Source organism: Vibrio sp. Isolate22, assembly GCF_022398115.1.
In the GTDB taxonomy this organism is placed as follows: Bacteria; Pseudomonadota; Gammaproteobacteria; order Enterobacterales; family Vibrionaceae; genus Vibrio.
In genome coordinates this window covers 1-115,343 of sequence record NZ_JAKEUW010000007.1, presented here as the reverse complement: position 1 = coordinate 115,343, position 115,343 = coordinate 1, and the positions used below count along the sequence as shown (strand labels likewise).

Genomic DNA, 115,343 nt, shown 5'->3' with positions numbered 1-115,343 from the left:
CGCATGGCGCGTTAATCCACTAAAGAAAAAGGCTTGCCGATATGCAAGCCTTTCTATTGATAAAGAAACATAAAAGCCATTCAACTCCACTTCAAATCAATCTCAAATGGTTGTGTATTGCCACAGTGTTCACCACACATTTCATCGTAAGCGCTGTTATGTATCAGCGTTGCTGACGATACGCCTTGATCGCTAAAGTGGTCACGTGCTTGATTGACACTCAAAAACTTCATCGGGTGCTGGTGGTCGTCTTTAATTAACCGCTTTTGCTCGCCAACAACTTGGTAAGCTAAGTAAATCCCGCCTTCAAATGATTCGATTAGTAAATTCATCACAAACTCCATTTTCTAGTTAGGTGGATATTGGTGTTACGTCGAATCGTGAACCAAGGTTCAAAGCGGGCATAAAAAAGCAGTCCCAAGGACTGCTTTTTAAAAGTATCAACTAAAAGTGTTGATTAACGCATAGTAACGAATTCTTCGCTGCCCGTTGGGTGAATTGCTACAACAGAGTCGAAGTCTGCTTTGGTTGCGCCCATCTTCATTGCAACGCCGAAGCCTTGAATCATCTCATCAACCGTGAAACCGATGCCGTGTAGGCCAACGACTGTCTCTTCTTCGCCAGCACATACTAGCTTCATCTTACAAGGTTGACGGTGCTTGGTTACTGCTGTGTACATCGCAGTGAAGCCAGATGTGTAAACCTTGATGTTGTCTTTGCCGTACTTCTCTTCAGCTTCTTGAGTCGTTAGACCAATAGTGCCGATAGGTGGGTGGCTGAATACAACAGTAGGAACTAGGTTGTAGTCCATTTTCGCGTTAGTTTGACCGTTGAATAGACGCTCAGAAAGTTGACGACCTGCTTTAACCGCTACAGGAGTTAGCTCGATACCGCCTTCCATGATGTCACCAACACAGTAGATGCCAGGAACGTTAGTCGCTTGGAACTCGTCTACCTTGATGTAGCCACGGTCGTTTGTCTCAACGCCAGTTGATGCTAGGTTGATAGCGTCAGTCGCTGGGTGACGGCCGATAGCCCAGATTAGGTGGTCAACGTTTTGAGTGTTGCCATTCTCTAGATGCAGAGTCAGCGTGCCGTCCGCTTCTTTCACTACTTCTTTAGGCACAGAGTGCGTGTGAAGTGTTGGACCTTCTGCTTCCATTACCTCAACCAATGTCTCAACGATCATTGGGTCGAAGCTACGTAGCGGAGACTCTTTACGGCAGAACAGATGTGTTTCTGTACCAAGTGCGCTTAGTACGCCTGCGATCTCAACTGCGATATAGCCTGCACCGATAACCGCAACGCGTTTTGGTTGCTCCATTAGCTCGAAGAAGCCATTTGAGTCGATGCCGTATTCTGCACCTGGGATGTTTGGAATCGTTGGACGACCACCTACCGCGATCAGGATGTGATCAGCTGTGTAGTGTTCACCGTTTACTTCAACCGTCTTTTTGTCAACGAATTTAGCAAAACCTTTGATTACGTTTACTTTGTTGTTACCAAGTACGCGATCGTAAGATTGGTGGATACGACCAATGTACGCTTGGCGGTTCTCAATCAGCTTGCTCCAGTTGAACTTCTTCACTTCAACATCAAAGCCGTAGTCTTCAGAGTATAGGTTGATCGCTTCAGCGACTTGAGCGCCGTGCCACATTACCTTTTTAGGAACACAACCAACGTTTACACAAGTACCACCAAGGTCTTGAGCTTCGATAAGTGCAACTTTTGCACCGTGCATTGCCGCGCGGTTTGCTGATGCGATGCCGCCTGAACCGCCACCGATACAGATGTAATCAAAATGAGTCGCCATTACTTTCTCCATTTATTGAGGGTTGTAGTCACAGTGAGCACACTGGATACCTACGTCCTATAGATTCTAAAATTGTCTAATTATTATATTGAGGGCAGATCGGTTGAACTCAATCTCCCTGCTTGAAATTTATTCGTCCACATCACAGTCTTTTGACTGCTTCTTGAGCTTCGATGTGGCGTCGAGATTACTCAGGTACGATCCACTCTACTTTGTAGTGACCGGTTGCTGGTGCAATTGCTTCCTTCAAGAATGGAAGAATCTCGTTCATTTGGCTTTCTAGCTTCCAAGGTGGGTTGATAACAATCATGCCTGATGCTGTCATGCCACGCTCGTTGGTATCTGGTGACACGCCAAGCTCGATCTGTAGAATCTTGTTGATGCCTAAGCTTTCTAAGCCTTCGATCATGTCTTCGATGTCACAACGGTTCACTACCGGGTACCAAATTGCGTAGATACCGGTTGCCCAGCGCTTATGGCTTTGAGCAATAGCTGTCATTACATCACGGTACTCTTTTGCAAGTTCGTACGGTGGATCGATCAGTACTAAGCCGCGGCGCTCTTTTGGCGGCAGGCTTGCTTTCAGACGCTTGAAGCCATCTTCTTTGTAGATGGATACCTGACGATCACGGTGGAACTCTTGCTCAAGCAGCGGGTGGTCAGCTGGGTGAAGCTCGGTCAGTACCATGCGGTCCTGGTCACGCAGGTGGGCACGTGCAACACGTGGCGAACCTGGGTAGTAGCGCAGTTTGTCACCGTTGTTTAGCGTTGAGATAGACTCAAGGTAGCTTTGAATGTCTTCAGGAAGGTTTTGCTGTTCCCAGACGCGAGCGATACCTTGTTTGTATTCACCGGTTTTTTCAGACCATTCATGCGTTAAGTCGTAACGACCTACACCAGAGTGAGTGTCATGGTAAACAAAAGGCTTATCCTTCTGTTTCAAAGAATTAAGAATAAGGCTCTGTACGATATGCTTTACTACGTCGGCATGGTTACCTGCGTGGAAGCTGTGGCGATAACTTAACAAATTAAACTCTCGTAACACTCTCGTTTTAGAGTGTGGTTAGTGTAGGTGGGTTAATCTGATTATTATAACCCTCAATGGACCATAAATTCTCGAACAATTCAGGGACAGTCGTCAGCTATCTGCAGTTAGTTATTGGTTCTACTATTGAAATTTGCCTTTATGGGCACTATTTAATAACTATTCGCAGGTGATTTTTTAGGGCGCTGCTTAGCCTGATGACTGTAAGACGACCTCATTACAAAAAAGACGAAAGTCTCTAACGCCAAAGGAATGTTTATATGTCTAATTCGCTATTAACCTTCACGGACTTACCTCCGTTTTCACAAATCAAACCTGAGCATGTTAAGCCAGCGGTTGAGCAAGTGATTGAAGCGTGTCGCAACAAGATAGAACAAGTACTTGAAGGTAATACTTCGCCAAGCTGGGACAACCTAGTTGCTCCAATTGAAGAAGTGGATGATCGTTTAGGCCGTGTTTGGTCACCAGTAAGCCACATGAACTCGGTTGTGAACAGTGACGAGCTGCGTGAAGCGTATGAAAGCTGTTTACCTCTGCTGTCTGAGTACGGCACGTGGGTTGGTCAACACAAAGGTCTGTTTGAAGCGTATAAAGCGATCAAGGCAAGCGAAGCATTCTCTGGATTAAATCGAGCTCAACAAAAAACCATTACCGATGCACTGCGTGATTTCGAATTGTCAGGCATTGGTTTACCCGCTGACGAGCAGCATCGCTATGGCGAGATCAGCAAGCGTCAGTCTGAGCTGGGTTCTCAATTCTCAAACAACGTACTTGATGCAACCATGGGTTGGAGCAAGCAGGTCACTGATGTTGCTGAATTGGCCGGCATGCCTGAATCAGCACTGGCGGCGGCAAAAGCAGCGGCAGAGGCTAAAGAGCAAGAAGGTTACCTGCTGACTTTAGATATCCCGTCTTACCTACCAGTAATGACCTACAGTGATAACCAAGATCTGCGCAAAGAGCTGTACGAAGCTTACGTTACTCGCGCTTCAGACCGTGGTCCAAATGCAGGCAAGTGGGACAACACTGAGATCATCACCGAGCAGCTTAAATTGCGTCATGAGATCGCACGTATGCTTGGCTTTGGCACTTACAGTGAGAAATCTCTGGCAACCAAAATGGCAGAGACGCCAGATCAGGTTCTGGGCTTCTTGAATGATTTAGCGGTGAAAGCGAAACCTCAAGGTGAGCGTGAAGTGGAAGAACTGCGCCAGTTCGCTGAAAAAGAGTTTGGTGTGTCTGAGCTAGAACTTTGGGATATCCCTTACTACAGCGAAAAACAGAAACAGCACCTTTTCCAAATTTCAGATGAAGAGCTGCGCCCTTACTTCCCTGAATCGAAAGCGGTATCGGGTATGTTTGAAGTACTGAATCGTGTATTTGGTATGACAGTGAAAGAGCGTGAAGGCGTCGACACATGGCATGAGTCGGTACGCTTCTTTGATATCTTTGATGCTAATGACACATTGCGAGGTAGCTTCTACCTAGATTTGTACGCTCGTGAACACAAGCGTGGCGGAGCATGGATGGACGACTGCCGTGGTCGTCGTATTACCGCTGCTGGAGAACTACAAACGCCAGTTGCTTACCTAACGTGTAACTTCAATAAACCGGTTGGCGACAAGCCAGCATTGTTTACCCACGATGAAGTTGTGACTCTGTTCCATGAGTTTGGCCATGGTATCCACCATATGCTGACTCAAGTAGAAGCAGGCGCGGTTGCAGGTATCAATGGTGTGCCTTGGGATGCGGTTGAGTTGCCAAGTCAGTTCCTAGAAAACTGGTGTTGGGAAGAAGAGGCATTGGCGTTCATTTCTGGTCACTTCGAAACCGGCGAAGCTTTACCAAAAGAGATGCTAGAGAAAATGCTAGCGGCGAAGAATTTCCAATCAGCGATGTTCATTTTACGCCAGTTAGAATTCGGTCTGTTCGACTTTACGCTACATACCACTTACGACCCAGAAGTGGGTGCGCGCGTACTTGAAACACTGGCTGACGTGAAGTCTAAAGTGGCGGTACTACCAAGTCTTGATTGGAACCGTTTCTCACACAGCTTTAGCCACATCTTCGCTGGTGGTTACAGCGCGGGTTACTACAGCTACCTATGGGCTGAAGTGCTATCGGCAGATGCGTTCTCAGCATTTGAAGAAGAGGGTATCTTCAACACTGAAACGGGTAACCGCTTCCTGAATAACATCCTAGAAATGGGTGGCAGTGAAGAGCCTATGGAGTTGTTCAAACGATTCCGTGGCCGCGAACCACAAATCGATGCGATGCTGCGCCACGCTGGTATCAGCGCGTAATATTGTACTGGTCAGAATGTAAAAAGAGCCTCCTCGTGAGGCTCTTTTTGTATCTGTTTATCAAGCGGCTATGGGTTCACATTACGATTGATTGGGTTTTGCAGTGAGATTAGCGTCTCGGTCGACTGCACCTCATCAATTGCCTGCAACTTATCGATCAGGACGAACTGCAGCTCTTCAATCGACTTACACATCAACTTAACGAAAATATTGTACGCACCAGTGGTGTAGTAGGCTTCAACCACTTCATCTAGGGCATTCAGTTTGGCGATTGCCGAGTGGTAATCTTTGGCTGCATTCAGGTTGATGCCAATAAAGCAACATACGTCGTAACCTAGCTTTTTCGTGTTTACCACCACCTCGGTACGCTCAATAATGTCGGCCGATCTCATTTTCTCGATACGGACGTGAATAGTCGCAGGGCTTACGTCAAACTGCTTTGCCATCTCGGCGTAAGGCGTACGAGCATCTTCCATTAAGGTTTTCAGAATGGCACGGTCTAGGTCATCGAGACGAGCGGTAGTTGTGGACATGCTTAACCCTTAGATTTAATGAAAATATATCGGCTAGAGTACATATCATAGCCAAGGGTGATAATATTAGCAGCAACAATGATGTTAGGGTGAATTCAGTGCGATTTTGGGTGTTATTTATTGCGATGTGTTGGAGCGTATTTGCTTCGGCGCAGACAAAAGATGTATTGGTGATCCACTCCTACCATCAAGGTTTTTTCTGGACGGATGATTTCCATAAAGGATTGTCCGAAGAGCTCGATCGCGACGGGTTGTCTTACCGCGTCGTTTACCTCGACAGCAAACGCTCTCAGAACCCTGAATATCTCGAGCGCGTGTACCAGCTTTATCACACCAAATTAATGCACGAAGAGTTTGCAGCAGTTGTGGTGAGTGATAACAATGCCCTGAACCTGATGAAGCGTTTAGCGTCAGATCTCAATGGAACCCCGGTCATCTTTGGTGGCATCAATAACTTTTCTCCTAAAATGATCGAAGGTTTGAACGCCACGGGCATCACTGAAGACATCGATCTGGTTGGTAACATCGAACTTATTAAGCGTCTTCAAGCGACCGTGAAAAAGGTTTATATGGTGACCGATCACTCGGTGACTGGTGAGGCTATTCGCGCACAAATCGATCTGTTCATTGAAAAAAATCCTAACTTTGCAGATTTAATTGAACACTATGTCCCAGACTCGTACCAAGAACTGACGACTTTTTCGCAACGTGCTGATCTAGGGAAAAGCTTGCTGTTTTGGGCGTATTACCGAGATGCAAAAGGTGATGTGAGCAGTGATGAAGACTGGCGCCAGCTGAACATTAAAACGCAAATGCCACTGTATATGGTGCACGATTTAGGCCTAGGTTTTGGTGCCATTGGCGGTGTGATTCAAAGCGGTGAAACTCAAGGGCGTAACACTGGTCGTGTTTTGTTGCAGGTGTTGGCGAACCCTAATGAACCGTTGCCTCCTGTGGTCGCTGGTGCGCCGGAGATTAAACTCGACTATCAACAAATATCGCGTTGGGATTTAGGTGCAGAAAACGAAGCCGCGGTGACATTCCTTAACAAGCCTAAGCCTTTCCTGATGCGTTACCGCGATGAAATTCGCACCATAGGTTTAATGTTCCTTGGCATGTCATGCGTGATCGCCACCTTGGTGTATTACCTCAATCGTCTCAAGAAGAGCGAACGTGCTAGCCGCCAAAGCCAACGATTGTTGGAGTCGATATTCGACCAGAGCCTTCAGTTTATGGGCATTATCGATAAAGGCGGTGTGTTGTTGTCGAGTAATAGCAAGCTGCATGAGCTGCTCTACAATCAGGGATATAAGCTAGGAACACCTTTGCAAGAACATCAGCACTGGGAAGACTCTGCCAGTGAGGTGTTGAAAGAGTATTTTGTTGAGCGAGATGATCACCCATCTTTACGCTTTGAAGCTGAGGTTTGGTGTCGAGATCGCGGTGCAATGGTATTGGATATCTCACTGAAGCCGATGCCGGGCAGTGAAGAAGGCGATATTCAGTTCTTGTTTGAGGCGCGCGATGTCACTTCACGTAAGCTGGCTGAGAACAAGCTATTCCAGCGTGAAGCGAACCTAAAACTCTATTACGACAAACAACCGGTGATGATGATTACCTTGGATGGTAATAACCGCATCCAACAAGTGAACCAGTTTGCCGAAGAGCTGCTTGGCTACCCATTGGATGAACTGTTAGGTCATCGCCCTAGAGAGTTCTACGTCGATGAAAACGCGATGATTCCACGTCATATCTTGTTGCAGCCACAGCACAAGATTCGAGGTGTATGGCGTCGTGATATTGAATATCGTCATGCCGATGGCAGCACGATTTGGATTCGAGAAAATATCCGCCCGCTGGTGGAGTCTGATCAGTTGTTGATTGTGGGTGAGGACATCACCGAGACACATGAGCTTTCTGAAAAGTTGGAGTATCAGGCACGCTATGATTTGCTGACTGATACCTTTAACCGCAACCACTTTGAGCAAGAACTGCAAAAGGCACTCAAAGAGGTTGAGAGCCACATGCGTACCCACGCAATGCTGTTCTTAGACCTAGACCAGCTGAAAGTACTGAACGATACCGCCGGGCATGAAGCGGGCGATGCTGCGATCTTGTTTAGCGCGCAGTTATTGGAAGAGGTACTGCCATACAATGCGGTATTGGCGCGTATGGGTGGGGATGAGTTTGCGGTACTCATCAAAGATTGTACTGAGCGAGATGCGGTGAATGTGTGTCGTAGTATTATCTCGATGATGGGCGACAATCCATTCTTGTGGGATGACATCCGACTTAACTTAACCTGCTCTATCGGCATTCGATTGATCGACCATACTGCCGCAACGCCACAAATGGTGCATGCTCAGGCAGACGCGGCGTGTCATGCGGCTAAAGAGGAAGGGCGTAACCGCTATCACCTTTACCATCAAGATGATGAAGACTTGCGTCGACGTCACCTAGAGATGGAGTGCGTTAACCTAGTGCATGAAGCCCTAGCCAATGATCGCCTGGAGTTGTTTGCACAGCGTATTCTTGGCTTAGATGAAGACAGTGACAAGATGCACTTCGAGATCTTGGTGCGCATTAAAAATGTGGATGGGGAATACATCTCTCCGGGGATCTTCATGCCTGCCTCTGAGCGCTACAACATTGCGCATTTGATTGACCGCCAAGTGATCGGTCAGACACTGAGTTGGTTAGAGCAACGCCCACATCTGATTGATGATTTAGGGATGTGCTCTATCAACCTTTCTGGTCACTCGATGGGCAACCGAGAGTTTGTTGAGTTCCTGATTGAAAGCTTGAGTAACTCGTCGATTCCGTGTCATAAGATCTGCTTAGAGATCACCGAAACAGCGGCGATGAGTAACATGAAACAGGCGATCAAGTTCTTCACTCGAATCAAAGATCTTGGTTGCATGATCGCGCTCGATGATTTTGGTTCGGGGTTATCGTCGTTTGGTTACTTGAAGAAGCTGCCAGTCGACATCGTTAAGATCGATGGCCTGTTCGTGCGTGATATTGATGTCAATGAGATGGACCATGTGATGGTTCGTTCTATCAATGATCTAGCCAAGCAGATGGGTAAGCACACAGTGGCCGAGTTCGTTGAAAATACCCAGATCATCGACAAGCTGATTGAGCTCGGTGTTAACTATGCACAGGGCTACATCATTGGCCGACCTAAGCCACTTGCTGAGTTGGTTGATGAGCTTCAGCAAGAGCGAGCGCTAGAAAACGCAAATTAACAATGCCTACGTACGGCCCTTGTGTTCATCTCGCGACTTTCGGTGCTAATAGTTTGCACCGCTAATATGTATTGTTGAGGCAATCAGGTAAACTGGTTGCCTCTTTTGTTTTGAATACTACTGTCTGTTGGAGACGACCTTGCAACTACAACTGATTTGCGAAGATGCTACCCAAATCGATCATCTGAATGACTTAGCGACCCGTTGGAATTTATCTCACGATGAAAACAGCGAATTTGCTTTGGTGCTGACTAGCGAGCGGCTTGAGCTGCGCAAAGTAGACGAGCCCAAGTTAGGCGCTATCTTCGTTGATTTAGTTGGCGGCGCGGTTGGTCACCGACGTAAGTTTGGTGGTGGTAAAGGTCAAGCTATTGCCAAGGCGGCAGGTTTGAATAAAGGGGCTACGCCAACCATTCTTGATGGCACGGCAGGCTTAGGGCGCGATGCATTTGTACTGGCTTCTTTAGGTTGTAAGGTGCAGATGGTCGAGCGTCACCCTGTTGTTGCAGCACTGCTTGATGATGGATTACAGCGTGCGCAGCAAGATCCAGATATCGGTGGTTGGGTTAGCGAACGTATGAAGTTGATTCATGCCTCAAGCCATGATGCGCTGGATAAGCTCAGCGATGATCCTAACTTTGAGCAACCGGATGTGGTGTATCTAGACCCAATGTACCCACACCCAGAGAACAAAAAGAAATCGGCGCTAGTTAAAAAAGAGATGCGCGTATTCCAATCTTTGGTCGGTGCAGATTTAGATGCTGATGCTCTATTAGCGCCAGCAATGAAGCTCGCATCAAAGCGAGTTGTAGTCAAAAGACCCGATTATGCGGCTTGGTTAGATGAGCAAAAACCGAGTATGGCGATCGAAACCAAAAAGAACCGTTTTGACGTGTATGTGAAAGCATCAATGACTTAGCGATGCGCTAAGAAAATTTCCCGTCATAAATACGATAAATTGCCATTTAACACTTGCGATAGTCGCGTTACGGATGTATATCTAACTAAGAATCATTATTATTCTTAGCTGGAGTTGTAGCATGGCTAAACGCTTTTGTAAGTTAAACCGTCGAGACATTACCGAACACCTAGGCGAGATCCACAGCTTGGTTACTGAACCTAAGTTTGTGTGCCGCTCTTGTGCACGTTCATCGGCGGACGAAGCGAACCTATGCAAACCAACAGCAATCCCGCCGCTAGGTTGTCAGAATAAGCCAGCTGAAGAGAAGGCGGCTTGTGGTTTGCTAGCTGAAACGCTACCGAAGCCTGAAGTCACCTTGGCAGAGATGCCTGATTCATCAGTACAGATGTTTGACCCAGCCGTTGCTGTTGGAGACGCAGAGAAACAAGCGTCACCGAAAAAAGCCAAACTGAAAAAACGCATCGCTAACGCGAATGGTGATGAGAAATCAGAACTGAAGCGAGCGAAAAAGGCGGCTAAGAAACAAGAGAAATATAATAAGAAGCTGGCGAAGATGATTAAGAAGCAGCAAAAGCTGTTTAAGAAAAGCCAGAAGCTGGAAAGTGAATTGGAACGCATCAACTTACGACTTGATGATGTAGCGTTCACTGAAAACCAGGCTGTGGTTGTGAATCATATTCACTAACACCAACTGTTGAACATTATTCAACACGTTAGCCAGATCTAAAAAGAGCGACCTTAGGTCGCTCTTTTGCTTTTTGTCTCCGAAGAGAACTTGGCCGCGCTGGCGCATAAAAATTTGTTAGGCGTTCGCCGCCGATCTCGCCACACGCTTTTTCACCCACGTCTCATTCACGATGAGAGAAAGCAAGATAACCCCGCCGCCAATCGATAGTCGTACCAAATCAACGTCTCGGTTCCAGATCAGGATGTTCACCACCAAACCAGCAGGCACCAACACATTATTCATTACGGCAAGTGCACCTGCGTTTACCATGCATGCGCCTTTGTTCCACATAAAGTAACCCAACCCAGAAGCAATTAAGCCAAGGTAGATTAGGATTCCCCATTGCAGTGACGTGGTTGGTAGTTTTTCAGGGTTGCCTAGAAGCATGAACGCAACCGAAGCCACGCACAGAGCGCCTAGGTAGAAATAGCCAAATACCGTATGTTGAGGAAGCTCTGTTGATTCCTTCTCCATCACCACTTTGTAGCCCACCTGACCAATCGCAAAGCAGAGGTTTGCACCTTGCACGACAAGGAAGCCAACCAAAAAGTTGTCGTTAATTCCAGCGAACTTAATGAAGACAGCACCCAATACCGCAATCGCAGCTGTGACTAAGTACCAAGGTGAGAATTGCCCTTTTAGGAAGTCATAAATCAGAGTGACATAGATTGGAGTAAAGACGGTAAATAGCAGTACTTCCGGTACGGATAGCAGCAAGAAAGATTGATAGTAGAAGCAGTACATCAGGCCAAGCTGAATACCACCAATCGCCATCAACTTACCGATCAACTTACCAGGGATGCCACGGAACTTCAGGAAAGGAAGAAAGACGATACCTGCTAGAGCAACACGCATCAAAACAGAGAACCAAGAATCAACCTGACCAGCAAGGTAGACGCCAATCAGGCTAAAAGAGAAGGCCCATAGGAGGGTAACACCAGCTAAATAGCTCATAGTAAAACTTTGTTATTAAGAGATGAGCTGTATGTTACCTAACCTTAAATCATTAGTCTTCTGAATCTCTTAGAGGCACGACCAGCATATCAACCGGAGTGGCATTGATCAGTTGTCGTGTAGAAGAGAGCAGTTTGCTCCAAAAATCTTGATGGTGACCACACACCACTAAATCAACGTTGTATTCGGTGATGGTATCGCACAACTCATGGCTCAAATCGCCGCTACCCACAAGCGTGTGAGTGATCGGGTATTGAGCATGCTCTGCAAAGTTTTGTAGCTGAATACGAGACGCTTCCATCGCGTTGTGTTGGGTCTCTGCCATGTTGATGTCAATCAGCCCGGTATAGAGCTCGGCATAGTTAATATCGATATGGATAAAAGAGACTTTGGCTTCTAATGGCTTTGCCAATGCTACCGCTTTATCCACAATTAATTTGCTGTCATCTGATAAATCGACCGCGACCAAAATATGTTTGTAACTCATATCGCTACCTCCTTTATTCATTGTCTGATTAAAGATTAGCACTATGCGATGCCTTTTTTTGCTGAAGTGATCTCATATCCATCGTCTTGCGTAATGAAGGTTCGAAATATCGGTTAACTAATGGTCAGCGAGATATTAATAAAATAGTGATATAGTAGAGAAAATTGAGGATGTACTTAGGAGTCTTAAATGCTGTCAAAAACTATGGTTGAGCAACTGAACGAGCAAATTAATCTAGAATTTTTCTCATCCAATCTATACTTACAAATGAGTGCTTGGTGTGAAGACAAAGGATTTGAAGGTGCAGCAGAGTTTCTGCGTGCTCATGCGGTAGAAGAAATGGAACACATGCAGCGTCTTTTCACTTACGTAAGTGAGACAGGTGCAATGCCAATTTTAGGTGCGATCGAAGCCCCAAAACATGAATTTGAAAGCCTTGGCGCAGTATTCCGTGAAACCTACGAGCACGAGCAGATGATTACTGAAAAGATCAATAAGCTGGCTCACGTTGCTTTCAGCACACAAGACTACTCAACCTTTAACTTCCTGCAATGGTACGTTGCAGAGCAACACGAAGAAGAGAAGTTGTTTAAAGGTGTATTGGATAAGCTAGAACTTGTTGGTGAAGACGGTAAAGCACTGTTCTTTATTGATAAAGACCTAGCGCAATTGGCAAAAGATGGTTCATCTTCAATCATGGATGCTCCTGCAGCCTAGGCTGTAAGAAAAAGACTCTGATTATCTTTTTCTTTTGAGTTTTCCTTTGAAGATGTAGGGAGGAAAGGATGATCAGCGGCGACACTATTCTATTTGCACTAATGGTTGTGACTTGCGTGAACTGGGCGCGTTATTTTACGGCGCTACGAACGCTTATTTATATTATGCGAGAAGCACATCCTCTACTTTATCAACAAGTAGACGGAGGTGGGTTCTTCACAACTCATGGCAATATGACCAAACAAGTTCGCTTGTTTAGTTACATCAAAAGCAAAGAGTACCACCATCACCACGACGAGGTATTCACCTCTAAATGTGATCGAGTGAGAGAGCTATTCATACTTTCTTCGGCTCTGCTTGGTGTGACGTTACTGGCCGCGTTTATCGTCTAGGTAAATCAGCGTGTGTGATTAGAGTGTCGGTTATTTTCTCGTTGGACTTTGATATACACTAATCGGTGTACGAAGTTTGTACGATGGAACACCAATTGCAAAGTTTAAAATTGCCGCTAGAATAGCGAGCAATTAGTAAGGATGTGCTGTTAATGCACATCCTTTTTTATTGATGGCATTTTGAGAACAGGGCGTGCTCAAGGTGCAAAGTGAAGAAAGCAGAGCGCAATGAGTGAAAAATTTGATGTAATCGTGATTGGTGCGGGCGCCGCAGGCTTAATGTGTGCCGCGGAAGCTGGTAAACGTGGCCGACGAGTGCTGGTGGTTGATCATGCGAAAAAGCCAGGCAGAAAAATTTTAATCTCAGGTGGTGGCCGTTGTAACTTCACCAACTACGATGTGTCTGCGAATAACTTCCTGTGTAAAAACCCTCACTTCGTAAAATCGGCTCTGTCTCAATACACCAACTGGGATTTCATCTCTATGGTGAGCAAATACGGTATTGAATTCGAAGAGCGCGATCATGGTCAGCTATTCTGTGTGAATGACCATACAGCAAAAGATATCGTAAGCATGCTGCTTGAAGAGTGTCAGCAAGCGAAAGTTGAGCAACGCTACCGCTGCGACGTTCACTCTATCGAAAAAACCGACTCTGGCTTCAAGATGCACCTCAACACCGACCAAGTTGAATGTGATTCACTGGTGGTAGCGACTGGTGGTTTGTCGATGCCTAAGCTGGGCGCAACGCCATTTGGCTATAAGATTGCAGAGCAATTTGGTCTATCCGTTATGCCGACTACAGCAGGTTTAGTGCCGTTTACGCTGCATAAAGAAGACAAAGATGATTTCGCAGAGCTTTCTGGTATTGCGATTCCTGCGGAGATCACAGCGCAAGATGGGACCTTGTTTAAAGAAGCGCTACTGTTTACGCACCGCGGTCTATCTGGCCCTTCTGTACTGCAAATCTCTTCGTTCTGGAAAGCGGGTCAGTCGGTGTCGATTAACCTAGTACCAGAAGTCGATGTGGCTGAGTTATTGGCGAACTCTCGCGAGAAGCATCCAAATCAGAGTCTAAAGAACACATTAGCAAAAGCACTACCAAAGCGTTTTGTTGAGGTGCTGATTGACCGTAAAGAGCTAGAAGATAAACCGCTTAAGCAGTTCAACGAAAAGCAGCTTAATGGCATTGTTGAGCATCTGGAAAACTGGAAAATCGCACCAAATGGTACTGAAGGCTACCGTACAGCGGAAGTTACTCTTGGTGGCGTTGATACTGATCACCTATCTTCAAAAACCATGGAATGTAAGAACATCAAAGGCTTATTCTTTGTTGGTGAGGTGATGGACGTAACAGGCTGGCTTGGTGGTTACAACTTCCAATGGTGTTGGAGTTCAGGCTTTACTGCTGGTCAGTGGGTGTAAGCATTTCGCTTTTCTAAGCTATATAAAGCACATAAAAATGGCGAGTCATACGACTCGCCATTTTTGTATCTCATTTACAACCTAAAACGGCTAAGTTAATGATTTTCTCAATCAATCGACGTTTTTAGCTCTCATTAGCAACCGCTTTGTCTTTTGAGAATTTGATTTGTTGAATCACTAAGCCAGCAATAATCAGCACTAAACCAAACAGGGTTGATGGATGAATTTCTTCGCCGATAATGGTGGAAAGTAGCATCAAAGAGATAAAAGGTGATGCGAAAATCAGGTTACTGATGCGTGCTGTATTGTTGGTCAACTTCAATGCCGATAGCCACAACACAAAGGTAATTCCCATCTCAAACAGGCCAACGTAAGTCACCGCCATCCAACCTTTCGCCGTGATTTGGCTAAAGCTCTCGCCTTCGAAAATGGTTAAACCAATCGCGAAGGGCAGTGCCACTAAGAATCCAAGTAGTACGCCTACCACAGGATCAGCCTTGTTTTTGGTGTTCAAGATCCAGTAGCCCGCCCAAAGTAGGGTTGAAAGCAGTGCCAGCGCGACGCCAAGTGGGCTATCGAACTGCATGCCTAGTACATCGCCTTTGGTAGCAATTACAACCACACCCGCATAACTGAAGGTACAAGCCACCCAATCTTGCTTGCGAATCTTTTGCCCCAGAAAAACCGCTGCCATCAGCGTTAGCGTGATAGCCCAGCTGTAGTTGATGGCCTGAGCTTGAGAAGCTGGCAGCAGGTCGTATGCTTTGAAGAGAATCAGGTAGTAGGCCAGTGGGTTAACCAAACCAAGCAGTAGGTAGTACCAAGGGTTTGATAGGAATGTTGTGCTTAGCTGAGAAAGCTTACCTTGAAAGGCGCAGACCGCGATAAGCGCAATCGACGACACAATGCTGGCAATGGTCAGCATTTGGATAGGTGAAAACTCAGCAAGGGTCAGCTTAAAAGCAGTAGCGACCGTTGACCACAGCAGTACTGCGGAAAGGCCAAAGCCCAAGGCACGACGTTCGTTCATGGCAACTCATTCTAATAGGGTGGGACTGAATACGGAGCGCTTAGTCTATCTGTCGAATTTTAATACGGCAAACTGGACATTTATCCAGTATCAAAATACCATTTAATGAGTTATTTCCAATTAGGCTAAATCATTATCATGCAATGGATTATCGAACATCCGGCAACGCTTATTGCTGCAATTTCTGGCGCACTCGTCAGTGGTGGCGTCGTGGGTTGGTGGGTTAAACAGAAGCTCTCTTTTCAGCAGCGATTGCTCGAGCAGCAACTTGAGTCTGATCGTTTGTTGCATGAATCTCAGCAGTCACAGCTCAAATCCTCCTTAGCTGAGGCACAGCAAGAGCTCGATGAAATGGATGATGAGCGAGACAAAGCTGCATTCGAGCTGAAACAGGCACACGGTAAGGTGATGGCGGCGATGGAAAAGCTTCGCTACTTTGAAGCGATCAAGCAGGAGCGCCAGCAGTACGCTGATGAGATTAACGTGCTGAAAGACCATAAGTCGGAGTTGGAGGCTGAACTCCGTGAGCAAGAGGCAAGGCACGATCAAGAGAACCTTGCTAACAGTGAAAAGCTGCAGCTCTTAGAGCAGGCTGAATCACGCCTAAAGCAGCAGTTCGAGCATCTCGCCAATCAGCTTTTTGAAACCAAAACCGCTAAGGTTGATCAGCAAAACAAGCAGAGTTTAGAAGGGTTACTCTCACCGCTGAGAGAGCAACTAGAAGGCTTTAAGAAGCAAGTTAACGATAGCTTTAGCCAAGAAGCCAAAGAGCGTCATACCTTAGTGCATGAACTGAAAAACCTGCAGCGCCTAAATGAAAGCATGACTCGTGAAGCGGTTAATCTGACGCAGGCGCTCAAAGGTGACAACAAACAGCAAGGTAACTGGGGTGAAGTGGTATTGGCACGTGTGCTTGCGGAGTCAGGCCTGCGAGAAGGGCATGAGTACCAAACGCAAGTGAACCTACAGAATGATGCAGGTAAGCGCTATCAGCCCGATGTGATAGTCCATTTGCCACAAGATAAGCAAGTGGTCGTGGATTCTAAAATGGCATTGGTCGCGTTTGAGCGCTACTTCAATGCCGAAACCGATCAACAGCGTGATGCCGCATTGCGTGATCACTTGGTCTCACTGAGAGCACACATCAAAGGCCTAAGCCAGAAGGATTATCATCAGCTCAAAGGCATCCAAAGCTTGGATTACGTATTGATGTTTATCCCAGTTGAACCTGCATTCCAAGTGGCAATTCAAGCTGACCCTAGCTTGGTGAAAGACGCGATGGAGCAAAACATCATCTTGGTCAGCCCAACTACTTTGCTGGTGGCGCTGCGCACCATTGATAACTTGTGGCGCAATGAAAGGCAAAACCAGAACGCTCAGGTGATTGCTGAGCGCGCAAGCAAGCTTTACGACAAGCTGCGTCTGTTTGTCGATGATATGGAAGGCCTTGGTAGCTCGCTAGATAGAGCTAATCAAAGCTATCAAGGTGCCATGAATAAGCTAGTAACAGGTCGCGGTAATGTGATTCGTCAGGCAGAAAGCTTCAAGCAATTGGGCGTTGAGGTGAAGAAACCTATCTCTATTGGCTTGGCAGAAATGGCGCAAAATGAGGCTTTTTCAGAAAATGCCCCCTTAGTAGAAAGACAACCCGCTGAGGATAAAGTAAACTAATCGGCCGCAGCGCCTCTAAACACAGAGTGTGCTGTCGATGAGAACTTACCATGGTAGATAACAGCATTATGGACACAAGCGTGCAGACAAATTCAGCAGTAGAGTCAGAAACCACACACTTTGGTTTCGAAACAGTCGCGAAAGACGAAAAAGTCGCGAAAGTAGCAGAGGTATTTCACTCTGTAGCCGCTAAATACGACATCATGAATGACTTAATGTCGGGTGGTGTTCACCGTTTGTGGAAACGATTCACGATTGATTGCAGTGGCGTTCGCCCTGGTCAGCGTATTCTAGACCTTGGTGGTGGTACTGGTGACCTGACGGCGAAATTCTCGCGTATCGTTGGTGAAAAAGGCCATGTAGTTCTTGCTGATATCAACAATTCAATGCTGAATGTTGGCCGCGATAAACTGCGTGATAGCGGTATTGTTGGCAACGTACATTACGTACAAGCGAATGCTGAAGAGTTGCCTTTCCCAGACAACTACTTCGATTGCATTACTATCAGCTTCTGCCTGCGTAACGTAACCGATAAAGATAAAGCACTTCGCTCAATGTACCGTGTGCTTAAGCCGGGCGGTCGCCTATTGGTTCTAGAGTTTTCTAAGCCAGTACTTGAGCCACTGTCTAAAGTATACGATGCGTACTCATTCCACCTATTGCCAAAAATGGGTGAGTTGATTGCTAACGATGCAGACAGCTACCGTTACCTTGCAGAATCTATCCGCATGCACCCAGACCAAGAAACGCTGGAAGGCATGATGCAAGAAGCCGGTTTTGAGAATACGAAATACTACAACCTAACGGGCGGCATTGTAGCGCTGCACCGAGGTTACAAGTTCTAGTTGAACTTGGTAGCAAGCGCTTTGAGCGTGTTAGATAGAAAATAAGAATAAAGATAGAACGGATAGGTTAAGGCTTATCCGTTTTCAAAGGTAAGGACAGTCATGCCATTTGATCCATTGGTAACCGCGGTTATTGAAACCTCTTTGAATACGCTAGTAAACGATGATCCAGCATTGGTTCGTCGTTTGTCTCGTTTAAAAGGGCAGATCATTCAAGTCAATTTGAAAGAGTTGAATAAAACACTTACGTTCGTTTTTAGCCAACAAATTGATGTGTTGTCAGAATACGAAGGGCAACCTGATTGCTACTTATCTTTGAATCTATCTGTATTGCCAGAACTGCGTGAGCAATCGAATATTACTAATCTTATCAAGCAAGATAAGCTGATTTTGGAAGGTGATATTCAGTTGGCACAGAAGTTTTCTCAGCTGATGACGGACTGCAAACCTGATTTGGAAGAGTGGTTGTCTCGCGTGACAGGTGATGTGGTAGCTCATACCTTGGTACAAGGCGTTAAGAACGTTGGTGGCCTTGTGGCAAAGCAGGCAACAAAACATCAGAATCACTTCGCTCAGGTTCTGACTGAAGAGTGGAAAATTGCTCCTGCGCCATTAGAGGTGGCACATTTTTGCGATCAGGTTGATGACGTAAAAAGCTCAGCTGCACGCCTTGAAGCTAAGTTGAACGCTCTGTTGGAGAAAGCATGACCCCAACAGAACTGAAACGTCTTTATCATATTATCAAGGTACAGTTGGAATATGGCCTTGATGAACTGATGCCAGAGCACCAATTGACCAAAGCGCCTTTGTTGGCGAGAAAGTCACTGTTTTGGATTAAGAACAAGCACAAAGATAAAGAGTTAGGGCATCGTCTACGCTTGGCTTTGCAAGAGCTAGGTCCGGTGTGGATTAAGTTTGGACAGATGATGTCGACACGTCGCGATCTGTTCCCTCCTCATATCGCCGATCAGTTGGCACTTTTGCAAGACCAAGTGGCGCCGTTTGATGGTGAATTGGCTAAGCAAGATATGGAGAAGGCTCTGGGTGGCAGTTTAGATAACTGGTTTACCGACTTCGATATTGAACCTCTTGCTTCAGCGTCCATCGCTCAGGTGCATACTGCGAAGTTAAAAGAGAACGGCCGAGAGGTGGTTCTGAAGGTAATTCGACCAGATATTCGCCCGGTGATTGATGCAGATCTAAAACTGATGCATCGAATGGCGAGTATAGTCGCTAAGTCGCTTCCTGAAGCACGTCGTTTAAGACCGGTTGAGGTCGTTCATGAGTACGAAAAAACCTTACTTGATGAATTGGACCTACGCCGAGAGGCTGCAAATGCCATTCAACTGCGTCGTAATTTTGAAGGCAGCGAAGAGTTATACGTTCCTGAGGTGATTCCTGATTTAAGCAGCGAAACCTTGATGGTATCAGAGCGTATCTACGGTATTCAGGTTTCGGATGTTGAGACCTTAAAAGCCAACGACACCAACATGAAACTGCTGGCGGAACGTGGTGTGACAGTATTCTTCACCCAAGTTTTCCGAGATAGCTTTTTCCATGCTGATATGCACCCGGGCAACGTATTCGTTAATCCTGAGAATCCAGACAACCCTCAGTGGATTGGTCTCGATTGTGGCATTGTCGGCACACTCAACAGTGAAGATAAGCGTTATTTAGCTGAAAACTTACTGGCTTTCTTCAACCGAGATTATCGTAAAGTTGCAGAACTGCACGTTGATTCGGGTTGGGTGCCACATGATACCAACGTTAATGACTTCGAGTTCGCGATCCGCATGGTGTGTGAGCCGATCTTTGCCAAGCCACTTGGTGAGATCTCATTTGGCCATGTGTTGCTAAACTTATTTAATACAGCAAGGCGTTTCAACATGGAGGTTCAGCCTCAGTTGGTACTGCTGCAAAAGACCTTGTTGTATGTTGAAGGGTTGGGCCGTCAGTTGTATCCGCAACTCGATTTGTGGGAAACCGCGAAGCCTTTCCTTGAAACCTGGATGATGAATCAGGTGGGGCCGCAAGCTGTGATAAACGCAGTGAAAGAGCGCGCGCCATTCTGGGCAGAAAAACTGCCAGAGCTGCCAGAATTACTTTATGACAGCTTGCGCCAAGGTAAAGCGATGAACCACAGAATGGATCAGCTTTACCAAGGCTACCGAGAGAGTAAGCGTCAGCAAGCAACTGGAAAGTTTTTGTTTGGCGTTGGAGCCACTTTAGTCGTATGCTCCGCAATATTAGTTTCAAGCCCTTATGAGCAGCTATCTATGGGCTGTGGCATCGCAGGTGTCACATTTTGGCTGCTTAGTTGGCGAGCTTACCGTCGTTAGACAGTAGACTCTCTTTATATTTTTTGTGTAGACAGACCCGAGGACAATGACAATGGGTGGTATCAGTATTTGGCAACTTCTAATCATTGCTGTAATTGTAATTTTGCTATTCGGAACAAAGAAACTGCGCGGTATGGGCGGTGACTTAGGTTCAGCGGTTAAAGGCTTCAAGAAAGCAATGAGCGATGATGAAAAGCCTGCAGATAAGAAAGACGCAGACTTCGAACCAAAGAATATTGAACAGCAGAAGACAGAAGCGACTGCTGAAACAAAGAAAGACAAAGAGCAGGCGTAAATCGTGTTTGATATCGGTTTTTGGGAACTGGTATTAATATCTGTCGTTGGGTTAGTGGTTCTAGGGCCTGAGCGTTTGCCTGTGGCAATTCGCAGTGTATCCAAGTTTGTGGGTGCGGCGAAAAGTATGGCAAACAGTGTGAAAGATGAACTTTCTCACGAGCTTAAGGTGCAAGAACTACAAGAAAATCTACGCAAGGCGGAACAAATGGGTATGGAAGATTTATCTCCAGACCTTAAAGCGTCAGTCGATGAACTAAAGCAGGCCGCTGCTGAAGTTCAACGTCCATACGCTAAGCCTGAGTCTGATAAGCCGAGTGAGACTACACCTAGTGTCACGGAAACTGTGGAATCTGAAACCATTCAGGTTAACAGTGAAGCTTCAGCACCGTCAGATAAAAAAGCCGAATAGTCTCGCAAGGAGGGGTCGCCAGATATACGCGGCTCCTTTTCGATCTTCCTGTTTAAGAGGTTTGAAATGTCTTCGACTGAGCAGACACAGCCTTTAATTAGCCATCTTCTAGAACTCCGTAATCGACTACTACGATCGATTCTCGCCGTTCTAGTGGTGTTTATCGGGCTAATTTATTTTGCTAATGATATTTATGAATTCGTATCCGCACCTTTGGTAGATCGTCTACCTGAAGGGGCGACGATGATCGCAACCGATGTAGCATCGCCATTTTTCACACCTTTGAAACTAACGTTAATTTCCGCTGTGTTTGTCGCGGTACCGTTTATTTTGTATCAGGTGTGGGCTTTTGTGGCTCCGGGTTTGTACAAGCATGAGAAGCGCTTGATCATGCCACTTTTGGCTTCAAGTTCTCTGCTGTTTTACTGTGGTGTGGCGTTTGCTTACTTCGTGGTATTCCCATTGGTATTCAGCTTCTTTACGGCTATCTCGTTAGGGCAGGTAGAGTTTGCGACGGACATATCGAGTTATCTTGATTTTGTACTCGCACTGTTCTTTGCTTTTGGTATTGCCTTTGAAGTACCAGTGGCGATCATCTTGTTGTGTTGGACGGGTGCAACGACACCTAAAGCGCTAGCTGAGAAGCGCCCTTACATTGTCGTGGGTGCTTTTATTATCGGTATGATGCTGACACCGCCAGATATGATTTCTCAAACACTGTTGGCGATTCCAATGTGTATCCTGTTTGAGATCGGTCTGTTCTTCGCTCGCTTCTATGTGCGCAAGCCAGACGGCGATGAAGAGGAAGAAGCTGAATCGTAAGTCAGATCTCTGCAGTAAAAATCTCATAATAAAAAAGCGGTCCTAGGCCGCTTTTTTATTATGTCTGATTATCGAATCTTCAACTGATAGCCACAGTTTTGACATACATAGAGCTCTTTGATGCCCAAAATCTTATGCCATAGGGTTCGATGTTGACGTTGTAAGTGTTGTGAATGGTCACACATAATCAACTACCTCCATATGCAGGTGGTTGATAATATACACATCACCGCGTATTAACAAATGAATTTTATTGAAAACAATAGAAATTGCTTTCGGTTTTATTTACAAATTAAACAATGATTTAGCGTTGCTTGTTGTGATCGCTTCAACCTCTTCTAGAGTGATGCCTCGTAGATCGGCAATGCGTTTTGCGACTAGCTCTGTGTACGCTGGTTCATTGCGTTTACCACGGTTTGGCGCTGGCGCTAAGTAAGGGCAGTCCGTTTCTAAGATAACGTAGTCCATATCTAGGTGTGGGATGACCTTATCCATACCTGAATTCTTAAAGGTTGAAACACCCCCTAAACCAAGGTGGAAGCCGAGTGCGTTGATCGCTTGAGCTTCTTCTAGGCTGCTGCCAAAGCAGTGAAATACACCACGTAAGCTGCCATCTTGCTCTTGTTTTAGCAGAGTCAGAGTCTCTTCTATTGAATCTCGAGTGTGGATAACCACCGGCAGGTCGAGTTCTTTTGCCCACTGCAGTTGGGTAACGAAGGCCATCTCTTGTTCGGCTTTAAAGGTTTTATCCCAGTAGAGATCGATACCGATTTCACCCACCGCGATAAAGTCGCGTTTATCGAACCAAGCGCGAATGGTCTTTAGCGTTTCTTCAATATTTCCATCAACATAACAAGGGTGTAAGCCCATCATTGAACGACATACTTCCGGAAATTGAGCTTCCGTTGCTAGCATTGGCTCGATAGATTCTAAGTCGATGTTTGGTAGTAGAATTGTATCAATACCTTGAGCCAGTGCGCGCTGCACCACTTGTTCGCGGTCTTCATCGAATTCGCTAGCGTAAATATGAGCATGGGTGTCGATCATTGTTTTGTCCTGAATGCGGTCTTTACTGAGTTGCCATGAGTATACGGCAGTGTGAGGAGAAGGTCATTTTTTGCCATTTCTCCCTGTTTTTGAGTGGGTTTTATATTTTACTGCTAGCGTCCTGAGCCATCAGTGATATGCTTTTGCCTGTATTTAGCACTTTTCATATCTAAGTATTTCGGTACTTAGACTAGGCAAGGAGAATCTAGTGTCTGTTTCAATTCAAGGTCAATTCCCAGGTCGCCGTATGCGCCGTATGCGTAAGCACGACTTTAGCCGTCGCCTAATGGCAGAAAATCAATTGTCTGTGGATGATCTAATCTACCCAATGTTTATCTTAATGGGTAAAGACCGCCGCGAGCCTGTAGAGTCTATGCCGGGTGTTGAACGCCTGTCGATCGACCTTATGCTTGAGGAAGCGGATTACCTTTCTAAATTGGGTGTTCCTGCGATTGCTCTATTCCCAGTCGTGAACCAAGATGCTAAAAGCTTATGCGCGGCTGAAGCCCATAACTCTGAAGGCTTGGTTCAGCGTGCTGTACGCTCACTAAAAGAACATGTGCCGAACATTGGTGTTATCACAGATGTCGCACTAGACCCGTTCACCACTCACGGCCAAGATGGCATCATCGATGAAGATGGTTACGTGATGAATGATGAGACAACAGAAGTGCTGATCAAACAGGCATTGTCTCACGCTGAGGCGGGTGCTGACGTGGTTGCTCCATCTGACATGATGGATGGCCGTATCGGTAAAATTCGTGAAGCGCTAGAAGAAGCGGGTCACATTCACACTCAAATCATGGCGTACTCGGCGAAATACGCGTCGTGCTACTACGGCCCATTCCGCGATGCTGTCGGCAGTGCGTCTAACCTGAAAGGTGGTAACAAGAAGAACTACCAGATGGATCCTGCAAACAGTGATGAAGCCATTCACGAAGTCGCTATGGATCTTAACGAAGGTGCGGACATGGTGATGGTGAAACCAGGTATGCCTTACCTAGATATCGTGCGCCGTGTGAAGCATGAGCTGCAAGCTCCTACGTATGCATACCAAGTGTCTGGCGAATACGCGATGCACAAAGCGGCGATTCAAAACGGCTGGCTGAAAGAGCGCGATACAGTAATGGAATCACTACTGTGCTTTAAGCGTGCTGGCGTGGATGGCATCCTAACTTACTTTGCTAAAGATGTAGCTGAGTGGCTAGCTGAAGACAATGCAAAGGCCGCTGAGTATCTAAGAGAAAAGTAACGACTTTAGGTTAAGCTAAAAGAGTATTTAAAGGGTTGGCCGTCGTGCCAACCCTTTCGTTTATGAGGGTGGAAAGTATGTCAGTCATCGTGCGTGAAGGCTCAATGGAAGAAGTGGTTTCGGTTGTTGAGCAGATTAACGAGTTTGCTCAAAAAGAGAGTGTGGCTTCTCTTTCACAACGCTTATCAGACAAGAAGAGTTTGATTTTAGTCGCGGAAGAAGCGGGTGTGTTACTGGGTTTTAAGATCGGCTATGAATTGGAACCGAACACTTTTTACAGTTGGTTTGGTGGTGTATCGCCGCTCGCGAGAAACAAAGGAGTCGCACAGGCTCAATTAGATGTTCAAGAGCAGTGGGTGAAACAACAAGGCTACCAACAACTCAAAGTGAAATCGCGTAATCAGTTTCCTGCCATGTTACGTCTACTATTGAGGAATGGTTACCAAATCGAAAAACTGGAAGAAAAAGAGGATATTCGAGAACATCGCATTCACTTCGTAAAGCAGTTATAGGTTTAATCAACGCGTTGAAGTCGTGGCATTAATCAGTCAATAAAAATTAAATGAGATTTATTATCATTTAGTTGTTGACTATTAAATGAGAATCATTATTATTAAACCTGTCTTAGGGAATGAGGAAATGTTCACAAGGATGTTAAGTAATCAAGTATCAACTTGGTTACCCAACAGAATTCTCGCGAACTTGTACTAAGTTCTTTTTGACACGACATTGCTCACATTGCTTCCAGTGTAATTTATAGCTTTTAGGTAAAGCTGTGGTATTCAATTTGAATGGCTTTACCGGTTTTTGCTAGGCGACATCTTCGGGTGTCGCTTTTTTTATGTCCACCATTTCAACAGGATGCATATTTAGTAGCACGTATTTTTATGAATAAAACGCCATCAGCATTCTTTTCCACAACGCAAGATCTTAAAAAGATCGTTGATCATCTGTTCGATCTGTAAATTTTTGCTTTATTTTCAATGGTTTGTTTGTGTTTTCTGCTTTGTCTGTCTTAGTTCTCAACAGGGTGGATAAATAATATAAACAGAGTTATCCACAGAATGCCTGTATCTAAGAACAAAAAATAACAACAAATTGATTATATCGAACACAACCGAGTGAACGGATACGGATCGACAACGTGGAATCCAACCAACAGACGTGGCATTCTTAACAGATAATTTCTGTACTTACTGGATACACAAACATTATGGCTCGTATTCCTGATAATCCATTGATTCTGATCGATGGCTCTTCTTACTTATATCGCGCGTTTCATGCTTACCCTGGCACCATGAGCAATGGTGATATCCCAACTAACGCGGTTTACGGTGTAGTTAACATGCTGCGCAGCATGATGCGTCAATTTGCTTCTGATCGTATTGCGGTTATTTTTGATGCGAAAGGAAAGACGTTCCGTGATGACATGTACCCAGAGTACAAGGCTAATCGTCCACCTATGCCGGATGATCTGCGTTGCCAGATCGAACCTTTACACAACGTGATTCGTGCAATGGGTCTGCCACTTATCTCGATCCCTGGCGTTGAAGCGGATGACGTGATCGGTACGCTGGCTTCTCAAGCATCTAAATCAGGCATGCCGGTTTTGATCAGTACTGGCGATAAAGATATGGCGCAGCTGGTTGATGACAACGTTACTTTGATCAACACCATGACCAACGTGGTGATGGATCGCGAAGGCGTTATCGAGAAATTTGGCATCCCACCTGAGCTTATCATCGATTACCTTGCTCTGATGGGTGATAAAGTGGATAACATTCCTGGCGTACCAGGTGTCGGTGACAAAACAGCGACAGCTCTACTGCAAGGCATTGGTAGCATCGAGAAGCTGTACCAAAACCTAGATGATATTGCAGCGCTTGGTTTCCGTGGTTCTAAGACGATGGCTAAGAAGCTTGTCGACAACAAAGATAACGCTGAGATGTCTTACCAACTGGCGACGATTAAGTTGGATGTTGAGCTTGAAGAGACGCCAGAATCACTCGTAAAAACACAACCAAATACCGATGAGCTGATCAAGCTATATGGTCAACTGGTCTTCAAATCTTGGCTAAATGAACTCCTTGAGGGTGGTACTGGTGTCGTTGAAGCTGATGAGAAATCGGGCGCTGTACGTAGCAGTGGTGCATCGGCAACCTCAACCGTTGAAATGAACACTTCAGCAGTGACGATTGATCGTAGCAAGTACGAAACCATTCTTGATGAAGAGACTTTCAACGTTTGGCTAGAGAAGTTGAAAGCGGCAGAGGTGTTTGCTTTTGACACCGAGACAGACAGCCTAGATTACATGGTGGCTAACCTGGTTGGTCTATCGTTCGCAACTGAAGAAGGTGTTGCCGCTTACGTACCGGTTGCTCATGACTACCTAGACGCACCACAACAGCTGGATCGCGATTGGGTACTAGAGCAGCTTAAGCCGATTCTTGAAGATGATGCACAAGCTAAAGTGGGTCAAAACCTCAAGTACGATATGAGCGTCTTAGCGCGCTACGGTATTGAGATGAAAGGCATCAAGCATGACACCATGCTAGCGTCTTACGTTTTCAATAGCGTTGGCGGTAAGCATGATATGGACAGCTTGGCGTTGCGTTTCCTACAACATAGCTGCATCTCGTTCGAGCAGATTGCAGGTAAAGGTAAGAAACAACTGACGTTCAATCAGATTGAGCTGGGTGAAGCTTCTCCATATGCGGCTGAAGATGCTGATGTAACACTGCGTCTGCATAATCGCTTAATGGAAAACATCGAGCAAGACGAAAAGCTAAAAGCGATCTATGAAGAGATCGAAGTACCGCTGATTCCAGTCATGTCTCGCATTGAACGTACCGGTGTATTCGTTGATGACATGTTGCTAGGTGCACAGTCACAAGAGATTGCGGTTCGTCTTGATGAGCTAGAACAAAAAGCTTACGAGATTGCTGAGCAAGAGTTCAACATGAACTCGCCAAAACAGCTGCAAGCGATTCTGTTCGAGAAAATGGGCCTGCCTGTTATCAAGAAAACGCCATCTGGCTCGCCTTCAACTAATGAAGAAGTACTACAGGAACTGGCGCTAGATTACCCGCTACCGAAGTTGATCATTGAGTATCGTGGTCTGGCGAAGCTGAAGTCTACGTACACTGACAAACTACCGAAGATGATCAATGCAGAAACGGGTCGTGTTCACACCTCGTATCATCAAGCGGTAACGGCGACAGGTCGTTTGTCTTCGACCGATCCAAACCTACAGAACATCCCAATTCGTAATGAAGAAGGCCGTCGTATCCGCCAAGCATTCGTTGCACAACACGGTTGGAAGATTCTGGCAGTCGATTATTCTCAAATTGAATTGCGTATCATGGCACACCTATCGGGTGATAAAGCGCTACTGGAGGCATTCCAACAAGGCAAAGATATCCACGCGGCAACGGCAGCTGAGATCATTGGCGTTAATATTGAGGATGTGACTTCTGAGCAACGTCGTCGTGCTAAAGCGGTTAACTTCGGTCTTATCTACGGCATGAGTGCGTTTGGCTTGGCTAAGCAGCTAGGTATTCCTCGTGGTGAAGCACAGCACTATATGGATACTTACTTCGAGCGCTACCCTGGTGTGATGCAGTACATGGAAGACACACGCAGCGCAGCTTCAGAGCAAGGCTTCGTTGAAACCATTTATGGTCGTCGTCTGCACCTACCTGAAATCCAATCTCGTAATGGTATGCGTCGTAAGGCTGCTGAACGTGCAGCGATTAACGCGCCAATGCAAGGTACAGCGGCAGACATCATTAAGAAAGCGATGCTGTTGGTGGATGAGTGGATTCAAGCGGAAGGTGATGGTCGAGTTAAGCTATTGATGCAAGTACACGATGAGTTGGTATTTGAAGTGGAAGAGTCATCTTTAGCCGAAATTGAAAGTAAAGTACAAGAATTGATGGAATCTGCTGCTGACCTAGATGTGCCGCTTGTTGCGGAAGCGGGTCACGGTGACAACTGGGATCAAGCCCACTAATCAGTTTTTGACCTTATTGAGCAAATTAGTATGAGCCAGTGCACAAACACTGGCTTTTTTTTGTCTCGAATAAAGTTCAATCCCACAAAGGGTTTAAGTGTTTTAATAAAACATTCATGAAAAAAAACTACAAAAATTGTTTTCATTTCTGAGCAATTGTTGTACATTAAATCTCGTAGGGTACAGAGGTAAGATGTTCTATCTTTCAGACCTTTTGTTTCACGTTATTGGATTAGGCTGATTCAGCCGCCCCAGTCAGTATTTGACTGGGGCGTTTTTTCTTGTGCGAAAGAAAAATATTTCCAACCTACCATTCCCCTGAAAAATGCCCCATTTCTAGTGCTTTTGTTACGCTTTTTAAGTGCCTTCTTTATCTATTCCATTCGTTGTGAATTTGGAATTCAATCAGCAATTGGTAATTTAAATCCACACATAAAATGATTGTTTTATCAGTTGAAATAACTTTTACTTTACAAAGTGCCGATAAAGGATTGATCGCTCGCGCCTTATTTATCAGTGCATTGAGTGGGTGAATGCTCAATATAGTCCATGATTTTCTGTTGTTTTTCTGTGCTGTATTTGAGGGCTTCGGCGGTGATCTGTATGGACTGCGCCATTGAAGAGATATTGTTGGTCGCTTTTACCAAGGTTTGCTGCATAGGCTTCAAGATCAATAGGTAAATCGCGGTTAGGGCGATAATAATCACACCCACAACGGCAACCAAAGCGATGATGATTTTGGTTTGGATATCATCGATCAGCGTTTGGCTGGTTTGCTTAAAGGCGGCGCGTGATTGGTCTAAGGCTTGTGGCAGTTCCTTGAGCGAGGTTTTGGTGGTGTCGGCGAGTTTGTTAATGCTTTCAACCGTTTGATTAAGCGCCAGTTGTTGTTCGTCACTAAGGTTAGGGTTATTGACGATGGCTTGCAGTGACTGAGATATCACCTCCAGAGATTGGCTCGCATCTTGAGCATACCTCTCCATGCCATCAAGGTCTAAAGTCATATCTACGTTGATCAGTGGCGTTTCCGTTGCTTCTTTTTCAGAGGCGAGTCCTGAAAATGAAACTATTATCAGCGCTATTACGATTAGGGGCATTTTCCACATGAGTGTTCCTTTCTCATTGTACTGTTTATACAAGTTTGTCTTTTAGTATGGTTCACTTCTGTTGTTTGTAACGGGTTTATCTTATTTTTTATTCTCGGTTTTTGAGTTTAACCCGCTAATTTATAGACAAAAAATACCCCACCTATATAAGGCAGGGTATTGATAAGGTGCGATCTCTTGGAGTCGCGATCGATTCGCTATGTGTCCCCTCTATATAGAGAGACTACTCTGAATCGTTGTGTTCTTCGTTTTCTAGTTCGTCGATGAGTTGATCAGCAAGCGCTGGCGCGAACCATTCATCCATCTTGTTACGCAGTTGGTCAACACCAATGCCTTTCAGTGAAGAGAAAACATCAACAGCGACATCACCACCGAAAGATTGCGCATCTTTACGAATCTTCAGCAGCTGTGCTTTACGTGCACCTTGCTTCAGCTTGTCGGCTTTAGTTAGCAGCACTTGTACTGGAATACGGCTATCAATGGCCCAGAAAATCATTTGTTGGTCTAGGTCTTTCATTGGGTGGCGAATGTCCATCAATACCACCAAACCTTTCAACGATTCACGTTTTTGAAGGTATTCACCTAGCGACTTCTGCCACTTTTTCTTCATCTCAAGCGGTACTTGAGCAAAACCATACCCAGGTAAATCGACGATATGACAACCGTCCGTCACCTTAAATAGGTTAATAAGCTGAGTACGACCAGGTGTTTTACTGGTTTTCGCCAAGCTTTTTTGGTTGGTAACGCGATTTAACGCGCTAGATTTACCAGCATTGGAGCGTCCTGCAAACGCAATTTCGATCCCTTCGTCTTCTGGTAAGTGACGAATATCAGGTGCACTGGTAATGAAATGCGTGTTTTGATAATGAATTTTTACGCTCACTGTTAACTCCATCTCGACTTTGTGTAGTCGATTGATTACTTTTTTGTGAATTTGTGTAAAATAACCGTGCTCGGCATAAGGTCGCCTATTGTACCATGAGTGGCAACATAGAGTGGTACTGGAAGCTTGATAATTATAATGGAATGTCATGAAGAAATTAGCGCTAATTTTGAGTCTTTTAGCCAGCTGCTCAGTATGGGCTCAAGGTAGTATTGAAGCTGGTAAAGCCAAATCACAAACATGTGTTGCCTGCCACGGTGCTGACGGCAACAGTCTGATCACTCAGTACCCTAAGTTGGCTGGTCAACATGAGAAGTACCTAGAGAAGCAGTTAAAAGAGCTTAAGCTAGGTATGACAAGTGGTGGTAAGCAAGGTCGTAATGAACCTGTAATGGGTGCAATGGCGATGCCTCTGTCTGAACAAGACATGGCTGACCTAGCGGCATACTACGCATCTCTGCCAATCTCTAACAACTCTACTCCTGAGAACGTAGTTGAAGAAGGTAAGATCCTATACACAGCGGGCAACGCAGAGCGCGGCCTAACAGCGTGTATCGCTTGTCACGGCCCTCGTGGTAACGGCACCGAGCTGTCAGGCTTCCCTAAAATTTCAGGCCAACACGCAGAATACATCAAGGCTCAACTTGAAAAATTCCGCGATGGTAGCCGTAATAACGACATGAATGCGATGATGCGTGATGTAGCTAAAAAGTTAACAGACGCAGAAATTGATACCTTATCGAAGTACGTTGGTGGTCTACACTAATTTGTCGGTTTCTCGCTCTTAGCCAGAGTGAAGAAATGTACGTTCGAGCGAGATTGAAGAAGACGCCCCGATCAGAAATGATTGGGGCGTTTTCTTTTTCAGGGTATCACCAATAGATATTTGTGATGATTTATCTTTTTGCGTCTAATTTATCAATATGTGATCAATTAGTGTTCGAAAGTGTGAAGTCGCACTATTGTAGTCTTTTTGTAACACGGTAAAGTAACCGCCATCAGCTAGGAGCTGACTTAGATACGGATGATCATCTAGTCTAACGGTATAGACAGAAACGGATCAGGCTAGGACAGCCCAGCAACAAGGTGTTAGAAAAGGATAGCCAAAACTCATCAGGACGATGAACAACAAACAAATTTGGCATGGAAAGCACCAATAACAAATGGAGATTTGTGTACCAAGTTGAGTATGCAAATTTTGGCCGATATAGGCAGATTTAGAGAGCGATAGGTTTTCCTATCGCTTTTTTTATTGATTTGATGAAAAAACACCCAATACCTCTCCACTATAAACGCAGTTTCTGGTATGTTTCGCATCCCTGTTTAAGGATGTGCTATGTATACTTGTCCCTTATGCCATCACCAAGGCGTGAATCACTATTTTGAAGACAAACGCAGAGCCTATCTGCAGTGTCAGCAATGTGAGCTGGTATTTGTAAAACCAGATCAAAGGTTAGAAGCAAACGAAGAGAAAGCGCACTATGATCTCCATGAGAACGATCCTAGTGATGCCGGTTATCGCCGCTTTTTATCTCGTATCGCGGATCCATTAACAGACAAAATTTCATCTAACTCACACGGGTTGGATTTTGGTTGTGGCCCGGGCCCTACGCTATCTATTATGTTAGAAGAAGCCGGACACACCATGGAGTTGTACGATATTTACTACCACCCAGAAACTTCTGTGCTAGAGAAAACGTATGACTTTATGACTGCCACCGAGGTGATAGAGCATCTTTACCACCCAGATAAGGTGTGGCAGCAATGGTTGAATTTAGTTAAGCCCAAGGGCTGGATTGGTCTGATGACCAAGCTAGTAATAGACGTGGACGCGTTTGCTGGTTGGCACTATAAGAATGACCCGACACATGTCGTCTTCTTTAGTCGTCAAACATTCCAGTTTTTGGCAGAGCGGGATAAGCTCGAACTCGAATTTATTGGAAATGATGTAATTTTACTGAGGAAGACCCAGTAATGAGCCGTAGTAAAAAATCTAGAAAGCCGGGAGCATATGGTGCTCCTGAAGTTATCGTTACTCGTAACCGTAGCGAATCTGACGTTGAAGGTCGTGAACGTAAGCGTCTGAAAAAGCGTAAAGGCCTAAAATCAGGCAGCCGCCACTCAGATGGTAGCGACGCTAAACAACGTAAAGCAGCACAAGCTCGCGACCCACGTTTAGGCAGCAAGAAAAAAATCCCACTGATCGTTGAACCAGTGAAGAAGCTAACTAAGCAAGAGCGCAAGCTATCTAACGAGCAAGAGTTAGAGATGCTTGAGAATGATCCACAACTGAACACACTACTAGACCGTATCGAAAATGGTGAAAACCTAGGTGCAGGTCTACAGAAGTTCGTTGATGAGAAACTTGATCGCATTGAGCACCTAATGGGCCGTTTGGGTCTATTAGAGCCAGAAGACGATGAAGAAGAGTTCTTCGAAGAAACGCCGGTAGTATCGAACAAGAAAGCAAACTCTGATGAAGACTTGCTATCTCAATTCGAAGATATCGACTTAGACAGCTTTAAGGGTTAATAGCCAATGAACGTAACCTTATTAGCAATTGCTGGTGGAATTATCATTCTCGGCTTGGGCTCTTACGCAGGTTACCTTCTACTTCAAGTGAAGAAGCAGACGGAGTTGCAAAAGCAGCATCAAGCACTAGCGATTGAAAAACGTAACGCGACGATTTACGAAAACGTAAATACTTTATGCCTTGCGGGTATTCAAGGCCAGTGTGATTTGCCTGAGATCAGTATCCGAGTGTGTATCATCATGGATAATGTCCAGGGAGATGAGCGTGTCGATCTTGACGCAGAATATCCGGCCCTTTCCGAGCTGTACCATATTGTTAAAGATATGGCGCGCGGAGAAGAAAGGCAGGAGCTGACAAAGAAAGAGCGCATGCAGCAGAATCTCACACGCCACAAGGCAGAGACTCGCTTGAACGATGCAGTCATCGAGGATTTGAAAAGGTTGCAGGAGAAGGTTAAGCCTCTTAACAACCAAATCAACATCCAGATGATCTAGTCGCTAAGACTATTAAATATAGAGGCTTGTTTACTACCGGTGTTTTTAAGATGAATTATCTTTAACCCGAGTGCTAAATGAGCCTTCTTACCTTTTGCACCTCCGTATTCCGGTGCATTGTTAGTGATCAAGCTAGCAGTTCTGAGTTTTTATCCAGAAAATGGATTTTGTCTTGAAACGACCTTACAGGTCGTGTGGCAAAATAACCCGTCTATATTTTAATGTATGTAAATTGATTTGAGAGAGCCTAGGTTCTCGCGGATCTAAATTGGAAGTACCGCTATGTCGAGCAAGCCAGTAACAACGAATCAGCAAATCGTTTGGGACCAAGAAATCTTAAACAAGTACAACTATTCGGGACCTCGTTACACTTCATACCCAACTGCGTTGGAGTTCCATGAAGCGTTTACCGTCTCTGATTACGACATGGCGTGTACGCAATACCCAGAGCGTCCACTGTCGCTTTACGTACATATCCCGTTCTGCCACAAGCTTTGTTACTACTGTGGTTGTAACAAGGTGATTACTCGTCACTCGCACAAAGCGGACGAGTACCTAGATGTGATTGAACATGAAATCCGCCAACGCGCTTCTTTGTTGAATGGCCGTGAAGTGACTCAACTGCACTTCGGTGGTGGTACGCCAACTTTCCTAAGCAAGGCACAAATCACGCGTCTAATGATGATCCTACGTGATGAGTTTAACTTCACTGCTGACGCTGAGATCAGCATCGAGGTTGACCCACGTGAGATTGAACTCGACGTACTGGATCACCTGCGTAACGAAGGCTTCAACCGCCTGAGTATCGGTGTTCAAGATTTCAATAAAGAAGTGCAAAAGCTGGTGAACCGTGAGCAAGATGAAGAGTTCATCGTAGCTATGGTTCAGCGTGCTAAAGATCTTGGCTTCCGTTCAACGAACCTAGATTTGATTTACGGCTTGCCTAAGCAGACTCAAGCACTGTTCGCTGAAACGCTGAAGCAAGTACTTGAGATGAAACCTGGTCGTCTATCGGTATTTAACTATGCTCACATGCCACAACTGTTTGCGGCGCAGCGTAAGATTAAAGATGAAGACCTGCCAAAAGCTGAAGAGAAGATGGCTATCTTGCAAGATACTATCGAGACTCTAACGGGTGCTGGTTACCAGTTTATCGGTATGGACCACTTCGCGCTTCCTGAAGATGAGCTAGCAGTGGCACAGCGTGAAGGTGTACTGCACCGTAATTTCCAAGGCTACACGACTCAGGGCGAGTGTGACCTAGTAGGTTTTGGTGTGTCGGCTATCTCTATGGTGGGTGACTCTTACGCGCAAAACCAAAAAGAACTTAAGAAATACTACGCTCAAGTGAATGACCTTCGCCATGCGCTTTGGAAAGGTGTCGCACTAGATAACGATGATTTACTGCGTCGTGAAGTGATTAAGCAGCTGATCTGTAACTTCAAACTCGATAAGACGATGATCGAATCTGAGTTCGCTGTTGATTTTAATCGTTACTTCAAAGAAGACTTAGAGCTTCTGCAAACCTTCATTAACGATGACTTGGTTGAAGTAGACGACAAAGAAATCCGCGTAACGCTTCGTGGTCGCCTGCTAATTCGTAACATCTGTATGTGTTTCGATAAATACTTGCGTGCTAAGGCTCGCCAACAGCAATTCTCTCGCGTTATCTAATCACTCACTCGAGAATCAAAACATAAAAAATGCCAGCATCATGCTGGCATTTTTGTATTCGGCTTACGCTAATCTTAGCTTGTTTAGGCAGGAGTCTCTTTGCGGTCTTGTTTAGCGTTAGCAAGATCAGTCGGCCACTGCTCAAACGGTACCGGGCGGCTGTATAGGAAGCCTTGCGCTTGTGGACATTGCAGCTGTTTAAGCAAGTCAGCTTGCTGCTGAGTCTCAACACCTTCTGCGACTAAGCTAACCTTGAAGCCTTTGGTGATATTGACGATAGCGGCAACAATTGAGCTATCTAGGTTCTCTTTATCGAGCTTGCTGACAAAGCTGCGGTCGATCTTAAGGCAGTCTAATGGCAGTTTTTGTAGGTAGGCCAGTGACGAATACCCGGTACCAAAATCATCAATTGCAATCGAGATACCTAAGGCTTTGAGTGTCAGCATGTTGTCGATGACAGTCGGGTCGTTATCTACGATTCGTGACTCGGTGATTTCTAAAGTGAGGTTTTTCGCTGGTAGCTTGGTCTCACTCAGAGTTTTCTTAACTAAGTCAATGAAACCACTCTCACTAAGCTGGTCAACTGAGAGATTAACGTGAATAGAGAAGTCTTCACTCCACTTGCCTGACTCAATCGCGATAGCCGTATCTCGGCAAGACTTATGCAGGATCTGCTTACCTATGTCGTAGATGAGCCCGCTCTCCTCGGCAAGAGGAATAAACTCTAGTGGCGAGATAACACCTTCATCCGTTACCCAACGAGCCAGAGCTTCAGCCCCGATGGTTGAGCCAGATTCAAGATCAATGATTGGCTGATAAAACGGTTCGAACTGTTGAAGGTCAATTGCTTTATTAAGGCGTGCCAGCATCTTGGTTCTGTGCCTAGATGCGTTCCCCATCTCAGAGCTGTAAACACTGACTCGCGCTTTGTCTTGCTTCGCATTACTCAATGCAATGCTGCTATTACGAAGCCACACCGTAATATCTTGTTCGTTGGATACATGGACAATACCAATCGAGACTTTAATCATCACGCTTTCAGATTCCATCGCAAATGGAGAAGCGAAAGTTTGCAATAAGCGGTTTGCCAGTAGCTGAACCTCACTCTCTTGGGTGACATTCGGTGCGTAGATAGCAAATTCATCACCACCGGCGCGGGCGAGTAGATATTCTGAAGGTAGCATGCCACGTAAGCGCGCCGCAGAGATGATCAACAGTTGGTCACCATTGTAATGACCAAGGCTGTCATTGATGTCGCGGAAGCGGTCAATGCCGACTAAGAAAAGCGTACCTTTCTCGTTAGCAGCACTCTTCTTAGCTGCATCGATAAAACCTTCTCTACTATAAAGCTTAGTGAGCGAATCGTAAGTCAGTTGAGACTGCAATTGCTTAAATGAAGCCTTTAGATTGTTGGCCATCTCATTGAATGCTTCGACCAACATACTGGTTTCATAAATATGGCCAGACTTCGGCATATTGGTATCCCAATCACCGTTGGCAAGGCGCTTTGCCGCATCAGCGGTTGAGGTGATTGGCTGGGTCACGCGGTTGAAGGCGATTAAGCCGAGTAAGATGCCAATGCAACTCACAGTGAGCCCAATCAGCCAGCTATCCCTTTGGTTTTCAGGCAGCTCGCCAAGCAAGTTGGTTTTGGAAATTGACATACCGATAAACCAAGTGATGCCATGTTCATCCTGGTAGGGAGTAATTTGATTGAAGTACTGTTCGCCATCTAAGGTGAATCTGAAGCGTTGGAGCCCCTCTTTTTCAATCAAGTGCTGTTGGTCAATGTAGCTAGCACTCTCGCGTATGACTGGGTTAGCGCTCTCGGTAGCTAATAAGCGTTGGCCTCTATTGGTTTTGCCTGTACCCCAAGAAACCACACTGCTACCGCCAGAGTGGGCGACTAAGCGTTGCTGTTGATCGATGATGTAAACCGACGCATCGGTTTTTTCCTTCAGTTCTCTCAAGAACGCGTTGAAGGTGTTGATCTTGATATCACTGACGATTACCGCTTTGAACTCGTTGTCGTCATAGATCGGGGCGAGGGCTGACAGGGTGATTTCTTGGCGTTCATCGGCGTTGGCATAGATCGGAGACCATGACGCCTCTTTGGTGTTCACTACAGGGCGATACCAAGGGCGAACTCTTGGATCGTATCCAGAAATGACTGAGCGAATATCGTCACTGATCTTACTGCCGCGATAGATAACTAGCTGATCTTGAGTGCGGTCATCCTGCACCATTAAGGTATAGCCGTTGTTAGCCTCTTTACGGAAGCCGACATAATTGCCGTCTTCTGAACCAAAGCCGATCACATCCAATTGCGGCACAGCCGTGAAATGGTCAGAGAATTTGTAAAGGATGTAGTCTTGAACCTTGCTAAGGTTTCCTGGCTGATAAAGCTTGTGATAGCCGATGTTTTGGCTTAACGAGAGGTTGGCGTGAAACGGCTTCTCTAAGAACTCATCTAGGCTTTGATGAACATTGTCTGTGAGTGATGTTAGCTGGCGTGCACTAATATCACTCACCATCTCTTTGTAGCTTTGCTTTTGAGTGAAAACCATTACGCCCATAGTGAATAGAAAAATCAGCACGAAGGGCAGAACCACAGCGGTTCTCAATGTAATTTGTGTTTTCAAAGACATCGTTGCTACAACTTTGGTGAATAGCGTACTGTAATTGTACCGATACTATTCAAACCAAGCGACACTTTTTTGGTTAAAAAGTAGCTGCATCGAGAGTCATATAAGGCCTAGTACAGTTCTTTGAGTTTACGAGTTAGGGTGTTTCTTCCCCAACCCAAAACCTTGGCTGCATCCTGCTTGTGACCATTCGTATGGTTGAGTGCAGCCTCTAGCAGTATACGTTCAAACTCCGGAAGAGCATAAGTGAGCAGCTCTTTTTCTCCTGAATCAAGTGCACATTTTGCCCAATTAGCAAGCAGCTGCTGCCAGTTATCGCCAGTCCCTGTTGGTGCGACGGTTTTCTCTTCCAATAGCTCTGGTGGTAGATCTGAAGGAAGGATTTCACTGCCACTTGCCATTACGGTCAACCAACGACAAATGTTCTCCAGCTGACGCACGTTACCTGGCCAATTTAGCTGATTCAGCTTGATTATGGCTTCTGGGTGTAGGGTTTTCACTTCCACACCAAGTTCTTCAGCCGCTGAGGCTAGGAAATGATGAGTCAGCTTTTCGATATCTTGTTTACGTTCACGTAGGGCAGGAATGTGAATCCGAATAACGTTGAGTCGGTGGAACAAATCTTCACGGAAATCGCCCTCATGCACTAGTCGTTCTAGATCTTGGTGGGTAGCGGCAACGATACGAACGTCTACCTTAACTGCAGAGTGACCGCCGACACGATAGAACTGACCATCAGAAAGTACACGCAACAAACGAGTCTGAATGTCGAGTGGCATGTCACCGATCTCATCCAGAAATAGGGTGCCGCCGTTGGCTTGTTCAAAGCGTCCTTGGCGAACGCTGTTAGCACCGGTAAAGGCACCTTTCTCGTGACCAAACAGTTCTGATTCGATGAGGTCTTTCGGTATTGCCGCCATATTTAGGGCAATGAAAGGCTTCTTTGCTCTTGGGCTGTGGCGATGTAAAGCATGGGCAACCAGCTCTTTACCAGTACCCGATTCACCGTTAATCAATACCGATATCGATGAGCGAGACAAACGACCGATAGCACGAAATACTTCCTGCATTGCTGGCGCTTCACCAATAATTTCAGGGGCGTTGGTCTCTTCAGAGGCTTCGTTAGCTTGTTCGCGCTTTTGTTCTTGGCTGTGAGCGATCGCTCGCTCTACGAGGGTAAGTGTCTCATCGATATCAAACGGTTTAGGCAGATATTCAAAGGCGCCTTTTTGATAAGCATTCACCGCAGCATCTAAGTCGGAGTGCGCCGTCATGATAATCACAGGTAGATCGGGAGAGCGTTGGTGCACTTGATGCAATAGCTCAATCCCGTCAATGCCGGGCATGCGGATATCTGACACCAATACGTCGGGTGTCTCGCGTTCAAGCGCAAGCAGTACGCTCTCTGCATCAGCAAATGTTTCACACTTTATATCCGCAGATGAAAGTGTTTTTTCTACTACCCAGCGGATAGAGCTGTCGTCATCGACGACCCAAACGTATCCCTTACTCATAATTCAATTCCTTTGCAGCCAAATCTATTGTGATAATCATTGTTTTTATTGTTCTGTATTCGTTCCTTGCCTGAAGCTTGGTTTCTCCATCAAGAGGTGTTGCTTCGTTTAAATAGGCAAGTAAATCGTAAATGTGGTGTTTCCCGGCCAGCTCTCAACATCTATTTTTCCGTTGTGCTGGTCGATTAGGTTTTGAGATATCGATAGCCCCAATCCTGTACCGCCCTCACGCCCACTGACCATGGGGTAGAACAGGGTGTCTTTTAACTCATCGGGGATGCCCGGGCCGTTATCGCTGATCTCAATACGTGCTGCGAGTTTGTGTCGCTGACCATGAATGTTGGCTTGATGCACCGTTCTGGTGCGAATGGTGATCTTGCCTGAATCCTGTTCTTTTAAAATCTGCGCTGCGTTGCTCACGATATTGAGCATCGCTTGTTCAACCTGCGCTGAGTCCATCACAATTGGTGGCAGACTTGGATCGTAGTCTCGTTCAATAGCTAATGTTGAGCCAGATTCGAGCTCGACCAACTGCCTGACTTTTTCGAGTATCTGGTGGAGGTTCTCTTCTGACTTGGTTCCTGGTTTTTGCGGGCCAAGCAGACGGTCGACCAAGGCGCGTAAGCGATCGGCCTGCTCAATAATGATCTGGGTGTATTCATTCAGTGATTGATCGGGAAGCATCTTTCCAAGCAGTTGTGCCGCCCCTCTTAAGCCACCCAACGGGTTCTTGATTTCATGAGCTAAACCGCGTACTAGCAGCTTCGCCGCTTGTTGTTGTGCATGTTGGTTTAACTCTTGGCTGAGACGCCTTTGTTGGTCGATCTTGCGCATCTCAACGAGCAGCAGCGTCTCGCGCTGCCAGGTGATCGGGCTTACCGTCACTTCAAGCATCAGCGGGCGATTATCGACAACAAAAGTCACGTCACTGTCGGTAATGCTCTGGCCACTCTGTAGAGGTTGAGTAAGCAGTGCTAAGTCGAGCGAAGCGTGTTGGATAAGTTGACTTAGTGGGTGATCAACAATGCGTCTCGCACTTTGTGAAAAGAGCTGTTCAGCTGCCGGGTTGGCGTATCGCACGTATAACTGTTCATCGAGCATCAATGTCGATGTCACCATATTATCGAGAATGGCGTTGGAAAGATGGTGTGTATCTATGCTGTCGCTTTTGGCTGATCGATTCACTATTTCGTCCTTGAACTGGTGTTTTTCTCACTGCACCAAATTGGTGCGTAGCTAAGTTCAAGTATGGCGCATATCAATCAGAAGCTAAAGATAATTCATAAAAGTCGCGAAAAGCTGCTGAGAACAGGTAAAAAGTTGATGTTATCTAGTCTCTTTTAACCCATTGGCCTACTTGATCGTCGCTCGATGTAAATACACGGTGACTGGACTAGTAGATGCAATAAGCTTGCCGCTTCTATGTGCTTGAATTGCAATGGTGTGAGTGCCGCGATCGATATCTTTCAACTGCCAGTTAGGTTGGGTTTGTGGTGCGCCATAACGTCGTCCGTCGAGCATCAATTGCAGCTGTTCGCCAATGCCCAGTTTACGGTTGAGTTCGATTTGAATTGAGATGAAGCCACGATTACTGCGGATAGTTTGGTCGTGAATGGGAGTGAGCATAGTAAGAGCTAATGGCGCTGGGACTTCTCGCTCGGTCTGTTGTGCTTTTGGTTGCTCTTGGTTTGGAAGGGTTGAGGTGGCTTGGTCGTCAACGGGTTTCGATGGCTCGAATTTAGGTGCGGGTGCAGAGGCTTGAACATCCGGAAGCTCAAGAGACTTAGCGCCTTTGTCTGTCGGTGTATCACTAAAATGAAGTACGCCATCTTCATCTACCCAGGTATAAACCGTTTGAGCAGAGCATGAGAATGCGACTGTTAACCCGAATAGGAACAGTATTTTTTTCATATGGTTGGCCCCTTTCACCGTTAGGTGATTTCACGTTTGGTGTTGGTTTGTTATTGATTTTATTGTATTTAGTTCGACAGCCTCTGAGGGCTTTTGTCTATTATCTAAGGCATGTTACGAAGAAGGAGAGGTTGGGAGAATATAAAAAAGGCCCGCCTGCGAGGCGAGCCTAATATTTAGTCAGCGATTCTTACATGATTGCAGTAAGAAAGCTTATCTACCAGAGATTAAACAGAGTAGTACAGTTCGAACTCAAGTGGGTGAGTTGTCATGTTTACTTTCTCTACATCTTGAGACTTAAGGTCGATGTAAGAGTCGATGAAGTCGTCAGAGAATACACCGCCAGCTGTTAGGAACTCACGGTCAGCGTCTAGACACTCTAGAGCTTCTTTTAGTGAGTAAGCCACTGTTGGGATTTCTGCAGCTTCTTCAGCTGGTAGGTCGTATAGATCTTTATCCATAGCTTCGCCTGGGTGGATCTTGTTCTTAATACCGTCAAGACCAGCCATTAGCATTGCTGAGTAGCATAGGTATGGGTTCGCTGCTGGGTCACCAAAACGTAGCTCGATACGACGTGCTTTAGGGCTTGGTACCACTGGGATGCGGATTGAAGCAGAACGGTTACGTGCAGAGTAAGCAAGCATAACTGGAGCTTCGAAGCCTGGTACAAGACGCTTGTACGAGTTAGTTGATGGGTTAGCAAATGCGTTGATAGCGCGAGCGTGCTTGATTACACCACCGATGTAGTAAAGTGCCATTTCAGATAGGCCGCCGTACTTATCACCAGCAAACAGGTTTACACCGTCTTTTGCTAGAGATTGGTGAACGTGCATACCAGAACCGTTATCACCAACTAGTGGCTTAGGCATGAATGTCGCTGTTTTACCAAATGCGTGAGCAACGTTGTGTACAACGTACTTGTAGATTTGAGTTTCGTCAGCTTTCGTTGTTAGCGTGTTGAAGCGAGTTGCGATTTCGTTTTGACCCGCAGTTGCTACTTCGTGGTGGTGCGCTTCTACAACTAGGCCCATCTCTTCCATTACTAGACACATTGCTGAACGGATGTCTTGAGATGAATCAACTGGAGCTACTGGGAAGTAACCGCCTTTAACGCCTGGACGGTGACCTTTGTTACCGCCTTCTACGTCAGAACCTGTGTTCCATGCTGCTTCGATGTCGTCGATCTTGAAGAAAGAACCTGACATGTCAGTTGCAAATTTAACGTCGTCAAATAGGAAGAACTCTGGCTCAGGACCAATTAGAACTGTGTCTGCGATACCTGTAGAGCGCATGTACTCTTCAGAGCGTTTTGCGATTGAGCGTGGGTCACGGTCGTAGCCTTGCATAGTTGCAGGCTCTAGAATGTCACAACGGATGTTTAGCGTTGCGTCTTCTGTGAATGGGTCTAGAACAGCAGATGATGCGTCTGGCATCATTACCATGTCAGATTCGTTGATGCCTTTCCAACCAGCTACTGAAGAGCCGTCGAACATTTTACCTTCTTCGAAGAAGTCTGCGTCAACTTGGTGAGAAGGAATAGAGATATGCTGCTCTTTACCTTTAGTATCTGTAAAGCGTAGGTCTACAAATTTAACTTCGTTCTCTTGGATCAGCGATAGTACGTTTTCTACTGACATCTTGGATAACCTCCAGTGTTATTAATTTGGTATTAGCTCGATTCGGTTGAAACTAGCATTGATTAATGTCTAACAAGTGCATTAATCGATGCTGATTTATCTATTGCCAAAAGCGTGCCAAAAAAATTATTCCATTAATTTCAATGTGTTACTTGTTTTGCTATTTCGCCTGTCTCTAGTTTTGCACCAAAATGATCTTTGGTTGCACTATATTGGTGCGCTTGTTTGTCGATGCACCAATATGAGACAAAAGCGAACACCATTCAGCAATGAATTGCAGACATTGTCAATCCACTTTTGTTATTTAGCCGGAGTTTTGGCGAGTTACTCGCGTACGAGACTTTTTAGAATCCTACAGATTTTGCTAGCCAACACTGTACTGAATCAAAGTTAAGCCAATGTGAATCGCTAACTAAGAAAAAAGCCTTGGTTCAGATCACATATTTCTGGGTTTTTGTCTAGAATCTGGTATATTATTGACCGTTTTTTTAATCAAGCTAGTGGCATTTCCTCTATTTTCAGAGGTCATTTGCGGCTACTTTTATGAGTGAATCGAGAATCCATGTCTACTCCACAGATTGATAAGTTAAGAAATATCGCGATCATCGCGCACGTTGACCACGGTAAAACGACTTTGGTTGATAAACTGCTACAACAGTCAGGCACTCTAGAGTCTCGTGGTGAAGCTGAAGAGCGTGTCATGGATTCGAATGACATCGAAAAAGAGCGTGGCATTACCATTCTTGCTAAGAACACAGCAATCAACTGGAATGATTACCGCATCAACATCGTAGATACCCCGGGACACGCGGACTTCGGTGGTGAAGTTGAGCGTATCATGTCTATGGTTGACTCTGTTCTACTGATCGTTGACGCAGTTGACGGCCCAATGCCTCAAACTCGTTTCGTAACGCAAAAAGCATTCGCACACGGTCTTAAGCCAATCGTTGTAATCAACAAGATTGACCGCCCAGGCGCTCGTCCTGATTGGGTTATGGATCAAGTATTCGACCTTTTCGACAACCTAGGTGCGACTGATGAGCAACTAGACTTCACAGTTGTTTACGCTTCAGCTCTAAACGGTTGGGCAACAATGACTGAAGGCGAAACTGGCACAGACATGGAACCACTGTTCCAAGCTGTTGTTGATACAGTAGACGCGCCAGCTGTTGACCTTGACGGTCCACTACAAATGCAAGTTTCTCAACTAGATTACAGCTCTTACGTAGGTGTTATCGGTGTTGCACGTGTTACTCGTGGTTCTGTTAAGCCAAACCAACAAGTATCTATCATCGGCGCTGACGGTAAGAAGCGTAACGGTAAAGTAGGTACTGTACTAGGCTACCTAGGCCTTGACCGTCACGAAGTTGAACAAGCTAACGCTGGTGACATCATTGCAATCACTGGTCTTGGTGAGCTTAAAATCTCTGACACTATCTGTGACGTGAACAACGTTGAAGCGATGACTCCGCTTTCTGTTGATGAACCAACAGTAACAATGACGTTCCAAGTAAACACTTCTCCGTTCGCGGGTAAAGAAGGTAAGTTCGTTACTTCACGTAACATCCTCGAGCGTCTAGAGAAAGAACTAGTACACAACGTAGCACTACGTGTTGAACAAACAGACGATCCAGATCGTTTCCGTGTATCTGGTCGTGGTGAACTTCACCTTTCTATCCTGATCGAGAACATGCGTCGTGAAGGCTTCGAGCTAGCAGTATCTCGTCCAGAAGTAATCATCAAGAAAGATGAAGATGGCAACCTAACAGAACCGTTTGAAACTGTGACTATCGACGTGCTTGAAGAGCACCAAGGTGGCATCATGGAAAACATCGGTCTACGTAAAGGTGAGCTAACTGATATGTCTCCAGATGGCAAAGGCCGTGTTCGCATGGACTTCATGATGCCTTCTCGTGGCCTTATCGGTTTCCAAACTGAGTTCCTAACGCTAACGTCTGGTTCTGGTCTTCTTTACCACACGTTCGATCACTACGGTCCACACAAAGGTGGCGTAATTGGTCAACGTAACAACGGTGTTCTAATCTCGAACGCAACAGGTAAAGCTCTGACTTACGCACTATTCAACCTACAAGAACGTGGTCGTCTATTCGCTGAGCACGCGGACGAAGTATACGAAGGTCAAATCATCGGTATTCACAACCGTTCAAACGACCTGACAGTAAACTGTCTGAAAGGTAAGCAACTAACGAACGTTCGTGCATCTGGTACTGATGAAGCACAGGTTCTTTCGCCACCTATCCGTCACACTCTAGAGCAAGCTCTTGAGTTCATCGACGAAGACGAACTAGTAGAAGTAACGCCAGAAAACATTCGTATCCGTAAGAAGCTTCTTACTGAAAACGAACGTAAGCGTGCAGCACGTCCAGCTAAAGCTTAATTGCTCGCCGACTAGCTTCTAGCTAAATAAATAAGAAAGCCCTGAGTAGCCAAGCTGCTCAGGGCTTTTGTTTTTTAGTTAGCTAAGATACGAGTGCACGAGATGCGGGATACGAAGAGCGTGTTTAGACTGGAAATAGCTAGGTACTAAGAGGGTCAGTACCTTTGGTGCCCGTTCTCTGTTATCCATTTCCTGCCATCGAATCGTCATTCCAGAATCGAGGAACGAGATATCAGGAATCTTTTTATGGTATGGCAGAGATTCCCTATCACGCTCGTGCCTCGCTGTAGGGAATGACGGGAGTCTGTTTGGTGGTTACGAATAAGCGGGATGCGTTATACGAAGAGCGTGTTTAGACTGGAGATAGCTAGATACTAAGAGTGTCAGTATCTTCGGTGTCCGCTCTCTTTTATCCATTTCCTGTCATCGAATCGTCATTCCAGAATTGAGGAACGAGATATCATGAATCTAGCTTTTGATTCCTAGGAGGCTCTCAACGTACTGCACTCGCTCAGCGACCGACATAAACGGCACTTCAACTACCTCATAACCAAGCTCTTGATAGACACTAACCAGCGCGTGGTGAATCTCTAATGCTTCTTCAAAGGGATAAGGGCGCACTTCATCTTGAACATAGATCGAAGTCTCTGGGCGGCAGAATAAGACTTGTGAGTGATAGCCTTGGCTTGCTTCTCGGTAGGTCGCATCTATCTCTAGGTTAGCCTGAGCCAAATAGCCACAAATGTCGGGAATGGCGCGATCGAGAAAGGCAATCGGATGTTGATTGGCTTGGTCTTTTTGCTCGCCCATCACACCTAGACAAAGCTCAGCAAAGCCGGGAAGATCTACCCAAGGTAAGATACCGTCTTCAAGCTGACTTTGCTGTTCTATTAACTGACGAGAGGACTCTGCGAAGGTGGGGTAACCCGCATCAGCCAACGCATTAATCAGTGTGGTTTTTCCGGCGCCAGGGCCGCCAGTTATAATGATTGGAGTCATACGGGCTTATCTTGTTTTGTCTTTTTAGGCGTTACTTCTGATTGAGTTGAGCAAGGAACTTATCCGACTCAGCAATCGCTGCATTCATCTGTTTGATCGCGTACGCGATGTCTTTTTCTAGACTCATAAACTCACCTTGCAGTGAGCCAACCGCACTCGCATTGAGGTTGTGTTTCAGATAAAGGGTGTTATCGCGCAGAGTATTGAGTACTGGGTCCATCTTCTTCTCAGCGCGCTTCATGGCTGACAGCATGGTTTGGTAAGACGATTTAGTTTCACGCAGTTTTTGCTCACTAGAACGACGTAGGGAGTCACTGGTGTAGAGGTCGAGCTCGGCTTGCCACTCTTCAAACAGCGCATCAGACACATCTTCAATCGCAGCGATTCGGTCAGTCACATTTTGCGCCGCTTTTTCGCTGTCTTGGTATTTATCGTTTATCTTGTTGTACATGTCTTCTAGATCGCCGCCACTGAAATTAGTCAGGCTGCTGAGTGCTTCAAGTGCGCTGGTAAATTCTTCCTGAGCACCCTGCTGCGACTCTTTTGCATCTTCTACTCTGTCGACCATGATGTCACGTTTGTGATAGCCCACTTGCTCCATTGCAGAGTAATAGGCGGATTGGCATCCAGTAAGAGTAAAAATAGAGAGGACTATAACTATTAAATAAGGCATCCTTGTTTCCTATAGTTAAATAATATCAATCGTAGTAAATAACCGCTCAACCTAGCTTGTTAAAATACTTGATAACGGCGTTAGAACTTTTGATTGTAGAATAACTACTTATCAAAAAATTCTGCCTTGTTCTCAAGCATTTTTCCTACGCTATTTTTGAACATTTATTCACTGTGATTGATATGTCGGAATATTAATTAGAACTATGAACGAGTTACCAGGGAGTTACAAGTTGAAGATAACAAAGGTCGGCATACTTAGTATCCAGTATTTTCGCTACCTTTTAGCACGTATGACGCATGACCGAGTCAATGTGAATGCGGGCTATTTGGCGTACATTACCTTGCTTTCAATCGTACCCATGTTGACGGTTTTGCTCTCTATCTTGTCATCATTTTCCGTGTTCGCAGATGTGGGTATTGTGATTCAAAACTTTATTATTACTAACTTTGTTCCAGCGTCAGGGGATGCGGTACACGGCGCCTTGTTGGAGTTCGTTGCCAATACCGGCAAGATGACGGCGGTTGGTAGTGTGTTCTTATTTATCGCCGCGTTGATGCTAATCTCTAACATCGATAAGAACCTAAATTACATCTGGCGTGTTACCGAGAAGCGACGTGCAGTGCTGTCTTTCTCTATGTACTGGATGGTGCTCACTCTCGGGCCAATCTTGGTTGGGGCGAGCATTGCAGCCACCTCATATGTGACATCATTAAGCTTGCTACAAAACGAAGTGGTGTCTGGTGCTTTTAATACTCTGATTCGCAAACTCCCTCTGATTCTCTCTTTCTTTGCGTTCTTTGCGTTCTTTGGTTTATACCTATTGGTACCCAATAAGAAAATCCATTTTTCTCATGCAGCTGCTGGCTCTTTGGTGGCGGCATTACTGTTCGAACTCAGTAAGAAAGGCTTCGCTGCTTACATCACTCAGTTCCCTTCATATCAGGTAATCTATGGCGCATTAGCGGCTATCCCGATTCTGTTTGTTTGGGTTTATTTATGCTGGTTGATAGTGCTGGTGGGGGCTGAGGTGACGGCAGCGCTCGGTGAGAAGGAAGAGTGGAGTGAGACGCAAAAAATAATGGTACACTCCACGGATAACGACAAAATCACAGAGCAAGGAAACAACAGTGATAGCACTGATTCAGAGAGTAAGTGAAGCTGCCGTCCGTGTTGATGGCGAAGTAGTTGGTGAGATTGAACAAGGCTTATTAGTACTATTAGGCGTGGAAAAAGGTGACGACGAAGCCAAAGCGAAACGTTTGATGGAACGAGTGACGACTTATCGTGTCTTTGGAGATGAAGACGATAAAATGAACCTCAACGTGAAACAGGTGAATGGCAAGGTATTAGTGGTTTCTCAATTCACACTGCCAGCCGATACCAAAAAAGGTACACGAGCTGGTTTTTCTCGTGGCGCTCACCCAGAAGATGCCGAGCGTCTTTACAATTATTTCTCTGACCAATGTGAATCAGTATTGCCAACGGAACGTGGTCGATTTGCAGCCGACATGAAAGTGGCTCTGGTTAATGATGGTCCAGTAACATTCTGGCTGCAGGTTTAAGCTTAAAGGAATAAGCATGTTTAAACTCATAACCCCAACCACCGAAAATCAACTGAACAAGTATTACCATTTTCGTTGGCAGATGTTACGTGAACCTTGGCGAATGCCAGTGGGTTCCGAGCGTGACGAATACGATGGCATGAGTCACCATCGCATGATTGTGGATGGCCGAGGCCGTCCGATGGCGATTGGTCGTCTGTATATCACCCCAGATCTCGAAGGTCAGATCCGCTACATGGCGGTAAAAAACTCTCGCCGTAGCAAAGGCATGGGCTCATTGATTTTAGTCGCACTAGAGTCGCTGGCTCGCCAAGAGGGCGCTAAGCGCCTAGTGTGTAACGCACGTGAAGATGCGATCTCTTTCTATGAGAAGAACAGCTTTGAGCGTCGCGGTGAGATTAACGACCAACGTGGTCCTGTTCGTCACCAACAGATGGTGAAGCCGCTTGATCCAATGGCAGATGTTCTGCGCAAGCCTGAATGGTGTAATGAGCTTCAGCAGCGTTGGGAACACCAGATCCCTATCAGCGATAAGATGGGCATCAAGATAAACCAGTACACAGGTTATCAGTTCGAGTGTAGTGCTCAGCTAAACCCGAATCTGAACCCACACAACACCATGTTTGCAGGCTCTGCTTTTACGCTAGCAACACTGACAGGTTGGGGTATGACGTGGCTATTGATGAAAGAGCGCGGTCTGACGGGCGATATTGTTCTAGCAGACAGTAATATTCGTTATCGCCATCCTGTGGAGCAAAACCCTGTAGCCTCTACTTCTTTAGATGGTATCAGTGGTGACTTGGATCGCCTCGCATCAGGAAGAAAGGCACGTATCATTATTCACGTGACCATCCACAGCGGGGACGTGGAAGCAGTAGAGTTTACTGGCACCTACATGCTGATCCCTGACTATAAGAAGATCCTATCAAGTGACAGCAAGGTGAGCGAATAACTTCACGCCCGCTTTATGATAGGTTGAGTTATGGATTGAAAGCGCTACTCCTGTGGAGTGGCGCTTTTTTGTTGGCAGTCATTAATCGCTGTGTACTCCGATTGATCAAGCTTGCCAGAGATTTGGTTACATGGGTCAGACAGCATAATTGAGAGAGTGTGTTGCTTCGTTTTAAGCAGGTCTAGCTCTCCAGAAACTTCGCCATTCAAAGTTTGAACTCTCTGTGAACCTTCCTCTGCAGCGGATGCACCAATAATGTGCATCGGTTGAAGCGTGAAGCGACCACGGTCAAAACTCGCGTTGAATTCAAGGATTTCAAACACGTTATCGGTCGAGGTTTCAGAAAGCGTATCGTTAAAGGTCATCACACCCTGACGAACGCTGCCTTTAAGTTGGCCGGTGGTTGAATAGCCCAACATCAGTGAATCGCCATATAGGCCAGAAGCTTGCAGTTCAAATTCACCATAGCCTGTGGCATCGAGTGGTAAGTCGAGTTGCTGCAGTATTGGCGAGATAGGTAAGCCATCCGCTGAGATGTCGATGCTCCACGGCTTACTGATTTGGTTAAAATCGAGTGTCGCATTGGCTTCGATATACCCTTGCTTTAGGGGGGCAAACAGGCGTGTGAGTGTCCATTTTCCTTGGTCACTGTTCATCTCAATCACAGGTTGAGCGCTGAGAATGCTTTGGTAGCTGGCATCGTTTGCGCTGGCCATCAGTTCTCCTTGCCACAATCCTAGCTTTCTATCCTGAAGCAGTTGAACTTGGTGTCCTTCAATGTGCAGCCCAGAGACTTGCCAGTAAGGCTTTTGTGCAAGTTGTATGAGCTGGGTGCGTTCTACATTCAATCGTTCTATAGAGGCTTGTTGAAGCTCTTTAAGCCAGGGTGAGAGGCGCGCTACTGGCTGTGTTTTATTTTGGCTTTCCGTGACCCATTTAATGCCTTGCAAGTCGAGCTGCGCCAATCTAATGCTGCTAGGGGTGACCTCACCATTGAGCTGAACGGTGCCTTGCAGAAATTGAGTATAGAAATCTTCAATCAGTATCTGGTTTGGCTCTAGGCTTAGCTTGATATTTGGCTCGATGAAGATGTCATCATCAACAGTGACCCCTTCGGCTTGCAGCGAGAAAAGCGCTTTCTGTTGTCGCCAAAGCTCGAAAGGCAATTTGATGTTTTCTAGTGAAGCGTCAAAGGCCGCAAGGTGCCCGCTTGGCCATTCGATGTCGCTACGTAAAATATCTAAGCTGTTGATATGGTTGATATGAATGCCCGCCACATCCCATTCTTTGCTTAATAGGCTCTGACTTTGCTGCTGGTTGAGGCGTAAGCCATCTACAGTGACATTCACTAGTGACCAATCATGTTTATATTGTTCTGCTTGCCCTGAAATCTTGGCACCGCGCCACTCAAACGAGGCGCCATAAAGTGTGCTGTCGCTCGGTTTAAGGTCAAGGTCGATTAGAAGGTTATCGAAGGCTTCACCTTGCCAATAGAGTTGCGAAGCGGAAAGTTGGGTTTTGCCATAAGGCAGCAGTGTTTGACTATTGCTAAAGGTTGGCTCGGCGATCTGCAGATCGATGCCCCGCACATTAAAGCTGTTGGTCGAAAAATCCAGATTATTGATCGCCAACTGGCGGAGCTTGAGGCTTTGCTCGTTTAACAGTGGTGAGAGCGTTTCTAGATCGTTCGCTTCCAACTGGATACCACTGATTAATACAGAGTCTAAGACGAGTTTGGCTTCAATGAGAGAGTCAGGGCTGAACCAAAGATCGACCTTATCGATATACAGAGGTGGTTGCTTTTCTGGTTGGGTATGGGTGATTCCCATTAGGGTGATGTGATAAGGCGCTTGATACTCGACATCTTCAATGACCACCGGTTGGTCAACCGTGTGCTTGATAAGAAAGTTAGCAACATCCGCCCGGTATTGAGTCTGTAGGCTTAATAGCAACGCTGCGATAACCGCAACGGCGATAGCCAACACAATGCCGAACACCATGAATACCTTTTTCATTCCTTGAAAGCCTTACATTTCAATAGTCTTAAAACAGAGTGGAACAAAAAGGGACAAGCATCAACAAAAAAGCCCCTCAAAAGAGGGGCTTGCTACAAAAATATCGTTTTAAATGGGCGTTCGCTTTTGGCTTAGCCCGAGCAGATGCTTGGATTAGTTTAGTTGTGGACCAGCCGCAACCAGTGACTTACCTTCAGCGTTGTCAGTGTACTTATCAAAGTTGTTGATGAAGCGCTCTGCTAGATCTTTCGCTTTGCTTTCCCATTGTAGTGGGTCTGTGTACGTGTCGCGTGGATCTAGGATCGCAGGGTCAACATCGTGCAGCGCTAGAGGCACTTCTAGGTTGAACATAGGGATAACCTTAGTCTCAGCCTTGTCGATAGAACCATCTAGGATAGCGTCGATGATGCCACGCGTATCTTGGATAGAGATACGTTTGCCAGTACCGTTCCAACCTGTGTTTACTAGGTAAGCTTCAGCGCCTGCTGCTTCCATGCGTTTCACAAGTACTTCAGCGTACTGAGTTGGGTGAAGCGTTAGGAACGCCGCGCCAAATGCTGCAGAGAAGGTTGGAGTCGGCTCTGTGATACCGCGCTCTGTACCTGCTAGTTTCGCTGTGAAACCAGATAGGAAGTGGTACTTCGTTTGCTCTGGAGTCAGTTTAGAAACTGGTGGTAATACACCAAATGCATCAGCAGTCAGGAAGATAACCTTTTGAGCGTGACCTGCTTTTGATACTGGCTTAACGATGTTGTCGATGTGGTGAATCGGGTAAGAAACACGAGTGTTTTCTGTTTTAGAACCGTCATCAAAATCGATAGAACCATCGCCACGAACCGTTACGTTTTCTAACAGTGCATCACGACGGATTGCATTGTAGATTTCTGGTTCTGCTTCCTTAGATAGACGGATCGTCTTCGCGTAACAACCGCCTTCAAAGTTGAAGATACCGTCGTCATCCCAGCCGTGCTCATCGTCACCGATTAGTTCACGTTTAGGGTCTGTTGATAGCGTTGTTTTACCTGTACCAGATAGACCGAAGAATACCGCTACATCACCTTTTTCGCCGACGTTTGCACTACAGTGCATTGAAGCGATACCTTGCAGAGGAAGTAGGTAGTTCATCATTGCGAACATGCCTTTCTTCATCTCACCGCCGTACCAAGTACCACCGATGATTTGAACACGCTCTGTTAGGTTGAATGCTACGAAGTTCTCAGAGTTTAGGCCCTGTTTTTCCCAGTTAGGGTTAGTTGTTTTAGCACCGTTCATTACCACGAAATCAGGTTCGAACGTTGCTAGCTCTTCGTCGGTAGGACGAATGAACATGTTCTTAACGAAGTGCGCTTGCCACGCGACTTCAGTGATAATACGTACACTTAAGCGTGTATCAGGGTTAGCACCACAGTAACCGTCGATGACAAACAGGCGCTTGCCAGATAGCTGAGTTGTTACAAGCTCTTTCAGCTCATTCCATACTTCAGTTGTGATCGGTTTGTTATCGTTTTTGCCTTGATCTGACCACCACATGGTATCGCGGGTCGTGTCATCTTTAACAATGTACTTATCTTTCGGTGAGCGGCCAGTAAAGATACCAGTGTCAACAGCAACAGCACCTAGTTCCGTTACTACGCCTTTTTCGTAGCCTTCCAAACCTGGCAGTGTTTCTTCAACGAATAACTGCTCATAGCTAGGATTGCGAAGAACTTCGGTAACGCCAGTAAGTCCGTGCTTAGTTAGATCAATTTGTGCAGCCTTAGTATGTTCCATAACGGTCATAGGTGCTCCTTGTAGGATATTTTGTAGGGATTTTGTATTAATTTTTTATTGTTATCTGCTCACCATGCTAGCAACGAGACTCGGGGGAAACAGGGATACAGCTCAAAAAATATCCATATTAACCGTGGGGTTTTAAGTGTCTCGTCACATATTGGCCTAACTAGTCTATCCTGTACGCAAACCTTTGCGCTAGGGGCGGGAACATTATTAATTGATTAAAATTAAGCAGTGATTTTATTACGAGATGTTACGAAGTTTGCGCTATTTTGATCACAAAAAAGGCCAGCTTAGTGCTGACCTTTTTGGGGTAAATTACGTGTTTTTGGTACGACGTAAATTAATGAACCGTATTGCTGCCTTTATCTGCTGCTTCTGCATACAGTGCATCAACATCGTTCTTGTCGAACGAGTAGTTCGTACCACAGTAATCACAGTGAAGAGCGACGCTACCTTCAGTGCTTAGGATGTCGTAAATCTCTTCTTGAGCAATGGTAATGATTGCTGCAGCGCTGCGTTCACGAGAACAACCACAGAAGAATTCAACTGGCTGTGGTGTGAAAAGTTGTACTTTCTCTTGGTTGTACAAACGGTAAAGCAGTTCGTTTGCTTCTAGAGAGAATAGCTCTTCGTTTTTCACTGTGTCTGTTAGCTGCTCTAGGTGCTCAAAGTCATTTGGAGTACCAGTGCCGTCAGGCATAACTTGTAGCAACATACCAGCAGCGTGTGCTTTGCCTTCGTGCTCACCAGTGCGTAGCCATAGACGAGTCTTAAGCTGCTCAGAGTTCGCGAAGTAACCTTCAAGTACTTGAGCTAGTGTGTCGCCTTCAAGACCAACGATACCTTGGTAGCGTTCGCCTTTCTTAGGATCGATAGTGATCACTAGGTGGCCTTTGCCCATTAGGTCGTGTAGGCCAGCATCGTCGGCAATATCACCTTCAAAACGAGCAACACCACGGATCTTTTGGTTATGGTCGCCATTGATAACTGCTAGAGATACTGGGCCATCACCTTGCAGCTGCATAGTGATAGAGCCTTCAAATTTTAGGGTCGCAGTCAGTAGCGTGGTTGAAACCAATAGCTCACCCAGCAGCTTTTGTACTGGAGCTGGGTATTCCTTGCTAGAAATAATCTGTTGGTACGCTTCATCCATTTGTACCAATTCACCACGTACTGATAGGTCTTCAAATAGGTAGCGATTTAAAACATTGTTTGCCATTTGGCTATTCCTTCTAGCTTATTGATGCTTGAACTTGATGATGTCACGACGTTGCTTTTTATCAGGGCGACGCTCTGGAGCTGGGTTGTGTGCGTGTAGCTTGCGTTGTTTCGCAAACTCTTCTCGTTTTGCCAAGCTCTCGGTGGTTTCTTCATAGAGGGTTTGAGCGATCGGCGCTCCGCCACGGTGGGCTGAAATTTTCTCGATCGTTACCGTCTTTTCTTCATTACCTTGGCGCAGTGTAATAACTGCCCCAAGTTCGACAATCTTACTTGGCTTGCTGCGCTGACCATTATAGTGGACTTTACCACCATCGACCATATTGCGAGCAATAGAGCGAGTTTTGTAAAAGCGCGCTGCCCACAACCATTTATCGAGTCTGACAGCTTCATTAGAAGTTTTCATATAGGCTGTGCCTTTTTAGTGAGAAGTGAGTAGCATTGAACAGTTATCAACACTATGCGACTTGTTTTATTTGATGATGCTTATCGCATTTGTTAGAAGCTTATGTGGAGGCAACGTGCTTTTTTTTCAAGGAAGATTACAAAATAGCTTAGGTAATGAAGATTTATAGATTGTCTATGATATAGTTTGAGATATTATGCTTTCAAAAAAGCATGGACAGAATTTAAGCATAAAAAGCTGAAAGTTTAGTAAGTTACAGTTTTCTTAGTTATGGATGGGTCAGTTAAAGTGAACTTTTTAGAGCTCAAAAGTCGTATGGGGAATTCCCCGCTGCTGAGCCGCTTATTAGATAATGGATTTGTGCTTCAGCAGAAACTGAGCCTCGCTATTTGTTGTGTGCTTATTGCAGCCTCTGCATGGATTTTAGGGCAGCTTGTCTGGTTTATTGAACCGGCTGAGCAAACCGTCGTGCCTTGGAAAGCAACAGTTTCATCGTCTGCGACTCCTCAATCAACCTTAGACATCTCTTCTTTGCAAAAGAGCAACATGTTTGGCGCTTACAACCCAAGCAAGCCTGCAGTGGTTGAACAACAAGTGATTCAGGATGCGCCTAAGACTCGCCTTAACTTAGTGTTAGTGGGTGCGGTTGCCAGTTCTAACCCAGAATTGAGCTTAGCGGTGATTGCCAACCGTGGTACGCAAGCGACTTACGGGATTAATGAACAGATAGAAGGCACCAGAGCCAAACTTAAAGCCGTATTAATTGACCGCGTGATCATTGATAACTCAGGTCGAGATGAAACCCTGATGCTGGAAGGCATCGAGTATAAGCGTCTGGCTGTATCTGAACCCGCACCACGCCGCGCTTCTTCTTCAGTGCGTGGTAACAACCCAGCTTCTGCAGAAGAGAAGCTCGATGAAATTAAAGCGAAGATAATGAAAGATCCACAACAAATCTTCCAATATGTTCGCTTATCTCAGGTGAAGCGTGACGACAGTGTGATTGGTTATCGTGTGAGCCCTGGCAAAGATTCAGAACTTTTTAACTCTGTTGGGCTCCAAAACGGAGATATTGCGACTCAGTTAAATGGTCAAGACCTGACAGACCCAGCCGCTATGGGCAACATATTCCGTTCAATCTCAGAACTGACAGAATTAAACCTGGTCGTCGAGAGGGATGGGCAACAACATGAAGTGTTTATTGAATTTTAAAACTTTGCGTCTAATGAAAGACGAAAGTGTAGGAGAAGTACGTGAAGCATTGGTTTAAGAAAAGTGCATGGTTACTGGCAGGAAGCTTAATCTGCACACCCGCAGCCATCGCTAATGATTTTAGTGCCAGCTTTAAAGGCACTGATATTCAAGAGTTTATTAATATTGTTGGCCGTAACCTTGAGAAAACGATCATCGTTGACCCATCGGTGCGCGGAAAAATTGATGTGCGTAGCTATGACGTGCTCAATGAAGAGCAATATTACAGCTTCTTCCTAAACGTCTTAGAGGTTTACGGCTATGCCGTCGTCGAAATGGACTCTGGTGTTCTGAAGATCATTAAGGCTAAGGATTCTAAGACTTCTGCAATTCCTGTTGTGGGCGATCGTGACTCGATCGCCGGCGACAGCGTAGTCACTCGCGTTGTGACAGTTCGCAATGTTTCGGTTCGTGAACTTTCTCCTCTGCTTCGCCAACTGAACGACAATGCGGGTGCGGGTAATGTTGTTCACTACGACCCAGCCAATATCATCCTAATTACTGGTCGAGCGGCAGTCGTAAATCGCTTAGCTGAAATTATCAAACGCGTTGACCAAGCCGGTGATAAAGAGATTGAAGTGGTTGAACTAAAGAACGCTTCAGCCGCGGAAATGGTGCGTATTGTTGATGCACTGAATAAAACCACCGATGCGAAAAACACACCAGCGTTTCTACAACCTAAGTTGGTGGCCGACGAGCGTACCAATGCGATTCTTATCTCTGGTGACCCTAAAGTTCGCAGTCGTTTAAGAAAACTGATTGAGCAACTTGATGTCGAGATGGCAACCAAGGGCAACAACCAAGTTATCTATCTTAAATATGCAAAAGCAGAAGATTTAGTCGATGTACTGAAAGGTGTGTCGGACAATCTGCAATCAGAAAAGCAAACTTCAACCAAAGGCAGCTCATCTCAACGCGATAAAGTCGTGATTTCGGCGCACAGCGATACCAACTCGTTAGTGATTACCGCACAGCCAGATATCATGAACGCACTACAAGATGTGATTGCTCAACTTGATATCCGTCGTGCTCAAGTATTGATTGAAGCCTTGATTGTCGAAATGGCAGAAGGCGATGGCGTTAACCTTGGCGTGCAATGGGGTAACCTAGAAACGGGTGCCATGATTCAATACAGCAACACTGGTGCTTCGATTGGTGGAGTTATGGTTGGCTTAGAAGAAGCTAAAGACACCGAGACAACAACCGCTGTATATGATGAGAACGGTAAGTTCCTACGTAATGAAACCACGACAGAGCAGGGTGACTACTCGACATTAGCTACTGCTCTTTCTGGCGTGAACGGTGCCGCGATGAGTGTGGTGATGGGCGACTGGACTGCCTTGATTAGCGCAGTTGCGACTGATTCAAACTCAAATATCCTATCTTCTCCGAGCATTACCGTCATGGACAACGGTGAAGCGTCGTTTATCGTTGGTGAAGAAGTACCGGTTCTTACTGGCTCGACGGCGGGCTCAAGCAACGACAACCCATTCCAAACGGTTGAGCGTAAAGAAGTTGGTATCAAGCTTAAAGTGGTTCCACAAATCAACGAAGGCGACTCAGTTCAGTTGAATATTGAGCAAGAGGTGTCAAACGTATTGGGCGCGAACGGCGCGGTCGATGTTCGTTTTGCTAAGCGTCAGCTAAATACGTCAGTGATTGTTCAAGACGGTCAAATGCTGGTTCTTGGTGGTCTAATTGATGAGCGTGCATTAGAGAGTGAATCTAAGGTGCCATTCTTAGGTGATATCCCAGTGCTTGGTCATCTATTCAAATCAACTAGTACTCAGGTTGAGAAAAAGAATCTAATGGTATTCATCAAGCCAACCATCATTCGTGATGGTATGACAGCCGATGGTATCACTCAGCGTAAATACAATTTCATCCGTGCTGAACAGCTGTATAAGTCAGAGCAGGGCCTGAAGTTGATGGATGACGATAATATTCCAGTACTGCCTAAATTTGGCGAAAGCATGAATTACCCGGCTGAACTTCAAGCCTTCATTGATCAGATGGAAACAGAATAATGGCTGAATTGGTAGGGGCGGCACGAACTTATCAGCGCTTGCCGTTTAGCTTTGCGAACCGTTACAAGATGGTGCTCGAGTATCAGCACCCAGAACACGCACCGACGCTGTATTACGTTGAACCACTGAAATCGACGGCGATCATCGAGGTGAGTCGTGTGGTGAAAAATGGTTTTACACCACAAGCGATCACTGCAGATGAATTTGATAAGAAGCTAACCGATGCTTACCAGCGCGACTCTTCAGAAGCTCGTCAGTTGATGGAAGATATCGGCGCCGACAGTGATGACTTCTTCTCATTGGCAGAAGAGCTGCCACAAGATGAAGACTTACTTGAGTCAGAAGATGACGCGCCAATCATCAAGCTTATCAACGCGATGTTGGGCGAGGCGATCAAAGAAGGTGCTTCGGATATCCATATCGAGACCTTTGAGAAGTCGCTTTCGATCCGCTTCCGTATTGATGGTGTATTACGTGATGTTCTTGCACCAAGCCGTAAACTTGCGCCGCTGCTCGTGTCGCGTGTAAAGGTTATGGCGAAGTTAGATATTGCGGAAAAACGCGTGCCACAAGATGGTCGTATTTCACTGCGTATTGGTGGCCGAGCCGTCGACGTTCGTGTATCTACCATGCCTTCATCACACGGTGAGCGTGTGGTAATGCGTCTGTTGGATAAAAACGCGACTCGCCTAGACCTGCACAGCTTGGGTATGACGGAAGAGAATCACGAGAACTTCCGTAAACTGATTCAGCGTCCACATGGCATTATCTTGGTAACGGGTCCTACAGGTTCGGGTAAATCCACAACTTTGTATGCAGGCCTGCAAGAGCTGAACAGCAACGAACGCAACATTCTTACCGTTGAAGATCCAATCGAATTCGATATTGATGGTATCGGCCAAACACAAGTAAACCCTAAGGTGGATATGACCTTTGCTCGCGGTTTACGTGCGATTCTTCGTCAAGACCCGGATGTGGTAATGATTGGTGAGATTCGTGACTTAGAGACTGCTGAGATTGCTGTTCAAGCCTCTTTGACAGGTCACTTAGTGATGTCGACTCTCCATACCAATACCGCAGTAGGTGCCATTACGCGTCTACGTGATATGGGTATCGAACCATTCCTTATCTCCTCTTCACTGCTTGGTGTATTAGCGCAGCGCTTGGTTCGTACCTTGTGTAACGACTGTAAAGAGCCTTACGAAGCAGACAAGGAGCAGAAGAAGCTATTTGGTTTGAAGAAGAAAGAGAGTTTGACGCTTTACCATGCCAAAGGGTGTGAGCATTGCAGCAACAAAGGTTATCGAGGCCGTACTGGTATTCATGAGTTGTTAATGGTTGATGAGTCGGTACAAGAGCTGATCCACAGTGAAGCCGGCGAACAAGCGATTGAGAAAGCAATTCGTGGCACAACCCCAAGTATTCGAGAAGATGGCTTGAGCAAAGTTCGGAAAGGGATAACGTCTCTAGAAGAAGTGATGCGCGTGACCAAGGAAGTCTAATATGGCGGCATTTGAATACAAAGCACTGGATGCCAAAGGCAAAAGTAAAAAGGGTTCGATTGAAGCGGATAACGCTCGTCAGGCTCGCCAGCGCTTAAAAGAGCAAGGCTTAATGCCGGTCGAGATGACCGAAGCTAAAGCGAAAATAGCGAAAGGCTCACAGCCATCGACTAGCTTTAAGCGTGGTATCAGCACGCCAGACCTTGCTTTGATCACTCGCCAAATCTCCACTCTAGTGCAATCAGGCATGCCCTTAGAAGAGTGTTTGAAAGCCGTAGCGGAGCAGTCTGAAAAGCCTCGTATTCGTACTATGCTACTCGCGGTTCGCTCTAAGGTAACGGAAGGTTACTCGCTAGCGGATAGCTTAGCTGATTACCCCCACATCTTTGATGAACTGTTTAGAGCCATGGTCGCGGCTGGTGAGAAATCTGGGCACTTGGATGCGGTACTAGAACGATTAGCCGATTACGCTGAAAACCGCCAGAAGATGCGCTCTAAGCTGCTACAAGCGATGATCTACCCTGTTGTGCTGGTGGTGTTTGCGGTGACTATTGTTTCGTTCCTATTAGCAACGGTAGTACCCAAGATTGTTGAACCTATTATTCAGATGGGACAGGAGCTTCCTCAATCAACTCAATTTTTATTGGCATCGAGTGAATTTATCCAGAATTGGGGCATCCAATTACTGTTGCTGATCATTGGTGTGATTGTGTTGATTAAGACTGCGCTCAAAAGACCGGGCGTGCGTCTAAGTTGGGACCGCAAATTATTGAGTATCCCGCTGATCGGCAAGATAGCGAAAGGCATTAATACCTCTCGCTTTGCTCGCACACTTTCAATTTGTACTTCAAGTGCGATTCCAATCCTTGAGGGGATGAAGGTTGCGGTTGACGTGATGTCGAACCACCATGTGAAACAACAAGTGTTACAAGCATCGGATAGCGTGAGAGAAGGGGCAAGCCTGCGTAAAGCGCTTGATCATACTAAACTCTTCCCGCCGATGATGCTGCACATGATTGCCAGTGGTGAGCAGAGTGGTCAACTAGAGCAGATGCTGACTCGTGCAGCCGATAACCAAGACCAAAGCTTTGAGTCGACGGTCAATATTGCGTTAGGCATTTTTACCCCGGCACTTATCGCTTTGATGGCGGGTTTGGTTCTGTTTATTGTGATGGCGACTCTGATGCCAATGCTTGAAATGAACAACTTAATGAGCGGCTAATACTGTTCATAGAACGTTTTTGGATTATCGAGAAGAAGGACACCATTCCCCTCAACTCGTTGTCTGTACTTTGGAGAAAATAATGAAAAATAAAATGAAGAAACAATCAGGCTTTACCCTATTAGAGGTGATGGTGGTTGTGGTTATCCTTGGCGTTTTGGCTAGCTTTGTTGTACCTAACCTATTGGGTAACAAAGAGAAGGCTGACCAACAGAAAGCCATCACAGATATTGTGGCGCTAGAGAATGCGCTAGATATGTACAAACTGGATAACAGCGTGTACCCAACAACGGATCAAGGTCTTGATGCACTGGTTTCTAAGCCAAGCAGCCCAGAGCCTCGTAATTACCGCGACGGTGGCTACATCAAACGCCTACCTAACGACCCATGGGGCAACGAGTACCAATACCTAAGCCCAGGTGATAACGGCACTATCGACATCTTTACTCTTGGCGCAGATGGACAAGAAGGTGGTGAAGGTGTTGCTGCGGATATCGGTAACTGGAACATGCAAGATTTTCAGTAAGCTTAGGCTTATTGTCGCTTGATGCCGTTATTTGATGGTAGGACGTAAACAGATGGAGTCTGCAAGGTGAAAACTACGCACAAACAGCCAGGTTTCACCTTGATTGAGATTCTTTTGGTGTTGGTATTACTATCAGTAACGGCGGTCGCTGTTATTGCGACCATTCCTACCAATAGTAAAGATGTCGCCAAAAAATACGCTCAAAGTTTCTACCAACGAGTTCAGCTACTCAGCGAAGAAGCGATTTTGAGTGGTCTGGATTTTGGCATTCGCATCGATGAAAAGAAATCGACCTATGTTCTGATGACGCTTAAGTCTGAAGGCTGGCAGGAAGTCGAATTCGAAAAAATACCCTCTTCAACAGAATTACCGGAAGAGCTCGCACTATCACTCAGCTTAGGCGGTGGCGCGTGGGCAGACGATGATCGGTTATTCAACCCAGGAAGCCTATTTGATGAAGATATGTTTGCTGATCTTGAAGAAGAAAAGAAACCTAAGCCACCACAGATCTACATCTTGTCGAGTGCTGAAGTGACACCATTTACACTCTCTTTCTATCCCAATACTGGCGATACTATACAAGATGGCTGGCGCATTAAAGCGTCGGATAATGGTGTGATTCGATTGCTAGAACCAGGAGAAGAAGATGAAGAGGAATAACCGTTCTCCTTATCGCTCTCGTGGTATGACGCTGCTTGAAGTGTTGGTGGCGCTTGCGATCTTTGCTACTGCGGCGATCAGTGTGATTCGCGCCGTAACCCAGCACATCAATACATTGAGTTATTTAGAAGAAAAAACCTTCGCGGCTATGGTTGTTGATAATCAAATGGCTTTGGTGATGTTACACCCGGAGAAGCTAAAAAAGACGCAAGGCACGCAAGAGCTAGCAGGTCGAGAGTGGTTTTGGAAAGTTACCCCAATCGATACGGCTGATAATTTGCTAAAAGCTTTTGATGTCAGTGTGGCAACTAGCAAGCAGGCTTCTCCAGTCGTTACGGTGCGCAGTTATGTGGTTAACTAAAAGCGTGTGGTCAACTAAGAGAATGCGGTTAGTTAAAAGCATGACGGTAAATAACAGTATGCCTCGCAAACAAGGTCTATCTTCAAAAGGGAGAGGCTTTACTTTAATTGAGGTGCTTGTTTCGATTGCTATTTTTGCCACGCTGAGTATGGCGGCCTATCAAGTAGTGAATCAGGTGCAGCGAAGCAACGAACTTTCAGCTGAGCGTAGTGCTCGTCTGAATCAACTACAGCGCAGTTTAGTTATCTTAGATAATGATTTTCGCCAGATGGCAGTACGACAATTTCGTACTGATGGTGAAGAAGCATCATCTAAGCTGGTTATAGTGAAAGAGTATTTATTAGATTCCGATAGTATTGGTATCGTGTTTACTCGTCTTGGCTGGCACAACCCACAGCAGCAGTTTCCTCGTGGTGAAGTGACGAAAGTGGGCTATCGCCTCAAAGAAGAGACGCTCGAGCGCGTGTGGTGGCGTTACCCAGATACACCAGCAGGGCAGGAAGCGGTTATTACCCCATTGCTTGATGATGTTGAAGCCTTGGAGTTCGAGTTCTACGACGGAAAGCGTTGGGGCAAAGAGTGGCAAGCCGATAAGTCGCTACCGAAGGCAATGAGACTTAAGCTGACATTAAAAGATTATGGTGAGGTAGAGCGAATTTATCTCACACCAAGTGGCACTCTAAATCAGGTTGGTGGTGACTCAAACAGTGACTCTTCAGGTAGTAGCGAGGGGAACGATGATGCGTCGAACTAATCAGCTTGCATTATCAAGACGAGCGCTAGGGCGTAAGCAACGTGGTGTCGCGCTGATCATTATCCTGATGTTACTGGCGATAATGGCAACCATTGCTGGCAGCATGTCGGAACGCTTGTTTACTCAATTCAAACGCGTTGGTAACCAATTGAATTACCAACAAGCTTATTGGTATAGCATAGGTGTAGAAGCGCTAGTACAAGATGGTATTAGGCAAAGCTACAAAGACAGCGATACGGTCAACCTAAGTCAGCCGTGGGCATTGGAAGAACAGGTATACCCATTAGATTATGGACAAGTTAAAGGGCGTATTATTGACGCGCAATCTTGTTTTAATCTCAATGCATTAGCGGGAGTGACAACCACTTCCAGCAACCAGACACCGTATTTAGTGACGGTTTGGCAAACCTTATTGGAAAACCAAGACATTGAGCCTTATCAAGCTGAGGTTATCGCGCATTCAACTTGGGAATTTGTCGATAGCGATACTCGAGCAACCTCTTCGACTGGTGTTGAGGATAGCACTTATGAGGCGATGAAGCCGCCTTATGTTGCGCCAAATGGTTTAATGGCAGATGAGTCTGAATTGAGAGCGGTGTACCAGGTGACTGGTGAGGTCATGAATAAGGTTCGACCTTTTGTGTGTGCCTTACCGACCGATGATTTCCGACTAAACGTGAATACATTGACGGAGCAACAAGCGCCGTTATTGGAAGCGATGTTTGCACCAGGCTTGAGTGAGTCGGATGCGAAACAGCTGATTGATAAGCGCCCATTTGATGGGTGGAACACCGTAGATGATTTTATGGCAGAAAGCGCGATTACCGCGGTGAGTGCAGAAATCAGCAAAAAAGCAAAAGCATATTTGACTGTAGATAGCGCCTACTTTGAGCTAGATGCAGAGGTTTTAGTTGAGCAATCTCGTGTACGTATACGAACGCTTTTCTATAGTAGTAATCGAGAAACAGTGACGGTGGTACGCCGTCGTTTTGGAGGAATCAGTGAGCGAGTTTCTGACCGTTCGACTGAGTAGCGAACCACAGAGCCCAGTGCAGTGGTTAGTTTGGTCGACAAGCCAACAAGAAGTGATAGCAAGTGGTGAATTGTCTAGCTGGGAGCAGCTGGATGAGTTAACCCCTTACGCTGAAAAACGCAGTTGTATCGCTTTATTGCCGGGAAATGAGTGCTTAATTAAGCGTGTTGAGATCCCGAAAGGTGCTGCTCGCCAGTTCGATTCTATGCTGCCGTTTTTATTAGAAGACGAAGTCGCGCAAGATATCGAAGACTTACATCTGACTATTTTAGATAAAGACGCAACCCATGCCACCGTGTGTGGTGTTGAGCGTGAGTGGCTTAAGCAGGCACTGGATACCTTCCGCGAAGCCAATATTATCTTTCGTAAAGTACTGCCTGACACCTTAGCCTTACCTTTAGAAGAGCTGGGCATCAGTGCGCTGCAGATCGAGCAGCATTGGTTATTGCGTCAAAGCAACTATCAAGCTGTGTCGATCAATGAGGCATGGCTACCGATGTTCTTACAAAGCGATTGGGTTGCCTTGGATGATGAAGAGCAGTCACCAACGATTTTTAGCTACACCGCACTGCCAAGTGATGACGTTCAACAGCAAAGTGGCATTGAGTGGCAAGCCAAGCCTGCTGAACTGGTGATGTCTTTACTGAGCCAACAAGCCATCACAAGCGGCGTAAACTTACTGACTGGCACCTTTAAAACCAAATCTTCATTCAGTAAGTACTGGCGCGTATGGCAAAAAGTAGCGATTGCAGCTTGTTTGCTGGTGGCGGTAATTGTCACTCAACAAATCTTGAAGGTTCAGCAATTCGAGGCACAAGCCGCAGCGTATCGAACGGAGAGTGAACGTATTTTTAGAAGCGTACTTCCGGGTAAGCAACGTATTCCGACGGTTAGCTATCTCAAGCGCCAGATGAATGACGAAGCTAAGAAATATGGTGGCTCGGGTGATGGTGATTCCTTACTTGGATGGCTAGCGTTACTGCCAGAAACTTTAGGACAAGTGAAAGCCATCGAAGTGAATAGTATTCGCTACGACGGCAACCGTTCAGAGGTGAGATTGGAAGCGAAAAGTTCTGACTTCCAACATTTCGAGACCGCGCGAGTGAAACTTGAAGAGAAGTTTACCGTTGAGCAAGGGCCATTGAATCGTAATGGTGATGCCGTATTTGGTAGTTTTACCCTTAAACCCCGTCAATAAACAGCGTAAGGAGATCAGTGATGAGAAATATGATTGAGCCACTCCAAGCGTGGTGGACTTCAATAAGTCAAAGAGAGCAACGATTAGTGATCGGTTGTTCCATTCTATTGGTGGTAGGCATCGTGTACTGGGGGCTATTGCAGCCGCTTAGTCAGCGAGCTGAGATGGCACAAAGCCGTATTCAAAGTGAGAAGCAACTGCTGACTTGGGTAACTAATAAAGCCAACGAAGTGGTGGAGCTGCGAGGCAGTGGTGGGATTGTTGCTAGCCAGCCTTTAAACCAATCTGTGCCAGCTTCTATGCGTCGTTTCAAGATTGAATTAATTCGAGTTCAACCGCGTGGCGAGATGCTGCAAGTCTGGGTAAAACCTGTGCCTTTTAATCAGTTCGTAGATTGGCTGACATACTTGAAAGAGAAGCAGGGTGTCGAGGTTGAGTTTATGGACATTGATCGCTCCGATAACCCAGGGGTTATTGAGGTCAACCGACTACAGTTTAAACGAGGTTAATGTGAAACGCGGTTTATCTTTGAAGTTAGGTTTACTCTTTGGCGGCATCTTTATTGTCTTTTTCTCGGTTAGTCTGTTGCTGCATCTACCGGCCTCTTTTGTGCTCAAACATGCACCTGCTGTGCGTGGCTTGAATATTGAAGGTGTTGAAGGAACGGTTTGGCAGGGCAGCGCCAATAATATCGCCTGGCAGCGCGTTAATTACGGTTCAGTACAGTGGGACTTCCAGTTCTCTAAACTCTTCCAAGCTAAAGCTGAAGTAGCGGTTCGCTTTGGTCGCAATAGCGACATGAATTTGTCAGGAAAAGGACGAGTTGGGTACAGCATGAGCGGTGCGTATGCGGAAAACTTAGTTGCATCAATGCCCGCAGCTAACGTGATGAAGTATGCGCCAGTGATGCCAGTTCCGGTTTCAACGACTGGACAGGTTGAGCTGACGATTAAACATGCGCTTTACGCTCAACCTTGGTGTCAGTCTGGAGAAGGTACTGTGGCTTGGTCTGGTGCTGCAGTTGATTCACCAGTAGGTTCGTTGGACCTAGGGCCTGTGATTGCTGACATCACTTGTGAAGATAATACACTGGCAGCCAAAGGCTCTCAGAAGAGTGTTCAAGTGGATAGCGAGTTCTCTGCGAGCGTCACACCAAATCAAAACTACACCTCGGCAGCATGGTTTAAACCGGGAGCAGAATTTCCGCCAGCCATGCAGAGTCAGCTGAAATGGCTTGGTAATCCAGATAGCCAAGGTAAGTACCAGTTTAGCTATCAAGGGCGCTTCTAGTTAGCTTCTTAATAACTAAGTTCTACTGGTTATTCGATAACAAGACATAAAAAATGGGCACCTTATTGAGGTGCCCAATTTATTTGAAGACTGTTCTAGCTAGCTTAGGTCAAAGCCCTAATCGTTGCTTCGTAGGATCTCGGCCCATGGTAAGTTTGCATCCCCAAGAACGATGAAATTCGGGTTCTCTAGCGTCTCTCTTTCATTGTATGAGAGTGGCTCTAATTGAGTGCTTAAGATGCGTCCACCCGCCTCTTCAACAATACACTGTGTCGCGGCGGTATCCCACTCGCCGGTAGGACCAAGGCGCAAGTAACAATCGACAGCACCCTCAGCGACTAAACAGGCTTTCAAAGCTGCTGAGCCTAATGGTACTAAGTCGTAGTTCCAAGCGGGACTCATGCGGCTAGTGATACGATTGATGTCTTGGCGACGGCTGATCGCCATTGCAATAGATTGGTTTGGTAGCTCATGACGATGCGTTTTGATTTTAACGCTATCGTTAAGGTCTGGAATCTTCCAAGCCCCTTTACCGCTGTATGCGTAATAGCTCACACCAGAAACTGGAGCATATACCACACCCATTACCGGCTTGTTGTGCTCAATTAGGGCGATAATTGTCGCGAAATCACCGCTTCTTGCGATGAACTCCTGTGTTCCGTCTAGTGGGTCAACCAGCCAGTAGCGGTCCCATTGTGCGCGCTTTTCTAGGCTAATGTCAGCGGCCTCTTCAGATAGCACAGGGATATCTGGCGTGAGCTCACTCAGTTTTTTCGAGATCAGTTTATGCGCAGCTAGATCGGCACTGGTGACTGGCGTGTCGTCACTCTTGGTGAACTCTTCGTAATCTTTCTTTTCGTAGATCTCTAAAATGAGTTGGCCTGCAGAGCGAGCAACCTCAATCACAGAGGGTAGGAGATGAGACAAATCTTTTGTTGTTGGCATAAATATTCTCTTACTCTTCGAGCGCTTATGGCTTTAGTTATTATTCAGCGAGCGAAGGGTCAATAGTAGGGCGGTAATACTGCGAGCTTCACAGAAGTCGAGATGCGTTAATAGCTCTTCGGCTTGAGCAAGCGGCCAGCGCACAATGTCCAGTGGTTCAGGTTCATCACCTTCTAGCTTCTCTGGGTAGAGGTCTTCTGCGATAAATAGCGTCATTTTGCTAGAAAAGTAAGAGGGAGCGAGAATCACTTCCTTGAGTGGAGTGAGTTTGTTAGCACCAAAGCCAATCTCTTCTTTGAGTTCACGAACCGCAGCGTCACTTGGTTGTTCACCTGGATCAATCAGCCCTTTTGGAAAGCCGAGTTCGTAGCGTTCAGTTCCCGCTGCATATTCACGTACTAATAGAATATCGCCTTGCTCAGTAATCGGAACCATCATCACTGCGTTGCGTCCGCTAGGCTTCATGCGTTCGTAAGTGCGCTCTTCACCGTTTGAAAAGCGTAAGTCGAGAGACTCGATAGAGAATAGTCTTGATTGAGCGACAGTTTGTTTAGCCAAAATCTCTGGCTTGGTCCTTTTTGTCATTGCGCTCGCTCCTTAGCTCATTGGAATTCTTTCTTATAAAGTCATTCTAATATAGGGGAAATGACCTTGAGTTCCTAGATCCGAGTTTTCATATCCGAAAATTATTGAAGCAGGAATCGATTACGATCACTTGAATACCTTATTCAAGATGGTAACGAGGTGAAAATATTGCTGGATAACAAAAGAGTATAGAGAGAACGCGATAGTCCTAACTTGCTCATCCATATAACAAAAAAGGTTGACGCTTGCGCATCAACCTTTCAAAAAATTATTCATACTTAATCAGAGATTAGTAGTAAGAGTGCTCACCACGATCGTGCTCTGTTGCATCCCGAACAGCAGTCAGTTCACCTTCGAACTGTTGAAGAAGTTCTTTTTCGATGCCTTCTTTTAGCGTTACATCAACCATAGAACAACCGTTACAACCACCACCGAATGCTACGATAGCTGCGCCGTCTTCAGTGATTTCTACCAAGCTAACGTGACCGCCGTGACCAGCAAGTTGTGGGTTAACTTGTGTTTGAATTGCGTATTCAACACGTTCTAGAAGTGGTGCATCGTCTGCTACTTTGCGCATTTTAGCGTTTGGTGCTTTAAGCGTTAGCTGAGAGCCCATCTTGTCAGTAACGAAGTCAATTTCAGCTTCGTCTAGGAACGGTAGGCTTAGCTCATCTACATATGCAGAGAAAGCTTCGAATTTAAGTTCTGTGTCAGACGCTTCAATAGCATCTGTTGGGCAGTAAGAAACACCACACTCTGCGTTTTGTGTACCCGGGTTTACCACGAATACACGAATGTTTGTACCTTCAGGCTGCTGTGACAGCAGATTGGCAAAATGAGTTTGAGCTGTTTCTGTAATAGTAATATTTGACACGACGAATACCTGAGTAAATTTGTAGGCTATTAGCGCCATTCTACTCCTGTCAGATTTGTAATTCAGCCCTTTTTTGTTGGATTGCTGTACAAGTAGCGACTCACGCCAGTTATCCAGAGGGCTCAGGAGTGCGGCAGATGCAGTAAATATCAATCCTTTTCACCCCTACTTCAAGTAATAATTGGCATAATTGATACACAGTACTGCCTGTGGTTACAACATCATCAATTATCGCGACATGTGAGTAATCGATCGCTGAAAAGTTGGTGTTTCTCATCGCGAATGCCCCTTTCAAATTACTTTTTCTGACTGATTTAGTGAGCCCTTGTTGTGAAGCGGTTGAGCGGATGCGCTTGAACAAAACGGCATGGCCTATTTTGAGTTCTTGAGCTGTGTAACGCGCTAACAACTGACTCTGATTAAAACCGCGATGAATGTATCGACGCCAATGTAAAGGAACACTGGTGACTAGCGATGCTGGCTCTTCAATGCGGGACGCGAGCAAGGTTGACAGATCTCGGGCAAACCAGAATTTATCGGCATACTTCATCTGTTGTATATAGCCTGCGGTTGGAAAGGTGTAATCACCGACACAATAGAGCCGATGCCAAGGTGGCGGGTTAGCTAAGCATTCACCGCATTGCTCGACGGCTGTGACCGTTTTCAATCCGCATCTTTGACAGCGAGGCGTGAGCTCGAACAGCTTTAGGCAACTATTACACCATCGAGGGTGATGATCATCAGGCTGTTTATCTAGCTTACACAGGTGACATTGAGGTGTGACCAGACGCGGTGTGTGTTTTTGTAGCCAATCGGATAACATAGCTCGCGATGCTTTTGGGTTATGGTGTTCCTTTTGCTCACCATACTGAAAAGTGCAGGTTATCGCTGATGGAAAAAGTAGGGAATATTGAGAATGAGTGACGCGTTATGTTGGCATGTTTCAGGGCAGGGACCCGATTTGGTGTTAGTCCACGGTTGGGGAATGAACGGTGCAGTCTGGCAGCAAACCGTAAATGCGTTAGAGGCTGATTTCCGAGTTCACGTTGTCGATTTGCCTGGTTACGGTCATAGCTCTCATTGTCATGCTCAAGATCTTGAAGAGATAGCCCAGCAGCTATTGGCCGAAGCACCTAAACACGCGATTTGGGTCGGTTGGTCACTCGGTGGCTTGGTGGCAACGCACATGGCATTGCATCATCCCGATTATGTAAGCAAGTTGGTGACGGTTGCTAGTTCACCGAAATTCGCTGCCGCAAAAGAGCCGGTACTATGGCGCGGTATCCAGCCCAACGTATTAACCGCGTTTACGGAACAGTTGGTTGAAGACTTTCAAACCACCATCGAACGTTTTATGGCCCTGCAAGCCATGGGCAGCCCTTCGGCAAGGCAAGACGTAAAACAGCTTAAGCAAGCGGTACTGTCCCGTCCATTACCAAACCCTGAATCATTATTGGCAGGTCTAAAGATGCTGTCTGATGTTGATTTAAGAGAACAATTACCGGAGATTTCCGTTCCTATGCTGCGCTTGTATGGTCGATTAGACGGGCTGGTACCAATCAAGGTTGCCAAAGACCTGGGTAATGCGCTACCTCACACCGAGCAGTACATCTTCACCCAATCCTCGCATGCACCGTTTATGACGGAAGCGGATGCCTTCTGCAGTGAGCTAGTCAGCTTCGCACAAAAATAATTGCTAAATTTATCACCATCTTGGTCGATATATAATCTAACCAATGCGCTGTATGATACTCAGACATCTCTCTCTCACCTGAGCAGAGTGCAGTAACTTGGGCCATGCCTGTTGTGCTAACTCAGCACAAGAGTGTTATGGCAGCAGCGATGGGCGATTCTTGAGGAGAGTTCGCGATGATTGTGTCACCTGCAACTGCAGTGAGTGTGCCACTAATCGCCCCGTCCGTTAATGTGCAAACAGAGCAAGTTGCGCGTGATAATAAAGTCCGAGAGCCTGTTGCTCCCGCAGTAGCATTGGCGAGAACCAATGCAGAGCGCAAGGTAAAGTCGGACGATAAACGAAGGCAGCAGTCGGCTTGGGATCCTTCAGACCATCCAGGTTATGAAATGGAGAACGAGTCAGAGGCCAATTCGGTTAGCCAAGAAGAGTCACAAGATCCTTTTGATAGGCTGTTCAGCTTGTTGGCGCTGAGAACATACAGTGCCGACCAAGGAAAAGGCTATACCATGCGTTTCCGCCTGCCAAAGCATGTTTTAGGTGCGGCGATTCAGGAGGGACAGATGGAGAAACGACGTAAGGTCATAAAGTATCATTATGGTCATGCTGTTGCGCCTCATGCTCCATCAGAGATGCTGGTCGTGTTGTAAGTCGAAAACTTATGACCCCATCAAGCTTCGATGTCTCTTTTGAACACATAATAAAAAACCTGCATACCCTAAGGGATGCAGGTTTTCTGTTTTAGGCGAATCTGTTTTTCAAATGCGCTAAAGGATTACTTTTTCGCTTTAGCAAAAGCAGCTGCGAATGCACCACCCATCGCGCCATTCTGTTGTGGCTCCTCACGACGGCGTTGTCCACCTTGCGAGTGTTGATTCGGGCGGCTTTGCGTGCGAGGTGCGCTTGAACGCTGAGCTCGGTTATCTTGTCCCGGCTCGTCCTTCATACGCATGCTGAGTGCAATACGCTTACGCTGAACATCCACTTCCATCACTTTTACTTTCACGATGTCACCCGCTTTAACCACTTCACGTGGGTCAGAGACAAAGCGATCGGTAAGCGCTGAAATGTGTACTAAACCATCTTGGTGAACGCCGATATCGACAAAGGCACCGAAGTTAGCCACGTTTGATACCACACCTTCTAGAATCATGCCCGGCTCCAAGTCTGAAACGCTGTTTACTCCGTCGGCGAAGGTAGCAGTCTTGAACTCAGGGCGAGGGTCACGGCCCGGCTTATCCAGCTCTTTGATGATGTCTGTCACTGTCGGTACACCAAAGTTTTCATTGGTGTAATCAATGGCATGTAAACCACGTAGGAAGTCTGTGTTACCTACCAGAGACTTGATGTCTTTCTGGTTTTTCTCAGCGATGTTCTTCACCACTGGGTAAGCTTCTGGGTGCACCGATGATGCATCTAGCGGGTTCTTGCCGTCCATGATACGCAGGAAGCCAGCACACTGTTCAAAGGCTTTTGGCCCCAAACGAGCGACTTTTTTCAGTGTCGTACGCGCTTCGAAGCGACCATTTTCATCTCGGTAGTCGACGATGTTCTGAGCGATAGCGCTAGAAAGGCCAGCGACACGCGTCAGTAGTGCAGCAGAAGCCGTATTCACATCAACACCAACCGCGTTTACACAGTCTTCGACAATCGCATCTAGGCGCTTAGCAAGCATGGTTTGGCTTACATCGTGTTGGTATTGACCCACACCGATCGATTTAGGGTCAATCTTCACAAGCTCAGCTAGAGGATCTTGTAGACGACGCGCGATAGACACAGCGCCGCGCAGTGATACGTCCATGTTCGGGAACTCTTTCGCTGCTAATTCAGACGCTGAGTACACCGATGCACCGGCTTCGCTCACAATGATTTTTTGCGCCTTTAGGTTGCCACGCTTAATCACATCAGCCACGAAGCTGTCGGTTTCGCGTGAAGCGGTGCCGTTACCAATCGCAATGAGGTCAACGTTAAACTGACGAACCATCTGCTCAACAACGTGAGCTGATTTGTCGTATTGCTTTTGTGGTGGGTGAGGGTAAATGGTTTCTGTCGCGAGAACCTTACCTGTTGAATCAACAACCGCGATTTTCGAACCGGTACGTAAACCTGGATCTAGGCCTAACGTTGCACGAGGGCCAGCAGGCGCAGCCATCAGTAGGTCTTTTAGGTTGGTGGCGAATACTTCAATCGCTTCGATCTCTGCACGCTCTTTCATCGCGCCCATGAGTTCGGTTTCCATGTGCATAGAAACCTTAATACGCCATGCCCAGCTGATCACTTGCTTACGCCATGTATCTGCATGTGCACTGCTCAGAGTAATACCGTAGTGATCAGAGATGATGTTTTCACAGTAAGAACCACGAGCGCCTTCTTCTTGCTCAGGATCGGCATTCATCGCTAGTGTTAGAAAGCCTTCATTTCGGCCACGTAACATCGCAAGTGCACGGTGAGACGGCACTTTGCTGAGTGTTTCGTTGTGCTCGAAGTAGTCTTTGAACTTCTCGCCTTCTTGCTCTTTACCTGTCACTACACGAGCGACTAGCTCTGAGTTGCGTGTTAGGTGTTGGCGGATCTTTTCTAGCAGGTTTGCATCTTCCGCAATGCGTTCCATGATGATCGCACGAGCACCATCAAGAGCGGCTTTGGTATCGGCAATGCCTTTATCGTTGTTGATGAAGTTCGCCGCTTCCGTTTCTGGATCGTGCTGTGGTTCATTCCACAGTGTGTCGGCAAGTGGTTCTAAACCCGCTTCAATCGCGATCTGGCCTTTCGTGCGGCGCTTTGGTTTGTAAGGTAGGTATAAATCTTCTAGACGAGTCTTGCTGTCGGCTTGAGTGATATCACGCTCGAGCTCTGGCGTGAGCTTACCTTGGTCTTGAATCGACTTAAGAATCGTTTGGCGACGATCATCAAGTTCACGAAGGTAAGAAAGGCGACTATCAAGGTTACGTAATTGGGTATCGTCTAAGCCTCCCGTAACCTCTTTACGGTAGCGGGCAATAAAGGGAACGGTATTACCGTCGTCAATTAGGGTTACTGCGGCGGTGACTTGCTCAGAACGAACATTCAGTTCTTCAGCGATCAGTCGACAGATAGCTTGGCTCATCCGATGAATCTCTTATTTAATATCGTGACAAATACATGGGGGTGAGCGTACGCTTTTTCTAGCTTTGACTGTGTAATTATCCTGTCAGAAGTCGAATTTCCGTTTGTGATACCCGCTTTGTGCGAGATCTCTTACAAGTGATGTGAGACTAAGTCACTTTAAACTCAGAAAATTGTCCCAATAAAACAATAAGTCAATGATTTTATTGGTTTTGACGTTTTTGGGCGTATTTCCCACAGTAAATGTTTTTTAGGACTATCTAGGAAACACGGCCATTTCCCGTAATATTTAACTTGTCGACAGGGAGTTGGCAGGAACAGGAAAAAGCCTAATGGACTAGGTATCTTCAGGATGAAGATTTGATTACTTAGGATGAGTGGTCAGCAAGGAAGTGATAATCTCTGGATGAGATTCGCCAGTCAGGACGACAGGCTAGAATGGACACCGCTAGGATGGCGATGAACAAAAAGGAAATTGGTTAAAGGATTTAGCCACTATCAAGGAAAGATGCAGGGAGCACCTTATCTCGAAGAGATAAACAGTAGCCGGATTGCTGCGATAGAGACTTAACCCCGCTAGGCGAAAGCCTTGCGGGGTTTTCTTTTATCTGGAGTTTGGGTTTTCGGGATACTCAACACGCCCTAATAAGTTGAGTTATTGGTTGTCTACGTAGCTAATCGAGTTAATGAACCACTCTTTGTCGCCTTCCGGTGTTTTTACCGTAAACTCATCATCCACTTCTTTCTTAAGTAGAGCTCTAGCCATTGGCGAGTCGATAGAGATATAACCTTTAGCATCGCCGTAGATCTCTTCTGGACCGACAATTCGAAATTTCTTAATTTCTCCATCATCATTCTCGATTTCGACCCAAGCCCCGAAAAATACCTTACCTTCTTGTTGTGGTGAGTAATCAACGATTGTGACATCCGGTAGGAACTTTCTTAAGAAACGTACTCGGCGATCGATCTGACGAAGTAGACGCTTATTGAAGGTGTAATCTGCGTTTTCTGAGCGATCTCCAAGGCTTGCAGCCCAAGTGACTATTTTAGTAATTTCAGGGCGTTTCTCGTGCCACAAGTGGTCATGTTCGGCTTTGAGTTTGTTATAACCTTCTCGGGTGATAAGTTTGGTTTTCATAAATCTGACTTAATGAAATGATGATCTAAGATAGAATATATAGAAAGGCAACATACGTTAACAATTATTTAGGCGACTTTTTCTCCAATAATGTTACATTTTTAATGTCTTATACCAGGGCGTGTTGATCTTTCGAGCTGATTTTTGCAACGAATTGCTGGGTATTTATACAAGGCAGAGGCTTTGATGTGTAGCTAGCCTACATGAGAAGCCGATAACGCAGTAGAAATGACCAGCAAACGTTGCCCGAAGGGTTCGGCTAAAAGCGTTTTACTCGTTGTTGAGGGAGATTTGCTTAGAATGACTAGGCTACTTCCCCCTCGCCGCGATTAAAACGCTTTTATCTCGAACAAAATTTAACCACGAAAGGTCAACACGCCCTAATACAATTTACCAAGAATGCTTAACTTTAGGTTTGAGCTTTAATAGGTGGAACCATTACATGCAAGAAAACTACAAAATTTTAGTGGTCGATGACGATGCTCGTTTACGTGCTTTGTTAGAGCGCTATCTGTCAGAGCAAGGCTTTCAAGTGCGTAGCGTGGCAAACAGTGAGCAGATGGACCGCCTGTTAACCCGTGAAAATTTTCACTTGATGGTATTGGATTTAATGTTGCCGGGCGAAGACGGTCTATCGATCTGTCGTCGTCTAAGAAACGCAAACAACTCGCTGCCTATCCTGATGCTGACGGCAAAGGGTGATGAAGTGGACCGTATTGTTGGTTTGGAAGTTGGTGCTGATGACTACCTACCAAAACCATTCAACCCACGCGAACTGCTTGCTCGCATCAAAGCAGTATTACGTCGCCAAGTGATTGAAGCACCAGGCGCACCAAGTACAGAAGAGTCTGTGGTTGAGTTTGGTGAGTTTCGTTTGAACCTAGGTACACGTGAAATGTTCCGTGGCGAAGAGCCAATGCCGCTTACTTCGGGCGAATTTGCGGTACTTAAGTCACTAGTAACCAATGCACGTGAGCCAATGTCTCGCGATAAGCTGATGAACATGGCTCGTGGCCGTGAGTATTCAGCGATGGAACGTTCTATCGATGTTCAGATTTCACGTCTGCGTCGTCTAGTGGAAGAAGACCCAAGCAAACCTCGCTACATCCAAACGGTGTGGGGCTTAGGTTATGTCTTCGTTCCTGATGGTAAGGCTGTGTAATCTAGTATTAAAAGCTCGACAGCAGCTTTATTGATTCTGTGATTCAGAATTCTCTATTTACGGGCCATCTCATTGATATGTGATGGCCCGTTTTGTATTCAGCACAAGGGATTAGAGTTATAGTTTCTATTATGTTTCTGTTTCCCTAACTTCCATTTTAGGTCTTCTATGCGCATACGTAGCTCCTTTACTCAGTCGATAGTGCTTTTCTTAACGCTCTTGGTCGCTAGCCAAATCTTTTCTTACTACGCCGTGTTCAACTACGCTTTGATGCCAAGTTTGCAGCAGTTCAATAAGATATTGGCACACGAGTTAAACCTGGTATTGGACCAAGGCAATAATATTGAGATCGATGCACCACTGCGCCAGCGCGTGCTTGAGCAACTTGGAGTAACGGTCCATGCCAAGGACAGCGAAGCGGCCGGTGAGTATTACCACGCAGTGTCGATTGACCTGATGAGCGAAGAGATGACCAAAGAGTTAGGCTCTGAAACTGAGGTGCGGCTTATCTTGGGTAAAGAGAGTTATGTGCTGTGGATGGACATAGCACAGCTGCCAAACTCATTGATTAGAATTCCACTCTCTGAACTACAAGAAGAAGACTTTGCGCCACTATTTCGTAATAGCTTGATCATGGCGATGTTGATTGTCGCTGGTGGCTGGCTGTTTATCCGATTGCAAAACCGCCCGCTGATTGCGCTTGAGAAGGCCGCGCAAGGTGTCGGTCGTGGTGATATTCCACCGCCATTGCCAGTGCAAGGTGCGCAAGAGATTCGTTCAGTAACTCGTGCTTTCAACCAGATGTCGAAAGGCATTCAAGAATTGGAAGAAGACAGAGCTTTGTTAATGGCCGGTATCAGCCATGATTTACGCACTCCGTTAACGCGTATCCGTTTGGCCACCGAGATGATGTCACCAGAAGATGCCTATTTAGCGGAAGGCATTATCAGTGATACTGAAGAGTGTAATGAGATCATTAGCCAGTTTATGGACTACTTGAAGCCAGTCGATCGTGAATCATTCCAGGCGGTGTTTGTGGATGATATTGCACGCGAGGTATCAAGCTCTGAAGGTGGCTATGAGGTGCAGATTGAAACTGATATTCCGAATACCATGAAGCCTGCATTAGGCAACCCGATCGCGATGAAGCGTGCAGTGAGTAACTTGGTGGTGAATGCGCTGCGTTATGGCAATGGTTGGGTGAAAGTATCAACAGGTATGACAGCGGATAACAAACTGGCGTGGGTGACAGTAGAAGATAATGGCCCGGGTATCCCACAAGACCAGATCGGTAAGCTGTTTGAACCCTTCACTCGAGGCGATACTGCTCGTGGCAGTGAGGGAACAGGCTTAGGTTTGGCAATCGTGAAACGTATTGTCAGCCAACACCAAGGCGCGGTAGTAGTGAATAACCGCAGCGAAGGTGGCTTAAAAGCACAGATCAGTTTCCCGGTTAAGCCTTAGGCTTTATTTAGTTGTGGAGGAGCCTGAAAATAGATCCCCGACTCGGTCATTCTTCCCTCTCGAGGATGACGGTGTGATAAGTATTGAGGTTCATTAAGCACAAACGGTGTGCTTAACCTTGAAGCTATTTCTTACTACGTAGAGCTGACGCTAGAGAGAGGCGGGGATTAAGACTGGTGGTAAAATCTAAGTCGGACGATATCAATCCGCAACCTTTCGTCATTCCCTATCGTGAGGAACGAACGAGTAGGGAATCTCGGTCTATTAAAGTAACGTGTACTAAAAAAGGCTTCCTTGTGGAAGCCTTTTTACGTTGTAAGCGGGAATGTACGGGCTAATTACGCCTTCGAATACACATCACGTTCACCCAACCAGCGATTGATGATCGCTTTAGCATTGTCTGGATAGCTATCGTGAATATGGCGGGCGATACGCTGTACTTCAGGGATTAAACGTTGGTCTCGCACCAAGTCGGCAATCTTAAAGTCAGCCAAGCCTGTTTGTTTAGTACCAAGCAGTTCCCCGGGGCCACGGATCTCTAAGTCTCGCTGAGCAATCACAAAACCATCGTTACTTTCACGCAGTACACCTAAGCGCTTCTGAGCGGTTTTCGACAGTGGTGAGTGATACAGCAGTACACAGTGGCTTGCGACCGAACCACGGCCAACACGGCCTCGTAATTGGTGCAGTTGCGCTAGGCCAAGACGCTCTGGGTTCTCGATGATCATTAAGCTCGAATTCGGTACGTCCACACCCACTTCAATCACGGTTGTGGCAACCAATAGGTGCAGTTTGTTCTCTTTGAACTCCTGCATTACGGCTTGTTTCTCGGCAGGTTTCATTCGGCCGTGTACTAAACCAATTTTCACATCAGGCAGTTTGCGTTGCAGCTCTTCTGCAGTGTCCGCAGCAGCTTGCGCCTCCAATACTTCTGACTCATCAATCAGTGTACACACCCAATAGGCTTGCTTGCCCTCATTGAGGCAGGCATTACGTACGCGCTCAACAATGTCATCACGCTTGGTATCTGGGATGGCGACGGTTTGGATGGGGGTTCTCCCCGGCGGCAGTTCATCAATTATTGAGGTTTCGAGATCGGCATGGGCCGTCATGGCTAGCGTTCGTGGAATTGGCGTTGCCGTCATCACTAATTGGTGAGGGTAATAGCCCTGCTTAGCGCCTTTCTCACGCAGCTCTAGTCGCTGGTGGACACCAAATCGGTGTTGCTCATCAATGATGACGAGACCAAGGTTTTTGAACTCGACGTGTTCTTGGAAGAGAGCATGAGTACCCACCACCATTTGCGCTTCGCCGCTGGCAATGCGTGCCAGCTCAGTCTCACGAGCTTTACCTTTGAGTTTGCCTGCCAACCAACCGACTTGAATGCCCATGGCTTCAAACCAATTGGCGAAGTTGATCGCGTGCTGTTCTGCTAATAGTTCGGTTGGTGCCATCAAAGCGACTTGCTGACCATGTTCCAGTGCGCGAACGGCCGCTAGTGCTGCAACCAAGGTTTTACCTGAACCAACATCGCCTTGTACTAAGCGCATCATTGGGTGCGGCTTTTCTAAGTCAGTTTCAATCTCTTGGGTTACGCGTGTTTGAGCATTGGTTGGCGAGAATGGTAGCTGAGCCAGTAGTTTATCTTTGAGTGTATTCACTGGAGGAAGCGGCATCGCTTTATCTTGCTGTCCTTTACTGCGGACCGACAGCATCGATAGGTTTTGAGCCAGTAGTTCTTCCATAATTAAGCGCAGCTGTGCAGGGTGTTTACCTTCATCAAACAACTCGAGGTCGATCCCTGGAGGTGGTCTGTGAATGGTGTGCAGTGCTTGTGCTAGGGTGATTTGATGATCGTATAAGCCAGATGGTAGCAGTTCATTGACGGCTGCTTTGTCGATCAGTTCTAACGCTTGGTCGGTTAGGTTACGTAGCGTGACTTGTCTCAGCCCTTCAGTGGTTGGGTACACCGGAGTTAGGTTAGCTTCCACGTCTGGTTGCTGTCTTGGAGTAAAGAATTTGTAATCCGGGTGGACGATCTCAAGCCCCATATTGCCACGCTTGATTTCACCATAAGCATGGACTTGTTTGCCCTCGGCAAAGTTGTTCTTCATACCTGCGGTGAAGTTGAAAAAGCGCAGCGTAATGGTGCCATTACCGTCACTGATCTTTACCGCCAACATCTTACGTTTACCGAAAATGGTATCCACGCTCATCACTTTGCCTTGGACTGCGGCCCAGATTCCAGCGTGCAGTTTAATGATCGGATAGATACGAGTTCTATCTTCATAGCGCAGAGGGAGGTGAAACAGCAGGTCTTGCACATTGTTAAGTCCAACCTTTTCCAGTTTCTCTGCGACTTTAGCGCCGACTCCAGATAAAGAGTTGAGAGGGATAGCAGATAAAAGCTGTGACATAACAAGGCTCATAAACGTAAGAGTGATGATCTATTCAAGCATTTTACTGGATTTTTGTACAGGATAAAGCGAAAGAGCAGATGAGGAGCAGATACGGGATGCGGGTAAACGAGATTCGAACGGGTAAGAGCTAGTGCGGGATACGGGTAAACGGGATACGAAAAGACTAAGAGCGAGTACGGGATGTATGTAAATGGGATATGAGAGAAATAGGGCAGTACAAAAAACTAAAGCAGACTCGAAATACGAAAAGTTGAGTGGTGAAAAGCTTTTGCTCTTCGCATCTCGAGACTCGTATCTCTCATCTGCTTTATCTACCGAGATTCGAAAAAACTAAAAGCAGATGTGGAGCCAAGATAGTGAGTCACGAAGTCTTTTTCTCTTCGCATCTCGCCATCTCGAATCCCTCATCTTTACTTTGATCAGTTCTTACGGCGTCTTACTTTGAGCGCGTGTGGCATTACACGTAGCTTCTTCATGATGCTCGCAAGGTGAACACGATCTTTGGTTGTCAGCAAGATAGTCACTGTGTACAAGCGTCCATCACGTTCTTCGGTTGAAATACCGTGAATGTTTGAGCCTGTTTTCGAGATAACGTTAGTTAACTCAGCCAGTGCACCTTGGTGGTTCTGCAGATCAACCTGTAGTTCAGCTGTGAACTCTTGGTCGTAATCGTCAGACCATTCAACCGCCATGTACTTGTCTGGTTCTTTTTGGTAACCACGAACGTTTGGACACGTTTCACGGTGAACCACAAGGCCACGACCTGGAGATACATGGGCAATGATGTGATCATCTGGAATCGGGTGACAACAGTTAGCGAACGTTAGCAGTAGACCTTCAGCACCACGGATCGGAAGTTTCTTCCTAGGTGTGTCGCTGTTGTTTTCCACTTCAGTCAGTTCGTCAGCATCACCAAGCAGGCGACGAGCAATAACGATACTCATCAGCTCACCAAGACCAATTGATGCGAGCAAGTCTTCAACGTTATCTAGGCGTAAGTCTGACAACACATGCTCAAGGTTCTCTTGGCCGATATCGGCAATAGAGTGTTCACCAAGTGCGTGATTCAGTAGACGACGACCTAGCGTAATAGACTCTTCACGGCGCATGGTTTTCAGAACCTGACGGATCTTAGTACGCGCACGAGATGTCACTACGTAGTTGAGCCATGCTGCATTCGGACGTGCGCCCGGAGCACTGATGATCTCAATGGTTTGGCCGTTCTTCAGCGATTTGCTGAGTGGGTAAGGGTTCATGTCTACACGAGCACCTACACACATGTTGCCGACATCGGTATGTACCGCGTAAGCAAAATCGACCGCTGTTGCGCCCGCAGGAAGTTCGACAATGCGACCCTTCGGCGTGAACACGAAGATCTCATCTGGGAACAGATCAGACTTAACGTTTTCAATGAATTCGAATGAGTTACCTGCGCTTTGTTGTAGTTCAAGTAAGCTCTGCATCCAACGTTGTGCTTTAACCTGTGCGGTTGTGCCATTACTGCTGCGTGAGCCGTTGCCTTTGTAAGACCAGTGCGCCGCGACACCTTTGTCTGCCATTTGATCCATATCTTCAGTACGGATCTGAACTTCAACTGGCACCCCGTGAGGGCCGATCATTGATGTATGCAGAGATTGGTAGCCGTTGGCTTTTGGTACCGCGATGTAATCTTTCATGCGGCCAGGACGAGGCTTGTACAGGCTGTGTGCCTGACCAAGTACGCGATAACAAGTATCTGGGGTATCAACCACCACGCGGAAAGCGTAGATGTCCATAATGGTGTGGAAACGCTGCTCTTTGGTTTTCATCTTGTTATAGATGGAGAACAGGTTCTTTTCACGACCAAGTACGCGAGCAGGTAAGCCAACTTCTTCAAGGCGGCCTTCAATTTCGCTATGGATACGTTGAATCATCTCCTTACGGTTACCACGCGCAGCTTTCACTACGTTTTTCAGTACGCGATAACGATTAGGGTAGAGGGCTTCGAAGCCCAGCTCTTCTAGTTCGGTCTTGATGTTATGAATACCAAGACGGTGAGCTAGTGGAGAATAGATTTCTAGGGTTTCACGAGCAATACGGCGCTTTTTGTCAGGGCGAAGTGCCCCAAGCGTACGCATGTTGTGAGTACGGTCAGCTAATTTGATCAAGATAACGCGGATGTCTTGCACCATGGCGAGAACCATCTTACGGAAGTTCTCTGCTTGCGCTTCTTTGCGATCACGAAATTTAAGCTTATCCAGCTTAGATACACCATCTACCAATTCAGCAACGGTATTGCCAAATTTTTCCTCTAGATCTTTTTTCGTGACATCACAGTCTTCAATCACGTCATGAAGTAGAGCAGCTTGTAGGGTTTCGATATCCAGACGCATTTCTGCCAGGATTCTTGAAACAGCTACAGGGTGGATAATGTATGGTTCACCGCTTGAGCGGGTTTGCCCTTCATGGGCGTCTCTCGCTACCACATAAGATTGACGCAGAGCCTCAATTTGAGGCTCTGTTAGGTATTCTTGGGCAACGTCTTTGAGGCTATCGAATAGATACAAATTAAAGGCCCGGAAGGTTAATTAGTTCGAATGACGTTCTTATCGAGTGTGAGCGATGCTGCTTACTGCTGCAAGTTCAGCCGCTTCTTGCTCTTGTTGCTCTTGACGTTCACGAGCATCTAGTACGTCTTTAGTGATAAGACCTTCTTCGATTTCGCGAAGAGCGATAACCGTTGGCTTATCGTTCTCTTCAGGCACTAGTGAATCTTTACCGCCAGTTTGCATTTGACGTGCGCGGCGAGCCGCAATAAGAACTAGGTCGAAACGGTTGCCAACTTTTTCAACAGCGTCTTGAACAGTTACGCGTGCCATGAGGACTCCAAATAGTAATTAACTAATAAATTTTTGATGACGAGAAAGTATACAAGTTTAACTAGAGACTTTCTAGATCACCGTATACTTATCTCAATGGAAAATCTAGCCTTGCTAGCTTATTCCGCCAGTAGAGCAGTAAGCATGCCGCTGTATTTTGCTGCTTGCTTATCTTCTTTTAAGCGCTCCGCACGAATGATAGCTCTGAAGTCCATTAGGGCTGCATCAAAGTCATCATTCACGATCACGTAGTCATACTCATTATAATGAGAGATTTCTGACTTCGCTTCGCTCATGCGTTTCGCAATAACTTCTTCGCTGTCTTGACCACGAACGTTTAGACGACGCTCTAGCTCACCATTTGATGGTGGAAGAATGAATACACTCTTCGCTTGAGGCATCTGTTCACGGATCTGACGAGCACCTTGCCAGTCGATATCTAGGAATACATCGATACCGCGGTCGAGGTTTTCTTCAATCCAAACGCGTGAAGTACCGTAGTAGTTGCCGAATACTTCAGCGTACTCTAGGAATTCATTCTTCTTGATGAGGTCTTCGAAGTGATGCTTCTCTACGAAGTGGTAGTGAACACCATTTTCTTCACCAGGGCGCATACCGCGAGTGGTGTGTGAAACAGATACCTTCATTGCGTAGGTTGGATTGGTTTCTAGCATTGCTGAGATCAAGCTCGACTTACCTGCGCCACTAGGTGCAGATACGATGTAAAGAGTACCTTTGCCCATCTGTATATTTCCACTGTTGGTTGGATTGAGTGAAGGCGATAAACCGACACTATAAAAGATAGCACTGACCTTAATTACGTTCCGGTAATTGCGCGTATAGAGCGGCAACTGGTGAAAATTAGGTCAGAAAAATGGAGGCGAAGAGTAGCATATTTAGATGATTGAGAACAACTGGCTTGATCGTTATTTATTGGCGAATGATCTTCTCAAAGATCGTTCTAGAAATGTAATCACTCATCAACTGCACTTTTTTATGTGATCTCGACAAAATTTGTTGAAGTTTTAATCTCAATCCTTACAATCCGCGCAAACGATTAAATGCTGTATATGTTTGATGAAATGGATCAAATGTTTCTACTACCGAGCCTATCTTGGTGACTACAGTTTTTAGTGTAGAGACCTCTCTATTCTCACAGCATTTGAATCCCCAAATTCTTAATTTATTGCAAAGGTTTTGTTGTGAGTACCGATTCCACCCTGAAAGCCCAGAACACCTCTGGTTCGCTTGATTCAATGTTTAAAATCACTGAAAGAAAGACCACGATTGGCACTGAGCTGTATGCAGGTTTCATTACTTTCTTGGCAATGAGCTACATTCTGGCGGTTAACCCAGCGATTTTGGGTGGTATCCCGGGTATGGATAAAGGTGCGGTATTTACTGCAACGGCTTTGGCTGCGGCTATCTCGACGCTAATTATGGGCATCTGGGGTAATTACCCTGTGATGCTAGCACCGGGCATGAGCATGAACGGTTTCTTCAAAGGCCTGCTGTTAAGTGGTTCTGTTGCCGTGCTTTGGAATGAAGCGCTATTTGGTATCTTCCTTTCTGGTATTTTGTACCTTGCGTTCTCTCTGACCAATATTCGTAAATCGATGATTGAATCGATCCCTGAGGACTTAAAGTTGGCGATTACGGTATCGCTCGGTTTGTTCATCGCTTTCTTAGGCCTTAAGAATGCGGGCATCATCGTTTCTAATCCGTTTGTATTGGTTGGCTTAGGTGATATCTCAGACCCACAAGTGATCATTGCTTACATCAGTATCTTTATTGCACTTGGCTGTATGGTTCGTGATATCAAGCTAGCGACATTTATCTCATTCGTATCAGCGATTGCACTGACAATCCTAGCTGACGTGTTCATGGGTACATCAAATGCGCCAATCCCAGAGCAGCTAGTGGCGATGCCACCGAGTATGGCAGGTAGCTTCGGCGCTATCTTCGACTTCTCTGCGTTTACTGCTGAGAAAATGTTCGACCTATTGTTCATTGTACTTATCTTCCTGATTGTCGACTTCTTTGATGGTTTGAGCACGATTGTCGGTGTTGGCCGTGATGCCGGTATCATCGATAAAGATGGTAAGGTACCAAATGCGAAGTCTGCTCTAGTGGCAGATGCGGGTGGTACGGTGATTGGTTCGATTCTTGGTACTACATCGATTACTGCTTTCTCTGAGTCGGGTATTGCCTCTTCTCAAGGTGCGAAGACAGGTTTGGCGGCAGTGATGGTTGCTGGCTTGTTCCTAATCTCGCTATTCCTGTACCCAATCTTCTCTATCTTCTCGGCAGCTATGGTTGCACCAGCAATGGTCGTGGTAGGTATCTACATGGTCGGTCGCCTTGGTCAGATCAACTGGGAGAAGAAAGAGTCACGAATTGCAGCCTTCTTCACCATCATGTTCACGGTACTAAGCTTCTCACCTGCAAACGGCATGGCGATGGGCTTTATCAGCTACGCATTCACTATGGTTGTCGCAGGTAAGGGGAAAGAAGTTCACCCGTTAATCTATGGCCTGTGTGTGGTGTTCCTAACCTACCTGATTCTGCTTTAAGGCTAATCGGCCGAGTTAAGCTGAGACAAAGAATGAATAAATGGCTCTGCAGTGAATGTGGGGCCATTTTTGTATCTGCTTCAACAAAAGGTGTTCCATTGATGGTGTTCTCCGATAGAGGAGGAGCGACTTATATTGAGGCATGCTATTGTAGAGATTGGATTAATTATTTTTGAAGAGTGACTATGCCTTCTCATTTACCCAAATCTTTCAGTAAGCCTTTCTTAAAGGTTTTCCATATTCTTGAAGCGGTGCTGCTGGTGGCGATTACCCTTGCAACACTGTTTGCGATGCTTGAGGAGTTCATGCACGTCTTCACAGAGCGCAGAGTACAACTGACCGATATTCTGCTGATGTTCATCTATCTCGAAGTGTTGGCCATGGTTCAGCAGTTTGTGATGAACGGTAAGATCCCTGTGCGATATCCAATCTACATCGCGATGATGGCGATTGCTCGCTACATTACTCTGGGAATGAAGGAACTCGATGCGGTTCTGATCGTTTGGTTATCTCTAGCGGCATTTATTTTGGCGGCCGCAACCTTGCTGATTCGAGTTGGTCATCACTACTGGCCGTATGTCGATCTTCGAACCAAGCAACCAGACGAGTAAACCGTCGACTTATAAGTCACTTAAGAGCCCAGCCATGTCGCTGGGTTTTTTATTATCTTTGCAGTGTCAAAAATATACCAGTGAGTCTATTTGACATTTAATTATATGATGTCTTAATGACTCTTTTGTTTGTATTTTCCTTGATGTATAAGGATTTTTGCTCTGGCATGAATGTTGATTGGTGAGTATTAGACTCATATAAGGAACACGCTATGCATTTTGAAAGCACTCATTACAAACCTGAAATATTCTCCGAAAAGGTTGCGCTTCTTGTTACTCGACTTCTCAAAAAAACGCTTAACCTGTTTTATGGAAAACATTTAGCCAAACGTGCGATGTTGTTGGAAACCATTGCGGCTGTACCAGGCATGGTCGCAGGTGTATTTAACCACCTTAAAGCATTACGTCGTATGAAAGATGATGGCGGTTGGATCAAAGAGCTATTGGATGAAGCAGACAATGAACGGATGCATTTGATGATTTTCCTGACCGTTACCAAGCCGTCCGTTATAGAACGCATCTTAGTGATGTTACTGCAGTTCATCTTTCTCATCATCTACGGCGTTATCTACCTAGTTTCATCTAAAACAGCGCATAGGATTGTCGGCTACTTTGAAGAGGAAGCCTGTAACAGTTATTCAGAGTACATATCCAAAATTGAAGAGGGGGCTCTACCTAACCATCCTGCGCCAGAAATCGCGATTACCTATTATCGCCTACCTGAAGGCGCAACATTCTTAGATGTACTTTTCCGTATCAGAGAGGATGAAGCTAAGCATCGCGACAAGAATCACGACATTGCTAATCTCTACAAAACGAAAGACTTACCTGAGCATCAATGCTAATTCAAAGGAAACCATTATGACGAATACCGCTCAACAGCAATCTCATCAGGTCGTACTTATTACTGGGGCAAACTCGGGAATGGGGCTAGAAACGGCACTCCTGTTTGCACAAAAAAATTATCGTGTTTATGGCTCTGTTCGCAGTATTGCTAAAGGCCTTGAGCTTGAAAAAGTATTTGCTGAAAAAGGCTTATCGATGACGCCTGTCGTGTGTGATGTAACGCTAACACAAGATGTCAACGATGCAATCCGGATGGTGGTGAGCGATGCAGGTCGACTCGATATTCTAGTGAACAACGCAGGTTATGGATTAGTGGCCAGCGTAGAAGAGGGAACGGATGAAGAGTTTATGCATCAGTTCGATGTTAATGTGTTTGGTGTCCTTCGCACTTGTCGCGCTGTGATCCCATTCATGCGCGAACAGAACTCAGGGATGATCATCAACGTCAGCTCATTTTTAGGAAAGATGGGGCTTCCGCTACTTACCCACTACAACTCTAGTAAATATGCGGTAGAGGGGATCACAGACTCGCTGCGCTATGAACTCTCGCCTTATGGAATCAAGGTTCATACGGTTGCGCCAGGCTTGTTCCAAACCGGGTTTGTGAAGAATGGCCTAAAAGCGAATCCGTCGACGACCAGTCCAGACTCCCCATATGCTGAGCAAGCGAACATCTTATTGCCACAGGTTGTTGAGAAGATAAACCAAGGCCCATCACCTGTTGAAGTGGCAAAAGCGGTATTGGCCGTTGCTGAAGGTGATACTCAACAGGCTCGTGTGCCAGCTGGTCATGATTCTGTTTATTTCGACAAGCTGAGTCGTGAGCTGACTCAAGAAGAGTTTGAACTCAATGTTAAAAAGGCGCTATCGCTAGCATAAAGCCATAAAAGAAAAGCCCCTGCATCTTTCGATGCAGGGGCTTACTTGTATTAGCTCTGCGTTGGCTTATTCAATGTTCTGAATTTGCTCGTAGAATAGCATTGATAATGCCCTTTAAATCAATGCTTTCAATCAATTATGGTGAGTAACCAATATTTGTTACTCACCGATATACTCACCAAAAAAATTTTGGTTAACTTACTGATGTTGCATCCACAGCAGCAGATCGGAGAGTAACCAAGACTTGGTTGTACCAACTTGTTTGGCTACCGGAACTTGGCCTTTTCGGCTTAGCCTCCACCATGTGGTGTTGCTGACCGAGGTGATCTGTTTGCGCTCAGCTTCTCTTACCAAGCGCTCTGACTCACCGTATGTGCTCAAGATCTCTGCCCTTTGTTTAAGAGTAGGTTCAGTATAATTCATTTTACTTCTCCTCCTCTACTCGGTAGGACATCAACCAGGCATCGAGATCATCACGCTTGAAGTACAGTTTGCGATTTGGTTTGTAGTGCGGGATCTGCTTAGCATGGGTCAGCTTGTATATGTACTTAACTGATAGACCTGTGTATTGGGCGGTCTCTTCAGCACTAAGAAACTGCTTTTGCGATGTGATCAAGGTGCGGAGTTCTTCTGTTGCGGTCTTGATATCTGCCAGAAGCGCTTTAGCTTCCGCTCGTTCCTTTTGGGAAATGGGAAAGTGGGAAATCATGCCTCACCTCCTTGTTGAAAGCGGCTGAAATCAATGTTGATGTTTAAGTCTTTAGCGATTTGGTTGGGAAGTAGTTTGAAGTGCCTTTCTGCCTTCCCTGAAATGCTACTTTTAAATGTGCCTCGTGACGGTTCGTTAGTCTGAAGCCAGCCTTGCTTTTTTAATATCATGGCGGCTTGAATAACTTGATGATCAAATTCGAGTTTTAGGCCAGTTTTAAAAGCATCACGGCGGACATGCCAACTCAATTCATGACTATTCAATTTCCACCATCCGACATTAGTCTCCGCACCTTGTGGTTTGATTGAATACTGGCTCTTGGGAAGAAATTTGCGCAGTTGCTCGCGAATATGCCGCTCCTCGTAATCAAATTCTTCGCTGTAGTTGGCTAGCCATGCTTCAAACACTTTCCCTATCTCAAATTGGGCTGAACCTTTTTCCCAAGGCAGGGCTCCCAGGTCGATAGCAAGCTCACCAACAGCAGCTAGAAATGAAAATCTATCAGCAGCAAATGCAACTTGATTACTAGGGTTGATTTGCAGGTTATTAATCCAAGTTTGGGAAATTTCTTTGATTTGAGCGGTAATGGTTTGTTCTAGGTCTGGCATCGCTGAAATCTGATGCAGGAACGGTTGCAAAGCCGTGCCAAATTGTTGTTTCGTAACTTTGGCAATACGTTCGGCAAATTCTTTTGGTGACGCTGAACCATGTAGGTTTTCAAACACACCAAAAGTCTGAAAAAGAGGGATCTGAAAAAAACGCATCAACTGGCCAGCTTGTGGTTTTTTGTTTGCTTCTGCGAGCTTTTGTTCAAGGCTAACCTCACCTGTTGATAGCCCGATCAAACTCCAGTAATCCTGAGGTCTCGAACCACCGTCCTTATTACCTCTGAGTTTAGATACGCCATTACCTATTTGGTAGATGACTTTGGAAACATCTTCAGGTTCTGCTTGGTGAAGCTCATCGAGTAAAACCAGCATGCAGTTTCTATCCTTAGCGCGGCCTGCGAGGCCGTTTGCTGTGCTGCTCCACGTGTCTCGATATTGGTAATCAGAATAAACAGATGCCGATAATCGTATTAATGTTGTTTTGCCATTTTTTGATGAACCTAAAAAATGGATTATAAACGAGTCCCAGTCGAGTTTATCGAGTAAGGGTGCTGCAAATGCCGCACACAAAGTGAAAATCATCAAAGCATTATCCTGACAGAGAGTGGCAACGTTGTCTTGCCACTCTAAAAAGGTGCCATTGGATTTTAATTGATCAGGTGAATCACCGTTGTACATCACCTCTTGCTCACCGAACCCTGCGACCCAATTAGGTGCAACAAATTGACCAAAGTACCAACCGGTCTTTTCAACAGTTACTACTGTTTTCTCGGGGTTTTCACTCATCAGGTAGTCGAGAATAAAGTGCCAGTACTTTGCTTTGTGATGAATGAATAAGCCAGTGTCGGCTAATGATTGAAGCATATTTTTTCCGCTATCAGCCAGAATATCTCTCATTTTGAAAACGCGCTCGTGAGCATTTTCCGAGCGAGATGTCCATTGTAAAAGCACTCCGAAATCCTTCATAAAGGTTGGATCATAGGTGAACGCTTTAACATAAGTTGGACCAGCGATTAGTATTGGAGTCTTATCTTTTTGTTCCAAGACTAAGCCAATTTTTTGGGCTGTAACTGTTTGGCTCATAAGTCTGTCCTTAGTTGAAAGGCCGCGGCACTATAGTTTTCAGCTGATTTCAGTTCATTTCGTCGACGATTATTATGGTATCTGTGCTAGCTGAATAATGAGCACTCTGGAACTGTCCAAATCGGGCTATTTGGCGGTGAAATTGAGTGCGTGATAGGGTGGTGTTGACGAAAAGGCTATTGCAGCATCATAAAGTGATACGCTTTCACATGTGAAAGCGTATAAAAGAGGAGTTGAATTCATATACGAATTTAATGAAAATACCAGTTCTTGATACGCGATTGGTTTTTGATTTAATTGATGTCACACATGGTTCTTTTTGAACTGTTTTGCCCGCATGTCTCCTATGTTACTGCCTAGACCAACCTGAAAAAGTACTAACTTTTCAAAATTTTCTCTGAGCGAGAACACGATATCTAATTGACGAACTTTGTCTTTTTGCCATCTAAGCGTAGACTTTTTTAGGTTGGGAGTTACCGCTCTAGAGTGCTTGGTGCCTGACTGAGTCTCGGAAATCATCATTCAAACAATAAATATTCAGTTGGTAGGGTAAGATTTTGAATTACAAAATATCTTTAAGGTTTTGGTTATGACGATGCCAGATTCTACATTGGTCTATGATGTTAGTTCTCATCCTGTGGTGGCTCATGGCTTTTCCTTTAGCAATCAGCAGCTAGAGCAAATTTTAGCTGGTCCAGTAAAAGATATCTTATGTGATATATCAGGCAAGCAAGAACTTAATGAACTTCTAGCTGGTTTAGTGACTACTGACTTCGAGCAGATTGAATTAGCTGAAGTGCTTGCTGAAGAGTATGAGTTTGAAGATTGGCTGGTTGGGGAGGCTATTGCAGAAGCATTTGTCGCAAAGCGTGGTAGATGTGAATATCCTTGGCCGACATCACGAGACCTCAAGAACTCCAATGCAAGCCCCGCAGGCTGTGACCTGACTGGGCTTCAACTACTTGATGATCAAGAATTACCTTATAGATTTAGTTTTGGAGAGGTAAAAACATCCTATGATCAAAATTCTCCCCCTAGCGTCATGACGAGCCTTGGTAATCAGCTATTTGGTCTACGTGATGATAAGGGTGTTAAGAATGATTTGGTTAAGTATCTTGGCCTACATGCTAGCGGCAAACCTTGGCAATTCAAATTTCAAAGTGCAGCTAAGCGGTATGTTCAGTCACAAGGTACTGATATTGCTGTATATGGCGTACTAGTGCGTGATACTGAGCCTCGTGAAGCTGATATTCGGGGTAGAGCTCGCGCCCTATCAGTGGACTGTCCCCCAGAGACAGACATTGAGTTGCATGCAATTCATATCCCTACTGGTGAAATTACAAACTTGCCAGCGCGTGCACAATCAGCAATGAATGATGAGGGGGAAGCATGACCTTATCATTTGAGCAACTGCAATCAGTCGACAATCACTGGGCTGTGCAGGCAATTGATTCTGCGACTCGCGATAGCGCTTTTGATGCAGCAAAAGACGGCTTAGTACATAGTGCGCTAGGTAGTTTGTTTACGGGGGCGCATATCGAAGTTGATTATGCCTCTATAGAACAAGTTGCTTCGGCTTACGAGCTGGCAGCCATTGAAGGTATTTCAACATTATTGAGCCCTTCATCTACTGAGCAACAAACAAAAAATCTAGCTATTGCAGGTGCGAATAAAGCCTTTGGGTTGATGCGAGCACTGCCAATACCAGATGATGCCGATCAGCGAATTTTCCATGTACTGCACATGGCAGGGTTAGCCTACGCTGGTGACCGTTGGACAGATTTAAGACGCTGGTTTGAAGAGCATGAACAAGAGCTTCAGATTCCTTCTGTTGCGGATGCTGTCTGGAATAAGCGTATCGTTTCCCGTTTATTTGATGCCTGGGTGCGCTTGCTCCGTAAACGGTCTTGGGACGATTTAGATCAAATCACGGAAATCATTGTCGGTCTTCGTCACGATCAAGCTAGCCATGAAAGAGCCTTCTTAGATCAGGCTCAAGGTGCAGCCAGACAAAGTGAAGCTATTCGTTTGGTCTCTTTGTATCACTGGGCGAAAGCGACAGAGCGCCTTGCAACCTATATGCTTCAAGGTGAGCCTTTAGCAATCGAATCAGAGCTTGATCAGCACTTTGAAGCAGCTCTTAAGGCTGCTCAATTATCTTGCGATACAAAGCTAGAAATGTTGTTGCGTTGGTTGCATGTCTCCAGCCGAAAAATGGTTGAAGGTTCGGTGTGGTGGGTTGCCCATAGCGTTAATTCCAGAGTGACTCGGTTTGTTGACCATGTAACCCGCCACAAGAGTATGTTTGAGTTGTTACCGCCGCAGAGAGCTGCGCTACAAGAGCAAAACCTGCTTGATCCAGCGAGTCGTGCAGTCGTAATCGACATGCCTACATCTGGCGGTAAAACGCAATTAGCGCAATTTAGAATGCTGCAAGCACTCAACCAGTTTGCTGATGATGGTGGTTGGATTGCATATGTTGCACCAACCAGAGCACTCGTTTCGCAGATCACTAGAAGGTTGCGTTCTGACTTTGGGCCACTCGGCATCAAGGTCGAGCAACTTACAGGTGCAATTGAAGTTGATGCGTTTGAAGATGCCCTTTTAGGCGAGCAAGAAGCTTTCCAAGTGTTAGTTGCAACGCCTGAGAAGTTGCAGCTTGTTATGCGTAACAAGAAGGTTCAGCGCCCATTAGCATTATTGGTAATGGACGAAGCGCACAACATAGAAGATAACGAGCGCGGTCTGCGTATTGAGCTACTGCTGGCGACAATTAAGCAGGAAGCTTCGAGAGCCAACTTCCTATTGCTGATGCCATTTGTTCCAAATGCAAATGAATTAGCACAGTGGCTTGGTTCAGGCAGAGGTAAGAGCATCAGCCTTAGTACATCTGCTTGGCAGCCAAATGAGAGGATTGTTGGCCTATTCGATGCTGAGCGAGCAGAAGGTCGTGGCAACTGGAAGCTGACCTTTGAAACGCTAACAACCACTCAACGAACGATTCATCTTCGTGGCAAGCACGATGTGGATGGCATTCGACCGATTAGTTCATTGAGCATGAGTAAAGTCGGTATAAATAGCCTAGCTGGTGCTATGGCTAAAGTATTTTCTAAACGGGGCACTAGCATTGCTGTAGCGCAAAATATCCCATCAGCATGGAGTGTTGCCAGACTAATTGCTGAGGAGTTGGAACCTCTAGATAGAATTCCAGAAGAGATTGCTTTGGTACAGCGCTTCTTGAGAACAGAGATCAGCTCAGATTTTGAGCTTATAGGAATGCTGGAAAAAGGTGTAGTAGTGCATCATGCTGGCCTGCCAGCCGAAGCTCTGGCTCTTATTGAATGGCTTACGGAAGAAGGTCATATTAAGGTTATGTGCGCTACAACAACGATTGCCCAGGGTTTAAACTTCCCTGTTTCATCTGTTTTTCTTGCGAGCCCTAAATACCCCTATGGAGTTCCAATGTCGTCTCGTGAGTTTTGGAATTTAGCAGGACGAGCAGGGCGGATTGGCCATGATAGTGTGGGTGTAGTTGGGATTGCGGCTGGAAAAAATCCTAATGAAATTAGGAAATTTGTTCGGGATGCGACTGGTGAGCTTCTATCACGTTTGGTAAGTATGCTCGAAGAGATAGATGAAGCAGGGGGGCTGCATGATCTTTCAGCTGTCATTCACCAAGAACAGTGGGCTGATTTCCGTAGCTATATCGCACATCTATGGAATGAGAAGCGGAACCTTGACGAGGTCATCGCTGAGGCCGAGCAACTTCTGCGAAACACCTATGGATTTAGTTCATTACGAGCTAAATCAGATACACAGTCTCAGCAACGGGCAGACGCTTTGCTCGAAGCGACAAGGGGTTATGTTAGAAAGATTGCAGAGCATCCTGAGAACGCAGCGTTGGCGGATTCAACCGGCTTTTCACCGGAAGGTGTGCGCACTGCATTGCTTGAACTTAAGAACCTTGAGAACAAGCTGACCATAGAGGACTGGCAACCAAGTAGCCTCTTTGGGAGCGAAACAGGGCGTTCAGCCTTACCTGACTTGATGGGCGTGATGATGCGTGTGCCGCAGCTTCAGAAGCTTACCGATATTAAGGGAGACGGTATCGGGCATCAACGACTAGCTGATATTACTCAGGCGTGGGTGGATGGGTCTTCCCTTGAAGACATTGCTAATCGGTTCTTTGATAATGGTGATCTTACGAAAAACTTGTCTGATGCTTGCAAAGCGGTATACCGAGACTTGGCGAATAATGGTGCTTGGGGCTTGTCTGCTCTAAGTAAGATGCCAACAGCTGGTATTGATTTTGACAGCCTGTCAGAGGAAGAGTTACGAACCTTGAATAATCTTCCTGCGATGCTTTATCACGGTGTCAGATCTGAAGAAGGTGTTCTGATGCGGATGAACTCTGTTCCCCGCAGCATTGCTGAAAGATTGGGTGCAGACTTTAAAGAGCAGCATCGAGACACTGATACTGCGTCAGCACCATCTCTTGCTACTGGCTATGTCAGTGGATTGAGCTCTGAAGATTGGTCGCGGCTTCGTCCTGAAGGGGCTTCAATGTCTGGAGATGACTATCGTAAAGTCTGGAAGCAGTTGTCTGGAATATAGCTCACCTGAAAACATTTCTTAGAAGCTACTTCAACGTTGTTTTTATTGCGGCCACCTTGGGTGGCCGTTTTTGATCCCTTTATCTTGTGCATTAAGGGGTAATGCAGGCCTATTTATTGATGATGACTCTTAACTTCACGCCGCTTGTTTCATCTATGTAGGCCGCTGTAGCGCCCAGTATTGATAGCTGATCATCTGACATCTTTATTTTTGATATTGCAGGCTGAACAATGGCTATGCCTAATTTAAATGAAGCATATCTAGCAACTTTTGCAAAGTGAATAAGATCTTCATATCGGCCCTTATCGATCCTAGATGGCTTGCTCTGTTTAAGCCTAGCACGTTCTCTGTCCATCAAACGCAAAATTAGCTTCTCTTTATCAGCGAACCACTTGACGCTTTTTTCAGCTTGTCCAGCAACTTGATACACGTCATCAACTCTTGCTCCAGGAGTCGCAATACCATCTTTCTTAGAGCAATACTTGCAATGGAAAAGGTCAATGGTAAGTTCTTTATCGTCTATATTTTTAATTGCCACGATATCAGCAACTTCACCAGCGCCATCATCGTCAAACACCAAATCATAATCATCTTGTATCTGTCGAATCGTGTGGTATTGAATTGAATTTTCGAGTTTATCCGGAGTTTGAGATTCAACCGAAATATCCACGCCAGACCAGTCCCAGTCTTCCGTGTTGTTACGCTCATAAAGATATGCATACTCTTCATTTGGGTAATATCTGAATCCTCCATCAACAACAGAAGTATCTGCCATAAATATGGTGGGTGGATTCTCGTTAAAATATTCAGATAACCGAAGTGTTTGTTCTCCAAACTTAATATCTAGATTGTCGTGTGAGTTGAAAATTGCTTCGCCTTTTGTCGCTATAGTCGCAGTAATCTGACTATCGCCATGCTCGGTTCGCAAAGCGATGTTTAGGCTGTTAGCGTTACCATCTTGCACCTCTGCAACTAACAGCTCACAGTTAATTAAGTTGCATTCCCAATTGGCAGAAGCGACTGTTACCTTTGTTTCATTTTTACGAAGCAACGGCACGGGCCACTCAATAGAAAGGGGGGGGATATTTGGATAAGCTTCAAGCTCTTCGGTCTGCATAGCTGTTTTCATTACTTCGTTGGTGTCGATCGAGTCATCTAGGATCTTGGAACCGACTCCTTTGCACCATGCAATCCACTTATCCAGTGAATCGCTGTCCATCGCCCAGATCTTGCCTTTATAGGAACAACCAATACTTACGAGCTCACCTTTTTCATACCCTTTTCCAAAGATATTTGATTTCGTCGCTCTATTGGCTTCGATATCGGGGATCTGTTCGTTGATCTCAGTGCCAGTGTGCATCGAGTAACGTAGACCTTTCTTGTTTTTGTTTAAACCGACATTTTGAAGCTTCAAGCGTTTCAATCCAGCAAGGCTTCTAAAAACATGCTCTCCTTGAATTTGCGAAGCATCTTTCGCTACCAACTTTACAAGTCTTTTGACCAAGCCGTCTTTTGCTGACGAGTGAATAAATAACAGATCGGTGTTCTTATCGTAATAAGCAATGTACAAGTCCCATGATTCATCAAAGAGTTCTCTGGAACTTGTCCAGCCGACGGGGAGGTAAGACTTAACAGAGAATGCCAAGGTGTTTTGTTCGTCGTTTATAACGGAATCTACAATCTGAAACTGCTTTTGGGAGAACTTCTGAAATTTATCTGGAGTCCAGGTGGCAAACTGCATTCTATAAACAGTCGTGCTGATACTCGGAGTTAAACCAAGATCAAGTAGCTTGCTTTGGCTTGAAAACTCAGACCTAAATGCTTGGTAGTCTTTTTCATCGCTTATCTTTCTTGAGCTAATATCACTTATAACATTGTTCCAGTCGGAGTTTTCTTTATATAGCTCTTCCAAGCTTTCGTTCACATTTGGGTTGGCAATGTTAGCAATGAACTTAGCATCCCCAACATTTTTAGTGGTTCGAGTAAAGCGGCCAGTAAACTGAAGCATTATGTTGATGCTTTTATGAGGATCATGAATCGCAGATATTTTCAACTGCGGTAAGTCAAAACCTTCACCTAGCATGTCTACACATACAATTATTTTGTGCTTTCGATTTTTTATTGCTTGTAGAACTTTAGCTTTCTTTTTGACTTTGCTGTTTATTAAAACGGGATTTAGGTCTTTTTCCTTGGCATACAGCTCAAATACTTGCGTAGCTCTTTTTATGGTGCTGGCTCTAGCCATTACAATATGGTCAAGCCCGTCTTTCAAATCAGCTCTGAGCAATTCAATAGCCTTGTCTGCAATAGCCTTGTCCGAAAGTTCATCAACAAATTCTCTGACAGGATGAAAGTGTATTGGTTTGAAATATCCTTCATCTTGCGCTTTCTTTAATGGATAGTTGAATATAATTCTACCTTCAACTCTGGAGCCGTCATTTCTAAAGGGGGTCGCGGTAAATTGAAAAACTGATTTGCTCTTAAATCTTGCTTTTACTCTTGCCCAGGTTGCAGCGGTTATATGGTGTGCTTCATCTACCACAAGGTGAGAACAGGCAGCAGTTAGTTTATCTAAAAAGCCATTCGTAAACTTTGATAGTGCGGATGCAGAGGCGACGATAACATTAGACTTTAATAATTCCTGTAAATCGCCTTTATCATTCACACCATGTTTTATTGTCGCAACTATAGGGTTGGCCACTTGGTCATTTACTACCCCTAGTTGTCTTAAAAGACCAAGCTGAACAAATTTTTCTTTTGTTTGTTCCCGTAATGGATCTGAAGGCACAACTACTAGAGTTTTTTTGAAATGACCAGCTACAACGATGGATAGAATTGTCTCCGTCTTTCCGGTTCCTGTTGGCATCACTAGAGTAGCAGCACTAGTATCGTCCGATCTTTCGAAACCAAGAGCAGCAAAAACCCCACCTATCTGAGGTGGCCTCAACCCTTCAACGTCGTTAGCGGTATTTTCTTCCCTAAATAGGAAGTTTGAATTACACCAGGATTCGTGTATCTCCTCATGAGAAAGGCGCACATTATCTAATGGCAACCAAGTCAATGTGCTAGAGCCGATTTTTTGTTCGATTTCTTGTGCCACCTAAGCCTCTCTGTCAAAAGATATGTTTTGGTTAATTTACCATCAGTCAAGGGGTTGCGCCATTTATACAGAAGGGGAAGGAGAGGTCTATCTGCTTTTGGAGCAGGTTTTAACTGTTGTTCGTTTTTGAACTATCATTAACCGAAAAACAACCGTGTAGTCGCATTTTGATTTGCTTGCTGTTAGAGGGGGAGGCTTTAAATCGAAAAGATGCCGCAAGGCTGCTTGTGGATTCATAGATGGACAGCATTCGTTGGGACTTTCACATGTGAAAGTCAGAAGTGCTATCGAAAACTTGCAGACAAAGCCCCACATAAGTTTGGATAATACCAGTTAATGTTCCATCCGCTTCAGCTTTGATTTCCAAGGTCCCACATAGCTCTAGAAACAAAATCTAGCAGCCCCAGAGCGTTACTACTATTTTTGGTGAAAGTAATCACCGAGGCCCCACATTAGATAGTTTATTGGAAAGTGACTGGTTAGGTTCCGGTAAGGAGGTTCTATCAATGTGCAGCATTATTATTGGGGCATTGAAACTAAAAGTCTCTCAAACTGTCCAGAATGGGCATTTCCAGAGTGCAACCGAAATAGAAAGTCTCGGTAGACTGTAGCTCGTAGCAGTCATACAGAAGGAGGCTTATTATGCAAGACTACATTGAGCAGGATAGATTGGCGTTTAATTGGCATCAGTTAGCCCATTACCGTGATGAATTTAATGAGTCAGAGTATTTTGAGAAGGCTCTGAGCCAGTCGGAAATGCTCCTCGACGAAATTATTAAGATTACACGCCAAGAGCCATTTCGACTCGAATTTATGGCTAGTTGTTTCGCTAGTAATTTTTGGCGTTTTAACCGACATTATCGCTCACCTGACATTTCGGAAGTACCTGGACGGTTTGGCTGCCGTGTGAGGGTTAAAGATAATAAGTTTGAGGCCTCATGGTATCTCAATGTTTTTCTTGATGAAGAAGACATGAAGCGCAGAAAAAACAAACACCAAAAAGTTAGGTCAGTACATATTCCGAAGGGGCCTGGTAGTCGCTATCGCCCAAGCAGTTTTTCTAAAGCTCAAGATTGGGAAAAGGTGAAAATCAATTATGCAGAGGATGCTTTCCAGCTTCTCCGAGAAATCCGACATGAGATGGATAACATCAGAAAAAAAGTTGAAATGTGTCAGCGTCGTTTTATCAAGCTGCGAGCTCATTTTGAGTTGATGGAGGAACCCAAATGAGTTTAGAAGAGCCATTAGTCGGTATTTTTGATAAAGATATTCAAGTTGATTTAAATAGCCTAACGATCAATATCCATGATTCTGTATTGTTATCTACGTACATTTCGAAAATGAAAGATGAGTTAATCGTACAGCGACGTGATTTAAAACGCTCAGCTTTCGCTCTGGAAGAGTCATTCAACAATTACAGGGATAAATTAAAGAAAGAGCACACCGGACAGGAACCTTTTCGGTTTGTGTTTACAGTATACATCGAGGATAACCTACCTAACTTCCAATGGTTTAAAGTTATAGTTTTCAACAGAGATAAACCAGCAAAATTAGAAATGTTAACAGGTAACATTCTAAAGCAAAAAAGGATGAGTAACGTCGCTAACTGGGAACGGCAAATGTATTACCACATATGCCTACAAATAGAGGAAATGAAAGTGCGTGCAGACTTTATTTCAGAATTTGAGAAGAAGCTATTACAGCTTGTAGGTCCTGTAGATAAAATTGAAATGTTTGTTCGAAACAAAGTTAATTAAATCATAATCTTGGTTGATATTTTATTAAGCCTTGCCAGACTTGTTGGGAAGGCTTTTTTGTTGCTTTCAGCTTGGAGGTTGCATTTTTAAAAGACGTGATATTTTGGTAGTAAATAGGAGGGGTTTTATATGATGAAATTGAAAATTCAAACAATTGCTACCAGTAAGTTTAACGTGAGCGTAGCGTGGTTCTCTGGTTTATCAAAAAATGGTGTGATTGATGTACGCGTAAGTCAGATTGAGCATCGTATAGCAGTTGCAGAGCTTACTGTAGCACGCTATTTGCTCTGGGACCGTCAGGTATTCGGCCATCGTCTAGGCAGCGGTAAAAGTCTTGAGATAGGGTTTTCGTGTGCGACCCTTCGGTCTTTGAAGCAGAGCTCAAGTAATGAGTTGCGGCAAGCCAGTCAGTATTTGAAGACGTGGCTGGATGGAGTGCAACTCAATCCTGAAGAAATTGTCGGTGTTGCTGCTTCTACTGACCAGATACCAATGATCCAACCATATCGCTTACCTCAACCTGTGTTTGATTCTCCAGTATTAGGGCCTGTTGCAATCAGTCGCCATGCAATACAGCGTTACCAAGAGCGCTTTCGTCACGGGTATACGAAGTTTCCATGGTTGAGCCTGCAACGTCAGCTTTGTAACCCCGAACTTCGCCAAGCGAGACTCTCAGATCGTACACGATTTCAGAAACTGCTGAAGTACGGAGACGATGGCAGCCAAGTCTGGCACCATCCGACGGGAGATCTATATTTCTTGCTAGTGCCACAGGAGACTCACTCGCTGGTCGTGACAGTTTTTTCCCATTTGAGTCACTCTATGGCTAAGGAGGCAGCATGATTCTGAAGATGAACGCCGTTTCTGCTGACGTGTCTTCAAAGCACCCTGGCAGTGCTGGTATTGAACCTCATGCTTTCACCGAAAAAGAGGTGGAGACAACGATGCGTGTTGATTGGCTTTGGCCGCTCAAAGTGATAGTAAAATTGGTTCTTTTTGTGACGCTGTTGTTTGCCTTGCCCAGCCCAATTTCATTTTTGATTATCCTGTTTACCGCAGCTTATTGCGTGAACAAGCTACATCGACGTTATGGCAGGCCCAGAGCCAGCAATAACAAGGCGAGACGGTTCCAAGGGCATGGATCGATATCGATGGGAGCTAGCTCGGCATCTGGCTTATTAAGTTCAGGAGTATACCGAGCTGGATTGGTCAGCGCGGCGAGTGCGGAACTGATGCCAGATATCGCAGATGCCAGTTCTGATTCGAGCTCTTCATTTTGGTGTGGTGATATCAACCCAGCAAGTGGCCTTCCCATGATGGAAAATTCTTGTATTGATGTCGGTGGCAATGTGTTTGGGGATGACAGTATGACTAGCATTGATACCAGTTTTGACTGTGGTGGTATTAGCTGCGACCCATTTGATTCAACGATTTAAGGAGGCTGTATGGATTTGCTTTGGTATTGGCTCGCGGGTCTGCTTTTGACGATAGCTGCCGTTGGAGGAGTGTATTGGTATGCCGCATATCAGGCAAAGCGGGGTGGGAGTAACAAGGATGGATAGTTTTCCCTATTTCCCATGTATCCCAATTTCCCAGTGAATTTAGGATTTACTTGAGGTGTGTGGCTGGTTGCTAGCTAATTTTTGAATTAGTGTGCTTTTTTCTTCTTCTGAGAGATTTTCTATAAGGCATAGAAGTTCAGCTGTCTTTTGCGAATCACAGAAAAAGAACGCAATGGGTACGTTTAGTTCTTCTGCCATTTTTCTTAACGTGTTGATATCAGGCGTATGGCGGCCTTTCTCATAATGGTTCATGCGTCCACTCGCCACACTTGGGTCCATACCAATACGAATACCGAGCGTTTTTTGGCTGATGCCTGCTCGCGTTCTTGCCTCTTTAAGGCGTATTGGTAGGGGGCTTGGGTTTGGCAAATTACATTCATCGACAATCTCTAGATGCTTAGATCTTCTAAGTTTTTTATGATTCTGTATACTTAGGATATCTAAGCTTTATGGTTGATGGAATAGTCATGGAGAGCAAAAATGCCTAGTAAGTTTGCACTTAAAAGAAAAATGAGAAGTGGTGTACCGTTGAAAGTCCTCAGTGTATGTTTATCTGTAGGTTTATCTGCCCAAGCATATGCTGTGCCTAGTTATGAGCTCACATATGGTGACTGGAAGCAGATGTGTGGTCAGCCTAACCAAGCGTGCAACTTTTTCCTAAAAGGTTTTTTGCAATCAGCTTCTTTTTGGACTCAGTGGGTTGAAGATGCGGCGTTACTTCGCCCTGATCTTAAAAGAGCAAATGATGTCGTGCGTTGGGTCAGTATGCCTCAAGATAATGGTCAGCTTTGCTTACCAAGAAACATTCAGTTTGAATCAGTAAGATCTCATGTCGATCGATCCCTTGAGCTGCTGTATCGAGAACAGCCTGATTTTACTCCAGGGCCCAGTACATTGCTTACAGGGCCTGGTTTAAGGGTAAATCTGTATGATGCATTTAAGAATGCGTACCCTTGTCGATCACAGTAAGTGGCATATACGATCTGCAACTTTCTGGTGTGCTTCTCGTCGCTCCTCCAGAAAATCGTGGCGGTTGTAGATGCCTTCAACCCCTTTGAGTTTGTGATTTAGACACCTTTCAGCCACTTGACCATCAATGCCCTCGGCTGAAGCCAGTGTTCTGAAGGTACGACGCAGGTCATGGACAACAAAGTAATCAACCCCTTCCATCTTATTTTTGGTTGGTCTTGCTTTGTCCTGACCAAACAGATATTTAATCGCTGTAGTGATTGTGTCTGAGCCCATGTGTGCTCTTTTGCTGCGACGTCTGCTTGGAAAGACATACTCTGAATCAAGCGCCCTGATCTTGAGCTCTTGCAGCCAATTGACAGCTTGGGTGGGAAGCGGGATGGTCAACGGGATGCCATTTTTACTGCGGCTGGCTGGTAACTCCCAGATGGCTTTATCTAGGTCGATTTCACTCCAAGGGGCTTGGCAGAGTTCGCTGTTTCTGACTCCCAAAACTAAGTACAAACAGCAGGCCAGATAGTTTTCCCGAGTAAAACTCACGTTGTTCTCTCTGAACACCCGAAACACAGTCTCAATCTCTTCTTCAGTTAACACTCTGGCGCGACTCTCTTCAACACCTCCAGCGTCATTGACACGAAAAGCGGCGGCGGGATTTATCTGGGTAAGATCCAGCTTATTGGCATGTCGAAACAGTTGCTTCATATACATGAGAGTGTCGTTGGCGATGGTTGGCCGATTGCTATCCACAATACGTCTGATGACTTCTCTTACATCTAATGCTGTTACCTGATCGATTTTAAGCTTCCCAATTACTGGGCGGATCTCTTTTGTGTAAACACGTTTTGGAATGTTAGGGTGCTTGAGCCTGTCTTTAAGATCATGCTCAAACCAGTCTTTGAATAAGTCATCTATGGTTTGTATGCCGGACCATTGGCGGCGTTGGCGTTCTGCCAGTGGATTGATACCTTGTTGGATGAGCTTTCGTTGCTGGAAGGCTGCATCGCGTGCGTCAGCAAGGGATAGCTCTGGATAGGACCCAAGTGTCATTTCTGGACGACTGCCGTTGATTGAAAATCGCAAGATCCAAAAAGGTTCTCCAGAAGCCGGTACGACGAAGTAGAGGCCGTTGCCATCTGCGGTTTTGCGTGGTTCATCTTTGGCTAAAGCAGCGACTTTTCGTGCGTTGAGCTTGCCCATATAGTTCTCCTTATCATGGAAAGTTACTCACCATTTAAGGGCATACTAGATCAATCCTACTCACCACTAAACTCACCAGTTGGTTGAAAACAGAGGCAAAGACCTGAAATCTCCTGAAAACAAAAAAGCCCCTATTTACAGGGGCTTGGTAAGCTTAAGTAAGCTCAAAGAGACTCAATATACCTTATTCAATATTCTGAATTTGCTCACGCATCTGTTCGATAAGAACTTTCAGCTCTACGCCTGATGCAGTGATATCAGTGCTGATAGACTTAGACGCTAGCGTGTTTGATTCACGGTTGAACTCTTGCATCATGAAGTCCAGCTTACGGCCACATGCGCCGCCTTTCTTCAATACTGCATTCGCTTCTTTCACGTGAGAGTCTAGGCGGTCTAGCTCTTCGGCTACGTCTGACTTCTGTGCGAGTAGGATTAGCTCTTGCTCAACGCGAGAACCTTCAAGCTCAATCTTCGCTTCTTCAAATTTGTTAAGCAGACGCTCACGTTGCCACTCTAGGATTTCAGGCATGCGTGCACGTACTTTTACCACTTCTTCAGTGATCGCATCTAAGCGCTGTACGATTAGCGCCTTCATGTTCTCACCTTCACGAGCACGAGCATCAATGAACTCAGCAATCGCATCGTTGAACGCTGCTAGCAGGTCTTGGTTGATCGCATCCATGTCTTGCTCAGGCGTTTCCATCACACCAGGCCAGTTCATTACTTGGAATGGGTTCAGACGGCTCTCTTCACCTGTCATGGTCATCACTTGGTTCGCCGCATTGATCACTTGCTGCGCTAAACCTTCGTTGATGCTTAGCTCGCCTTTTGCTGCTGGGTTAGCTTCAAAGCGTAGGTTACATTCTACTTTGCCGCGCGCTAGGCGTTTACGGAAACGTTCGCGTAGGATTGGCTCTAAACCACGGAACTGTTCAGGCATACGGAAGTAAGTTTCTAGGTAGCGTTGGTTTACACTACGGATTTCCCATACTGCGCTGCCCCAATCGCCTTTTACTTCTTTGCGTGCGTACGCGGTCATACTATAAATCATCGAATTTTCCTGTCTTTTATCATTCTGAAAATAACGCGCACGCATAGTATCACGTTACGGGTGACAGCCGAAGCTCATCACTTTCGCTAAGGAATCGCTTTTCATGAACAGTGTCTTCGAATGGTAAATAGCTTTGCACAGTAAACTGCTATATAATCTCGCCCCAATCAAATATGTCTCACCCCTTTCTTAGGTGATGCACGCTTTCGATAGTAAATCACTTCAGACTGTTAATAAGGTAGATACCAATGCGTCCAAATGACCGCGCTGTAGATCAAATTCGTCCAATTAAAATTACTCGTAACTACACAGCTTATGCTGAGGGTTCTGTATTAGTTGAGTTCGGCAACACTAAAGTTCTATGTAATGCGACGGTAGAAGAAAACGTACCGCGTTGGTTGAAAGGTCAAGGAAAGGGTTGGGTAACAGCTGAATACGGTATGCTGCCACGTGCAACGCACACTCGTAACCGTCGTGAAGCGGCGAGCGGTAAGCAAGGTGGTCGTACGATGGAAATCCAACGTCTGATCGCTCGTAGCCTACGTGCTGTTGTAGATCTTAAAGCGATGGGCGAAATCATGATTACTGTTGATTGTGATGTTATTCAAGCAGACGGCGGTACACGTACTGCGTCTATCTCTGGTGCAAGCGTAGCAATGGCTGACGCAATCAAGAGCCTACTAGAGAGCGGTAAACTGAAAAAGAACCCAATGAAAGGCCACGTAGCGGCAGTTTCAGTGGGTATCGTTGGTGCAGAAGCACTGTGTGACCTTGAGTATGTTGAAGACTCAGCAGCCGATACCGATATGAACGTTGTAATGACGGAAGACGGTAAGATGATTGAAATTCAAGGTACTGCAGAAGGCGAACCGTTCAGCCATGAAGAGCTGATGAAGCTTTTAGCCCTGGCGAATAAGGGCATTGCCGATATCGTCGAAGCGCAGAAAGCAGCGTTGGCCGACTAGTCATTTTTAATAGCTCCCAAATTGGGGGCTATTTTTTTGTCTGTAAAACCCGAAAGGGGACTACAGAGCGTAAGTTAAGTTTTATTGAGTAAACATAGAGGATGAGCATGAAAGCATATCAACGTGAATTTATTGAATTTGCACTAGAGAAAGAAGTACTTAAGTTTGGTGAGTTTACTTTAAAGTCTGGCCGTAAGAGCCCTTACTTCTTCAATGCTGGATTGTTTAACACAGGCCGTGACCTAGCGCGCTTGGGTCGTTTCTACGCAGCAGCATTGGCGGATTCTGGTATTGAATTTGACGTACTGTTTGGCCCTGCATACAAAGGTATCCCAATCGCAACGACAACAGCTGTTGCACTTGCCGATCACCACGATGTAGATACGCCTTACTGCTTCAACCGTAAAGAAGCGAAAGACCACGGTGAGGGCGGTAACCTAGTCGGTAGCACATTGGAAGGTCGTATCATGCTGGTGGACGACGTAATCACTGCAGGTACTGCAATTCGTGAATCGATGGAAATCATCCAAGCGAATGGTGCTGATCTAGCGGGCGTTCTTGTTGCGATTGACCGCCAAGAGAAAGGTAAAGGCGAGCTATCTGCGATTCAAGAAGTAGAACGTGACTTTGGTTGTGCGATTATCTCTATCGTTAGCCTGACTGACTTAGTGACTTTCCTTGAAGAGAAGGGTACAGACGCAGCGCACTTAGAAGCAGTGAAAGCGTACCGCGCTCAGTACGGCATCTAATACAATTTGTTATAGTAATAGAATGCACAAGGGGCTGATGAATCATCAGCCCCTTTTCTTTTGGTTCAATTATTTATGGCGGCTACTCTATTTATAACGAATACCGCGTTCAGCTTCTGGGTCTTCCATGGTTTTGAAACGCTTGTGTAGCCACATCCACTGCTCTGGTGCGCGTAAGATAATCTTCTCAAGATAGCTGTTCATGTAAGCGGCAGCTGCTTTCTCATCTTTTTGCGGGTAGTTATCTTCGATGGACTCATCGGCCATGATTTCATATTTGCCGTTGTCGTTTCTAAAGCCAGAACCTGGAACAATCGCGCATCGGCTAGTGTAAGCCAGAATACTAGTACCAGTCGTCGTACACGCATCAGGCACGGCGAAGAACGGTACAAATACAGATTTATTACGACCGTAATCATGATCAGGAAGGTAGAAAAGGATCTCACCCTGACGCAGGATTCGGATCATGCGCTTCACATCTTTACGGTGAATGAGGCGGTTGCCATTTTGGGTGCGACCGCGGTATTGAATGAACTCATAAGCAGGGTTGTTGTGTGGACGATACACGCCTAAGCCAGGAATACCGAGTACAGCCATTGCTCGCGCGGTGATCTCCAAGTTCAAGGCATGCACACAACAAAGAAGAACACCTTTGCCATTGGCTTTGTGCGTACGCAGCATTTGGGTGTCTTTATCTACTAAGATTCGCTTAAAGCGCCATGTTGGCCAGAACCACGTAATGCCGGTTTCGATCAGCGCCATGCCCGTATTCTTAAAGTTCTCGCTTACCATCGCCGCGACTTCATCTGCTGGTTTATCTGGGAAGGCGAGTTCTAAATTGCGAGTGGCGACTGCGACGCGTTTTTTGCCATAACGAGCGCCCAAAGTGCCCAATGACCGGCCTAATAGTAATAACAGGCGGTAAGGTAGAACGTTAACGATAAGTGCCAACAACCCAAAGCCGAACCATACTCCCCAATATTTTGGGTGGAGTAGTGCCAGCGTAAAAGGCGGCTTAGTAATAACGTGTTGTGCAGTGCTGCTTGTCGGAGAAGTTTTCGTCATAACCATCACTTAAAGTTGGATTGCTACTTAATCTGAGCGCTGAGTAGTGCCCAATAAGCATCGAAGTTTTCTGTCGGTTGATATTTGAAGTCAGAACGTACAAAGCGATTCAGGCTGCCTTCAACTTGGCCGAGCAATTGTGCCGCTAAGATTTTCTCATCAACTGGGAATGATTTCCCTTCACGAAGCTTTCTTTCGCGCAGAATTTGGCGAAGTTGAGTCTCAATACGTTCGAACAGTTGATTGATGCGGTCACGTAGCCGCTCGTTTTCAAACATTAGAGCATGGCCAGATAAAATTCGAGTCAGGCCTGGGTTACGTTCTGAGAAAACTAAGATCAGTTGCAGTACTAGGCGTATGCGCTCTAGCGTGTCTTTCTCTTCATCCAGAATGCGGTTGATTCGAGACATTAAGGCTTCTTCAATAAACTCGATAAGGCCTTCAAACATGCGAGCTTTGCTAGGGAAGTGGCGGTAAAGTGCTGCTTCAGAAACGCCAACTTGCTTGGCTAATTTTACCGTCGTGATACGAGAAGCACCTTCGGTCGATTCCAACATTTGTGCGAGAGCTTGTAGGATTTCTTCACGACGGTTTGATTTTCGAGTACCAGCCATCTATTTACTTCCTTTCCTAAAGATGAGGATTGAGTGAAGAAGGATTATAAACACCATTCAATTCTGTTTCCTAGTTTTGTAAGCCCTAGGTCAACAGAATCGAGAGGTGTCAGCAGATTGTCAGCTCAAAATTGTCTATTTATCCGACAATATTGCTCTAATCAGTGAGTTAGTGATGCTTTTCTAGCAGTTGTTGGATCTGTTCAAGGATCTGGAACCCAAGCGCACCTTTGCTATCCAATGGCAGAGATTTATCGCCACCTTTCCAATAAAGGTGCAATTCGTTACTGCTACTATTGAAGCCCTGACCTTCGACAGAAACATCATTAGCGCAAATCATATCGAGGTTCTTTCGTTCTAGCTTACCGCGGGCATATTTCTCTACATCTTGCGTTTCAGCCGCAAACCCCACTGTAAATGGACGGCCTTCAGTCATTGCCGCGACAGAAGCGACGATATCTGGGTTTTTCACCATTTGAATCGTCATGTCATCTTTGCCATCTACTTTTTTAAGTTTCTGGTCTGCAATGGTCTCAGGGCGGTAATCAGCAACCGCGGCGCAGCTGATGAAAACATCGTGTTGAGCGGCGTGATCAGTAACGGCATCAAACATCTGTTGAGCACTATCGACATCGACGCGAGTCACTTTGTCCGGAGTAGCGAGTGACACTGGCCCACTCACTAAAGTGACCGTTGCGCCTTGTTTAGCTGCGGCTTCAGCTAACGCGTAGCCCATTTTGCCTGAGCTGTGGTTTGTGATGTAACGTACAGGGTCAATGGCTTCACGAGTTGGCCCTGCAGTAATAAGTACAGAGCGGCCAGCAAGTGGTTTAGGTTGGAAGAAGCCTTCACAGCGGTGCACAAGCTGCATTGGCTCTAACATGCGGCCCATGCCTACATCACCACACGCTTGTTCGCCAGCCGCTGGCCCCCAGATTTCACAACCACGACGTTTTAGTGTCGCAATATTCTCTTGAGTGGCTGGGTGGCTATACATTTGCTGGTTCATTGCTGGTGATACCGCAACTGGCGCATCGGTCGCTAAAACCAAAGTGGTCAGTAGGTCATTGCCCATGCCTGCAGTCATACGTGCAATAAGATCGGCAGTCGCCGGTGCTAACAATACTAAGTCAGCCCATTTTGCGAGTTCGATGTGACCCATTGAAGCTTCAGCAGCAGGATCAAGCAAACTATCAGACACTGGCCTTCCCGAGACCGCTTGCATGGTCAGTGGAGTGATGAACTCCTTAGCTGCGTTGGTCATGACGACCTGCACTTGTGCCCCACGTTCAACCAAGCGTCGAGTCAGCTCGGCACATTTGTAAGCAGCGATACCACCACTAATACCAAGAAGAATTTTTTTCCCTGCTAGGCCTGGTTGGTCAGCGTTACTCAGTGGATTAACCTGTGTTTGCATGATTCTGTTCCTTAATTTTTCTGCGACTTACGATATCAGAACAAAGGATGAGTGCCTAGAAGCAGAACTTGAACAGACTTGACGCTCATCAAATTGGCGTTATCAAACTTATCAATTACACGCTTTTGTTAGTGGCTCGTCTGACTTTATCTCTATTAAAGGATCTCTGGATACTAGCTGGTTACGCTGATGGGTTATGTTCATAAGCAATGGATTTGCTCCTCTATGCCGATAAATAAAATGCCCGCAGAGTCGATGCCAAGAGAGAAACTACTTACTCGAGGGCCAGATTCTTTGAGTGATGCTGAGCTGCTAGCCATCTTTCTTCGAACGGGCACGCAAGGAATGAACGTTCTAGAGCTGGCAGATAAGCTACTCAAGGACTTTGGTTCGCTCAGGCACCTTTTTTCAGCAACACAAGCTGAGTTCTGTGCTCATAAAGGGATGGGGCAAGCGAAGTATGTTCAATTGCAAGCTGTATTAGAGATGACGCAGCGTTACCTCGCAGAGACCTTATCTCGAGGCGATGCACTGACCAGCCCGAGTCATACCAAACTCTATCTGTCGAGTATGCTGCGCGACCGCCAGCGAGAAGCCTTCTATATTCTGTTTCTTGATAACCAAAATAGGGTAATAAAGGATGAAGTGATGTTTGAGGGGACGATTGATGCTGCATCGGTTTATCCCAGAGAGGTCGTTAAGCGGGCGCTTCACCATAATGCAGCCGCCCTCATATTGGCACATAATCATCCTTCTGGTATCGCAGAGCCAAGCCAAGCGGATAGGCGAATAACTCGTAGATTGACTGATGCTTTGGCGCTGGTGGACATTCGAATTCTCGACCATTTTGTGGTCGGAGACGGTGAAGTTGTCTCTTTTGCCGAGCGCGGATGGATTTGAATCACATTTTAGGTTGTTAACTACGTTAAATCTGCTATCATTCCGCCCACATTTTTAGACCTAAAATCAGCTCTGATTACTCAAGCAAGCTGCGCTGCACAAAAAAAGATCACGAAATCCGCAAAAAGGATCTGTTCGGGTCTTGAGCAATGCGTGTCAAGTTAGTATAATGCGCGACCTTTGATAGCCTTGTATGGATTTTCCATAACGGTTTTTACCTTCTATTTTAATTGATAGAGAGGTTCGGCCACCAAGGTTGATATCGAGCTGAAACGATTGGAGAAGACATTCATGTCCCGAGTATGCCAAGTAACTGGTAAGCGTCCAGTAACGGGTAACAACCGTTCACACGCACGCAATGCTACTAAGCGCCGTTTTCTGCCGAACCTACAAACTCATCGTTTCTGGGTAGAGAGCGAAAAACGTTTTGTTAAACTACGTCTAACTGCTAAAGGCATGCGTATCATTGATAAGAAAGGCATCGATGCTGTTCTTGTTGATATTCGTGCACGTGGCGAAAACGTTTAAGAGGAATTAAGCAATGGCTAAAGGCATTCGTGAGAAAATTCGTCTAGTATCTTCTGCAGGTACTGGTCACTTCTACACAACTGATAAGAACAAGCGTAACATGCCAGGCAAATTTGAGATCAAAAAGTTTGATCCAGTAGTTCGCCAACACGTTATGTACAAAGAAGCGAAAATCAAGTAATTGATGCTTTTTTGGCTCTTCGTCAGTAGAAGAAAGAATTGAAAAACCCAGCTTAATCGCTGGGTTTTTTTATATCTAAAATTTGGTTAGCCCATGTCTCCCTTGGTGTTCAAAGGATCTAGCGAACACAAATAGCAACATAGAAAGTATCGCCACTTTCACGATATACTGAAGACTCAATAGGTTAGATGGCAGAATCGGATGAGATATCGTGGACGTAGGTGGAACAACATACTCATGTTAAGCGTGATCGCTTTTATTGGGGTGCTCAACCTTCCTACTTTGATCAAAGCGTATCTTATCGAGCCAGGACCTGAGCAACAGGTTAGTAGTCCTTATCCATATCTGCTAAATCCTGGAGCCGAGCTGCAAGCGTTGCACTTTACTAAGTGGTCATTGGTACTCGAAGATGGTCAGTGGAGCTATCAATTAAAAAGTCCCGTTCCAGCCGAAAGCATTAGTGCTCAAGAACGCGCTCAGCGCTGGCAGCAGCTTGTTGGTACCGAGGTGGACTCACAAACCTATACTGACCTTGCCTCTCAGCTCAGCACTCCGCATACCATAGAAGTGTGGTATCAAGACCAAGAAGAGCCGCAACGCATTACTTATTATCAGCTGCCTGAGTTTTGGTTGTTAAAAAACTGGAATGATCAGTGGTTAGCGGTGTCCATTGAAGAGAGCTACCTGTTTCCAAGTCTTAGCCAAGACAATCCCTCAACATCGGACGATTAGATTATGCCTGAGTTACCCGAAGTCGAAGTAAGCCGCATGGGGATCTCGCCTCATTTAGTCGGCGAGACTATTAAGACACTGACCTTTCGTACGCCAAAGCTACGTTGGGATATCCCACAAGAGCTTAAAAAGCTAGAAGGGCAGGTGATTCGTGCGATCTCACGTCGTGCTAAGTACCTGTTGATTGAAACTGATACAGGTACTGCTATCGTTCATCTTGGAATGTCTGGATCACTGCGCGTATTAGATGCCGATTTCCCGGCGGCAAAGCACGATCACGTGGATCTCAAGCTCACTAATGGCAAAGTACTGCGCTATAACGATCCGCGTCGTTTTGGCGCTTGGTTGTGGTCGGCGCCTGATGAAGTTCACTCTGTGTTGCTTGGCTCTGGACCTGAGCCGTTAACAGACGATTTTAATGCTGACTACATCGCCGAAAAGGCAGAAAAGCGTAAAGTTGCGGTCAAGCAGTTCATCATGGACAACAAAGTAGTGGTCGGTGTCGGGAATATCTACGCTAACGAAGCCTTGTTCTCTGCAAAAATTCACCCGCTACGATCAGCAAACAAAGTAACCAAAGCCGAATGGATCTTGTTAACCGATGAGATCAAGCAAGTCCTCGCAACGGCTATCAAGCAAGGTGGCACGACGCTGAAAGATTTCTCTCAGGCTGACGGTAAACCAGGCTACTTCGCGCAAGATCTGCAGGTATATGGTAAAGCAGGTGAAAAGTGCCCAAGCTGTGAAGCGCTGATTCAAGAACTCAAAATCGGACAGCGTAATACGTTTTATTGCGAAGACTGTCAAGTATAGAAAACCTGAACTCGTGTTCACTTTTTATTGCTAGTAGATATGTGGTCTACTGGCTACAATTACATGATTGATATGAATAGAGAAGAATCGAATGAAATATTTAATAACTGGCGTGGCTGGTTTTATTGGCTCTGCAGTGGCAGAGCGACTATGTGCGGCAGGGCATGAGGTTATCGGTATTGACAACCTAAATAACTACTACGAAGTCTCTTTGAAACATGATCGTCTTAAGCGTATCGAACATGAAAACCTTACCTTTATCGAGCTTGATCTCGCTGATAGAGAAGGTATCGCTGAGCTTTTCGCAGAGCAAAAATTTGACCGTGTGATTCATTTAGCGGCGCAAGCTGGCGTTCGTTACTCCATAGATAACCCAATGGCGTATGCTGACAGTAACCTTGTGGGTCACTTAGCTATTTTGGAAGGTTGTCGTCATAACAAGGTTGAACACTTAGTGTACGCTTCATCAAGCTCAGTATATGGCTTGAACCAGAAAATGCCATTCCATACGGCAGATAGCGTTGATCACCCGATTTCATTATACGCAGCGACTAAGAAGTCGAATGAGCTAATGGCGCATACCTATTCTCATTTATACGATGTGCCGACAACAGGTCTTCGTTTCTTTACGGTTTACGGCCCTTGGAGTCGTCCAGATATGGCGATGTTTAAGTTTGCGAACTTAATCGTGGCGGGTAAAGAGATCGACATTTATAACAACGGCGACATGATGCGTGACTTCACTTATATCGATGACATCGTTGAGGGTATTATCCGTGTGCAGGACCGCATACCAGAAAAACAGCCAGATTGGACGGTAGAACAAGGATCACCAGCGACTAGCTCTGCGCCATACCGCGTATTCAACATTGGTCATGGTAGCCCAGTTAAATTGATGGATTATGTTGAAGCATTGGAAACGGCTTTAGGTATCGAAGCGAAGAAGAACTTCATGCCAATACAACCTGGTGATGTATACGCGACTTATGCAGATACAGAAGACTTATTTGAAGCAGTAGGCTACAAACCACAAGTTAAAATCCAAGAAGGCGCCAAAGCTTTCGCAGATTGGTATAAAGCTTACTATTCACTGTAAGCCCCAATTGCAGTCATAAAAAATAGCGCGCAACGAGCGCTATTTTTGTTTTTGAATACAGGATTATTTCGTTTTTATTCTAAAACTTTGGGCTGTACTCTTTATTCAAGGTAAACAAGTGGTTGATGTTTGTAACTAGATTGAGCACCATGCTTTTCAACTTATTCATTAGTTTCATTGAAGCAATAAAGTAATTCTTTTCTCCTTGATGCTTACGGTTACCAATGATCGACGGCTTACTATTTCGTTGCATTCCTGCTTGATTGACACCAAACATCGGTTGATTATGGAGCCAAGTGTTTCTCAAGAATACATCAACAGGGTGCCTAAAGGTTTGACTATGTTTGATGAATGCTTTTGCGGCAGTAGGAGATAGCGCATAGCCAGCTGTCCCTTGAGGTACCTTTAAATATTTTACTAGGTTCTGTTTCTCGTACTTACAGACTGGGTAATTTAATTTGTTATTACTGTTTTGTAATCGAATATACCCGCATTGTTCAATATGTTGCTTTGCGATTGCTAAAGTATTCCGAAATGTATCCGCATAAATATCAACATGATCTTCGAAAACTAATATGGGTTCATTAAGTTCGACACACTTTTGCCAGATTAGGTAATGACTTGCATAGCATCCAACTTCGCCAATTGCGTGTGCTCTTGGCTTTGTTGCGTAATTAAATTTAGATATAGAGCCAACCCGTTTCGCGTATTTCTTAGTCAATACGACAGGTTTTAGGCATACCTAACCTAGTAAGCTTGTTCAACGCTTTTATCATCGCGTAAGTTTCACCCACCTGGGCATTGTAATTTCTTAAGCTCAGTTTCCCTCCTAGCAACTGTTTAACTCGATACATCGCTGTTTCTGAGAGTGAACGCTTGTGGTATCCATACCGCTCTTTCCAATAGAAGGCTGCCCCTTCTCTTGGGGGAATAAGCGCAATGGCTCCCTTAATCTTAATAGCAGCGTGACACGCTCTCGTGTCGTAAGCGCCATCACCAGACACCTCAAGGATACTTCGGCGTGTTTGTTTCAGTAAGTTCGGGAGTACCTCTCCATCTGTAACCGTCGATAAACTTAGCTCGGCAGCAACGATCTCATGAGTGTTGATATCGACGGCAATATGAAGCTTTCGCCAGACTCTACGCTTGCCATCAGTACCGTGTTTTTTGACTTTCCATTCACCTTCGCCATAAACCTTAAGGCCAGTAGCATCAATGGCTAGGTGCTGTATCGCTCCTCTCGTTTTAGTCTTAAATGAAACCTCAACTTGCTTGGCTCTACGACTGATGCAGGTGTAATGCGGACAACTTAACGGTACATGGGCTAGCCTAAATATCGAGTCGATAAATCCTTGAAGCGCTCTCAATGGCATAGAAAAAACTCGTTTGACCATGAGTGCTGTCGTGATAGCTAAATCACTGAACCGAGACGCGGCNTCGCCATACCTTAAGGCCAGTAGCATCAATGGCTAGGTGCTGTATCGCTCCTCTCGTTTTAGTCTTAAATGAAACCTCAACTTGCTTGGCTCTACGACTGATGCAGGTGTAATGCGGACAACTTAACGGTACATGGGCTAGCCTAAATATCGAGTCGATAAATCCTTGAAGCGCTCTCAATGGCATAGAAAAAACTCGTTTGACCATGAGTGCTGTCGTGATAGCTAAATCACTGAACCGACGCGGCGTTGTTGACTAAATCAGTTGGAACCTTTTCTCAGCCCTGCGATCTGATCCCATGTAGTAGAAGCATGGTGTTGTTATGGGTAAGTCGAAGAAGAAGATAGCGAACTGGAGTGAGTATAATGAAGCATTGTGCAAGCGAGGCTCAGTAACGTTTTGGATTGACGACTCAGCCGTTGAAGCATGGCAATGTAAAAGTCACCATGGTAAACGAGGTAGAGGCTTTCAATTTTCTGATACTGCTATTGAAACAGCTTTGATGGTTAAAGGGATATTCTCTCTCCCCCGTT

Annotated in this window: 104 protein-coding genes, 3 pseudogenes and 1 riboswitch (1 of these 108 running past the window's edge); of the genes and pseudogenes, 63 read left to right on the top strand and 44 right to left on the bottom strand. The window is 45.7% G+C overall.

The window, feature by feature from the left end:
• Positions 1–15, top strand: a pseudogene (locus tag L1D55_RS06770) (NADH:ubiquinone reductase (Na(+)-transporting) subunit B) (it extends 1,227 nt beyond the left edge of the window).
• Between the two features lie 65 nt (positions 16–80).
• Here L1D55_RS06770 and L1D55_RS06765 read toward each other — a convergent pair.
• The 3 genes from L1D55_RS06765 to L1D55_RS06755 all read right to left on the bottom strand — a co-directional run bounded on the left by L1D55_RS06765 (position 81) and on the right by L1D55_RS06755 (position 2,840).
• The gene (locus tag L1D55_RS06765) at positions 81–332 is read right to left on the bottom strand and encodes a DUF6482 family protein (protein WP_239916944.1); all 252 of its coding nucleotides are present in this window, start codon (positions 330–332) and stop codon (positions 81–83) included.
• A gap of 125 nt (positions 333–457) precedes the next feature.
• The gene (gene gorA, locus L1D55_RS06760) at positions 458–1,813 is read right to left on the bottom strand and encodes a glutathione-disulfide reductase (RefSeq protein WP_239916943.1); all 1,356 of its coding nucleotides are present in this window, start codon (positions 1,811–1,813) and stop codon (positions 458–460) included.
• Between the two features lie 187 nt (positions 1,814–2,000).
• Positions 2,001–2,840, bottom strand: a complete 840-nt coding sequence (locus L1D55_RS06755; protein ID WP_239916942.1) for a 23S rRNA (adenine(2030)-N(6))-methyltransferase RlmJ — start codon at positions 2,838–2,840, stop codon at positions 2,001–2,003.
• Positions 2,841–3,118: 278 nt separating this feature from the next.
• On the opposite strand from L1D55_RS06755, the gene prlC reads away from it, so the two are divergent.
• Complete coding sequence (gene prlC, locus L1D55_RS06750) at positions 3,119–5,161, top strand: oligopeptidase A (RefSeq protein ID WP_239916941.1); 2,043 nt, start codon at positions 3,119–3,121, stop codon at positions 5,159–5,161.
• A 68-nt stretch (positions 5,162–5,229) separates the two neighbouring features.
• Here prlC and asnC read toward each other — a convergent pair whose 3' ends face one another.
• Positions 5,230–5,694, bottom strand: a complete 465-nt coding sequence (asnC, locus tag L1D55_RS06745) for a transcriptional regulator AsnC (protein ID WP_008218581.1) — start codon at positions 5,692–5,694, stop codon at positions 5,230–5,232.
• A gap of 125 nt (positions 5,695–5,819) precedes the next feature.
• On the opposite strand from asnC, the gene L1D55_RS06740 reads away from it, so the two are divergent.
• The 3 genes from L1D55_RS06740 (at position 5,820) to L1D55_RS06730 (ending at position 10,549) form a co-directional block, all read left to right on the top strand.
• Complete coding sequence (locus tag L1D55_RS06740; protein ID WP_239916950.1) at positions 5,820–8,942, top strand: EAL domain-containing protein; 3,123 nt, start codon at positions 5,820–5,822, stop codon at positions 8,940–8,942.
• A 139-nt stretch (positions 8,943–9,081) separates the two neighbouring features.
• Positions 9,082–9,861 (top strand): class I SAM-dependent methyltransferase, encoded by a 780-nt coding sequence (locus tag L1D55_RS06735; protein ID WP_061033086.1) that lies wholly within the window; start codon positions 9,082–9,084, stop codon positions 9,859–9,861.
• Positions 9,862–9,982: 121 nt separating this feature from the next.
• Positions 9,983–10,549 carry a DUF3450 domain-containing protein gene (locus L1D55_RS06730; RefSeq protein ID WP_239916940.1) on the top strand — a complete coding sequence of 189 codons (567 nt, stop codon included), beginning with the start codon at positions 9,983–9,985 and terminating at the stop codon, positions 10,547–10,549.
• Positions 10,550–10,666: 117 nt separating this feature from the next.
• Here the strand turns inward: L1D55_RS06730 and L1D55_RS06725 are convergent, their stop codons facing one another.
• Together L1D55_RS06725 and uspA are read right to left on the bottom strand one after the other, a co-directional pair.
• Complete coding sequence (locus L1D55_RS06725; RefSeq protein ID WP_008218574.1) at positions 10,667–11,545, bottom strand: carboxylate/amino acid/amine transporter; 879 nt, start codon at positions 11,543–11,545, stop codon at positions 10,667–10,669.
• A gap of 52 nt (positions 11,546–11,597) precedes the next feature.
• Positions 11,598–12,032, bottom strand: coding sequence for a universal stress protein UspA (gene uspA / locus L1D55_RS06720; RefSeq protein ID WP_004740958.1), 435 nt, complete (start codon positions 12,030–12,032; stop codon positions 11,598–11,600).
• 189 nt (positions 12,033–12,221) lie between these two features.
• Between uspA and ftnA the strand changes: the two genes are divergently transcribed.
• The 3 genes from ftnA (at position 12,222) to L1D55_RS06705 (ending at position 14,563) form a co-directional block, all read left to right on the top strand.
• Positions 12,222–12,749: a non-heme ferritin gene (gene ftnA / locus L1D55_RS06715; RefSeq protein WP_128162446.1), complete on the top strand. Its 528-nt coding sequence runs from the start codon at positions 12,222–12,224 to the stop codon at positions 12,747–12,749.
• Between the two features lie 68 nt (positions 12,750–12,817).
• Entirely contained in the window at positions 12,818–13,141 is a 324-nt protein-coding gene (uspB, locus tag L1D55_RS06710; protein WP_102425214.1) for a universal stress protein UspB, read from the top strand.
• 228 nt (positions 13,142–13,369) lie between these two features.
• Positions 13,370–14,563 (top strand): NAD(P)/FAD-dependent oxidoreductase, encoded by a 1,194-nt coding sequence (locus tag L1D55_RS06705; protein ID WP_239916939.1) that lies wholly within the window; start codon positions 13,370–13,372, stop codon positions 14,561–14,563.
• 124 nt (positions 14,564–14,687) lie between these two features.
• Here L1D55_RS06705 and L1D55_RS06700 read toward each other — a convergent pair whose 3' ends face one another.
• Entirely contained in the window at positions 14,688–15,593 is a 906-nt protein-coding gene (locus L1D55_RS06700) for a DMT family transporter (protein WP_239916938.1), read from the bottom strand.
• A 138-nt stretch (positions 15,594–15,731) separates the two neighbouring features.
• Between L1D55_RS06700 and rmuC the strand changes: the two genes are divergently transcribed.
• The 7 genes from rmuC (at position 15,732) to tatC (ending at position 21,976) form a co-directional block, all read left to right on the top strand.
• Positions 15,732–17,264, top strand: a complete 1,533-nt coding sequence (rmuC, locus tag L1D55_RS06695) for a DNA recombination protein RmuC (RefSeq protein WP_239916937.1) — start codon at positions 15,732–15,734, stop codon at positions 17,262–17,264.
• Positions 17,265–17,329: 65 nt separating this feature from the next.
• The gene (gene ubiE / locus L1D55_RS06690; RefSeq protein ID WP_032554326.1) at positions 17,330–18,109 is read left to right on the top strand and encodes a bifunctional demethylmenaquinone methyltransferase/2-methoxy-6-polyprenyl-1,4-benzoquinol methylase UbiE; all 780 of its coding nucleotides are present in this window, start codon (positions 17,330–17,332) and stop codon (positions 18,107–18,109) included.
• Between the two features lie 102 nt (positions 18,110–18,211).
• Entirely contained in the window at positions 18,212–18,817 is a 606-nt protein-coding gene (locus tag L1D55_RS06685) for an SCP2 domain-containing protein (protein WP_239916936.1), read from the top strand.
• Positions 18,814–20,448 carry a ubiquinone biosynthesis regulatory protein kinase UbiB gene (gene ubiB / locus L1D55_RS06680; protein WP_239916935.1) on the top strand — a complete coding sequence of 545 codons (1,635 nt, stop codon included), beginning with the start codon at positions 18,814–18,816 and terminating at the stop codon, positions 20,446–20,448. Before L1D55_RS06685 ends, ubiB begins: the two co-directional genes overlap by 4 nt.
• Positions 20,449–20,500: 52 nt before the next feature.
• A complete protein-coding gene (gene tatA / locus L1D55_RS06675; protein WP_008218506.1) occupies positions 20,501–20,743 on the top strand; it encodes a Sec-independent protein translocase subunit TatA in 243 nt (80 codons plus the stop codon).
• Positions 20,744–20,746: 3 nt separating this feature from the next.
• On the top strand, positions 20,747–21,154 hold the full coding sequence (tatB, locus tag L1D55_RS06670) for a Sec-independent protein translocase protein TatB (protein ID WP_004740982.1): 408 nt from the start codon (positions 20,747–20,749) through the stop codon (positions 21,152–21,154).
• A 66-nt stretch (positions 21,155–21,220) separates the two neighbouring features.
• Complete coding sequence (gene tatC, locus L1D55_RS06665; RefSeq protein WP_239832421.1) at positions 21,221–21,976, top strand: twin-arginine translocase subunit TatC; 756 nt, start codon at positions 21,221–21,223, stop codon at positions 21,974–21,976.
• Between the two features lie 285 nt (positions 21,977–22,261).
• On the opposite strand, the gene L1D55_RS06660 is transcribed toward tatC, so the two are convergent.
• Positions 22,262–23,023: a TatD family hydrolase gene (locus L1D55_RS06660; protein WP_239916934.1), complete on the bottom strand. Its 762-nt coding sequence runs from the start codon at positions 23,021–23,023 to the stop codon at positions 22,262–22,264.
• 208 nt (positions 23,024–23,231) lie between these two features.
• Between L1D55_RS06660 and hemB the strand changes: the two genes are divergently transcribed.
• The 3 genes from hemB (at position 23,232) to polA (ending at position 28,287) form a co-directional block, all read left to right on the top strand.
• Positions 23,232–24,275 (top strand): porphobilinogen synthase, encoded by a 1,044-nt coding sequence (gene hemB, locus L1D55_RS06655; RefSeq protein ID WP_239916933.1) that lies wholly within the window; start codon positions 23,232–23,234, stop codon positions 24,273–24,275.
• Between the two features lie 77 nt (positions 24,276–24,352).
• Positions 24,353–24,787 (top strand): GNAT family N-acetyltransferase, encoded by a 435-nt coding sequence (locus tag L1D55_RS06650; RefSeq protein ID WP_239916932.1) that lies wholly within the window; start codon positions 24,353–24,355, stop codon positions 24,785–24,787.
• A 701-nt stretch (positions 24,788–25,488) separates the two neighbouring features.
• A complete protein-coding gene (gene polA, locus L1D55_RS06645; protein ID WP_239916931.1) occupies positions 25,489–28,287 on the top strand; it encodes a DNA polymerase I in 2,799 nt (932 codons plus the stop codon).
• A 506-nt stretch (positions 28,288–28,793) separates the two neighbouring features.
• Here the strand turns inward: polA and L1D55_RS06640 are convergent.
• Entirely contained in the window at positions 28,794–29,393 is a 600-nt protein-coding gene (locus tag L1D55_RS06640; protein WP_239916930.1) for a GTP-binding protein, read from the bottom strand.
• 223 nt (positions 29,394–29,616) lie between these two features.
• Positions 29,617–30,276: a ribosome biogenesis GTP-binding protein YihA/YsxC gene (gene yihA, locus L1D55_RS06635; protein WP_128162415.1), complete on the bottom strand. Its 660-nt coding sequence runs from the start codon at positions 30,274–30,276 to the stop codon at positions 29,617–29,619.
• A 148-nt stretch (positions 30,277–30,424) separates the two neighbouring features.
• On the opposite strand from yihA, the gene L1D55_RS06630 reads away from it, so the two are divergent.
• The 5 genes from L1D55_RS06630 to hemN all read left to right on the top strand — a co-directional run bounded on the left by L1D55_RS06630 (position 30,425) and on the right by hemN (position 34,977).
• The gene (locus L1D55_RS06630; RefSeq protein WP_102423523.1) at positions 30,425–31,042 is read left to right on the top strand and encodes a c-type cytochrome; all 618 of its coding nucleotides are present in this window, start codon (positions 30,425–30,427) and stop codon (positions 31,040–31,042) included.
• Positions 31,043–31,612: 570 nt separating this feature from the next.
• Positions 31,613–32,251: a class I SAM-dependent methyltransferase gene (locus L1D55_RS06625; RefSeq protein WP_102423524.1), complete on the top strand. Its 639-nt coding sequence runs from the start codon at positions 31,613–31,615 to the stop codon at positions 32,249–32,251.
• Positions 32,251–32,808, top strand: coding sequence for a Der GTPase-activating protein YihI (yihI, locus tag L1D55_RS06620; protein WP_102423525.1), 558 nt, complete (start codon positions 32,251–32,253; stop codon positions 32,806–32,808). Before L1D55_RS06625 ends, yihI begins: the two co-directional genes overlap by 1 nt.
• A 6-nt stretch (positions 32,809–32,814) precedes the next feature.
• Positions 32,815–33,303 carry a DUF2489 domain-containing protein gene (locus L1D55_RS06615; protein WP_008218483.1) on the top strand — a complete coding sequence of 163 codons (489 nt, stop codon included), beginning with the start codon at positions 32,815–32,817 and terminating at the stop codon, positions 33,301–33,303.
• A 282-nt stretch (positions 33,304–33,585) separates the two neighbouring features.
• Positions 33,586–34,977 (top strand): oxygen-independent coproporphyrinogen III oxidase, encoded by a 1,392-nt coding sequence (gene hemN / locus L1D55_RS06610; protein ID WP_239916929.1) that lies wholly within the window; start codon positions 33,586–33,588, stop codon positions 34,975–34,977.
• Positions 34,978–35,060: 83 nt separating this feature from the next.
• On the opposite strand, the gene L1D55_RS06605 is transcribed toward hemN, so the two are convergent.
• The 5 genes from L1D55_RS06605 to glnA all read right to left on the bottom strand — a co-directional run bounded on the left by L1D55_RS06605 (position 35,061) and on the right by glnA (position 42,684).
• Positions 35,061–37,625, bottom strand: coding sequence for an EAL domain-containing protein (locus L1D55_RS06605; RefSeq protein ID WP_239916928.1), 2,565 nt, complete (start codon positions 37,623–37,625; stop codon positions 35,061–35,063).
• A 107-nt stretch (positions 37,626–37,732) separates the two neighbouring features.
• Positions 37,733–39,136 (bottom strand): nitrogen regulation protein NR(I), encoded by a 1,404-nt coding sequence (gene glnG, locus L1D55_RS06600; protein WP_239916927.1) that lies wholly within the window; start codon positions 39,134–39,136, stop codon positions 37,733–37,735.
• Between the two features lie 108 nt (positions 39,137–39,244).
• Positions 39,245–40,321: a nitrogen regulation protein NR(II) gene (glnL, locus tag L1D55_RS06595; protein ID WP_032554366.1), complete on the bottom strand. Its 1,077-nt coding sequence runs from the start codon at positions 40,319–40,321 to the stop codon at positions 39,245–39,247.
• 168 nt (positions 40,322–40,489) lie between these two features.
• Positions 40,490–41,047, bottom strand: coding sequence for a DUF4124 domain-containing protein (locus L1D55_RS06590; RefSeq protein ID WP_239916926.1), 558 nt, complete (start codon positions 41,045–41,047; stop codon positions 40,490–40,492).
• A gap of 227 nt (positions 41,048–41,274) precedes the next feature.
• On the bottom strand, positions 41,275–42,684 hold the full coding sequence (glnA, locus tag L1D55_RS06585) for a glutamate--ammonia ligase (RefSeq protein ID WP_004741473.1): 1,410 nt from the start codon (positions 42,682–42,684) through the stop codon (positions 41,275–41,277).
• A gap of 562 nt (positions 42,685–43,246) precedes the next feature.
• Between glnA and typA the strand changes: the two genes are divergently transcribed.
• Positions 43,247–45,082 (top strand): translational GTPase TypA, encoded by a 1,836-nt coding sequence (typA, locus tag L1D55_RS06580; RefSeq protein ID WP_008218470.1) that lies wholly within the window; start codon positions 43,247–43,249, stop codon positions 45,080–45,082.
• A 468-nt stretch (positions 45,083–45,550) separates the two neighbouring features.
• On the opposite strand, the gene L1D55_RS06575 is transcribed toward typA, so the two are convergent.
• Positions 45,551–46,081 carry an AAA family ATPase gene (locus tag L1D55_RS06575; protein ID WP_239916925.1) on the bottom strand — a complete coding sequence of 177 codons (531 nt, stop codon included), beginning with the start codon at positions 46,079–46,081 and terminating at the stop codon, positions 45,551–45,553.
• A 31-nt stretch (positions 46,082–46,112) separates the two neighbouring features.
• The gene (locus L1D55_RS06570) at positions 46,113–46,754 is read right to left on the bottom strand and encodes a DUF2959 domain-containing protein (RefSeq protein ID WP_239916924.1); all 642 of its coding nucleotides are present in this window, start codon (positions 46,752–46,754) and stop codon (positions 46,113–46,115) included.
• Between the two features lie 205 nt (positions 46,755–46,959).
• Here L1D55_RS06570 and L1D55_RS06565 point away from each other — a divergent pair, with 205 nt between their 5' ends.
• The 3 genes from L1D55_RS06565 to L1D55_RS06555 are packed head-to-tail and all read left to right on the top strand — an operon-like array spanning position 46,960 to position 49,271.
• Positions 46,960–47,913 (top strand): virulence factor BrkB family protein, encoded by a 954-nt coding sequence (locus L1D55_RS06565; protein ID WP_239916923.1) that lies wholly within the window; start codon positions 46,960–46,962, stop codon positions 47,911–47,913.
• The gene (gene dtd, locus L1D55_RS06560; protein WP_239916922.1) at positions 47,885–48,319 is read left to right on the top strand and encodes a D-aminoacyl-tRNA deacylase; all 435 of its coding nucleotides are present in this window, start codon (positions 47,885–47,887) and stop codon (positions 48,317–48,319) included. The genes L1D55_RS06565 and dtd overlap by 29 nt, the downstream gene beginning before the upstream one ends.
• A gap of 16 nt (positions 48,320–48,335) precedes the next feature.
• Positions 48,336–49,271, top strand: coding sequence for a bifunctional GNAT family N-acetyltransferase/hotdog fold thioesterase (locus L1D55_RS06555; protein ID WP_004741468.1), 936 nt, complete (start codon positions 48,336–48,338; stop codon positions 49,269–49,271).
• 44 nt (positions 49,272–49,315) lie between these two features.
• On the opposite strand, the gene L1D55_RS06550 is transcribed toward L1D55_RS06555, so the two are convergent.
• From L1D55_RS06550 to hslR, 4 genes are all read right to left on the bottom strand, one after another.
• A complete protein-coding gene (locus tag L1D55_RS06550; protein ID WP_239916921.1) occupies positions 49,316–51,286 on the bottom strand; it encodes an AsmA family protein in 1,971 nt (656 codons plus the stop codon).
• Between the two features lie 153 nt (positions 51,287–51,439).
• Positions 51,440–53,065 carry a phosphoenolpyruvate carboxykinase (ATP) gene (gene pckA / locus L1D55_RS06545; protein ID WP_239916920.1) on the bottom strand — a complete coding sequence of 542 codons (1,626 nt, stop codon included), beginning with the start codon at positions 53,063–53,065 and terminating at the stop codon, positions 51,440–51,442.
• Between the two features lie 337 nt (positions 53,066–53,402).
• Entirely contained in the window at positions 53,403–54,281 is an 879-nt protein-coding gene (gene hslO / locus L1D55_RS06540; protein ID WP_239916919.1) for an Hsp33 family molecular chaperone HslO, read from the bottom strand.
• 18 nt (positions 54,282–54,299) lie between these two features.
• Positions 54,300–54,686, bottom strand: coding sequence for a ribosome-associated heat shock protein Hsp15 (hslR, locus tag L1D55_RS06535; protein ID WP_004741464.1), 387 nt, complete (start codon positions 54,684–54,686; stop codon positions 54,300–54,302).
• Positions 54,687–55,001: 315 nt separating this feature from the next.
• On the opposite strand from hslR, the gene gspC reads away from it, so the two are divergent.
• The 12 genes from gspC (at position 55,002) to L1D55_RS06475 (ending at position 66,510) form a co-directional block, all read left to right on the top strand.
• Entirely contained in the window at positions 55,002–55,898 is an 897-nt protein-coding gene (gene gspC / locus L1D55_RS06530) for a type II secretion system protein GspC (RefSeq protein ID WP_128162736.1), read from the top strand.
• 41 nt (positions 55,899–55,939) lie between these two features.
• Complete coding sequence (gene gspD, locus L1D55_RS06525) at positions 55,940–57,964, top strand: type II secretion system secretin GspD (RefSeq protein ID WP_239916918.1); 2,025 nt, start codon at positions 55,940–55,942, stop codon at positions 57,962–57,964.
• Positions 57,964–59,466 (top strand): type II secretion system ATPase GspE, encoded by a 1,503-nt coding sequence (gene gspE, locus L1D55_RS06520; protein WP_239916917.1) that lies wholly within the window; start codon positions 57,964–57,966, stop codon positions 59,464–59,466. The genes gspD and gspE overlap by 1 nt, the downstream gene beginning before the upstream one ends.
• A gap of 1 nt (position 59,467) precedes the next feature.
• Positions 59,468–60,688 carry a type II secretion system inner membrane protein GspF gene (gene gspF, locus L1D55_RS06515; protein WP_239916916.1) on the top strand — a complete coding sequence of 407 codons (1,221 nt, stop codon included), beginning with the start codon at positions 59,468–59,470 and terminating at the stop codon, positions 60,686–60,688.
• Between the two features lie 82 nt (positions 60,689–60,770).
• Positions 60,771–61,214 (top strand): type II secretion system major pseudopilin GspG, encoded by a 444-nt coding sequence (gene gspG / locus L1D55_RS06510; protein WP_102421614.1) that lies wholly within the window; start codon positions 60,771–60,773, stop codon positions 61,212–61,214.
• A gap of 66 nt (positions 61,215–61,280) precedes the next feature.
• Positions 61,281–61,874, top strand: coding sequence for a type II secretion system minor pseudopilin GspH (gene gspH / locus L1D55_RS06505; RefSeq protein WP_239916915.1), 594 nt, complete (start codon positions 61,281–61,283; stop codon positions 61,872–61,874).
• Positions 61,861–62,235, top strand: coding sequence for a type II secretion system minor pseudopilin GspI (gene gspI, locus L1D55_RS06500; protein ID WP_105057736.1), 375 nt, complete (start codon positions 61,861–61,863; stop codon positions 62,233–62,235). Before gspH ends, gspI begins: the two co-directional genes overlap by 14 nt.
• Complete coding sequence (gene gspJ, locus L1D55_RS06495) at positions 62,222–62,989, top strand: type II secretion system minor pseudopilin GspJ (protein ID WP_239916914.1); 768 nt, start codon at positions 62,222–62,224, stop codon at positions 62,987–62,989. Before gspI ends, gspJ begins: the two co-directional genes overlap by 14 nt.
• A complete protein-coding gene (gene gspK, locus L1D55_RS06490) occupies positions 62,973–64,022 on the top strand; it encodes a type II secretion system minor pseudopilin GspK (protein ID WP_239916913.1) in 1,050 nt (349 codons plus the stop codon). Before gspJ ends, gspK begins: the two co-directional genes overlap by 17 nt.
• On the top strand, positions 63,991–65,220 hold the full coding sequence (gene gspL, locus L1D55_RS06485) for a type II secretion system protein GspL (protein ID WP_239916912.1): 1,230 nt from the start codon (positions 63,991–63,993) through the stop codon (positions 65,218–65,220). The genes gspK and gspL overlap by 32 nt, the downstream gene beginning before the upstream one ends.
• Positions 65,221–65,240: 20 nt before the next feature.
• Entirely contained in the window at positions 65,241–65,729 is a 489-nt protein-coding gene (locus tag L1D55_RS06480; RefSeq protein ID WP_171367990.1) for a type II secretion system protein M, read from the top strand.
• A gap of 1 nt (position 65,730) precedes the next feature.
• Complete coding sequence (locus L1D55_RS06475; protein WP_239916911.1) at positions 65,731–66,510, top strand: type II secretion system protein N; 780 nt, start codon at positions 65,731–65,733, stop codon at positions 66,508–66,510.
• A 117-nt stretch (positions 66,511–66,627) separates the two neighbouring features.
• Here L1D55_RS06475 and cysQ read toward each other — a convergent pair whose 3' ends face one another.
• From cysQ to L1D55_RS06455, 4 genes are all read right to left on the bottom strand, one after another.
• A complete protein-coding gene (gene cysQ / locus L1D55_RS06470) occupies positions 66,628–67,455 on the bottom strand; it encodes a 3'(2'),5'-bisphosphate nucleotidase CysQ (RefSeq protein WP_239916910.1) in 828 nt (275 codons plus the stop codon).
• Positions 67,456–67,488: 33 nt separating this feature from the next.
• Complete coding sequence (nudE, locus tag L1D55_RS06465; RefSeq protein WP_061033119.1) at positions 67,489–68,040, bottom strand: ADP compounds hydrolase NudE; 552 nt, start codon at positions 68,038–68,040, stop codon at positions 67,489–67,491.
• A gap of 289 nt (positions 68,041–68,329) precedes the next feature.
• Positions 68,330–68,914 carry a Fe-S biogenesis protein NfuA gene (gene nfuA / locus L1D55_RS06460; protein WP_004741449.1) on the bottom strand — a complete coding sequence of 195 codons (585 nt, stop codon included), beginning with the start codon at positions 68,912–68,914 and terminating at the stop codon, positions 68,330–68,332.
• A gap of 109 nt (positions 68,915–69,023) precedes the next feature.
• A complete protein-coding gene (locus L1D55_RS06455) occupies positions 69,024–69,737 on the bottom strand; it encodes a ComF family protein (protein WP_345772778.1) in 714 nt (237 codons plus the stop codon).
• Between the two features lie 93 nt (positions 69,738–69,830).
• Here L1D55_RS06455 and bioH point away from each other — a divergent pair, with 93 nt between their 5' ends.
• Together bioH and L1D55_RS06445 are read left to right on the top strand one after the other, a co-directional pair.
• Positions 69,831–70,607: a pimeloyl-ACP methyl ester esterase BioH gene (gene bioH, locus L1D55_RS06450; protein ID WP_239916908.1), complete on the top strand. Its 777-nt coding sequence runs from the start codon at positions 69,831–69,833 to the stop codon at positions 70,605–70,607.
• 176 nt (positions 70,608–70,783) lie between these two features.
• Positions 70,784–71,257 (top strand): ATP-dependent Lon protease, encoded by a 474-nt coding sequence (locus tag L1D55_RS06445; protein WP_239916907.1) that lies wholly within the window; start codon positions 70,784–70,786, stop codon positions 71,255–71,257.
• A 125-nt stretch (positions 71,258–71,382) separates the two neighbouring features.
• Here the strand turns inward: L1D55_RS06445 and L1D55_RS06440 are convergent, their stop codons facing one another.
• Positions 71,383–73,713 (bottom strand): Tex family protein, encoded by a 2,331-nt coding sequence (locus L1D55_RS06440; RefSeq protein WP_239916906.1) that lies wholly within the window; start codon positions 73,711–73,713, stop codon positions 71,383–71,385.
• 654 nt (positions 73,714–74,367) lie between these two features.
• The gene (gene greB / locus L1D55_RS06435; RefSeq protein WP_239916905.1) at positions 74,368–74,850 is read right to left on the bottom strand and encodes a transcription elongation factor GreB; all 483 of its coding nucleotides are present in this window, start codon (positions 74,848–74,850) and stop codon (positions 74,368–74,370) included.
• 442 nt (positions 74,851–75,292) lie between these two features.
• On the opposite strand from greB, the gene ompR reads away from it, so the two are divergent.
• Complete coding sequence (gene ompR, locus L1D55_RS06430; protein ID WP_008218409.1) at positions 75,293–76,012, top strand: two-component system response regulator OmpR; 720 nt, start codon at positions 75,293–75,295, stop codon at positions 76,010–76,012.
• Positions 76,013–76,180: 168 nt separating this feature from the next.
• Positions 76,181–77,476 carry a two-component system sensor histidine kinase EnvZ gene (envZ, locus tag L1D55_RS06425; RefSeq protein WP_239916904.1) on the top strand — a complete coding sequence of 432 codons (1,296 nt, stop codon included), beginning with the start codon at positions 76,181–76,183 and terminating at the stop codon, positions 77,474–77,476.
• Between the two features lie 338 nt (positions 77,477–77,814).
• Here envZ and recG read toward each other — a convergent pair whose 3' ends face one another.
• From recG to gmk, 4 genes are all read right to left on the bottom strand, one after another.
• The gene (gene recG / locus L1D55_RS06420) at positions 77,815–79,893 is read right to left on the bottom strand and encodes an ATP-dependent DNA helicase RecG (RefSeq protein WP_239916903.1); all 2,079 of its coding nucleotides are present in this window, start codon (positions 79,891–79,893) and stop codon (positions 77,815–77,817) included.
• A gap of 422 nt (positions 79,894–80,315) precedes the next feature.
• Positions 80,316–82,442, bottom strand: a complete 2,127-nt coding sequence (gene spoT / locus L1D55_RS06415) for a bifunctional GTP diphosphokinase/guanosine-3',5'-bis pyrophosphate 3'-pyrophosphohydrolase (RefSeq protein WP_239916902.1) — start codon at positions 82,440–82,442, stop codon at positions 80,316–80,318.
• A gap of 39 nt (positions 82,443–82,481) precedes the next feature.
• Entirely contained in the window at positions 82,482–82,754 is a 273-nt protein-coding gene (gene rpoZ / locus L1D55_RS06410) for a DNA-directed RNA polymerase subunit omega (RefSeq protein ID WP_009848003.1), read from the bottom strand.
• A gap of 119 nt (positions 82,755–82,873) precedes the next feature.
• Positions 82,874–83,497 carry a guanylate kinase gene (gene gmk, locus L1D55_RS06405; protein ID WP_008224466.1) on the bottom strand — a complete coding sequence of 208 codons (624 nt, stop codon included), beginning with the start codon at positions 83,495–83,497 and terminating at the stop codon, positions 82,874–82,876.
• A gap of 301 nt (positions 83,498–83,798) precedes the next feature.
• Positions 83,799–83,898: riboswitch (purine riboswitch) on the top strand.
• 58 nt (positions 83,899–83,956) lie between these two features.
• Between gmk and L1D55_RS06400 the strand changes: the two genes are divergently transcribed.
• From L1D55_RS06400 to L1D55_RS06385, 4 genes are all read left to right on the top strand, one after another.
• Complete coding sequence (locus L1D55_RS06400) at positions 83,957–85,327, top strand: NCS2 family permease (RefSeq protein WP_239916901.1); 1,371 nt, start codon at positions 83,957–83,959, stop codon at positions 85,325–85,327.
• A 185-nt stretch (positions 85,328–85,512) separates the two neighbouring features.
• Entirely contained in the window at positions 85,513–85,938 is a 426-nt protein-coding gene (locus tag L1D55_RS06395; protein WP_008224461.1) for a phosphate-starvation-inducible PsiE family protein, read from the top strand.
• Between the two features lie 212 nt (positions 85,939–86,150).
• The gene (locus L1D55_RS06390) at positions 86,151–86,783 is read left to right on the top strand and encodes an alternative oxidase (protein WP_239916900.1); all 633 of its coding nucleotides are present in this window, start codon (positions 86,151–86,153) and stop codon (positions 86,781–86,783) included.
• A 16-nt stretch (positions 86,784–86,799) separates the two neighbouring features.
• Positions 86,800–87,663, top strand: a complete 864-nt coding sequence (locus L1D55_RS06385) for an SDR family oxidoreductase (RefSeq protein WP_239916899.1) — start codon at positions 86,800–86,802, stop codon at positions 87,661–87,663.
• A gap of 198 nt (positions 87,664–87,861) precedes the next feature.
• Here L1D55_RS06385 and L1D55_RS06380 read toward each other — a convergent pair whose 3' ends face one another.
• The 3 genes from L1D55_RS06380 to L1D55_RS06370 are packed head-to-tail and all read right to left on the bottom strand — an operon-like array spanning position 87,862 to position 90,063.
• Positions 87,862–88,086: a hypothetical protein gene (locus L1D55_RS06380; protein ID WP_115385669.1), complete on the bottom strand. Its 225-nt coding sequence runs from the start codon at positions 88,084–88,086 to the stop codon at positions 87,862–87,864.
• 1 nt (position 88,087) lies between these two features.
• Positions 88,088–88,372 carry a helix-turn-helix domain-containing protein gene (locus tag L1D55_RS06375; protein ID WP_115385670.1) on the bottom strand — a complete coding sequence of 95 codons (285 nt, stop codon included), beginning with the start codon at positions 88,370–88,372 and terminating at the stop codon, positions 88,088–88,090.
• Complete coding sequence (locus tag L1D55_RS06370; RefSeq protein ID WP_239916898.1) at positions 88,369–90,063, bottom strand: DUF927 domain-containing protein; 1,695 nt, start codon at positions 90,061–90,063, stop codon at positions 88,369–88,371. The genes L1D55_RS06375 and L1D55_RS06370 overlap by 4 nt, the downstream gene beginning before the upstream one ends.
• Before the next feature lie 589 nt (positions 90,064–90,652).
• Between L1D55_RS06370 and L1D55_RS06365 the strand changes: the two genes are divergently transcribed.
• Together L1D55_RS06365 and L1D55_RS06360 are read left to right on the top strand one after the other, a co-directional pair.
• Complete coding sequence (locus tag L1D55_RS06365) at positions 90,653–91,456, top strand: hypothetical protein (RefSeq protein WP_239916897.1); 804 nt, start codon at positions 90,653–90,655, stop codon at positions 91,454–91,456.
• Positions 91,453–94,677 carry a DEAD/DEAH box helicase gene (locus L1D55_RS06360; RefSeq protein WP_239916896.1) on the top strand — a complete coding sequence of 1,075 codons (3,225 nt, stop codon included), beginning with the start codon at positions 91,453–91,455 and terminating at the stop codon, positions 94,675–94,677. Before L1D55_RS06365 ends, L1D55_RS06360 begins: the two co-directional genes overlap by 4 nt.
• A gap of 109 nt (positions 94,678–94,786) precedes the next feature.
• On the opposite strand, the gene L1D55_RS06355 is transcribed toward L1D55_RS06360, so the two are convergent.
• Positions 94,787–97,777 carry a DEAD/DEAH box helicase family protein gene (locus L1D55_RS06355; protein WP_239916895.1) on the bottom strand — a complete coding sequence of 997 codons (2,991 nt, stop codon included), beginning with the start codon at positions 97,775–97,777 and terminating at the stop codon, positions 94,787–94,789.
• Between the two features lie 642 nt (positions 97,778–98,419).
• On the opposite strand from L1D55_RS06355, the gene mobI reads away from it, so the two are divergent.
• The 4 genes from mobI to L1D55_RS06335 all read left to right on the top strand — a co-directional run bounded on the left by mobI (position 98,420) and on the right by L1D55_RS06335 (position 100,970).
• The gene (mobI, locus tag L1D55_RS06350; RefSeq protein ID WP_170887606.1) at positions 98,420–99,007 is read left to right on the top strand and encodes a conjugative transfer protein MobI(A/C); all 588 of its coding nucleotides are present in this window, start codon (positions 98,420–98,422) and stop codon (positions 99,005–99,007) included.
• Positions 99,004–99,534, top strand: coding sequence for a hypothetical protein (locus L1D55_RS06345; RefSeq protein ID WP_239916894.1), 531 nt, complete (start codon positions 99,004–99,006; stop codon positions 99,532–99,534). The genes mobI and L1D55_RS06345 overlap by 4 nt, the downstream gene beginning before the upstream one ends.
• A 129-nt stretch (positions 99,535–99,663) precedes the next feature.
• Positions 99,664–100,377, top strand: a complete 714-nt coding sequence (locus L1D55_RS06340) for a hypothetical protein (RefSeq protein WP_239916893.1) — start codon at positions 99,664–99,666, stop codon at positions 100,375–100,377.
• The gene (locus L1D55_RS06335; RefSeq protein ID WP_239916892.1) at positions 100,374–100,970 is read left to right on the top strand and encodes a hypothetical protein; all 597 of its coding nucleotides are present in this window, start codon (positions 100,374–100,376) and stop codon (positions 100,968–100,970) included. Before L1D55_RS06340 ends, L1D55_RS06335 begins: the two co-directional genes overlap by 4 nt.
• A gap of 165 nt (positions 100,971–101,135) precedes the next feature.
• Here L1D55_RS06335 and L1D55_RS06330 read toward each other — a convergent pair whose 3' ends face one another.
• On the bottom strand, positions 101,136–101,465 hold the full coding sequence (locus L1D55_RS06330) for a helix-turn-helix transcriptional regulator (protein WP_072605379.1): 330 nt from the start codon (positions 101,463–101,465) through the stop codon (positions 101,136–101,138).
• 111 nt (positions 101,466–101,576) lie between these two features.
• Here L1D55_RS06330 and L1D55_RS06325 point away from each other — a divergent pair, with 111 nt between their 5' ends.
• On the top strand, positions 101,577–102,065 hold the full coding sequence (locus L1D55_RS06325; protein WP_115385679.1) for a hypothetical protein: 489 nt from the start codon (positions 101,577–101,579) through the stop codon (positions 102,063–102,065).
• Here the strand turns inward: L1D55_RS06325 and L1D55_RS06320 are convergent.
• Positions 102,057–103,262 (bottom strand): site-specific integrase, encoded by a 1,206-nt coding sequence (locus L1D55_RS06320; RefSeq protein ID WP_239916891.1) that lies wholly within the window; start codon positions 103,260–103,262, stop codon positions 102,057–102,059. The genes L1D55_RS06325 and L1D55_RS06320 overlap by 9 nt on opposite strands.
• Positions 103,263–103,446: 184 nt before the next feature.
• Positions 103,447–104,313: a YicC/YloC family endoribonuclease gene (locus tag L1D55_RS06315; RefSeq protein ID WP_239916890.1), complete on the bottom strand. Its 867-nt coding sequence runs from the start codon at positions 104,311–104,313 to the stop codon at positions 103,447–103,449.
• A 248-nt stretch (positions 104,314–104,561) separates the two neighbouring features.
• Between L1D55_RS06315 and rph the strand changes: the two genes are divergently transcribed.
• Together rph and pyrE are read left to right on the top strand one after the other, a co-directional pair.
• The gene (rph, locus tag L1D55_RS06310; protein WP_239916889.1) at positions 104,562–105,278 is read left to right on the top strand and encodes a ribonuclease PH; all 717 of its coding nucleotides are present in this window, start codon (positions 104,562–104,564) and stop codon (positions 105,276–105,278) included.
• Positions 105,279–105,385: 107 nt separating this feature from the next.
• Positions 105,386–106,027, top strand: a complete 642-nt coding sequence (gene pyrE, locus L1D55_RS06305) for an orotate phosphoribosyltransferase (RefSeq protein WP_239916888.1) — start codon at positions 105,386–105,388, stop codon at positions 106,025–106,027.
• Positions 106,028–106,114: 87 nt separating this feature from the next.
• Here pyrE and lpxL read toward each other — a convergent pair whose 3' ends face one another.
• The 3 genes from lpxL to coaBC all read right to left on the bottom strand — a co-directional run bounded on the left by lpxL (position 106,115) and on the right by coaBC (position 109,123).
• On the bottom strand, positions 106,115–107,098 hold the full coding sequence (gene lpxL, locus L1D55_RS06300) for an LpxL/LpxP family Kdo(2)-lipid IV(A) lauroyl/palmitoleoyl acyltransferase (RefSeq protein WP_061033129.1): 984 nt from the start codon (positions 107,096–107,098) through the stop codon (positions 106,115–106,117).
• A 17-nt stretch (positions 107,099–107,115) separates the two neighbouring features.
• Positions 107,116–107,706: a nucleoid occlusion factor SlmA gene (gene slmA, locus L1D55_RS06295; protein ID WP_004741428.1), complete on the bottom strand. Its 591-nt coding sequence runs from the start codon at positions 107,704–107,706 to the stop codon at positions 107,116–107,118.
• Positions 107,707–107,875: 169 nt separating this feature from the next.
• Positions 107,876–109,123 (bottom strand): bifunctional phosphopantothenoylcysteine decarboxylase/phosphopantothenate--cysteine ligase CoaBC, encoded by a 1,248-nt coding sequence (gene coaBC, locus L1D55_RS06290; protein WP_239916887.1) that lies wholly within the window; start codon positions 109,121–109,123, stop codon positions 107,876–107,878.
• A 225-nt stretch (positions 109,124–109,348) separates the two neighbouring features.
• On the opposite strand from coaBC, the gene radC reads away from it, so the two are divergent.
• The 6 genes from radC (at position 109,349) to L1D55_RS06260 (ending at position 113,373) form a co-directional block, all read left to right on the top strand.
• Positions 109,349–110,023 carry a DNA repair protein RadC gene (gene radC / locus L1D55_RS06285; RefSeq protein WP_004741426.1) on the top strand — a complete coding sequence of 225 codons (675 nt, stop codon included), beginning with the start codon at positions 109,349–109,351 and terminating at the stop codon, positions 110,021–110,023.
• Between the two features lie 291 nt (positions 110,024–110,314).
• Positions 110,315–110,551 (top strand): 50S ribosomal protein L28, encoded by a 237-nt coding sequence (gene rpmB, locus L1D55_RS06280; RefSeq protein WP_004728407.1) that lies wholly within the window; start codon positions 110,315–110,317, stop codon positions 110,549–110,551.
• A gap of 13 nt (positions 110,552–110,564) precedes the next feature.
• A complete protein-coding gene (gene rpmG / locus L1D55_RS06275) occupies positions 110,565–110,732 on the top strand; it encodes a 50S ribosomal protein L33 (protein ID WP_002535344.1) in 168 nt (55 codons plus the stop codon).
• Positions 110,733–110,933: 201 nt separating this feature from the next.
• Entirely contained in the window at positions 110,934–111,464 is a 531-nt protein-coding gene (locus L1D55_RS06270; protein WP_239916886.1) for a hypothetical protein, read from the top strand.
• 3 nt (positions 111,465–111,467) lie between these two features.
• Positions 111,468–112,277 (top strand): bifunctional DNA-formamidopyrimidine glycosylase/DNA-(apurinic or apyrimidinic site) lyase, encoded by an 810-nt coding sequence (gene mutM, locus L1D55_RS06265; RefSeq protein ID WP_239916885.1) that lies wholly within the window; start codon positions 111,468–111,470, stop codon positions 112,275–112,277.
• Between the two features lie 91 nt (positions 112,278–112,368).
• Complete coding sequence (locus tag L1D55_RS06260; RefSeq protein WP_239916884.1) at positions 112,369–113,373, top strand: NAD-dependent epimerase; 1,005 nt, start codon at positions 112,369–112,371, stop codon at positions 113,371–113,373.
• A 79-nt stretch (positions 113,374–113,452) separates the two neighbouring features.
• Here L1D55_RS06260 and L1D55_RS06255 read toward each other — a convergent pair whose 3' ends face one another.
• From L1D55_RS06255 to L1D55_RS06245, 3 genes and pseudogenes are all read right to left on the bottom strand, one after another.
• Positions 113,453–114,061 carry a glycosyltransferase family 25 protein gene (locus L1D55_RS06255; RefSeq protein ID WP_239916949.1) on the bottom strand — a complete coding sequence of 203 codons (609 nt, stop codon included), beginning with the start codon at positions 114,059–114,061 and terminating at the stop codon, positions 113,453–113,455.
• A gap of 25 nt (positions 114,062–114,086) precedes the next feature.
• Positions 114,087–114,800, bottom strand: a pseudogene (locus L1D55_RS06250) (IS5 family transposase); the annotation flags it as partial.
• Between the two features lie 13 nt (positions 114,801–114,813).
• Positions 114,814–115,100, bottom strand: a pseudogene (locus L1D55_RS06245) (transposase); the annotation flags it as partial.
• A 32-nt stretch (positions 115,101–115,132) separates the two neighbouring features.
• On the opposite strand from L1D55_RS06245, the gene L1D55_RS06240 reads away from it, so the two are divergent.
• A partial coding sequence (locus L1D55_RS06240; RefSeq protein WP_239916883.1) for a transposase occupies positions 115,133–115,343 on the top strand: 211 nt, incomplete at its 3' end.

What these genes read in the sequence shown, in the direction of transcription:
- gorA (WP_239916943.1), bottom strand. Translation starts at nt 1,813, where the DNA reads ATGGCGACTCATTTTGATTACATCTGTATCGGTGGCGGTTCAGGCGGC.
- L1D55_RS06615 (WP_008218483.1), top strand. Translation starts at nt 32,815, where the DNA reads ATGAACGTAACCTTATTAGCAATTGCTGGTGGAATTATCATTCTCGGC.
- tatC (WP_239832421.1), top strand. Translation starts at nt 21,221, where the DNA reads ATGTCTTCGACTGAGCAGACACAGCCTTTAATTAGCCATCTTCTAGAA.
- hemN (WP_239916929.1), top strand. Translation starts at nt 33,586, where the DNA reads ATGTCGAGCAAGCCAGTAACAACGAATCAGCAAATCGTTTGGGACCAA.
- glnA (WP_004741473.1), bottom strand. Translation starts at nt 42,684, where the DNA reads ATGTCAGTAGAAAACGTACTATCGCTGATCCAAGAGAACGAAGTTAAA.
- ompR (WP_008218409.1), top strand. Translation starts at nt 75,293, where the DNA reads ATGCAAGAAAACTACAAAATTTTAGTGGTCGATGACGATGCTCGTTTA.
- L1D55_RS06440 (WP_239916906.1), bottom strand. Translation starts at nt 73,713, where the DNA reads ATGAGCCAAGCTATCTGTCGACTGATCGCTGAAGAACTGAATGTTCGT.
- L1D55_RS06550 (WP_239916921.1), bottom strand. Translation starts at nt 51,286, where the DNA reads ATGAAAAAGGTATTCATGGTGTTCGGCATTGTGTTGGCTATCGCCGTT.
- L1D55_RS06445 (WP_239916907.1), top strand. Translation starts at nt 70,784, where the DNA reads ATGATTGTGTCACCTGCAACTGCAGTGAGTGTGCCACTAATCGCCCCG.
- rmuC (WP_239916937.1), top strand. Translation starts at nt 15,732, where the DNA reads ATGCAATGGATTATCGAACATCCGGCAACGCTTATTGCTGCAATTTCT.
- rpoZ (WP_009848003.1), bottom strand. Translation starts at nt 82,754, where the DNA reads ATGGCACGCGTAACTGTTCAAGACGCTGTTGAAAAAGTTGGCAACCGT.
- gspC (WP_128162736.1), top strand. Translation starts at nt 55,002, where the DNA reads ATGGGGAATTCCCCGCTGCTGAGCCGCTTATTAGATAATGGATTTGTG.
- L1D55_RS06455 (WP_345772778.1), bottom strand. Translation starts at nt 69,737, where the DNA reads ATGTTATCCGATTGGCTACAAAAACACACACCGCGTCTGGTCACACCT.
- gspK (WP_239916913.1), top strand. Translation starts at nt 62,973, where the DNA reads ATGATGCGTCGAACTAATCAGCTTGCATTATCAAGACGAGCGCTAGGG.
- L1D55_RS06260 (WP_239916884.1), top strand. Translation starts at nt 112,369, where the DNA reads ATGAAATATTTAATAACTGGCGTGGCTGGTTTTATTGGCTCTGCAGTG.
- L1D55_RS06630 (WP_102423523.1), top strand. Translation starts at nt 30,425, where the DNA reads ATGAAGAAATTAGCGCTAATTTTGAGTCTTTTAGCCAGCTGCTCAGTA.
- slmA (WP_004741428.1), bottom strand. Translation starts at nt 107,706, where the DNA reads ATGGCTGGTACTCGAAAATCAAACCGTCGTGAAGAAATCCTACAAGCT.
- rph (WP_239916889.1), top strand. Translation starts at nt 104,562, where the DNA reads ATGCGTCCAAATGACCGCGCTGTAGATCAAATTCGTCCAATTAAAATT.
- gspJ (WP_239916914.1), top strand. Translation starts at nt 62,222, where the DNA reads ATGTGGTTAACTAAAAGCGTGTGGTCAACTAAGAGAATGCGGTTAGTT.
- L1D55_RS06335 (WP_239916892.1), top strand. Translation starts at nt 100,374, where the DNA reads ATGATTCTGAAGATGAACGCCGTTTCTGCTGACGTGTCTTCAAAGCAC.
- L1D55_RS06575 (WP_239916925.1), bottom strand. Translation starts at nt 46,081, where the DNA reads ATGACTCCAATCATTATAACTGGCGGCCCTGGCGCCGGAAAAACCACA.
- L1D55_RS06740 (WP_239916950.1), top strand. Translation starts at nt 5,820, where the DNA reads ATGTGTTGGAGCGTATTTGCTTCGGCGCAGACAAAAGATGTATTGGTG.
- uspA (WP_004740958.1), bottom strand. Translation starts at nt 12,032, where the DNA reads ATGAGTTACAAACATATTTTGGTCGCGGTCGATTTATCAGATGACAGC.
- mobI (WP_170887606.1), top strand. Translation starts at nt 98,420, where the DNA reads ATGCAAGACTACATTGAGCAGGATAGATTGGCGTTTAATTGGCATCAG.
- L1D55_RS06625 (WP_102423524.1), top strand. Translation starts at nt 31,613, where the DNA reads ATGTATACTTGTCCCTTATGCCATCACCAAGGCGTGAATCACTATTTT.
- pyrE (WP_239916888.1), top strand. Translation starts at nt 105,386, where the DNA reads ATGAAAGCATATCAACGTGAATTTATTGAATTTGCACTAGAGAAAGAA.
- envZ (WP_239916904.1), top strand. Translation starts at nt 76,181, where the DNA reads ATGCGCATACGTAGCTCCTTTACTCAGTCGATAGTGCTTTTCTTAACG.
- uspB (WP_102425214.1), top strand. Translation starts at nt 12,818, where the DNA reads ATGATCAGCGGCGACACTATTCTATTTGCACTAATGGTTGTGACTTGC.
- L1D55_RS06390 (WP_239916900.1), top strand. Translation starts at nt 86,151, where the DNA reads ATGCATTTTGAAAGCACTCATTACAAACCTGAAATATTCTCCGAAAAG.
- typA (WP_008218470.1), top strand. Translation starts at nt 43,247, where the DNA reads ATGTCTACTCCACAGATTGATAAGTTAAGAAATATCGCGATCATCGCG.
- L1D55_RS06700 (WP_239916938.1), bottom strand. Translation starts at nt 15,593, where the DNA reads ATGAACGAACGTCGTGCCTTGGGCTTTGGCCTTTCCGCAGTACTGCTG.
- L1D55_RS06660 (WP_239916934.1), bottom strand. Translation starts at nt 23,023, where the DNA reads ATGATCGACACCCATGCTCATATTTACGCTAGCGAATTCGATGAAGAC.
- coaBC (WP_239916887.1), bottom strand. Translation starts at nt 109,123, where the DNA reads ATGCAAACACAGGTTAATCCACTGAGTAACGCTGACCAACCAGGCCTA.
- L1D55_RS06640 (WP_239916930.1), bottom strand. Translation starts at nt 29,393, where the DNA reads ATGTGGAAAATGCCCCTAATCGTAATAGCGCTGATAATAGTTTCATTT.
- glnG (WP_239916927.1), bottom strand. Translation starts at nt 39,136, where the DNA reads ATGAGTAAGGGATACGTTTGGGTCGTCGATGACGACAGCTCTATCCGC.
- gspI (WP_105057736.1), top strand. Translation starts at nt 61,861, where the DNA reads ATGAAGAGGAATAACCGTTCTCCTTATCGCTCTCGTGGTATGACGCTG.
- L1D55_RS06765 (WP_239916944.1), bottom strand. Translation starts at nt 332, where the DNA reads ATGAATTTACTAATCGAATCATTTGAAGGCGGGATTTACTTAGCTTAC.
- asnC (WP_008218581.1), bottom strand. Translation starts at nt 5,694, where the DNA reads ATGTCCACAACTACCGCTCGTCTCGATGACCTAGACCGTGCCATTCTG.
- L1D55_RS06365 (WP_239916897.1), top strand. Translation starts at nt 90,653, where the DNA reads ATGACGATGCCAGATTCTACATTGGTCTATGATGTTAGTTCTCATCCT.
- L1D55_RS06570 (WP_239916924.1), bottom strand. Translation starts at nt 46,754, where the DNA reads ATGCCTTATTTAATAGTTATAGTCCTCTCTATTTTTACTCTTACTGGA.
- L1D55_RS06650 (WP_239916932.1), top strand. Translation starts at nt 24,353, where the DNA reads ATGTCAGTCATCGTGCGTGAAGGCTCAATGGAAGAAGTGGTTTCGGTT.
- hslR (WP_004741464.1), bottom strand. Translation starts at nt 54,686, where the DNA reads ATGAAAACTTCTAATGAAGCTGTCAGACTCGATAAATGGTTGTGGGCA.
- polA (WP_239916931.1), top strand. Translation starts at nt 25,489, where the DNA reads ATGGCTCGTATTCCTGATAATCCATTGATTCTGATCGATGGCTCTTCT.
- prlC (WP_239916941.1), top strand. Translation starts at nt 3,119, where the DNA reads ATGTCTAATTCGCTATTAACCTTCACGGACTTACCTCCGTTTTCACAA.
- rpmG (WP_002535344.1), top strand. Translation starts at nt 110,565, where the DNA reads ATGGCTAAAGGCATTCGTGAGAAAATTCGTCTAGTATCTTCTGCAGGT.
- L1D55_RS06345 (WP_239916894.1), top strand. Translation starts at nt 99,004, where the DNA reads ATGAGTTTAGAAGAGCCATTAGTCGGTATTTTTGATAAAGATATTCAA.
- L1D55_RS06705 (WP_239916939.1), top strand. Translation starts at nt 13,370, where the DNA reads ATGAGTGAAAAATTTGATGTAATCGTGATTGGTGCGGGCGCCGCAGGC.
- nudE (WP_061033119.1), bottom strand. Translation starts at nt 68,040, where the DNA reads ATGACAAAAAGGACCAAGCCAGAGATTTTGGCTAAACAAACTGTCGCT.
- bioH (WP_239916908.1), top strand. Translation starts at nt 69,831, where the DNA reads ATGAGTGACGCGTTATGTTGGCATGTTTCAGGGCAGGGACCCGATTTG.
- ubiB (WP_239916935.1), top strand. Translation starts at nt 18,814, where the DNA reads ATGACCCCAACAGAACTGAAACGTCTTTATCATATTATCAAGGTACAG.
- L1D55_RS06320 (WP_239916891.1), bottom strand. Translation starts at nt 103,262, where the DNA reads ATGGGCAAGCTCAACGCACGAAAAGTCGCTGCTTTAGCCAAAGATGAA.
- L1D55_RS06325 (WP_115385679.1), top strand. Translation starts at nt 101,577, where the DNA reads ATGCCTAGTAAGTTTGCACTTAAAAGAAAAATGAGAAGTGGTGTACCG.
- gspE (WP_239916917.1), top strand. Translation starts at nt 57,964, where the DNA reads ATGGCTGAATTGGTAGGGGCGGCACGAACTTATCAGCGCTTGCCGTTT.
- lpxL (WP_061033129.1), bottom strand. Translation starts at nt 107,098, where the DNA reads ATGGTTATGACGAAAACTTCTCCGACAAGCAGCACTGCACAACACGTT.
- L1D55_RS06385 (WP_239916899.1), top strand. Translation starts at nt 86,800, where the DNA reads ATGACGAATACCGCTCAACAGCAATCTCATCAGGTCGTACTTATTACT.
- gspF (WP_239916916.1), top strand. Translation starts at nt 59,468, where the DNA reads ATGGCGGCATTTGAATACAAAGCACTGGATGCCAAAGGCAAAAGTAAA.
- L1D55_RS06555 (WP_004741468.1), top strand. Translation starts at nt 48,336, where the DNA reads ATGTTTAAACTCATAACCCCAACCACCGAAAATCAACTGAACAAGTAT.
- L1D55_RS06370 (WP_239916898.1), bottom strand. Translation starts at nt 90,063, where the DNA reads ATGAGCCAAACAGTTACAGCCCAAAAAATTGGCTTAGTCTTGGAACAA.
- L1D55_RS06480 (WP_171367990.1), top strand. Translation starts at nt 65,241, where the DNA reads ATGAGAAATATGATTGAGCCACTCCAAGCGTGGTGGACTTCAATAAGT.
- L1D55_RS06380 (WP_115385669.1), bottom strand. Translation starts at nt 88,086, where the DNA reads ATGAATTATACTGAACCTACTCTTAAACAAAGGGCAGAGATCTTGAGC.
- gspG (WP_102421614.1), top strand. Translation starts at nt 60,771, where the DNA reads ATGAAAAATAAAATGAAGAAACAATCAGGCTTTACCCTATTAGAGGTG.
- L1D55_RS06375 (WP_115385670.1), bottom strand. Translation starts at nt 88,372, where the DNA reads ATGATTTCCCACTTTCCCATTTCCCAAAAGGAACGAGCGGAAGCTAAA.
- mutM (WP_239916885.1), top strand. Translation starts at nt 111,468, where the DNA reads ATGCCTGAGTTACCCGAAGTCGAAGTAAGCCGCATGGGGATCTCGCCT.
- L1D55_RS06590 (WP_239916926.1), bottom strand. Translation starts at nt 41,047, where the DNA reads ATGAAAAAAATACTGTTCCTATTCGGGTTAACAGTCGCATTCTCATGC.
- yihI (WP_102423525.1), top strand. Translation starts at nt 32,251, where the DNA reads ATGAGCCGTAGTAAAAAATCTAGAAAGCCGGGAGCATATGGTGCTCCT.
- L1D55_RS06315 (WP_239916890.1), bottom strand. Translation starts at nt 104,313, where the DNA reads ATGATTTATAGTATGACCGCGTACGCACGCAAAGAAGTAAAAGGCGAT.
- recG (WP_239916903.1), bottom strand. Translation starts at nt 79,893, where the DNA reads ATGTCACAGCTTTTATCTGCTATCCCTCTCAACTCTTTATCTGGAGTC.
- gmk (WP_008224466.1), bottom strand. Translation starts at nt 83,497, where the DNA reads ATGGGCAAAGGTACTCTTTACATCGTATCTGCACCTAGTGGCGCAGGT.
- hslO (WP_239916919.1), bottom strand. Translation starts at nt 54,281, where the DNA reads ATGGCAAACAATGTTTTAAATCGCTACCTATTTGAAGACCTATCAGTA.
- L1D55_RS06340 (WP_239916893.1), top strand. Translation starts at nt 99,664, where the DNA reads ATGATGAAATTGAAAATTCAAACAATTGCTACCAGTAAGTTTAACGTG.
- cysQ (WP_239916910.1), bottom strand. Translation starts at nt 67,455, where the DNA reads ATGCCAACAACAAAAGATTTGTCTCATCTCCTACCCTCTGTGATTGAG.
- radC (WP_004741426.1), top strand. Translation starts at nt 109,349, where the DNA reads ATGCCGATAAATAAAATGCCCGCAGAGTCGATGCCAAGAGAGAAACTA.
- L1D55_RS06565 (WP_239916923.1), top strand. Translation starts at nt 46,960, where the DNA reads ATGAACGAGTTACCAGGGAGTTACAAGTTGAAGATAACAAAGGTCGGC.
- rpmB (WP_004728407.1), top strand. Translation starts at nt 110,315, where the DNA reads ATGTCCCGAGTATGCCAAGTAACTGGTAAGCGTCCAGTAACGGGTAAC.
- tatA (WP_008218506.1), top strand. Translation starts at nt 20,501, where the DNA reads ATGGGTGGTATCAGTATTTGGCAACTTCTAATCATTGCTGTAATTGTA.
- greB (WP_239916905.1), bottom strand. Translation starts at nt 74,850, where the DNA reads ATGAAAACCAAACTTATCACCCGAGAAGGTTATAACAAACTCAAAGCC.
- L1D55_RS06605 (WP_239916928.1), bottom strand. Translation starts at nt 37,625, where the DNA reads ATGTCTTTGAAAACACAAATTACATTGAGAACCGCTGTGGTTCTGCCC.
- L1D55_RS06730 (WP_239916940.1), top strand. Translation starts at nt 9,983, where the DNA reads ATGGCTAAACGCTTTTGTAAGTTAAACCGTCGAGACATTACCGAACAC.
- L1D55_RS06395 (WP_008224461.1), top strand. Translation starts at nt 85,513, where the DNA reads ATGCCTTCTCATTTACCCAAATCTTTCAGTAAGCCTTTCTTAAAGGTT.
- L1D55_RS06685 (WP_239916936.1), top strand. Translation starts at nt 18,212, where the DNA reads ATGCCATTTGATCCATTGGTAACCGCGGTTATTGAAACCTCTTTGAAT.
- ftnA (WP_128162446.1), top strand. Translation starts at nt 12,222, where the DNA reads ATGCTGTCAAAAACTATGGTTGAGCAACTGAACGAGCAAATTAATCTA.
- L1D55_RS06725 (WP_008218574.1), bottom strand. Translation starts at nt 11,545, where the DNA reads ATGAGCTATTTAGCTGGTGTTACCCTCCTATGGGCCTTCTCTTTTAGC.
- pckA (WP_239916920.1), bottom strand. Translation starts at nt 53,065, where the DNA reads ATGACCGTTATGGAACATACTAAGGCTGCACAAATTGATCTAACTAAG.
- L1D55_RS06360 (WP_239916896.1), top strand. Translation starts at nt 91,453, where the DNA reads ATGACCTTATCATTTGAGCAACTGCAATCAGTCGACAATCACTGGGCT.
- L1D55_RS06270 (WP_239916886.1), top strand. Translation starts at nt 110,934, where the DNA reads ATGAGATATCGTGGACGTAGGTGGAACAACATACTCATGTTAAGCGTG.